Below are 86014 nucleotides of genomic sequence, written 5' to 3' on the forward strand. Positions count from 1 at the left end.
TTATCGAGGCTCTGGATGCCGAGCGGTTGGCCATCGCTGCCCATTTCGGCATCGCCGTTCGCACCGTCAAAGAGCATTTTTCATTGTCGTTTCACGTCCCCATGGCCACCGTTTCGGAAATGAACCAGGAGATGGATCGCCGAGGCCGCGGCGGCTTCGGCCCCTCAACCGTCGAAAGCCGCTATATTCTCGAGGACGTTCCGTTCGGGCTGCTGCCGACCGTTTTGTTGGGGAAGATCAGCGGAAATTCAGCGATTCTCCATGAATCTGGAATTGCCATATTCTCGGCGGCTTACGGTCGCGATCTTAAGGGAGATAATGATATTCTTCCGGCGCTGGGCTTCGAGGGAATGGCAAAAGCGGAGCTCGAAAACCTTTGCCGTAAGGGATTTTAACAAGTTTCCACAGTGGACTGGGACATAGGCCAAGTGCCCGAAAAACCGCCGGGGCTGGTTGCCGGCGAGCACGACATGCAGGTTCCTCGGCGAGCGCCGGGAGATCTCTCCAGGAACTCAGCACGAGATCGAATGGTCCCGCCCGGCGGTGTGAGTGGGTCTGTAGCAGGGTCCGTCATCGAAACCCAGTGCGGCATGGTTCCATCAGTTGCCAGATGCCTGAACATTGCATCAACTGCGCAGGCGCTTGGCGCCTCCATCAAGATACCGGCCATGCAGGCGCCGACAGTCCGGAACAACGAGTGTCGTAGCCCGTTCAGGATAAGTGGTTCGTCCACAATCAGCTACGCGAGATAGACATGTTCCGATTTCTAACGTTGGCAGGGACCATCTTGGGTCTGACGATGTCGCCGGCGCAGGCCGCCAGTGATGCGGATCAGGCTGTCGAACAATTTCACCGTACCTGTCTGGCCGAGGGTCCCAATTTCGAGCGCATGATAGAGACCGCGCACGAACGCAGGTGGACACTTATTGCCGAAGCAGGCTTCGCCGAACTCGCGCCAATCGCTAATCCAACCTCAGTGGAGGCATGGCTGGTGGCCGAAGCGGAGGAAGGATTGCCAGCAGGAACCATCATCGGCACCACCAAGGCAACGATGAGCGGCAAACCGGTGCAGACGTGTACGCTGGCATTTCCCGATGTCGATCAAGAGGCATTTCGGAAGAGTTTCTTCACCCGTACGGATGCCGAGAAGATTGCCGAAGATCGCGATACGGAGGAGTTCTCGCGTCTCTATATCCTCGTTGCCGGCGGACGTAAGCAATTTGTCCGGCTGGTGGTCCTGCCTTCAACGCCACCAGGAAACCCGCGCGTCGTTGCCAGTTCGATCATGGCCGACTGACATGTCATTCCTCCCGCCCCCGTGCTCCTCTGGAGGGCGAACACTGCGAAATGTCGCGAGCAGCAGAAGGTCGTAGATAATTTTCAGCCCACCGGCGATGATCAGGGGCCAGCCGAAGCTGGAGACGGCAAGGAGAGCCCCTGCGAGGACTGGACTGGCGGCCGCCGCGAGGCTGCGCGGGACGGCGGTGATGCTCGCCGCGGCAGCCCGCTCTTCGGGCGTCACCACGGCCATGACGTACGATGTGCGGGTCGGCACGTCCATCTGCGACAGCGCGCTTCTAATCAGCAGAAGAGCGATAGCCGGAGCGAGGCTCGGCATGAACGGGATGAGCACCAGACAGAGGCTCGACGGAAGGTGCGTAAACACCATCGTGTTTACGAGTCCGATCTGCTGGGAAATTCGCACAGCGACCAAATAGGACGCAGCCGAAAGGACACCCGTCCAGAAGAAGATTGCGCCGGTCGCGGCCAGCGACAGGCCGAACCGTTGAAAGAGCCAGAGGGCCAACAACGATTGGACGACGAAGCCGCCTGCGAAAGCGTCGAGGCTGAAGAGCGCTGCGAGTGACAGAACGATGGAGCGAGACCTGCGCAATGGCTGTGCCGACACTTTGCCTGCATCAGGCGCGTCACTCGGCAGCCGCCGATAGAGGAGCACCGCCGCCAACCCAAGTGAGGCATAAAATAGAAAAGCTGCCTGGAGGGCCTGCTTCATTTCCAGGCCGATGGCATCGCGGAGAAAGTCGGGCGCTCCTGCGGCCAGCGCTCCGACGGCGCCGGCGAGAGAGCCGATGAGGCTGTAGCGCGCAAAGAGCGCCGTGCGGTCGCGGTCGGTGACGCTCTGCGCAAGCTGCGCATGTTCGAGCGGTAGAAACACGCTGACGTCCCCTGAAGATGGGTTCAGCGTGCCGACGAACGCGATGAGAAGCAGCGGCCAGAAGTCGTGAACGACAGCGAAGACGACCCCCGTTGCTATCATCAGGACAGCCGCTGCGGTCAGCAGCGCTCGACGGGAGAAGCGATGCGCGACGATCCCAACAGCCAGGGTGAGGACGGCTGAGCCCGCGAGCGTCGCCGTCGACAGGGTTCCGATCTCGAAGGCGTCGAAGCCGAGGGTGGCCAGATAGGCGGGAAGCAGGATGCTGACCAGACCGTCACCGAACGCCCGCAGTCCCCTTGATATCAGCAGGTTCGCAGCAGTCGGCTCAGCACCGGCAGGAAGGAGCCTGAAGCGCCGCTTCGAAATAGCTTTGCGCAAACCGTGCGCGAGCCATTGTAACGTCAACGATGCCTCCTCACCACTGGTAAGCGGCGCTGGCTGCACGGGTTAGATCGCTCCCGTTGCCATCCCGTAGAGCAGCCCGAGGATCGAACAGCCGACGAGCACCGGGAGCATGCCGATCTTGAAGCGAAACACCGCTAGCAGCGCACCCAATGTCAGGACGAGGGACGGGACGTTGACGGAGCTGAATGCGGGCACATCGACCGTCATGCCGAACCCTTTGACCTCGCGCAGTGCTCCAAACAGAACGTGAAGCGCGAACCACACCGCCAGGTTCAGGATCACGCCCACCACGGCTGCCGTTATGGTCGCCAGCGCGGCGGACAAGGCCTTGTTGCTGCGCAGCGTTTCCACGAACGGCGCACCGACAAATATCCAGAGGAAGCAAGGTGTGAAGGTGACCCAGGTGGTGAGCAGGCCGCCCAACGTTCCAGCGAGCAGCGGATTAAGTGATCCCGGCGCTCGATACGCGCCCATGAACCCGACGAACTGGGTCACCATGATCAAGGGGCCAGGCGTCGTCTCCGCCATGCCGAGGCCGTCCAGCATCTCGCCTGGCTTCAGCCAGCCATATGTATCGACAGCCTGCTGCGCCACGTAAGCGAGGACGGCGTAGGCGCCTCCGAAGGTCACGACCGCCATCTTCGAGAAAAAGACCGCGATATCGGCGAAGACATTGCCGGACCCGAACAGCACGAAAAGGCCGAGGACAGGTGCCAGCCATAGCACCAGAAACACACCTCCGATCTTCAACGACCAGCTGACCGGCGGGCGAGCATGGGCAGGAATGCCTTCGCCGAGCGCCGATTCCGCGTCGGCGACCTGCTTGCCGCCGACCTTGCCATGGCCGTTGCCCGCCATGAACGCTGCCAGCCCGGCCCGCCCGCCGACGTACCCGATCACTCCGGCCGTCAGGACAATGAGCGGGAACGGGAGATGGAACAGGAAGAGCCCGATAAAGGCGGCGGCGGCGAGGCCTATCATGACCTTGTTCTTGAGCGCTCGCTTGCCGACCCGGATAACCGCCTCGAGCACGATGGCGAGGACGGCGGCCTTCAGACCGAAGAAAAGCGCCTGCACCGCGCCGACATTGCCAAAGATTGCATAGATCCAGCTCAGCGCCATGATGGCGAGGACGCCGGGCAGTACGAACAGCGTGCCGGCCACGAGCCCGCCTCGGGTTTTATGCAGGAGCCACCCGATGTAGACGGCGAGCTGCTGGGCCTCCGGTCCTGGCAGCAGCATGCAGTAGTTCAGCGCATGCAGGAACCGCGTCTCGCCGATCCAGCGCTTCTCCTCAACGAGGATGCGATGCATTACCGCGATCTGGCCGGCCGGGCCACCAAAACTCAACGCAGCGACTCGCGCCCAGACCCGCACTGCTTCGCGGAAGGGGATCCCATGCGAAGGTTCATCCCCCAGCGCATTCGGATGGACGGCATGGGCGCTGGTCATTGGTTCCCCTCACCCGCGCTTCTGGCGGAAATACTGGTAGAGATTGTCGAAGACCGGGCCGCCCTGCCCGATCCGCTGCTCGTCGCCCTTATTCGTCATGGCGATGCCCGCGATTAGGCTGGCAATGCCCGTCGTCTCGTCGCGCCCGAACTTGCCGTCCTTGAGGTCAATATCATGGACGATCTCGGCGATGGCCTGCAGCGCCGGGTCGTCAAGCCCGGCCCGGGTGAGCAGCACCTCGAAGCTGCAGCGGTCGCCCTCATGGGTGATCTCACCGTCAAACATATCAAAGCGCAGCTCTCCCGGCTTTGCCGCATAGCTCTTGCCCGGGACGAAGCGGATGACGGCGTCTGGATCAATGAAGCGGCGGATTAGCCAGCTGCAGGCCATCCGGTCGACGTGCACGTCGCGGCGTGTCACCCAGATCCGGCCCTTGAGGTCAGTAATCGGCTCAGTCGCCTTTGACTCCTCGGTCACGGGCCGGTCCTCCACAAGATGCGTCTCGAGCTCGGCGAGCAAACCCTCGACCGCGAGGCGACCTGTGGCGCCGAAGAAGTCGATCGTGTCCACCTCGGCGAGCCGCTTGCGTATTCGGCCGAGCTGCGACCGTGTCTCCGCACGCTTTTCCGGCGTGGCGTTCGCGCCGATCTCGGCGGCGAGACCACGCGCTTCCTTGGCGATCTCCGCATAGTCGGCATCACGCGCCGCATCGAACAGCGCTTGGACCTCGGCATCCGACAATCCGTCGACGAGACGCGCCTCGCACACCATCGCCTCGCCACCACCCGCGACGATCTCCTTCAGGAGCCACTCGAAATCCTCCTGCGTCTCGGCATTGGCCGGCAGTGCATAGACGGTGCTTTTCACCGCGACCGCGCCGATGCCTTGCAGGCGCCGCCAGATCTTCACCCGGAAATAGGCCGGCTTGCTCGGCAGCCGATGGATAAGGAGCAGCCAGCGCTGTTCCGTCGTTTCCCCCTCACTCATAAGTGAACCGTATCACGTGCACAAAGAAATGCAACACTTGTATCATTTCGTATTCGGGCGTAGCGTTGACCTCCTTATGGCAGTGGGCCGCGTGGGCTTGTTGCCAAATCGAGGGAGATAAGGTCATGAAATGGGTCACCCGCGAACGCCCGGTCATCGACCGCATTGCTTGTCCCTGGCTGATCGCCCGCTTCATCGACAAGGAGCCCGAATTCCTGTTCGTGCCACCCGATCAGGTGATCCCGCTTGCACAGGAGACGGGCGCTATTCCCTATGACGTGCCCGGCGTCGAGTTCACACATGTCGGTGAAGGCTGCAGTTTCGACACCTTCGTCTCGAAATACGGCCTCGAGCGCGATCCAGCCATCGTAACGATCGCTTCGATCGTTCGCGGCGCCGACACGGATCGGCACGATCTTACTCCACAGTCGGCGGGGCTGCTTGCGATCTCCATGGGGCTCAGGGACGTGACGCCCGACGACCAGGAAGTGCTCAAGCACGGCTTCGTCATCTACGACGCGCTCTATGCCTGGGCTTCGCGCCGCAAGGCGGAAACGCATAGTTGGCCACCTGCCATGAAACCTGCCGTGGCTTGAAAAGCTGGGCGATGGGGGGCAGATCAGGAGAACTCCCATGCGGGCAAAACTCGTGAGCGGCGCGATGCTGATCGCGGTCTCGGCGCTGCTGGAACCGGCATCGGCGGCATCCAATTGGCAGACAGTCGCGCAAACACTGGGCAAAGCCGGAACGGAAATGCCTGGCGGCGTCTACCGGGTCGGGTTGCCACGAACGGACCTGAAGGTTTCGCTCGACGGCGTGGCCCTTCAGCCCGGCTTTGCGCTCGGAGGCTGGGTCGCGTTCGAACCCATGGGAGATCAGGCAATGGTTATGGGCGACATCGTTCTGACGCAGGACGAGGTGAACCCGGTCATGAAGAAGCTTGAAGAAGGTGGGATCGAGATTACCGCGGTGCACAACCACTTGTTGCGCGCCGAACCGATGACACTCTACATGCACGTCTTCGGCCAGGGTGACCCCGTCACGCTCGCCACAGCGCTTCATTCCGGTTTGGCGCTGACAAAGACGCCGATGGAGAATGCCGCGTCCGGTGCATCACAATCGCAAGCATCCACGCAGCAGATCGAGTTCGACACAGCGGCCGTCGACCGGGCTATTGGTTACAAAGGAAAGGCCAATGGCGGCGTCTACCAGTTCAGTATCCCGCGCGCCGAACCGGTCAAGGAGAACGGGATGGACGTGCCGGCGGCCATGGGCTCGGCTATAGCGATCAATTTCCAATCGACAGGTGGCGGCAAGGCGGCCATCACGGGTGATTTTGTGCTGACGGCAAAGGAGGTCAATCCGGTTATCAAAGCCATGCAGGACAACGGCATCGAGATCACCGCGTTGCATAGCCACATGCTCGATGAGCAACCGCGGCTCTTCTTCATGCATTTCTGGGCGAACGACGATGTGCAGAAGCTGGCGAAAGGACTGCGCGCAGCCCTCGACAAGGTTGCCGTCAAGAAGAGCTAGATTGGGCCTCCGCGCGTGCGTCCAACAGCGGAGTCCGGCCGACTCGAAGCGATCGCCGGCCTTCTTCCCGCTGCCTCGGGAATTGTTCTCTGGCACGGCGTCTCTCTGCCACCAGCATTGCGCCTGAGATCGCCTTTCCATCGCACACGAGACTCAAAAGGCGGACCGGGCTTTTGCGAACCGACGCGTTCGGAACGATCAAAGGTCCGCTTCGTTCTGATCGGATGGACTGGATTAGACTAGGCCTCCTGGCGTTGGCGGGGTTCCTCACCTGGACACTGAACACCCTCTCGGCCGGAGGCGGAGGCCTATTGCTGATCCCCGCCGTGACTTTCATCACAGGGAGCGCCGCGGTTGCGCCGGTAATCACCTTGACCGAGCTCATCGGCAATCCCATCCGCGCCCTGGCCTTCCGGCGCGACATCGATTGGAGCCTGGTCCGTTGGTACCTGCCCGGCGCCATCGCCGGTGCCGCGGCGGGCTCCTGGCTCTTCGCCAACAGTCGGGCGGAATGGCTCCAGATACTCATAGGAATCTATCTGATCAGTGCAGTCTGGGAATTTCGCGGCGGCGCGCGCGAGCGGAGCTACCGAGCCCGCCGCTGGTGGTTCCTCCCGGCCGGCCTGATCGTCGCGCTGTTGTCGGCGCTGATGGGCACGGTGGGACCCGTCCTGAATTCGCTCTATCTGAACTACGGTTCGGAGAAGGAGACGTTGGTCGCAACGAAATCCGTGAACTCGTTTGTGACCGATGTCGTCAAGATCGCCGTATTCACCGGACTTGGCGCGCTCGGGGGTCAGGCGGCCATGTACGGCGCAGCCGCGGGTTTGGGCGCTGCGCTTGCCAATCTGCTGGCCAAGCGCTGGCTCGAGCGCCTGAGTGGACGACAGTTCCGCGGCCTTGTGGTCGCGCTCATGGCAGTCAGTGGAGCGCTGATGATCTGGAACCAGCACAGCTTCGTTGTGCAGGCTTGGCGCGCGGCCACAGGAATGTCTTAACAAGGTCGACGTTGGCTGAAGCCCTTCGCGCGCTGTGCCTTAGCTTGGTTGGCCGGTCCCGCGACGCGCAGCAGCTGGCGAAAGGACTGCGCGCGGCCCCTTGACAAGGTCGCCGTCAAGAAAGGCTAGGCTTCCCGACTGCCTGTATCAGACGTGGCTCTTGGGCTGGCTCCTTCGAACCAGTCGGGCCTAACCCGCTCAGGTTGGAGAAGCTTCGCGAGGTCAGATGACGCTCAGCGTCACGGCGGCAAGAACAAGATAACGGCCGACCTTGGCGGCAGTGACCAGCAAAAAAAGCTCGCGCAGGACACCGGCAATGACGGTCAGCCTCGCGAAACGAGTTGGGGGCAGAAACGCCATCTTTTCAGATAACCGGGCGGCAGCCGCTATCGGCCAGATGACAGGCTGCAACGCCGCCATGCGGCACCGATCGCAGCATCGGTTCCTCGACCCGGCAGACATCGATCGCCACCGGACAGCGCGTGTTGAACCGGCACCCCGGAGGCGGCGCGCTGGGACTTGGCGGATCGCCGGCGAGAATGATCCGGCGGCGCCCGGCTTCGATGCGAGGATCGGGAGAAGGAACAGCCGAGAGCAGCGCTTGGCTGTAGGGATGGGCCGGCTCGCGAAATAATGGCCGGGTCACGCCAGCTTCCGAGATGCGGCCGAGATACATCACCGTCACGTCCGAGCAGACCTCGCGCACGATCGCCAGATCATGCGCGACAATGACAATGGTCAGACCAAGCTGCTTCTGGAGCGACGTGAACAGGTTGACGATCTGCGCCCGGATCGAAACGTCGAGCGCGCTGAGCGGTTCGTCGCAGACCAGTATGGACGGCTTCAGCGCAAGCGCGCGCGCAATCGAAACGCGCTGCCGCTGGCCACCGGAGAGCGACCTTGGCAAACGGTCGAGCACCGTCTCAGGCAGCGCAACCAGATCCAGAAGCTCTGCGATGCGGTGCCGGCGCTCGACTGATGAACCGAAGCGATGGATCTGCAGCGGTTCCTCCAATGTCTGATTGACGGATTGGCGGCGGCTCATCGACCCCAACGGGTCCTGGAAGACGAACTGGACTTCGCGGCTGAACGACTTCCTGTCCGATTTCAGCCATTCGGCGCGATTCCTTCCTTCAATCAGCACGGTGCCTTCGCTCTCCTTCTGCAAACCGACGATGGTACGGGCCAGCGTGGTCTTGCCGCAGCCGGACTCGCCGACGATGCCGTGGAACGCGCCACGCGCGACCGTCAGGTCTATGCCATCGACCGCCCGCACCGCGCCGGCACCCGAACGGTTGGCGAAATGCACCTTCAATCCCCTGACCTCGATCGCCGCGGCATCAGACATGGACGGCGATCCCCTCTCGTTTCAGCACGACCGGGCAAGCCACGCGGTGCGGGCTCGTCGACGCGGATATCGTCTGCAGCGGCGGCCGGTGCTGCCGGCAACCGGCTTCGACCAGTTCGCAGCGCTCGGCAAACCGGCAACCCGGTTCCAGCCTGATCTGGTTTGGCGGCAGGCCAGGTATCTCGCGGGTCGCCGCGCGTTCGTCGGCGCGAAAATCCGGCACCGATGCGAGCAGCCCGCGCGTATAGGGATGGACCGGCCGGGTCAGCACATCCATCGCCGTCCCCTCCTCCGCCACTTGGCCGGCGTAAAGCACCATGACGCGGTCGGCGACGGAAGCGACCACGCCGATATCGTGCGTGATCAGCACGACCGCGATGCCATCCTCGCGCTGGATCTGACGGATGAGCTCCAGGATTTGCGCCTGAACGGTGGCGTCCAGCGCCGTGGTCGGCTCGTCTGCGATCAGCACGCGCGGCCGGGCCGCCAGCGCCAGCGCGATCATCGCCCGCTGCAGCATGCCGCCCGACATTTCGTGCGGATAGCGGTTGTAGCGATCCTCAGGGTCCGGAATGCCGGAGCGTGCCAGAAGCGAGACCGCTTCCTTGCGCGCTGCCTCATGCGACAGGCCAGCGAAACGGCGCGCCTGGCGTGCCAGCTGCGGGCCGATTTTCAGCATCGGGTTCAACGCGCTCATCGGGTCCTGGAAAATCACGCCGAAATAGCGCCCGCGCAGGTCCGACAATTGCCGGGAACCGATGCTGAGCAGTTCGCTTCCGTCGGCTCGCGCCGACCCTTTCATGTCCACGGTCACGCCCTCGGGCAGCAGGCCGAGCGGACCGAGCGTCATTACGGTCTTTCCCGAACCGCTTTCGCCGACGACCGCGACCGTTTCTCCGGGACGGACGTTGAACGACACCCCGTCCACCGCCCGCACAGAAACGGTGGTGGCGTAGAGGTCGATAACCAAATCTTCGATCGAATAGATTGGCTGAGCGTCGCTCATGCTGAAGTCGTTCCCGTTTCGACGGCGTTACGCTCGGCTTCTTCGCGAGCGCGCGCCCTTCGGCGTCTGCGCAACGTCGCGCCGCGAACCGGCCGCGGCACCTTTTGCAATGCGAAGGCTTCGCCCAGAAGGTTAAAGCTGACCACGACCAGCGTCAGCGCCAGACCGGGCAGCACGACGAGGCGCGGCACCTCCTCGACGTAGCTCATGCCGTCGACCAGCATCTGGCCCCATTCCGGTGTCGGCGGTGCGACGCCAAGTCCGAGAAAGCTGAGCGTGGCGATGGCCAGCACAAGAGCGCCGGCGTCGGCGCTTGCATAGACCACGACGAGGGCAAGCACATGCGGCAGGATATGGCGAACAAAAATCCACAGATGGCCGGCGCCCATCACGCGGGCCGCCTCGATATAGGGCTGCTGCAGCTCGGCGGTGACGACGGCGCGGCTCATGCGGGCATAGTTCGCCCACCACGCCAGGGTGAGCGCCGTTATCATCGACCAGTAGCCGGTGCCCAGAATGCCGATCAACGCCAGCGCGATCACCAGGCTCGGAAGTGCCAGCGCAATATCGATGATGCTGATAAGGACGAGCTCGACACGGCCGCCGACATAGCCGGCGAAGGAGCCGATCGTGACCCCGATCGCCAGCGCGGCGACAAGCACGATCACCATCGCCACCAGGGAAATGCGGGCGCCACCGACGATGCGGCTGAAGACGTCTCGGCCGAGATAGTCGGTGCCGAGCCAGTGGTTCCAGCTCATGCCCTCCAGTGTCGCCGAATAGTCCTGCGCACTTGGATCGTAAGGCATGATAGCAGGAGCGAAGATGCCGATCAGCACAAAGCCGATTACGGGGAGCAGCACCAGCCACGGCCAGTCCTTGATGTCCCTGATAGCGGAAATGTTCATCGCCTCATGCTCCCCGCGCCCGGCGCATTCGCGGATCCGCGACGGTGCAAATCATGTCGACGATGAAATTGACCATGACGAAGAAGACGACAAACAGCAGCAGCACCGACTGCATGCCGATGAAGTCGCGGAAGCGGATCGCCTCGATGAAAAAGGCACCGACGCCGCGCAATGCAAATACCGTCTCGACGACGATCGATCCGATGATCATCAGCGTGAATTGCGCGCCGAATGTCGTCAGGAACGGAATGGCGATGTTGGGCAGCGCCTCGCGCAGCAGCACCTGCGTTCTGGTATAGCCCTTGGCGAAGCCGGTTGTCGCAAACGGCCGCGACATCGCTTCCTGGAGGTTGACCCGAACGACGCGGCTGAGAACGGAGGCCGGGAACAGCGCGATCGTCACCCACGGCAGAAGCCATGAGGTGAAGCCGCTGGTCCCGAAGGTGGGTACCCAGCCCAGCATCACCGAAAAAACGATGACCAGCAGCGCCGCCACGAAGAAGTTCGGGGTCGACGCGCCGATCAGCGAAAATGCATGGAGGAACCTGTCCATCACGCCACCATTGCTGACGGCGCCGGCAATGCCGAGCGCGATCGAGAAAATGAAGGCGAGAATGCCGCCGCCGGCAAGCAGAGCCGCCGTCATCGGGATGCGGGCGGCAAACTCCGACGAGATCGGCTTTCCCGTTCGCAGTGAGATGCCGAAATCCCCGGCCAGCGCGCCGGAAAGCCAGCGTCCGTAGCGGATCGGCAACGGGTCGTAGAGGCCGAGCTCGTTGCCGATCTTGGCGATCATTTGCGCGTCAGCGCCGGGACCTGCCGCACGCTCGGCAATGAGCGCCGCAACATTGCCCGGAGCCGCCGCAACGAGGGCGAATGTCAGCGCGGATGCCGCCAGGATCAAAAGGCAGGCAAGCAGCATCCGTCGCAGGATCGTGCGTTTCATCGTCAGGCCTCACTCGGGCTCGAAGTCTTCAGGCCTTCAGCGTGATCGCCTTGAACGGCAAGTCGTAGTCAGTCGCCGGAAGCGAGAAGTTCTCTGCGCGCGGATTGTGAGCCCACAGCCGCTGGCTGACGACAAGCGGACAGATGGCGGTGTTGTCGTGCAGCCAATCGTAGAGAGCCTGCATCTTCAGGTCGCGTTCGGCGCCGCTCGCCTCGAGCGCAGCCTTGACCACGCCGTCGAGCGCGTCCGAGACATAGATCTTGCCGTCAGGCCCGCTGTCCGCCGTCGAGACGAAGGCATTTCCAAGGGTCCCGTGAGGGTCATAGGGAGCGCCATAGGTGGTGAAGAAAGCGAGATCATAGTCGAAGGCCGGACGCCGTTCATGCATGGTGGCATTGTCCACCGAGGAGACTTGGACTTGGAAACCGACCTCGGACAATTGACCCTGGATCATTTCGGCGATGCGCCGCGATCCCGGCAGGGACTCTTCGGAAACCAGAAAGTCGATGGTCAGAGGAGAGCCAGCCTTGGTCCAGGCACCCCCGCTGTCGACCCAGCCGCCATCGGCGAGGATCTTCTTGGCCGCCGCCACGTCACGCACCGGCACGTCATGCCGCTTGCCCGACGACGGCACGTTCGCCGGGAACAGATCGGCGGCCGGGTCGGCAAAGCCCTCGAACAGGACCTTGGCGATCGCCGCGCGGTCAACCGATGCATAGACGGCATCGCGAACGGCCTTGTCGGCGATGACCTTCGACTTCGGCGAATAGCCGAGCAGCATCGTCGCGGTGCCCGGCTCGGCAACAACCTTCATGCCGTCGCTTTCCAGCGCACGGGCGCGGCGCGGCGATAGCGTCGCCACCCAGTCGCCACCGATGACATCGAGGTCGCCTGAGCGGAGGCCGTTGGCACGAGCGAGTTCATCGGGAACCACCTTCAATTCCATGCGGCTGAAAAGCGGCTTCTTGCCCCAGTATTTGTCGTTGCGAACGAGGCTGGTGCCGCTCGAATCGTATTTTTCGACGATCCATGGACCGGTTCCGATCGGCGCCGTCTGCTTGCCATCCTTGTCGACTGCCTTGGGCGACAGGAAACGAACTGGGCGGACGATGGTGAGTTCGAGGAGTGCGGCCGGCACCGGTCGCTTCAGCTTGACCGTCAGCTTGTTTGGTCCGTCCGTGACAATGCTGTCGAACGCATCGGAAATGCCAATCCAGGAGAAGTCGCTCACCCCCATCCATCGCTTGAGGTTCCATTCGGCTGCGGTGGAATCGAACGGCGTGCCGTCGCTGAAGGTCACGCCTTCACGCAGATCGAAGGCGATCGAAAGCTGATCGTCGGCAATGGTCCATTTGGTAGCAAGTCCCGGCTCAAGCGCGCCGTTCTGGCCGTAGTGGATCAGCGCATCGAAGACGATGGTGTAGGTGCTCAGCGTCGAAACATTCTGCAGCAGCTCGAGATCACCGGTCTCCGCGGCGATGGCAATCTTCAGCGTGTCGTTGGTTTCGGAAAAGGCGGTGTGTGGCAGCGCGGCGGCGAAGGCAAGGCCGGCGGTGGAAACAAGGAAATTGCGGCGGTCGAGAGTGATCATTTCAGTTCCCCTTTTTTGATTGTTGGTAGCGATTGTACACATGCATTCCCATTTGTATAGACATATGCGACGCAAATCCAAGTTGGCGCGCAGCGTTGCGGCCGGCAAAGGAAAGCGCCGTCTCGCGTAATGTCGCCGTACCGGCGCGGGTCTCGACAAGCGCTAAATCCAGCTCAGCGTCATCGCCGCCAGCGCGAGGTAACGGCCGACCTTCGCGATCGTGACGATCGCAAGGAAGCTCCAGAATGGCTCCCGCAGCGCTCCCGCCACAACCGTCAGCGGATCGCCGACAAGAGGCAACCAGCTCAACAGCAGCGACCATCGTCCATAGCGCTGATACCATCGCGTCGCGCGCGCCAACGCGGAGGGCTTTACCGGGAACCATTTGCGGTCGCGAAAGCGATCGATCGCCCGGCCGAGCCACCAGTTGACGATCGAGCCGAGCACATTGCCTGCGCTTGCGGAGGCGATGAGCAGAGCCGGAGCATAGCTTTCTGTCAGAAGCAGTCCCGCAAGCGCTGCTTCCGATTGCATCGGCAGAATGGTCGCCGCGGCAAACGCGGTCAGGAAAAGACCGCCATAGATGGCGAGCTCGCCAGGCATTTCGAGCTCTCAGCTTGCCGTGGGCCATTTCGGGTGCCGATCGTCGACGACGTAGCCATGCGAATGCTCATAGCCCGCTTCCGACCATACTGCGTCGCCGATGTGCCGGTCGTCCTCAGGCAGATCGACATGCGTATGTACAAGCACGTCGGGATCGTGTTTCGGCCAGACCCAGATCGCGGCAAGCAGGGCTGCGGCGCCAATGATGCCGAGCAGAATGAAGGTGAAGGGCAATCCCATCGCCGCACCGAGGCGGCCGGCAATGGGATAGGTGATCAACCAGCAGGCATGCGAAAGCGCGAATTGGGCAGCAAACAGAGCGGGCCGGTCGACGGCATCGGCGGAACGCCTGATCAATCGGCCCGAAGGCGTCTGCGCCAGCGAATAGCCGAGCCCCAGCACGAACCAGAGCGGCAGCAGCAGATAGTAGCTGCCGGCGAGCGGTCCCACCAGCACGCCCGCGACCAGGATCGCGGCGCCCGAGAGCATCGCAACCCGGTCCGGGACGTTCTCCAGCAGCCGCGGCAGGGCAAGGGCTGCAATCATCGATCCGCCGCCGAACGCTGCGAGCGCCAGCGCCGTGTCGCTTTGCGAGAGGCCGAACTGCGCCTGCACCGGGACGACCGTGTTGACGATCACCATCGCGCTTGCCGCCGCGACGGCAACGTTAAGGGCCAGCAGCCCGCGCAATCGCGGCGTCGCCAGATAGATGCGGATTCCGCGCGTCGTGCGCTCATAGATGCCGCGCGGCTCCGAGGCTTGCGGGCTGGGCAGCACCACGGAGACCACCAGCGCCGCGGACGCCAGGAAGCCGACAACCGTACCGGCGAACAGGCCGTGGAAGCTGATGACGGAAAGCAGCGCCGCCGCCAGCATGGGACTGACGACGCTTTCCAAGTCGTAGGCCAGTCGCGACAGCGACAGGGCCCGCGTGTAGTCCTTCTCCTCGGGCAGCACGTCAGGGATCGAGGCCTGGAAGGCCGGAGTGAAGCCTGCCGACGCCGACTGCAGGACGAAGATAAGAAGATATATCTGCCAGACTTCGGTAACGAAGGGCAGGAACACCGCGACCGCAGCCCGGATGAGGTCGAGCGAAACCAGCATGGTGCGGCGTGGCAGGCGCTCGGCGAACGCAGCGGCGACAGGCGCCACGCCGACATAGGCGATCATCTTGATGGCGAGCGCCGTGCCGAGCACCGCGCCGGCATCGGCGCCGGCAAGATCATAGGCCAGCAGCCCGAGCGCCACGGTGGCAAGGCCGGTGCCGATCAGGGCGATGACCTGGGCCAGGAAGAGATGACGGTAGGTGCGATTGGCCAGGACCTGAAGCATATTTGTCTTCTTGCAGCGGTGACGGTTCGTCGAGAACTGGCGCGAACGGCCTGCCTGTCTCAGTGATGGTGACCTTCCGGCTCGACCATCTTGAACGGCAGCACCTGCTCGCGACCCTTCGCGGCCAGGATCAACCTCGCCTGGAACTCATGCGGCTCGGCAGGGGCGACGGTGCTCTCAAGCCGATGATGGTTGTCAGCGGCGGGCTCGAGGCGAAGCGTCTCTGGCCCTTCGGGTCGATCGATGATCACCGTCGCCGTCAGATCGTCGGCGTGGCGATCGATGGTCAGCCGCATCCGCTCGCCAGCCGGTGTATCGACGATTTCCAATGTCCCTTCAGCCAGATCGCAGGCGACCTTGAAGGGCTCCGGCGCATGATGGTGAGCATGAGAGGTTTCCGCGCCAGTGACGGCCGGCCCGGCCGGGCTCACCAGGCGGACATTGGCTTCCGCCAACGCCGGCAAGTGAGCGAACAACTCCTGCTTGAGGGCTTCGGTTACGCCCAGCACCTCCTTGGCCGTCGCCCTCTCCGGTACACTGACGGCGACGTCGGCATGCAGACGATGTCCGATCCAGCGCGCCTGCACGCTTTCAACGCGCCCGATGCCGGACACGTGTTCGGCGGCATGATGGATTTCATCGATGATGGCAGGCTCGACTCCGTCGAGCATGCGCGTGAGGACGGCTTTCGACGACTGCCAGACGATGGCGAAGATCGCCACGGTGATCAGCAGCCCGATGATCGGATCGGCAAGCGGAAAGCCCAGCCACACGCCGATAGCGCCCAGCACGACCGCCAGACTGGTAAAGCCGTCGGTGCGGGCATGGTAGCCGTCCGCGATCAGCGCAGCGCTGTTGATCTCTCGCCCGACGCGGACACGAAATACGGCGACCGCTTCATTGCCGATAAAGCCTATGAGGCCGGCGATGGCGACCCAGCCAAGAAATGCGATGGGACGCGGATTGATCAGCCTGTCGATCGCCTCATAGCCAGCGACGATGGCACTGAAGAGGATGATGAGAACGATGACGATCCCGGCCAGATCCTCGACGCGGCCCAGGCCGTAGGTGAACGTCTTGCTCGGTCTGCGGCGGACCAGCATGAAGGCGATCCACAGCGGGATGGCAGTAACCGCGTCGCCGACATTGTGGATCGTGTCGGCCAGCAGCGCCACGCTGCCGGAGAGGAACACGACCACGAGCTGAAGCGCTGCCGTAATGGCCAGAACGACGAATGACCATTTGATCGCCCAGATGCCGCGCGTTGTCGTGGCGATCGTCGGATCGATGACGCCGTGGGTGTGGCCATGGCCGGCATCACCGTGATCATGTCCGTGGCCGCCCATGCCATGCGTCATCGGGCCAAACCCGAACCAATCGCGAACTTTGTCCATCATGGCGCTTCTCACAGGTACTTGGTGATGTCCTTGAACTCGTCGATCGAGCGGCGCTGCTCGCGCGCTAGGGGCCCGACAACGTCTTCAAGGCAATGGTTGAGATGATCCTGGATCAGGGTCTTCTTGGCTTGCGAAATGGCCTTCTCGACCGCATGAAGCTGCTGGGCGAGATCGAGGCAGGGCCGGCCTGCTTCGATCATGTCGATCACACCCTTAAGATGTCCGCCGGCCCGTTTCAGGCGTTTGACGATATCGGGATGGGTTTCGTGGATGTGAGGTTGCTCGCCCATGTTTCGATACTATCCTCCCGGAGTGGATATGCAAGCCTCAAAGAGGCCTCGATTTTAATGTAGCAAAAACCATTCGTTAGGATTTTAGAGAATAATCGCCGTTCATGCCGAATCGGATCCACAGCACAGTTTTTTGTCTGGTCATCGCTTTAGCGATGATGCTCGGCGTGCTCCGTCCTTTCGGCTATTCGACCTCACACGATCCGATCGCGATTGCCACCGCGGTTGAACGTCACGGCGGAGCCGCCGCGCAGATCGAAGATCATGACCATGCACACGATGATGGCGTTTCGGGTGAGCAGGGCTCTGACCATTTTCACGGGCACAATGCGGCAGACCACTCGCACGAGACGGCGAGTACACCCTCCGACTTCGCACCGACCGTTCCACAGGTCGAGCGGGGCTGGCTGAATTATCCGCCGACTTTCATCGATCCGGGCACGACATTCCGGCTCGAGCGCCCGCCGAGACCATTCCTCGCCGCATGATCGCGGCCGCTCACGCGGCCACCCTCAACGACGAAGATTGGAAATCTTATGCAAGGACCCTTCGACCGGGGCCGGACAGGCTCGCGTCGCACGTGTTGGCGACCCGCCCTGCCCCTGCTTATCGCTCTCATGACCCTGCCGCTGCTGACCGGAGCGGCCTTTGCCCATGCCGTCGCCGCAGGCGACAAGGGCTACATCCAGGAAATCTCGGGCATCAACGTGCTGCCCTTCATCTATCTCGGCGCCAAGCACATGGTGACCGGATACGACCACATCTTGTTCCTGTTCGGCGTGATCTTCTTCCTCTACCGGATGAAGCATATCGGTATCTATGTCAGCCTGTTCGCGCTCGGCCACTCGACGACCATGTTGCTCGGTGTCTATTTCAACGTCGGCATCAACAGCTACATCATCGACGCCATCATCGGCCTGTCCGTGGTCTACAAGGCGCTCGACAATATGGGCGCTTTCCAGAGATGGCTCGGCTTCCAGCCGAACACCAAGGTCGCGACGCTGGTCTTCGGCTTGTTCCATGGTTTCGGCCTGTCGACGAAGATCATCGAATACAACATCTCGCCGGACGGCCTGGTGCCCAATCTTCTGGCCTTCAATGTCGGCGTCGAGATCGGGCAGCTCATGGCTCTTGGCGCCATCCTGATCGTGATGGGCTACTGGCGTGGGACACGTAGCTTCTGGCGCCACGCCTATACCGCAAACGTCATCATGATGACGGCTGGTTTCCTGCTGATCGGATATCAGCTCACCGGCCTGTTCGTCACCGCATAAGGAACCGAATCATGTACAACACCGACCTTCCCAGCCGCGCCGATTTGCCGACGTCAGCGCAGCTCAAGCGCTCCACCTTCATTGCCGCGCTGACGGCTTTCGCATTGCTCATCGCGGTCGTCATGCCGTCCGAGTATGCGATCGACCCGACCGGAGCAGGCAGATTGCTCGGCCTCACCAATATGGGCGAAATCAAGACACAGCTGGCAGGCGAGGCGGCAGCCGACGAAATGGCCAGCGCGAAGGCACCAACCGAGCGGATGACGCAAATGGTCCCTCCGGCCGAGTTGATAGCGCGCATGGACCGAATTGAAAACCTCCTCGTCGCCCTGACCGCCGAACGGCCTGCTTTGCAGCCGTCGCCAACTGGGGAGGCCGTATCCCAAGACAATGTGACAGTTGGAGAGATCGCTCCTGCCGAGGCTCCGGCCATTGCTACAACGCCTGCCACCGAAGCAACCTCGGAAGCCCCGATCCAGCCAGATGGAAGGCAAGACGAGCTATCCTTCACGTTGGCGCCAGGCCAGGGTGCCGAAGTCAAGCTCGTGATGCGGCAGGGCGCCAAGGCAAACTTTTCCTGGACAGCTGACGGCGGCGTGGTGAACTTCGAGACGCACGGCGATGGCGGCGGTCAGTCCGTCAGCTATGAAAAGGGTCGCAGCGTTCCAGCTGACGAAGGTGCCATTGAAGCCGCCTTCGATGGAAATCATGGTTGGTTCTGGCGCAACCGCGGTGGCAGCGACGTGACCCTGACGATCCAGGCTGAAGGCGACTACATCGACATCAAGCGTATGATCTAGCGCATACAGGGTCGCCCGGCGCCACTTCGAGCCTCGGGCGTCACCTATCCGTCTGTTCCACCGACGAGCGCAGATGCGCGTCGAAGCTTTGCGCCGCGACGAAGACACGGCTGACCTTCAGGTAAACGGGTCTTGATCCATCGCTCGATCTGGTTCACGGCATTTCAGCCCGACGTGATCTGCCAAACGGCTACGCCGGCAAGCACCAAGCCGGCAGCGCCCTCAATGGCTCGGGAAATGGCATCGAACAGGCGTGGCCGGCTATCAAAAAAATGCACCAGACGTTCACGAAACAGGATCGACAGCACCGCAACGCAAGACAGCGTCAGCGCCACGCCGGTCATCATGGTGATTGCGAAAAGAATGCCGGCGACCGGAACGCCCCTGGATATCGCAAAGGTCATCACAAAAAGCGTCAGCGGACAGGGGATTAAGCCGGCCATGACGCCGACGGCCTCGCCCTCATGCTTGTGGTGATGGCCGTGACTCAATGCGCGCCAGAGCATCCAGATGCCGATCAGGCCAAGCAGGCCCCGACTGACGTCTTCCAGCAGCGGGGCGCGGCCAACACTGCCCAGGGCAATCGATACCAACGGCAACGAGAGCGCCGCGATCAGCACGGCAATCGTTACATGCGTGAAGGAGAGTGTCAGCGACACCAGAAGCCCACGCCGGACGCTGGCATCCGATCCTGCCAGATAGGTGGCCAGGACAGCCTTGCTATGGCCCGGCGTCAGCGCATGCGCCGCACCGAACAGAATGCCCATCGGCAGAAAGGCCGTGAACGCCAGCCAACCGCCGCCGGCCGCAAGCAGTTTGATCTGCTCGGCCAGTGCCAAGTAGATTGTGCGTTGGAATTCAACAAGGGTCTGGAAAAACACGATCGAGCCGCCCGCCTCAACCACACGTCAACTCAAGACGCGTCGCGAAAATCTTGCCGAGATCGGTGCCCGTCGGGTCACTGAAGAACGCGTCTGTCAGGCTCTTCTGGTTCTGCGCGATGGCCGTGTCCGGATCTGGACGGACGACGGAACGTGAGCAGCCTTGCGGCAGACCGGCCACCGCAATCTTGTCGTCGTCGGTAAAATCGATTGCCGTGTAGAAGGTCGGATCGTAGACACCGATACTGACTTTTCCAGCTAGGGCCAAAGGGTCCTTCGGCTGCGTTTCGAACTGGACGACGAGTTGATCGTTTTCATAGCTGACGCTGAACTTCGGCGGTGGCGCCATCGTCACGTCCTTGCCGTTCAAGGTCACCATCTGAAAATAGTTGTACTCGGCCAGCGACGCATGGACGGTGAGAGCGACTTCATCGAGTTCCTTTGCATCAAGGACAAGGTCGGAATTCTTGTCGAATTCCATCAGCACGGTGCTGGAAAAGAGGTCGTCGAAACGCCAGAGATGCCGAAGCGATTTGACCGTGTGGTCTGGACCGACGGTCAGGTCCAGCTTCGCTTCGGCAAACACATGCGGATGGGCGTTCGCTGCCGCGGTGGAAGCGAGCAACAGCGCCGCGCCGGATACCATGCGTGTCAGTTGCATTTTTCGCTCACATTTCGCTCGTCGATTCCGCATCAGGCAGGACACCTGCCATTGCAAGCAGGCCGAAATGGGACGGGCCAAAGCCCATACCAACCTTGATCGATCAGGACTGTGTTGCTTCATCTAAGGAGGCAGCTACCCAAGGTCGCCCTTCAGCCAATGTTTGAGCATGATCACCGCGATACCAGCAAGGATTGCCAGCACTATCATCCAGATGATCTTTTGCCGATCGCTCAATTTCCTGCTCCTGATCGATTCAGAGCCTTCTTATCGCGAGTTCCTTGCAAACGCAAAAAGCCCCGCGTCCGTGCAGATAACACCAGCTGATCCGCCCTAGTCGTCTGCGATCGAGCTTGCAATGATGGTATTCGACGTAATCCGGGACCTCCGGAACGTCAAATGGACAAGCTGCTTGCGATTGCCGGCTGTCAATATGTAGAGTTTGGAAACTTGCGTTCCGTTTCTGTCCTCGCCGATTGTTTCGGCATCCGTCCGGGCGAAGAAACGCTCCTCGAATGCCGCGCGCTCGACATCGAATAGCTTTATGGAGCAAGTTTGCACGGACTTGCCATTCAAGTGGCTTTTGTCACCGCGATCATGGTTTTGGCCGGGAGGTCGTCACCGGTCGCCTCCCAGCCCTGGAAGGCGCCCACGTCACCGACGGGGGCAAGTGCTGCGTCGCCGGACAACGGAGTCCATCCGCGTCTCCTGGCCGCAGGACGGTTCGTTCGAAGTCAGGTCCATGGGCAAGACAAATACCGTGAAAAGCTTCCAACGCCAGATCGACATTATCGGCTTGCACCAGCGGCGATCTCAGGCATATAGCAGCGAGCGCCGGGATAAAGAGGGGCTTCGACATCAGCACACCGCAGGCCAGAGCAATCCGCAGGGTCAAAAAATGGACCCTCTGGCACGTTAGTCAAGCAAGCGTTGGCGCCCGCGTGACTCCATTTCAGCTACTTAACCGGGATCATGAGATGTGCGTATGGAGTGCCCGGCCACATCACATAGGGCTTGGATGTGTCAGGCTTGGGGTCGGCCGGATAGCCCGCCATCATATCCATGGCGTTGACGATCATCACATGCGGACCGGTCTCTATCCAATTGTTGCCTTCCTCGGGCTTCGTCGCATAGGGATCGGTGTTGCTGCCATCGGTACCGCCAGACAGCATGTACATGAAACCCACCTTGCCTTTGGGCGGTTCCTTCTTTTCCATCCATGCCATCGCCCATTCCATCGAGTTGGCATCGCCGCACATTGGGTCCGGGCCGGGCGTGGCCGGGTTGTCCGGCATGCACCAGAAGCCGTTCTTGCCCTCGCGCAGGGTGCGCATGGCGCCCTTTTCATCCGCGGCGTAGACCGCAGCGCCGCTTGCCACGGCAGGGGGTGCAGCGGATTCAGCGCTCTTGATCATCGCAGCGTCGTCGGCGGCTGCGCCTTGCATCGTAACCAAACTGCCCGCCGCCAAAAGGGCAGCGACCGTCAGAAGCCGTTTCATGGCCGTTCTCCGGTTTGAGTTGATCTGGTGCATGATGTCGGACGCACGGCTTTCCAGAGCCGTTTGTCGGTGATCAAACACTAGCAGATTACATGCCTCCGGACAATTTATGTTTTAGCGCGCCTTCTAATGTCTTTGCTGTGGGCGTGCTATTAAACGGGGGCCTTCAAATCGGTCACGAAACTCTTGAGGGTTCACTAACCAGATGGTGCTGTTCAGCGAGTGGCCAAATTTGCGCGGTTTTCCCAGCAACCTTGCTTGCGTCGTCAAATCGCCACCTGCCCTAACGCTAGATTAGCCCGCGCATCGTCAGTTCAGCCTTCAGATAGGCATAATAGATCGGCGCGGCGACAAGACCCGGCATACCGAACCAGGCTTCCATGAAAACCATCGCCAGAAGAAGCTCCCAGGCACGCGCATTGATCCGCGAACCGATGATCTTGGCGTTTACGAAGTATTCGAGCTTGTGAATGATGATGAGAAAAGCAAGCGAGCCGAGCGCTGCAAGGAAGGAGATGCTGAGGCTGACAACCACGATCACCGTGTTGGAGATCAGATTGCCGATGACCGGCAGAAGGCCGGCGACGAAAGTCAGCGCTATCATTGTCCTGATGAATGGCAGATCGATGCCGAAGGACGGCAGAACAGCGACGAGATAGACCGCCGTCAGAAACGTATTCAACGCCGAAATCCGGATTTGCGAGAACACGATGTTGCGAAAGGCCTTGCTCAGAATGTTGACACGATCCGCCAGCGCGACCGCCAGTGGGCCGGGCTCGCGCGATGGCGCCGCCGAGCTCACCGCGATCAAGCCGCCGATCACCATGCCGACGACAATGTGGACCACCAGGACGCCAACATCCCGCCCAACGAGTTGAAGCTGGCCGGCATGTTCGCGGAGCCACCGGGCCGCGAAGACTTCCAGTTCCTCGATGTTCGACGGAAAATAGGCCATCGCCCAGGATGGGAGATGGACGCGCGCGGTATCGATGATCTCGGCCATCTTCTTGAGGAGCGTCACGACGTTCTCCGAACCGCCAGTCAATTGCGACATGCCGCTAAAGATAGCGGCGGCTACCAGGAGAGTGAAGATCAATGCCACCAAGGTCAGCGCAAGGCTTTTCGTCAGGCTGTTGGAGACGCCGATTCGATGGAGCATCGGTGCGGCGAAATGAACGATGTTGAACACGAGAAGGCCCGAAAGCAGTGCCGGAAGCAGTCCGAGGTCGAGAACGGCGACGAGCGCTATAAGCGCAAGCAGGCACGACGCGAGATAGAACCATGAGAAAGTCAGCACTTTTCACCTGCAGAAGCAGCCAAGTCCTCTCCGGGTTTCATTAGCTTTGATACCGGGTGATGCGCAAGCGAACACGCGTTCAACACGTGTGTAAGGCTAACCGCCTCGCAGATCCCATGCTTGCGCGCCAGGTCGCCCGCTTGCCCCGCCTCATGCTCACGCAGACCGCGATGATCAGCTCTTCCGTAAACCGCATTCTCTTCATCAGTCCGCCCTTCAATCGAGGCCGGACTTTAATCTCAGATGGAGGAAATTGCCCGTGGCAGGTCAGCCGCTCGAGAATGTTTATGCCGGTTGGCAAGAATGATCCTCTTCGTGGTGAACGCCGAAGTTCATTCCGCCGCGAAGACCATCAGATCCTCGAACCGGAACTCGACATGGTATTGGCCGGACGGAAGGGCGTCCCGGGAATAGGTCCGGATAGTCAGGTCATTGCTTTCGAAAATGACTTCATGCCGATCGCCAAGGAAAAGGCTCTCGACGCAGGTCATGGCGATACGTCCAGGGCCGTCCTCCCCGGACCATGTCACCCGCTCAAGCCGGACGAGTGCGGTGACTTTGGCGCCGACGGTCAACTCCTGCTGGGCACTGCCCACAAGATGGATGCCGTTCACGACAATTTCCGCACGGTTGCCGTTGATGGCGGTGACCACGCCGTCAAGGCGATTGCTGGCACCCATGAACTCTGCTGCAAACAGGCTCTTCGGCTTGTTATAGATTTGCTTGGGCGTTCCGTCCTGTTCGATCTGGCCGCCGTTGAGCAGCAGGATGCGGTCGGCGAGCGCCATCGCTTCCACCTGATCATGGGTGACGCACAGCGCCGATAGCCCGAGATTGGTGATGAGGCGGCGCAGCCAGAGCCGCGCTTCTTCGCGTAGCTTGGCGTCCAGATTGGACAGCGGCTCATCGAGCAGAATCACGTTCGGCTCGTAGACCAGCGCACGGGCCAGCGCCACGCGCTGCTGCTGTCCGCCGGAGAGCTGATGCGGATAGCGCTCGCCCAGTTTGCCGAGGCCGATGCTGTCCAAAGCCTTCTGGACGCGGCTCGCAACATCTGCCTGGGACACTTTGCGCAGCTTCAGGGGATAACCCACATTCTCGGACACCGTCCGATGCGGCCACAGCGCATAGGACTGGAATACCAGCCCGAGACCGCGCGTTTCCGGCGCCAGATTGATGTTCTGCCCGGCATCGAAAAGCGGCTTGTCACCGAGCAGTATCTTGCCGCTGTTGGGTGTCTCCAGGCCGGCGACCGCTCGCAAGAGCGTCGTCTTGCCGGACCCGGACGCGCCGAGCAAGGCGACGATCTGACCCGGTTCGACCGAAAAGGACACACCTTTCAGGATTTCAAGGTGGCCGTAACTGAGACGCAGGCCGTCTATGATGATGTCAGTCATTGAGGCGGACTCCAAAGCGCATCGCGAGGGCAAGACCGGTCACGATGATGACGGTGTTGATGACGGCGAGAGCCGAGACCAGATCGATCGCGCCGGTGCCCCAAAGGGAAACCATGAGCGAGCCGATCACTTCGGTTCCCGGTCCGAGCAGATAGACGCCCGTCGAATATTCACGGGCGAAAATCAGGAAGATTAATAGCCAGGCTGAGAACATGCCGCCGCGGATGAGCGGCAGCGTGATGTCCCTGGCAACCTGGCCCTCGCTGGCACCAACTGACCGGCCGGCTTCCTCGAGCTCCTTGCCGATCTGCAGGAGCGTTCCGGAAATCAGCCGCATGCCATAGGCGAACCACACAATGGTATAGGCGAGCCATACCGAGATCATCGTGGCGCGCAGGGGTGCGATCGGCTTGAAGAACAGAAATATCCACAGCATGGCGAGGCCAGCCACAATGCCCGGCATCGCCCGCGGTATCATGGCCACGTAGTCGACGACTTTGGTCAGGGGTGCGCTCGAGCGATGACCGGCGAGTGCCACGGCAGTATAGGCCGCGATCGAAGCCGCGCCGCCGACCACCGCGACGCCGACCGTGTTGACAATGGCGCTGACGACATTCGGATAGTCAGCGAGATCGCGATAGTGATCCAACGTCAGCACCTCGAAGATATTCACCCCGACGCCCCAGCTTGTCACCAGTGAACGAATTGCGACACCGCCCACCGGTATGATCACGGTGGCCGCGAACCAGGCCACCACAAGCGCGAAGGCCGGCCAGCGAAGAGCGCCCAGCCGGATGGGGCTGTGCCGACTGCCCTTGCCTTTGACGGACACATAGCGGCTGGCGTTGCGCAGCATGTAGCGCTGCAGCACCACCAGCGGCAGCGCGATCATGATGATCGCCACCACCACTACGGCCATCAACTGGTAGGAAGGAACACCGAGCTTGTTGGTGAGCTTGTAGAGATAGGTGGCGAGAACCAGCACGCCTTCCGGATCGCCAAGCACCAGCGGCAGGCCGAAAAGTTCGAAACCGAGGAAGAACACCAGAACCGCCGCATAGAGCACCACCGGCATCACCATGGGCAGCGACACACTGGCGGCGACGCGCCAAGGGCCAGCGCCGGCGGTGCGTGCCGCCTCTTCGAGGTCGGCGCCAACGTTGCGGAGCGCCGCCGATGCATAGAGATAGACATGTGGGACATGGGTGAGCCCGGCAATGATCGCGATCGACGTCACCGAATAGACATTCCAGGGCACGTAGCCGATCATCGACTTGACCGCCAGCGAGACGAAGCCGACTGGTCCCAGTGTCATCACATAGCCGAAGGCCAGCACCACCGCCGACATGAAAACCGGGATCAGGATGATCGGCTCCAGCCAGCGCTTGCCCGGCACGTCGGTGCGCACGATGATGAACGCCAGCAGGATTCCCACCGGAACTGCGATCACCGTCATGCCCACCGCGAGCTTGAGCGAAGTCGTCAGCGCTAGCCAGAAATCCGCGTCCGCGAGGATGAAGCTGTAGGCGTTCAGCGACAGATGCGCGGTTTTCTGGAAGAAAGGCGCGGACAGAAAACTCTGATAAATGATCAGGGTGACCGGTGCCAGCACCACCAGGATGGCGAGGAGGTTGGTGCTGACACGAAAGACACGGAAGGGCATGATCGCCTCGAACAAAGCCGGGGGCCGTCCGCTAGCAAGAGCGCAAGCGCGCCGTTCCGATGATTCTTAATAGCAAGAAGGGTGAGAGAGCCGACTGTGGAGGCACTCCCGATCAAGCGATTACTCGCCCTTCATGGCTTTCTGCCACTCGTTGAGGAACGCCAGCCGTGTCGTCTCGTCGAGACCTTCGAGCAGCTTGTCGTCGAGCGCGATCGGGTGAACGTTTTCACCGGCGGCGGCCTTTATGGACGCCAGCGTGGTTGCCCCTTCAACGTCATCACGAACGGCATAGAGCTTGATGTCGTCGGCGATCAGCTTCTGCGCGCGCGCCGACAGCAGATAGTCTACGAATAGCTTCGCAGCATTGGGATCCTGGGCTTCCGCCGGAATGACGGTGGCGCGGGTGGTCACCAGGACATAGTCCTTCGGGATTATCACACCGAGGTTCTCGTCCTTGGCCTGCTTGGCGAGGCCATATGAGCCGAAGATGCCATAGGCGATGGAATGTTCGCCAGACGTGACCTTCTCGATCATCGAGCCGGCGGAGCTGTAGAGCTTGATATGGGCCTTGCCAAAAGCCTTGTTAAGCGCCCAGGAATCGGTCCAGTTCTTGGCGTCCTGGTTGTAGAAATAGAAGCCGACACCGGATTTTTCCGGATCGTAGGACGCGATCTTGCCATCATATTCTGCGGTCTTCCCGGTCATCAGCTTGAGAAGATCGGCGTGGGTTGCGGGAACATCGCCTTCAGGCACGAGACGCTTGTTGTAGACGAAAGTCACCGGGTCGGCGGTGGTACCATAGACCATGTCCTTGTAGGACGCCCAGGCCGGAAGGTGGGCCGCCTCCACGGATTTGTATTCCTGCGCATAGCCGTCTGAGGCAAGTTTGATCTGCAGATCCGGAGCCGAAGACCATGCGACATCTGCCGTGCCTTGGCCCGAAGCGGTTTCGGCAATGACGCGATTGTAGAGTTCGGTGGAATTGAGGTCGGAATATTCGACGGCGATGCCGGGGAATGCTGCTTCGAAGTCCTTGAGCAAGGGTTGGACCAGCGCCGCATCGGTCGTCGAATAGATGCTGAGGTGTCCTTCCGCGGTGGCGGCGGCCACCAGATCCTTGTAGTTCTCCGGATACCCGGCGGGGATCTCGGCAGCGGCGGCAAGCGTCGCGAAAGCGGCTGACAGCGAAAACGCGGCCATCATCGTCGCAAGACGATTTTTCATTAGGGTCTCCTCCAAGTTCGCCTAAATCGTACTCCTCCAGGCACAAAGGCGAGTATCATCCTGACCTGTCACCAACCTGTCACGGCGATGTCGAGGTTTGCTCAGCCGACTAGGCCCGATGGGTCGTGATCAGATTGTCGACGACAGCCGGATCGGCCACATCGACGTATTGCCGAATTTTTGAAATCTTGGGGCGGCATCCTACGCGTCACGGTCGCTGGCCCTGCGCATCGATCATGGACTTGCTCCAATCCTCGATGAAGCGGCGGCGCAACGCCTCGTCCTGTACGGCAAGTAACGCAGGGCCGATGCGTATGGCGCGCGCGATACCAGACTCCCCAAGTTTTTCGGGGCCGTCCGCTCCCTCAGGCAATTGCCCGTTCTCGGCAAAGAAGAAGGCGCTATCCCTGGCAACCTTCTGTCCCCGGGCTGACAGAAGGTAGTCGAGAAATCGATTGGCAACGCCCATATTCGGCGCCGTCTTCGGAATGAGCGCGCCACGACTGAGTATCAGCGCATAGTCCCGCGGGACAACGACCCTCAAATCGGAATTGCCCCTGGCCGCGGCGTAGGCATATGACCCGATCATATTGTAGCCTATATATAGGCTCCCGTTTGCAACGTCCTGAAGGGTCTCCGCGGTGCAACAACGCACCACAGTTTCCGCTCGGCTCATGCTTTCCAGAAGCCGACCGTAGACCGCCGTCGTCTGCCGCGCATCACTGAACGCCAATAGGTAGCCGATGCCCGAAAGTCGGATGTCGAACGTTCCGACCCGTCCGCGATAAAAATCGATCCGCCGCCTGAGAAGATCGGCGAGTTCGATGTGGGTGCGCGGTACGTCGCCGGACGGCACGAGGCGGGCGTTATAGACGAAGACGGCCGGTTCGTAGGTAAAGCCGAATACCTCGTCGCGCCAGTTTGCCCAATTGGCGACATGCGCGGTTTCGGCCGACACGTGCGGCGCCGCGCAGCCGTCATTGGCGAGCTTCACGAGTTGGTCGACCGACGGAGACAACAAGATGTCGCCCAGCACCGCGTCCGTCCGACAGGCTTCACTGGCACTCCTTTGCAAGTCGTTGGTGACATATTCAACATAGTCGACTGCCACGTTGGGGAAAACGGACTGAAAATCCCGGATCAGTGGTTCCATAGCCGCCAGATCGGTCGCGGCGTGGATCGACAGTCGGTCCTTCTCCGGCTGAGACGAAGGGAAAAATGCGCTGCTTCCTTCAGCCGCTCTTGCCGCGTGACCGATGCATAAGACGACCGCAGCCATCAAACCGAATGTCGGCAATGTTCCCGCTATCATCGGGTCTTCTCCGTGGCGATGGGCAACGTCAAGGTGACGGTGAACCCTTGCGTGCCCTTCCCGCCATCCTTGCTTGTCTCGCGAAAGGTCAGCGCGCCACCGTGAGCCGCCGCAACCTCCGACGCGATGGCGAAACCAAGACCTGCGCTGCCGTCATGAGATTTGGACGTTTCGAAGCGCTGCGTGACCCGCTCCCACTCGCCCGGCGGAATGCCCGGTCCGTCATCTTCGACCTCGAGATGGGCACGCGTACCGTCGCTGCGTACTCTGACCTCAAGGCGCGACACCACTCCATGGCGCAAGGCATTGTCGATGATATTGACGATCGCTTCGCGAAGGCTGACGGCGTCCGCAAGCACGACCGGCTCGTCGTCAGGCGCCTCGAAGGAGACGATGATGTCCGGATCGATAGTTATCGGAACCGCCGCACGGAAAGCGCGCCGTGCGACATCTGCCAGACCGTGCGGCTGAAGCTGCACGGAATCGGCACGATGGATGACCATGGCGTGGCTGAGCAACTGGTTGGTCAGGCGCGCAAGTTCGCTGGCGCGCTGCTGTACGCGATCGAGATGCTGGCGGCTCGACTTGTCCAGCTTGGCTTGACTCAACAGATCGAGCTGCGCCGTTAGCGCTGTCAGCGGCGTTCTGATCTGGTGCGCCGCGTCGGCGATGAAGCGCTGCAGGAGTTTCACGCGCTCGTCGAGCCGACTCATGAAATAATTGATGGAAGTAACGAAGGGCCGCAATTCTCTCGGTACGACGACCGTTACCGGCGTCAGGTCTTGTGGATCGCGACGGCGGAGCGTCGCTCCGAGATGCTTGACCGGTTGCAGAGAATAGCGAATAGCAATCATCGCTCCAGCCAATGCCAATATGCTCATGATCGCCAGGAGGATGGTCGCCCTGAGAGTCAATTCACTCGCGAGCGCGCGGCGGGCTTCCGTGGTCTGCCCAACGATGACATGCGCCCAACCGGATACGGCTGGATCGGACAGTGCGCGCGCCACCACCGCAATCCGAACCGGTTCGCCGCGATAATGCGCCGATTCCAATACCGGGACATCGTGTATTGCGGCCAGATCAACTTCTGTTTGCAGATCGGAATAACCTGTCAGCGTCGCGCCGGAAGGGCCGATCACGCGATAGAAGATGCGATCGCGGCTGGCGAGGCCCAGGAGTTCAAAAGCTGATACCGGCAGGTTGATGATGAGCGAACCGGATTCAACCGTAAGGCTGTCTGCCATCTGGATGGCCGCACCAAGCAGAAGCCGGTCATAGGCGTTATCGGCGGCGGTACGTGCGTAGTACGACGCCGCACTCACCAGAAGAGCCGCACCCAGGCCCAGCACCAGCGATATGCGGACCGCCAGGCGCGTGAAAAGGGAAGGCTCAGCCGGTATCATCGGAAGCCAGCTGATATCCCACGCCCCGCACGGTAACGATCTGCGCCTTGGCGCCTTCCAGCTTCTTGCGCAGCCGCCCGACATAAAGTTCGATCGCGTTCTGATTGGCCGGCTCGTCAAACCCGAAAAGCTGATCGATAAGTTCATCTTTGCTGAAGACGCGGCCTGGCCGCGAGGCCAGTATCTCAAGCAACGTCATCTCGCGTCGTTTCAATTGCACCTCGCGCCTGCCTACTCGCACTGAGCGGCTGCCGCGGTCGAGCACGACATCGCCACACTGTACGATGTTGGTCGCCTCGCCGCTTTTCCGCCGGAGCAGAACACGGGCGCGCGCTTCCAATTCCCGGAAATCGAACGGTTTGACCAGATAGTCGTCGGCGCCGAGATCGAGCGCGCCAACGCGGTCCTCTATCTCGGAACGGGCCGTCAACATCAGAACCGGGGTCGTATTCCTTGCCTGCCGGAGCCGTCGAACGATTTCGAACCCGTCGAGGCTGGGCAGCATGACGTCGAGGATGACGAGATCGTAGGAGGTGAAATCGAGGATCTCTGCGGCAGCACGGCCGTCCGTCTCCCAATCGACTGCGTGGCCGATCGTTTCGAAGCGGCGGCTGATAGCCTCGCCAACGTCGCGCGTGTCTTCGACGAGGAGAATTCGCATGCCGGAGCATTTGCACGGAAGCAGCCGCCTATCAAGCGTCACCTCTTTGCGGAGAGGCGCTTGACATCATCTGCAGATCACGCGTTGGCTTCAGCCCTGTTACCGTCAGCAGTTCAAGCCCAATCATTTGAGCTTTATCGACGGGCTGCGTGATGGCGGCTGCCTTCATGTGATCTGCGCATACACGCCAAGAACGGGGCGCGTCGGTACATGACCCGCGCTGCAAGCCAGGCTGGACCGCGCACTTTGCCGCATTCAACGTATTCGACCGCACCGTGATCAGTCGCTAGTAGATGCACCACCATCGCCATCAGGGGATTATGCTTCTGGCGATCGTATGCTGATAGCGATTGCGCAATGCCATCATTTGCGCTTCAGAGAAGTATCCAATTGCGTCATTAAGAGGATATGATGCCGACAGGCGATGGCAGTTTGAGCGACATTCTTGGAATCTTGTCGGTCCTCCTACTCGTGGCCGCAAACGGCTTCTTTGTCGCCGCCGAGTTTTCCCTGGTCGCCGTGCGCCGAAGCCGAGTTGCCGAACTCGCTGCGGCTGGGCGGCTGAACGCGGCAGCGCTCCAGCGGGCCGTCGACAATCTCGATGCCAATCTGGCGGCGACCCAGCTCGGCATCACCATTTCATCGCTGGCACTCGGCTGGATCGGCGAACCTGCTCTCGCGCATCTCGTCGAGCCTCTCTTGATCGGGCTGCTCGGGTCGTTGGCGACTGCGGGCTCACACACTGTCGCCGTCGCGATCGCTTTCATCATCATCACCGCGCTTCACATCGTGCTTGGCGAGCTCGCACCAAAGAGTCTGGCGCTCCAGCGCAGCGAAGACACTGCGCTCTGGGTCGTGCGTCCGCTCGGTCTGTTCCTCTTTCTGCTCAGGCCGGCGATTCTAATGCTGAATGGTCTCGGCAACCTCGTTCTGCGACTCTGCGGCCTGCGCCCGGGAACCGGTGAGGATTCATTGCACTCGCCAGACGAGCTGAAGCTTCTGATCTCGGCCAGTCAGGAAGGCGGCCTGTTGCAGCAGGCGCAGCGGGAGATGGTCGAGCGGGTCTTCAATATCGGCGAGCGCCGCATCAGTGACATCATGACGCCTCGGCCGGATATCGACTGGATCGACGTGAATGATGACCGAACCGAGACTCTTCGTACGATCCGCGATTGCCGCCATGAGCAGCTCCTTGTTGGCAAGGGCGGTATCGATGAACTGCTCGGCATGGTTCTGAAGAAGGACATGCTCGACCAGGTTCTTGACGGGCAGGTTCTCGATCCGATGGCGATCATCCGTGAGCCGCTCGTCGTTCATGAATCAACGCCGATTTTCAAAGTGCTGGAGCAGTTCAGGAAGGCGCCCGTCCGCATAGCAATGGTCCTCGACGAGTACGGAAGTCTGGAAGGAATTGTTACCCAGACCGATTTGCTCGAAGCCATCGCCGGCGACCTGCCCAACATCGAAGGCGAAGAGCCGGATGTCGTCGAGCGTGAAGACGGCTCCCTTCTCGTGGATGGTATGATGTCGGCCCAGGACGCGTTCGATCGCCTTGGTTTTCGAGCACGGCCAACTGAAGGCGACTTCCATACGATCGCAGGATTTGCCCTGTTTCGACTAGGGCATCTGCCTGAGGTCGGGGAACATTTTGATTATGGCGGCTGGCATTTCAAGATCGTGGACATGGATGGCCGGCGGATCGACAAACTGCTCGCACGAAGGAACTCTCCCACGGGGCGGCAAGAAACATCGGAGGTAGATGGGCTCAGAACATAGGCCATGAATAGGCCGCCATGGCCTCGTCGAGGTCGCCGGTGCCCGCGAACCAACTGTATCCTGCGTGATCCAACGTGACTGACACTGATGCACCATCACCCGGTCGACGAAAGGCGAAAGCACTCGCACCACCCCCATGGCGTTGCCGGTCACCTCGACAACGACCTCGTCCGTCCTGTTCAAGCTGCGGCCAAATCCCTCCAGTCCGGAGCGGGTCATGTCGACCCGTCCGTGATGGCGCAGCCGGCCATCTTCGCAGAAAACCACTTCCGCAAAGGTGCGGTGGATAGCCATTCCAATTACACGTCATTGTCCCCTCTCTCCTTGAACAATCGGGAGCCGGCGGGCGACGCGACACCTACGGATCCGCGCTCTCGGCGCAACCGGGCAGGTCGCAGGGGCGGCCAGCTACTAACGCGAGCTCGCAGCTTATCGAATACATCGGCCTGCCCGCACCTTGGCGTGCTCCCGGTGCCGCTGTCCCGGATGGTCACACATGCGCTGAAAATCTCGCATCTCCAGCGGGGGATCAGATGGCACCGTCATGATCATACCGGTTACCAACCCGATCGAGCGCCTCAACGGCGAGGTCAAGCGGCGCACCGAGGTCATCGGCATCTTCCCAAATGATGATGCTATCGTCCGTCTGGTTGGCGCGATCCTGCTCGAGCAGAACGATGAATGGGCCGTGCAGCGGGCGAGATACATTACGCTGGAAACCAGCAGCCAAATGAGCGATGATCCGCTCATCAGCCTGCTGTGGCGCGCTGATCATTCCCGGCCCATGCCGGAAGCTGCGGCGACCAAGCCGTCAACTACACCACTCCCTGGGACACGATCCTGATGCGCTCACGCTTCAAGCCAAGACCGCAATCCAGATAGCGAGCCAATCATGAAATCCGAGACAGCAGCCACCGAAAGCGTTGAGCCGGCGGCTAAGGCTGTTCCATCGGGTTGGCGAGTGTTGATGACACGCGAACGTTGGACCGAAGTCGCTCGCATTATATTTACCGGCCTGATGGCCTTTCTGTACTGGCAACAGCTGATTCCCATTCAAGCTTTGTGGGGGGCGGTTGCCATCGGCTTGTATCCGCTTGTCAAAACCGGCGCCGTTGACCTGGTAAAAGAGCGCAAGATCGGTACCGAGATATTCGTCACCATCGCTACGGTGGTAGCGCTGATCGGAGGCGAGACCGTCGCCGGCGCGGTCCTCATGGTGATCATTCTGATCGCGGAGTTCATTGCCGATGTGAATATGGATCGTGCGCGAGCCTCGATCAAAGACCTGATCGGCTCGGTGCCCCAGGTGGCACTTGTGCGGGACGCAGGTGGCGAACGCATGGTCCCGATCGAAAATTTGCGCGCGGGCGATGTTGTCTTGGTGCGGGCCGGCGAGAAGATTCCGGTCGACGGCATCGTCGTCGGTGGAGCGGCTTCGGTCAACGAAGCATCGATTACAGGAGAGAGCATTCCGAACGACAAAACCGACGGCGCCGATGTCTTTGCCGGAACCTTCGTCGAATCCGGCGCCCTCGACATCGAGACCGAGAAGGTTGGTGCCGACACCACCTTTGCCCGCATCATCAGTCTGGTCGAGAATGCCGAAGCGGAACAGGCACCCGTCCAGAAACTGGCGGATAAGGTCGCGTCATGGCTGATCCCGGTCGTGCTGATCTTCCTCGTTGCGGTTTATCTTTATACCCGCGACGTTCGGATGATCGTCACTCTGCTGATTTTCACATCGCCTGCCGAACTCGGATTGGCGACTCCTCTGGTGATTATCGCAGCCATTGCGCGAGCCGCACGCAGTGGAATTCTGGTCAAGGGGGGCGTCTATCTGGAGTCTTTGGCCAAGGTCGACGTCCTGGTGTTCGACAAGACAGGCACCCTGACGGCGAACAAGCCCGAGGTTGTCGGCGTGGAGATGCAGGACGGCACGCTTTCGGAAGCTGATCTGCTCAGCCTTGCCGCCGCCGCCGATCGGCGCTCCGCTCACCCCTTGGCGAAAGCGGTCGTCAACTATGCCGCCCGGATGAAAATCGATGTCCCGGAACCGGAGCAGTACGAGCAGTTGCAGGCGCGCGGTGTGAAGGCGACGGTCTCCGGACGCACCGTGCTGGTCGGGAATGCATCGTTGCTGCGCGAGGCCGGCGTGCCGCTTTCCGATGCGATCGAAAAGGGCGGACAGACGCCGGTTCACGTCGCGGTCGATGGGAAATTCGCGGGTGTGATTCTGATTGCCGACATATTGCGACCAGGTGCGCGCGAAGCGCTGGCAAAGCTCCGTGCAACCGGGGTCAAGCGCATGGTGATGGTGACGGGTGACAATGAGGCCACAGCGCGGACCATCGCCAACGAGCTCGGCGTGGATGAAGTGCGTGCCAATCTGATGCCGCAGGACAAGGTCGCCGCCATCGCCGAACTGCAAAAGCAGGGCCATCGCGTGGCGATGGTCGGCGACGGGATCAACGACGCGCCGGCGCTGGCACGCGCCGATGTCGGCATTGCGATGGGCGGCGGCGGCACGCAGGCAGCGCTGGAAGCCGCCGACATCGCATTGATGAAGGATGACCTGGCAAGAATTGTCAGCGCGCGCGCGATTGCGCGACGCGCTTACCGGACAATTCAGGAAAATATCTTTGTCGGTGTCGGTGTTGTGCACGTTTTGGGCATTGCCGCAGCGCTCATGGGCTGGATCGGTCCTATCCAGGCAGCGATTTTGCACTTGGGGCCAGATGTCCTGGTGTTCCTGAATTCGGCAAAACTGCTGCGCGTTCGAATCCAAGATGTTTAGCGCATCTCTTTGGAGCCTAAGGCGCTTGCAGTTCTTTGGACGACAAACGCGTCCAATTCGCATCGTCCACGAAACCGGGCAACCGCAACCAGAGTACGCTTACTGCTGTGGCGCTGGTGGCGGTGTGCCCCCAAACCACCCAGCCGCATACCCGATCACAAACAGCACCACGATCACGGCTGCCACACCGTACCAGAGGCGCCTGTCCGTGAAATTCATCGTTATCTCCAAATATCGCGCTGCGCCTGACGACCCAGCGATTTCTTCGATCCTTTGATCGTCGTTTTCGTGACGAGCGACTCATCTGATCCCCTGACAGAGTAGGCCAAGTATGGCTTCCAGAGAAGCGCGTAGGCCTGTCTGCGGTGCCAAAGCCGCCGGCTGCAAGCGGCTCGCGGAGGAGCGAGCATCTGGAGGACGCTGGGATCGACCCGAGCTCGATCGGCTTCTGGGCGAGCTCGAAGAAGGCGATATCGTGGTTGTCCGGAAACCAGACCGACTGATGCGGTCACTCAAGGATCTGCTCCTTATCCTTGAGAAGATCGAGGCCGCCGGCGCCGGGTTCTGCTCACTGACCGAGGCAATCGGCACGACCACGACGGCAGGCCGCATGATGATGCGGATGCTCGGTTCTTTCGCGGAATTCGAGCGAGCCATCGTACGGGAACGCACCATGGCGGGGCTTCAAGCGGCCAGGGAGCGCGGGCGAAAAGGTGGTCGTCGCCCAAAACTCACGTCCGATCAGCGCTCCGAAATCATCGGCATGCTGAATGATGGTCCACCCGCCGCCGAGATTGCTCGCATCTTCCGAGTTCATAGGGCCACTGTGAGACGTATCGGCGCTCAGACGAAAATGAATGTTCGCTGATTGTGGGTCCAATTGGCCGCTTTCGCAGCGACGTACGCACCGGCCCTCCTCGGACGCGTACCCCCGGCCTGCAGTTATTGGTATTGTACCAGCTGCCTACGTGGTTGGTTCGGCGGAACACATCCTGGAGCAAAAGAATTCGAACCGAACTAGCCAAAGCGGTCATTCGATTCGTCCGATCGGATGACTGCTACTGGCGCACGTGGTCGGTTCGTGCGTTCAGACATCAGATTGCCTGATGAGGCTCGGGAAGGTCCGGCCGGGGTGGAAAACCGCCGTTCAGCGCCCTATGCGAGCACGAAATTCGGCAGTCGAATTGGTGCGTGGAAACGGTTCGGAAGGCAACTGTACATCGAGAAAGGCACAAAGCGGCTCCCACCCTTCGGAGGCCTGATAAGTAAGAAGGCGTTCAGGTGGCAGCGTTGATTTCACGGAAGCGTTATGTGCTTCATAGACAGCGATTGCGTGATCACGGTTATCAAATCGACCGCCAAAGACAGTGTTTCCAACCACCGCCACACCAAAGGACTGTGGATCATTGGTAGCAGCATCCATCGTGAGTCCTATTGTTTGCGCCATGCTGTCATACCAGGCTTCCGGGTCACGAACTGTCAGGATAACCTTTGCATCAGAGTAGTGGTCACTCACTTCGCGCCAAAAATGCGCTGTTGGCCAATCGACCGCGGAAAGATAGCCGGCATATGCCGCATCCCAGGTCGAGAGTTGTCCCTGGCCGGCGGCGCGCCACAGCGCCTTCTGCTCGGGATTGGCGTGGACATCTGCCATGTGATGACACGGCCCGAACCCAAGATGCTCCAACGCGAGCTTCAGCGAATATGTGCCAGTGCGACCCATGCCTGCGCCAATGACATATAGAGCCATGAGCACCCCCAAGGAGATTTCAATCGGTCAAAATACCGCTGTTTTCTTTAATTCGCTATTATCTTTGAAGGTCAGCTCCGAATCGCCTCAAGCCGTAGCGCGCGAAGGTCAGTATTGGAGAAGCGCCGGGAATGGTGGCTCCTGGCGCCGCTGTGGCGAAAGACGCGTGCATCGACACCACTATCCGCTGATGCAGCGCTTGCTCCGGTCGATGACGTGGATGCCTTTCAGGGATGGGAGACAACCGACGGCGAGTTTCCGCCGGGAACGTGATCGCGGTGACCAAAGCCATCTTGAACGGCAAGGCCGTGCAGACCTGCTCCATCAGGCTGCTCGACGTCGACCGCGCGACATTCGAGCAGCGTGGACACAAGCTGGCAAGGCAAGGGGTTAGGCGCCGCGCTGTTGCAAGACGCCGTTCTGCGCACCGCGTTACGCCGCGACGATCCTCGGGATTCGCGGCCTTCTTGTTCATGCCATATCGGACGAAGCGAAAGCCTTCTACGAGCACTACGGCTTTGCGGCTTTCCCGAAAAATCCGATGACCCTTGTGCTCTCGCTAAGGCGCGTTGAAAGAGCGGGCCGAAACGTCTTGTTGTGCACAAGTTGGTAATCGCCTCGTAATCAAGCAGCCGGAAACAGCTTCCAGCGCCGCGGCCTGAATGCCACCCGGCTTTTCTGCGCCGCCGGATGGTCGACGGGCAGCTCGATCTCGACCCGCTGGCGCTCGCCGCCGATTTCGAGTTCCACCCGCCTGGTATCGGCAACGCGGCGGCTGGCGGCGACCGTGCCGGCGATGCAGCCGTTGCATTCTTCCACCAGATCGACGTCGTGCGGGCGAAAGAACAGCGTCGCTGCGCCTTGCGGCGCCTGCGGCGCGGACAGCCCGATCGGGCGGTCAACGATCCAGACCTGGCCGTCCTCGACCTTGACGGGGATCGAGCTCGATTCGCCGATAAAGCCATAGACGAAGGGCGAATTCGGTGTGTCGTAGATCTCGTCGGCGGTGCCGACCTGCTCGATGCGGCCCTGGCTCATCACCACGACGCGGTCGGCAAGCTCCAGCGCCTCTTCCTGGTCATGGGTGACGAAGACCGTGGTGTGGCCGGTGGCGTCGTGGATGTCGCGCAGCCAGCGGCGCAGTTCGCGGCGCACCTGCGCATCGAGCGCGCCGAACGGCTCGTCGAGCAAAAGCACGGCCGGTTCGATCGCCATGGCGCGGGCTAGCGCCACGCGCTGGCGCTGGCCGCCCGAAAGCTGTGCCGGATAGCGTTTTTCCAGACCGGAAAGCTGAACGAGGTTGAGGAGTTCCGAGGCGCGGCGGCGGATTTCCTTCGCCGACGGGCGTGACGGCCCGTGCCGGACCTTGAGTCCGAAGCCGATATTGTCGGCGACCGTCATATGGCGAAACAGCGCGTAGTGCTGGAAGACGAAGCCGACATTGCGCTCCTGAATCGACTTTTGGGACGCATCCTCTTCGCCGAAGAAGATCTTTCCGCGGGTCGGCCGCTCCAAGCCGGCAATCAGCCTGAGCAGCGTCGTCTTGCCGGAACCGGAAGGTCCCAGCAGGGCGATCAGTTCTCCCGACTTGATGTCGAGCGAGATGTCGTGCAGGGCCGGAAACCGCTCAAACTCCTTGCGCACGTTGACAACGCGAACTTCCATCAACCGTCTCTTTTTGTCGATGCATGTCGTTGTCCCAAAACCGCTACACACTTTTGGGCGACATGCATTTGTCAGTGTCCGCGCGTCGCGGCGATCTCGGCGCCGTAGCGCATCTCGAGAAGTGTTTTCAAGACCAGCGTGACGAGCGCCAGGCCGGCAAGCAGCGAAGCGACGGCAAAGGCGGCGGCGGCATTGTACTCGTTATAAAGGATTTCGACATGCAGCGGCATGGTGTTGGTTAGCCCGCGTATGTGGCCCGACACGACCGAGACCGCGCCGAACTCGCCCATGGCACGGGCATTGCACAGCAACACGCCGTAGAGCAATCCCCATTTGACGTTGGGCAACGTCACGTACCAGAACGCCTGCCAGCCGTTGGCCCCGAGCGACAGGGCAGCCTCCTCGTCGCCATTGCCCTGTTCCTGCATCAGCGGGATCAATTCGCGGGCGACGAAGGGGAAGGTGACGAAGACGGTGGCCAGCACGATGCCCGGCACGGCAAACAGGATGACGATGCCATGCGCCTTGAGCCAGGCGCCGAGCAGGCCTTGCGCGCCGAACAGAAGTACATAGACCAGGCCGGAAATGACCGGGGAGACCGAAAACGGCAGGTCGATCAGTGTGGTCAGGAACGCCTTGCCCTTGAACTCGAACTTGGCGATCGCCCAGGCGGCGGAAATACCGAAGACGATGTTGAGCGGCACCGAGATCGCCGCGACCAGAAGCGTCAGGCGGATCGCCGAGCGCGTGTCCGGTTCGCTCAGCGCCTGTGTGTAGGCCTCGATCCCTTTGGCGAAAGCTTCCTTGAAGACGATTATCAGCGGCAGGAGCAGGAAAATGGCGAGGAACGCAAACGTCACCACCATCAGCACGGCTTGCGCCGGCCGGCTCTCGGTCACCGCCGGCGACCGGCTTTCGTGGTGCGGCGCGTAGGATTTGATCTCCGGGTCAGCCATAGCGTTTACGGCTCCAGGTCTGCACCAGGTTGATGACCAGCAGCATGACGAAGGAGAGCGCCAGCATGATCGCCGCTATCGCGGTCGCCGCGGCGTAATTATATTCCTCCAGCCGGATGACGATCAGAAGCGGCGCGATCTCGGATTTGAACGGCAGGTTGCCGGCGATGAAGATGACGGAACCGTACTCGCCGACGCCGCGCGCGAAGGCCAGCGCGAAGCCGGTGACAATGGCTGGCGCGAGGCCCGGAAGCAGAACCCGGGCGTTGATCTGGAAGCGGTTGGCGCCAAGGGTGGCGGCCACTTCCTCGACCTCCTTGTCGATCTCCTCCATGATTGGCTGGACGGTGCGCACGACGAAAGGCAGGCCGATGAAGATCAGCGCGATGACAATGCCGAGCGGCGTGTAGGCGACCTTGATGCCGAGCGGCGCCAATAGGCTGCCGACCCAGCCATTCGGCGCGTAGAGCGCGGTCAGCGCGATGTCGGCGACCGCCGTCGGCAGCGCGAAGGGCAGGTCGACCATGGCATCGACGATGCGGCGGCCGGGAAAGCTGTAGCGCACCAGCACCCAGGCGACGATCGTGCCGAAGACGACGTTGACGGCGGCGGCAATGAAGGAGGTACCGAAGCTGATTTCAAGCGCGTTGATGGTACGGCGATCGGTGACGATCGCCCAGAAATCGGTCCAGCCGAGCGCCGCCGATCGCCAGACCAACCCTGAGAGGGGGATGAGGATGATGGCGTGAGGTAGGCAAGCGAGAAGCCGAGCGTCAATCCGAAACCCGGAATGACGCTCGGCTGTCTGAACCGCCACCCCGCCTTGGCGGGTGTCGTCCTGATCTAGATTTTATCTTACTGCGCTGGCTTGTAGATCTGGTCGAATATACCACCGTCGCCGAAATGGTAAGGCTGCGCCTTCGTCCATCCGCCGAAAATTGGATCGTCGATGCTGATCCGCTTGATTTCCGGCAGTTTGGCGAGATCCTCCGCAGGCACCAGGTCGGGCTTCGCCGGACGGTAGTGGTTCTTGGCGATGATCGTCTGGCCTTCCTTGGAATAGAGATAGCCCAGATAGGCTTCGGCAACTTTGCGTGTGCCCTTGGCATCGACATTGGCGTCGACAACGGCGACCGGCGGTTCGGCGAGGATCGAGGTCGGCGGGATGACGATTTCGAACTGATCGGCGCCGAACTCGTCCAGCGCCAGATAGGCCTCGTTTTCCCAGGCGATCAGCACGTCGCCAAGGCCCTTTTGCGCGAAGGTCACGGTAGAGCCACGCGCGCCGGTGTCAAGCACCGGAACATGGGAATAGAGGTTGCCGACGAATTCCTTGGTCTTGGCTTCATCGCCGCCATCGTTGGTGTTGGCCCAGGCCCAGGCCGCGAGGTAGGCCCACCGGCCACCACCGGAGGTCTTGGGATTGGACGTGATCACCTGGACGCTGTCCTTTGTGAGATCGCCAAAATCGTGAATGCCCTTCGGGTTGCCCTTGCGGACGAGGAGGACGATGGTCGAGGTATAAGGAGCCGAATTGTTCTCGAACTTCGTCCGCCAGTCGGGATTGATCTTCTTCGTTTTCGAGACGATCGCGTCGATGTCGCCTTGCAGCCCCAGCGTCACCACGTCGGCGTCGAGGCCGTCGATCACGGCGCGCGCCTGGGCGCCGGATCCGCCATGCGACTGCTGGACGGTGACGGTCTCGCCCGTCTCGCCCTCCCAGTGAGCGGCGAAGGCCTGGTCGAATTGCTTGTAGAGCTCACGCGTCGGGTCATAGGACACATTGAGAATGGTGGTATCGGCAAACGCGAAACCGAGCGTGCCGAACTGGACAGATGTGGCGACCAGCGCGCCGAGCAGTTTCCTGAAATGAGGTTTGGTCATTTCCGCCTCCGTTGAACTCGCGCCAAATCTACCGATTTGATAGAATTTAGATGCATTCAATGTTGCCTTTTTTGGCCTAGTGAAGCAATTTTTCGCCTATTTTACTCTAAATGAGGAATGTTTTTCCTCACACAGCGTGACTCGGGATCCTGGGCTCCCGGAGGCGATAATTAGAAACCGCCAGCCCTTCGGCAATGGCCGCGCAGGGTCAACGAGGGTTTCATCCCACGGTGGCCGGCGGAGCTACTCGGCGCCGACGGGAAAGTTGAAGCGTTCTCTTGGAAACGGCTCGTTTTCCAGCGTGAAATGCCACCATTCGCGGGCATAATTGTTGAAGCCGCCGGCGCGCATCGCCTCGACAAGTCTTTCGCGGTTTGCCGCTACTTCACTGGCGAGCGGTCGGTGAGCCGTTTCGCTCGCCGGGTCGAAACAGTCGAAACCCGTGCCGAAATCGAGCATATCGGCATCGGTCGCGCCGCAGGCCGGTTTCGGCGCGCTCTTGTGGTCGGCCTGTTTGTGGTCGATCCGCGCGATCGCGACCTCGACTGTCGAGCCGCGCGAATGGGTGGACAGTTCGCCGATATAGCCCTTGGCGATGAGATCCTTGGCGCTTGATGTCACGATGGCTGCCCGTATTGACGTCCGCTGCACTCACCAAGGACGACCCCAATTGGACTGCGCATATTACGCACGCATGGCAACACTGCGCCGCGGTTGCTAGGGGGGTCAAGCAGAGTTGAATGGCGAAAGATTGAGGGTCCAATCGTGATGCGGCGGCGCCCAAATTTGCGACAGCGCGCCAACGGGCAAAGACGACCCCGAGCGGAAGTTCGTTCGTCGAGGGCGAATTCACGCCGATGACCCGAACCCACCCTTCCCCGGGGCGATTTGGCGGCCCGAAAGCTGACCTTTAGCGGAACCGGCGGTCGTGACCCTGAAGCGACATTCGCGCTGAGGTGGACAGCGAGTCTCGTTGACTGGCTGCGGCATCGGCGCATAGTCGTCGACCAGCACGATGCCCCATTTGGGGAACAGTCGTATGAGGGGAGGCAGGCCATGGAAGTCGCCGGTGGCGCTGGTGCCGACGTTCACGTCCCGTATATTCTCGTCCATTCCGATCGCGAGATCAGGCGTCTCAGCCATCAGGCGGACATCATTAACCCGATCACGCGAAGAATCTTGCTCTCTGCGGGCATGAGCCCCGGGATGCGCGTGCTCGACGTGGGCTGTGGCGCGGGTGATGTTACATTCCTGGTTTCCGAGATGGTTGGCAGCGAAGGTCAGGTCATCGGCGCAGATCGGGCTCCAGCGGCCCTGGCGGCGGCGGAGCGGCGTGCGGCGGCGCATCCGATCCAGAATGTCAGCTTCCGTGAAGGCGATCCCGCGGCACTTTCGTTCGACCGACCGTTCGACGCCGTGATCGGCCGCTACATCTTGATGTTTCAAGCCGATCCTGTGGCCATGCTGCGTGGCGTCGCTCGTCATCTCCGGCCTGGAGGGACCATCGTCTTCCATGAGCCGGATTGGGACGGCTGTCGATCCAGCCCGCCGGCGCCGACCTACGACCAATGCTGTCGATGGATCATCGAGACGTTCCGGCGCAGCGGTATCGAGGCCAATATGGGTATCAAGCTCGATGCGGCATTCCGCGCGGCTGGATTGACCGCGCCCTCAATGCGTATGGAGGCGGTTGTTGGGGGAACCAATGGCGGCTTCGACTGGTCACACCAGACCGCCGAACTCATTGTCACGATGCTGCCGGAAATCCAGAGCCGGGGCGTTGCGACGGCCTTTGAGGTCGATATTGAAACTTTGGGACAGCGGATGCAGCGCGAAATCGAGGCGGGTAGCGTCATCGTGAGCCGTTCGGAAGTAGGCGCCTGGTCGCACGCCTAGAGCTAGTCATGACACTGGGCGGCTGCCTCTCACGAAAGACTAAGGCGCATGTCCGCTCTTAGCGCGATCGAGGCGATGCGGACTTCGCCTACTCAGCAGCCGCCAGTGCGGGTCAAACGGCTTGGTTGGGTGGTTCTCTGCCGTCTGTCTCGTCGAGCGGAACGAGCAGGCAGCGCCAATTGCGGACTACGCTGTTATTGAAGGGCGCCGCAACTCGCGGCGTCCCTATTTCCAGTTGGCAGGTGCGGCTGGTGCTGCTTGGCACTACTTGCCAGTTGCGGCGATTGTCACATGCTCCCAATCCTTCCAAGTCTGAAGGCGCTTGGCATAGATGTCCCCAATCATCAGGGTTGGCGCAACTCCGAGAAGTAGCCGCAAGGGTGGCTCCGGTGCGTCAACAAGTTTGAGGATCGCAGGGCCGGTCGCAGCGGGGTTGCCCACGAAATTCGCCGGCATCCGCTCGGCCATAGCCATCATGTCTTGCCGGATGAAATCGTATTGGGGAAGCGGTGCTGCATGGACAGCGGAAGCGCCGGCCCAGTCAGTCTCGTAGCCGCCAGGCTCGACCAAGGTGACCTTGATGCCGAACTTCGAAACCTCCTGCACAAGCGACTCCGTGAGACCTTCGACCGCCCACTTCGATGCGTGGTAGCCGCCTAGATTGGGAAATGCCATTACACCGCCCATACTGGTGACCTGGATAAGGTGGCCGCTGCCCTGCTTGCGGAACTGCGGCAGCACGGCTTGCGTGACGTTCAGGACACCAAAGAAGTTCACTTCCATCTGGTCTCGGACCTGCTTGTCAGACACTTCCTCGACAGCGCCAAACAAGCCGTAGCCGGCGTTGTTGACGACCACGTCGAGTCGTCCGAAAGCATCCAGTGCCTCTACGACCGTGGCGATGGCCCTATTGCGATCGGTCACGTCCAGCTCTAGCGGAAGGATTGCGTCGCCATAATTTTCGACGAGGTCCTGAAGCGCATCAGGCCTGCGGCTGGTGGCAACAACCTTATCGCCGCGCGCGAGCGCTGCCTCCGTCCAAATTCGGCCGAAGCCGCGATTAGCACCGGTGATGAACCAGATTTTCGACATTAAACTACCTCATGATTTGGGTGCCATTGGGCACTTCTCTTGAGGTAGGCAGGCCCCCTGTCGAGTTCATTTGCAGGTTGCGACAGAAAACTGGCCATGGGCGCCAATCTCTAATTTAGGCGAGAGGCCTCGGTGTTCTGCTCGCGCCACCGTGCGGGGGTGACGCCTTCCCATTCGCGGAAGGCGCGATAGAACGAGCTGGTATCCTGATACCCCAGGAGATAGGCAATCTCATCGGTCGCGTTCGCGCCACTGGCCAGCATTTCGCGACCAACCTCCTGGCGCGAAGCCTCCAGTAGCAGCCTGAAGCTCGTCCCAGATTCAGAAATACGGCGCTGCAGCGTGCGTTCGCTCATCCCCAGGACGTTGGCCACGTCCGATAGTTCGGGCTTGCCGCTGGCCAACCGCCGCTTCAGGACAATCTTCACCTGTTCTGGCAACGAGCTTTGCGCATCGATCTCGTCGAGTGAGGCCAACAGTGCCGGTGTCAGGATGGCGAGCAACTCGGGGTTGTGCCCAGCGAATGGTCGGTCCAGATCGTCGGCACGCAGCACCAGCTGGTTCTTGGGCGCCCCGAAGGTAATTGGCGCTCCGAGGTACTCCTTGTGCGCTCGGGTCGTCGGGCCTGCTCGGGTCATGTCCACTCGCAGCGGGACGATGTGACGACCTGTTCCGCGTCGTCCCAGTTCAAGGATTGCTGCAAACGTCACATCGACCGCTACGTCAGGCTCCGGGCCAACGGCGTGGATCCAGGAGAAGCTCACAAAAGCCTCACCATCACGTTCTATAACGTGCAGCTCTTCCGGTGTGCAAAGCCGCTTGAACCTGGCAAGACGGTTGAGGCCGTCGCGGAAATCCTTGGCGAAGAAGGCCGACATGGTCGCGGGGGGATGGACCGTTGTATCTGCCGCCACATTGATATGCAGCCCGATGGCGGGGTCGCCCGACAGCTCCTCCAGTGCTTGCCAGAGGTCGAAGTATTGGGCGGTGTTGACCCAAGCGTCTTCGGAAATGTGGAGCGTCGCAGGCAATCGAGCTTGCCTCAACAATGCCGCCGGTGAGATGCCAGCCCGCTCTACCGCGCGCCAAAAGGCCTGTGGGACTTTGCATTTGTCGATTGGTAGCCGTGTCATGGCAGGCCTTTCACTCGCCCGTAATGGCGGCATATGAGCGCCGCTGTCCTATCGTCGTCTAGCCCGACCCCAGTTCGATCACAGCGTACCCGAATCCGCCACCGATCCAGTGATCCATCTGCTCTACCGGGTCGCCCACTGTGTGATCGGCAGGGTGGACGGTAACGGTTGCTCGCTCAACTGCTTGCCGCTGGCGCGCCGGGCGGCTCGGGTGCCGGTGAGGACGCTGCGCAGCTTGGCGGCCTGCTGGTCGATGGCCTGCGGGCCGTTGCCGGTGAGCAGCCGCACGGACGGCTCGTAGGCCAGTAGCGGGGCGGCGATGTTGAGGGAGGTCGCAAGTTTGAAGCCAGCTTCCTTGACGGCCGTGTCGACAAAGTAGGAGGTTCGGGTCCTCTTGCCGGGGACGCGTGGGTAGAGGAACCGCAGCGCGAACAGCTCGCCGATCGTGGGGACGGTCGAGATGGTGGCGGCGAGGAACGGGTTGTCGCTGACGAGGTAGGGGTGGCCCTGCGCGTCGATGCGCTGCCGAGTGGAGGTCACCGCCACGGGCGCGTGGCAGATCAGCGAGATGATGACGCCGTTCTCCCGGGCTACGTGGAGGGTTTCGCCGAGCCACGGGTTGTCACGGAAGTCGACCATGGGGGCGTGACCGCCGGGGGTGTGGATGAAGTCAAAGTCGGCGAAAGTGAACGGATCGGCCGGGTCGCGGTGACGCAGGACGAGTTCCTGCAGCGAGTGGAAGGTGCCCTCGGGCAGCTTGTCGAGGCGGCGGATCAGTTCGGGGCGGTACTCGGCGAGCTCAGGCTCGCTGTTCGGCAATAGTTCGGAGACCGGGATCCGGCCGATGTGGCGCTCCAGCAACTGGACATCCTGTTCGCGGCGGGCGACCAACTCGGGGTGGCGCTGCCGGAAGCTGTTGACATCGAACGAGCGGCGGCGCTGCTGCATACGGAGGGGGATGGTCTTGGCGCCGGTCTTCTCGATGGATTGCACGGACAGGGCCATACCGTTGATGTCGAGTTGCGGGGCGTTGCCGTCGGGGGTGGCGAAGGTGAACTCGTAGTCGTTCTCGAACTCCTTGAGCACTTGAGCCATCTCGACCAGGAAGAACCCGGTCGAGATCGACTTGATGTCGGCCGGTTCGGCCAGCGGCAGCTGGCGGCCGGACGAGATGAGGATCAGTGCGCGGCGCTTGGTGGTGGGCATGACTTGTTCCTTCTCGATGCTTTCGGCCGGGGTGAGATCGGGCCCCGTGCCATTCATCGGTGGAAGTAAGCAGGCCCACCGTCGCATTCATTTGCAGGATGCGACAGAAGAATTGCGATTGCCGCCAATCTCTAGTGTCCGCGTTGGGTCAGATCGCGTCATGCGACGCTCGCAATTGAACGACCGCCAAAAAGGGTCGAACTCGGTCGTTCAGAGCGATTTGGATGGTTTTGGCGGCGAGAGCAGCCGGCCATGAGGAGATCCCGAACTTTGAACGAAGTTGTCGGCCGGGCGCGCCGGATACGGCCCCTCCTCTCGAACCCGACCTTCGACCCTGAACGGGGATGGTGATACACGCCCGTCCTTCTGGTATAGTGGCACGATCACCCAGCGGAGACGTTGCCATGTCTAAGCACTTCGTTCATGGGGCAGTGGTCGCATTGGGGCTGTTCGTCACCAGCGCAAGCGCCGAAACCCTGAAGCTTCCTGACAATCTGGCCGGCTTTAGTTCTGATATTGGCGAAAACTACTTCGTCGAAAGCGATGCACGGGAGGCCTATTTCCCTCTCGCAAGCAACTTTCTGACGCAGAAGACACAGTCCTATTGCGGTGTCGCCAGCATCGTCATGGTGCTGAACGCGCTCAATGTACCGGCGCCTTCGGTTCCGGAGTACGAGCCATATCGCACTTTCACGCAGGACAATGTCCTCGATGAACGAACGGACGCCATTCTCGCCCGAGATGTTTTGGCGAAGAAAGGTATGACCCTCGATCAGATCGGTGGAATTCTTGCGACGCAGCCGGTCAAGGCAGAAGTCCATCATGCCGCCGACAGCTCAGTCGACGAGTTCCGCAAGCTGGCGAGTTCCCATCTCGGCCAGTCGAACCATTTCGTGATCGTCAACTACCTCCGCAAGGCAATCAGACAGGAGAAGGGCGGCCATATCTCGCCGCTAGCAGCCTATGATGGGAAATCAGACCGCTTCCTCATCCTTGATGTCGCACGGTATAAATACCCTCCAGTGTGGGTGAAGACATCTGAGCTTTTCGATGCCATGAACACCCAGGACTCCGACAACGAGAACAAGACCCGCGGCTTCGTCCTGGTATCGGCGGCTTCTGTTCAATAGTGATCACCGTCTTCAACGCGATCATCCAGTCTGTGAGCGAGGGGTCACGCGCATTGATGCGGGGCCCCACAAACCATCCCGCCCCCGCCCGCCGATGAACCCGGTGGGTGCCGACCCGGCATGCGCTCGCCCCGGCGGCGGTGGTCTCACACGCTGGCGTTCTAGGGTCAAACTCTACCAACTGGCTGCCGCCAATGGCCGAGATGGATGGTTTGTTGCTGTTCGCCTCGTCCACTGGAACGAGTAAGGTGCGCCAGTAGCAGGCAGTCAAACGTGTGTTCTGGAATGACTGCAATTGGCGCCGAACGCGCTGCCCCTTCCACCAACTAACGGCCAAGGCTATTCCCGCCGAACCGAGGGCGTGTCATATAGCGTAGCACGCTCCAGCTCGCTGAGCAGGGCCTCGGCCTCTCTGACGTCGGCGGTTTCGAAACCCTCGGTGAACCAGTCGCGAACGGGTGTCAGAAAACTGTGGGCTTTCTCCCCGGCGCCTCGCTCTGCCCACAGGCGTGCGAGCTGCGTCGCAGCTCGCAACTCCCACCATTTGGCGGCCTGCGCCCCGGCAGTCTCTACCGACTTGTCGAAAGATTCCGCCGCCAAGTCGCCGTCGCGACCAGGCTCGCGCAAAGCAAACTCCCCTTTCAGTCGGTACAGCTCGGCATCAAACCAACGCTCGCCGGTCGAAGTCGCACGCTCGAACGCGTCGTCCAGCACGCGTCGCGCATTTTCAACGTTGCCACTACTAAGGTAAGCCTCAGCCAGAATGGACTCGTAGTACGGCATCATCACCAGGTAACCGGCGTTCACGTCGTGCTCGTAGCAGGATTTGAGGGTCTCGAGGCCTTCGGTTGCATTTCCTTCAGCGATGAGTGCGGCAGCTCGAAAGCCCCGTCCCTTGTTCAACATTGCAGGCATGGCCTTTTCGGACGCGAGAGCAATCAGGCGCTCGCTGTCGCGCCGAAGGGCGAGCCAGTCTTTGCACAAGTGGTAGTAGACGCACGTGTTGGCGAGAGCCAACACGATCGCGAAGGGCTGGCGCGTTTTCTCCGCAGTTTCCAGACCCTGCCGGCACCGCCGGTACCCCTGCTCGGGGTAGCCCAGAATGAGCAGCGTCCGGGCAAGGTAGAGGTTCGGTCCGGCGTCGGCGATGTCGGCACCGAGCAGAGGGTCCAGGTCAGGTGCCCTTGTCGAGACCCGCTGCTCCAGGAAAGAGCGTGCGGTGGCAAAATCGCCCATCCAAAGGGCAACGAATCCGGCTGCGTCCACTCCGATTGGGCCACCCTCGCCGTATGCGCGCGCCGCCGCGCGCATCAGCTCGTTGGCGACTTCGCGCGCGCGATCGAGCTCCGCGCGATTGTAGTAACAGAGAAACTCGCCGTAGCTGGCCCGGAGGTTCTCGCGCTCCGCTCCCGTTTGCCCTGCCAGGAATCGGGCGCGAGCATAAGCGGTGCCCGTTTCGACCGCCGCCGTGCCCCTAGCCGCCCGGAGCGCATCCCCGAGCGCAAGGCGGAGCCCGAGTTCAAATCGGTTGCGCTCCAAGCCTTCCGGCAGCGTTTCGAGAAGCGAGAGACCGTTATCGAGCTGGTCCAGCGCTTCCTTTGTCGCCGAGCGCATGATCGCCGTGCGTGCCGCAGCCTGATAATATGGCACTGCCTTCCCGACGAGCCCGGCCCTGCCGTAGTGGCCGGCGACGAGTTCGGGATGAGCTGTGGCCGTGTCCTTGAATCTGTTGACCAGCGCGTCGGCAATCGCGCCGTGCAGTTCCCGGCGGCGCCTTTTGAGGAGCGATTCGTAGGCGGCGTCCTGAATGAGAGCGTGCTTGAAGATGTGTGCCGGGCTGGCCGCGGTGCCGCCGCTCAAGATTAGCTCGGCTCCGATCAGTTCCGAGAGCGCCGTCTCCAGTTCACCGGCAGGCATGTCGCTCACGCTCGCCAGCAGCGCACGATCGAACTCCCGCCCAATCACGGCACCGACTTGCGCGGCATGCCTTGCGGAGGGCGGCAGGCGGTCGAGCCGAGCCATCAGCGCGTCCTGAAGTGTCACGGGAACCGTGACTGCAGGCAGAGATCCCAAAAGGTCGAAGTGATCTCCTGCGTCGACAAGGACGTTGAGATCGCGCATCGCCTTGGTCAATTCCTCGATGAACAGCGGAATGCCGTCGGTGTGCGCGACGATCTCGTTCAAGACTTCCTGCGGAAGACGCTTGCCCGCAACGGCCTCGGCCACTGCGGCCGCCTCAATCGGATCGAGCCGTTCGAGCACGATCCAGTCAACGTGTGCGCCGCTCCAGGCCGGCTTGAACTCCGGCCGGAAAGTGACGAGCAGCAGCACTGGCAATTGGGCGATCCGATCGTTGATCCGATCGACCAGTTCCAGCGTCGTCGGGTCAAGCCATTGTGCGTCCTCGACGACCACGAGCAGCGGATGCCGCGTCGCGAGCCCCTCAACCCAGTTCAGCAGCGCTGCAAACGTCATGGCCTTCCTCTGCTGAGGGGTCAGATCACGTAACGAATGCTGCTCGCCGGTTCGAACGCCGAGCAGATCGGCGATGACAGGGATGGCGCCGCTGGTATCGGACAAAGCCCTTCCCAGAAGAAGCTCGAGCTTCCTGAGCTGTGTTTCGCCCGGGTCAATGCTTGCAAACTCCGCGGAGCGCCGGATTTCCGAGATGACGGGCCGTAGCGCCGAGTTCGCGTAGTACGGCGAGGCGTCGAAATGGATTTCCTGGAGCCGGTCCCCTCTCAGTCGATCCCCGAGAAAGCGCACCAGTCGCGATTTTCCGATCCCGGGCTCCCCGGTTACGAGGACAAACTGGCCCATCGTTCGCCTGACCCGCCCCCAGCGCTCGAGCAGCAGATCGATCTCGCGGCCTCGGCCGACGAACGGCGTGAGCATCGTGCCGTGAAGTCCCTCGAACCGACTTTCACTGCGCCCGATGCCGTGGACCCGCCAGAGGGCTACCGAGGGGCCGATCCCCTTGATCGGCTGCCTTCCCAGGTCCTCCAGGTCGAAAATCCCTCCGACGAGGTGCCGGGTGGTTTCGGAAATCACAACCTGGTCCGGCCCTGCGGCCTGCTGCAGCCGTGCTGCGAGGTTCGGCGTCTCCCCGACGATCTCGTCCGGGCGCTCTGCCTCCCCTCCCCCTAGGCTTCCGATGACCACCAACCCTGTGGCAATGCCGATGCGTGCACGAAGGTGAGGAACCTCTTGCGTCTTGATTCCACCAGCTGCCGCCACAATGCGAAGGGCAGCCTTGACCGCCCGTTCAGCCGCGTCCTCTTGTGCCTTCGGCCAGCCGAAATATGCAAGAATGCCATCGCCCAAGAACTTGGCGACGTGCCCCCCGAAACGGTCCACTTCTTCGGTTACCGCGCTTCGGTAACTCCGCATCACCGCCCGCAGCTCTTCGGGGTCGAGCTGATGGCTTAGCTCGGTCGACCCGACGAGGTCGACGAACATCACCGTGAGCTGCCGCCGCTCTGCCTCTGTCGGGGCGGATAAAGGCAGCGCCGTCTTCAGCGATGCGGATGCGCCAATGGGCGCCGACCTCGAACCCAGGGCCAGTGAGGCAATCGCATCGAGCAGCTTGCGCCGGTGGCCGACGGAGGTCACGCCGATTCCCGTCAAATCCTCGGCCGTCAGGTGGGCAAGAACCTCTTCACTAATATCGTTGTCGCGGAAGGCCTTCTCGTATTGTCCCAGGCCGATACCGCGAAGCCAGGTGGCGACGTCCACGTCCCCCTCCTGTATGAAAGTACAATCATACACCAAAAGCCCATCATGGTCGCGTGAAAACGGGTCCGAGAAGAGTCGATTCGGCCTCAGCCTGAAGGTCCAATTTAATAGGACCAGACATGTCGGGAAATGGCGGCGCAAGAATGTCCTTCCGGAGCCGGAACTGATGACCCTGAGCAGCCGTTCAGAATGCAAGGTTTGAACGTCGACGAAGGGTCATGGCCGTGAATTGACCCGGAGCAAGCGAGCTTCCGCTTAGGGTCGACTCCGGCCAGTGCGTGAAGGTCGGCTTAGGAGGCGCGACTCGAATGGCGCGAAATGGCGCGTCCCGCTGGTTCGAACATCCGCCCTCGAGAACGCCCTAAATGAGCGTCAATCGACTTGGTTGGGTGTTTTTTTGCCTTCCCTCTCGCCGATTGGAACGAGAAAGGAGCGCCAAATCCTGACGTACAGACGAACGGTCGATAAGGTCGCGATCCTGACCCACATTTCCAGTGCTTCTTCAGGCGGCCTTCAGAAACTGTCTTTCTGACGAGTGCGATTTTGCATCATCGATGAAAGCTGGCAAGAAATGGAGCGCAATCCAAGAACTGGCTCCGGCCGCAAGCGCTAGCGGAGAAGCTATCTCAATCCGGCCCGCCGTGCACCTTCGCGGATGGCGACAAGCGCGGGAGGATTGGTGACCGGATAGGTTCTGATGAACCCCTCGACGGTAAAGCCGGGGAATTCGCTCGCCAATCGGGCGGCGATCTTCGCGGCCTGTGGTACTTCGTCGAGCATCGCATGTCCCATCGACTGGAACAACAGGGTGGCCGGCGAGTCGGGCGGGCTCTGCTGGAACGCCACGACGCTCTCCCGGTAGCGCCCGACCACGAAATTCGTGCGACCAAGCATGCTGAAGTACCAGAGCGAAGCTAGCGGGTTGAGACGTAGAGCCCTCTGGATCAACACGCAGCCCTGCTGCGGATCACCTGTCACCAGTGCTCGGCTTCCGGCAATCATCGCCAGCGTATCGGCATCGTTTGGAGCGGCGGCCAAAGCGCGATCGAGTTCCTCGGCAGCGGCTCCCAAGTCGCCTCGCGCCGCGCGAATGTCGGCCATGCCCTGACGGGCCATGCTGTCTCCCGGATCGAGCAAAAGAGCTTGTTCCATGCACGAGTACCAGCGTTCCAGCGAGACGGATGGATTACTCGCGTACCAGGCTTCGACGGCGTAAGAAAATCCCAACGTCAACCAGGCTCGCGCCAGCCCCGGGTCGAGTTCGACTGCGCGCGACAAGAGACGGATTGCTTCCACGTTCGAGGTGCGGGTGAACACATTGTGCTGTTCGACGCCGAGCAGATAGTAGTCATAGGCACCCAGGCTGGCGGGCGGCTTGCGCCGGATGACATCCCGTCCAAGGTGGGCAAGCTTGCCGCAGCAGCTGACAAGGACATTGACGACGTTCTCGGTGACCATGTCTTGCGTAGCAAACAGATTGTCGGCCGATTGATCGTATCGCGCCGCCCAAAGACCGGCACCACTCCTCACATCGACAAGCTGCACCGAAATGCGGAACTGCTCGCCGGTAGCCTGAAGGCTCCCTTCGAGCAAATAGTCGGCATTCAACTCCCGACCGATGGAGCGCAGATCATCGCGCCTTCCCTTGAACATCAGCATCGTCTGGCGGGCAATCACCGCAAGGGCGGAGTAACGCGCGAGATCGACAATAATATCGGCGGACAAACCGTCGGCCAGCCTTCCCCAACGCTCGTCCGAGCTCAAATTTTCAAAGGGCAGGACGGCGATGACCGGTGGCCCGAAGCCGCCGGGCGACAGACCCTCGAAACGAGCTTGTCCGGACTCTTGCCGGCTCTCACTCGAGAGCAGGCTTGCCAACGCCACTTTGCTGCGAACGCCAAGCTTTCGATAGACCACCGAGAGATGGGTTCGAACGGTGGTCGGCGCGATGAACAGCGTCTCGCCGATCTCACGATAGGTCATGCCTTCGGCGAATTTCGCAGCGACCACCCGCTCCCGGTCCGAAAGCCCGGTCAGAGGATTGCCGACTGCGTCAAGCATTGCGTCATTCCGATCCGCGGCGCGTATGGTCGGGAACGTACCGATTTCGCGACACAGCGAAAATACTACAGATGCGACACCAAAAACACTCCATCTGTACGATCCCGCCAAGTCGTTGCCGCTCCTAGCATCCACGGATCCACAACACGTTGCCCGGTTCACTGTCCAGGCCAGGCAAAATGTCAGGAGGCATCCATGAGAAAGTCATCCGCAGTCGCCGGCATACTGGTGCTGGCTCTTTCGACCGCGCCAAGTCTCTCCGGCGAAACGACGCCAGTGGGAACGCCAATCTCCATAGAAGCGGTAAGGCTTGCCAGCGACCGCGTCTATTCCGATCTCTTGCGCCGTGCCTTTGCGAATGGCTGGCGATACCCACCCGAGCAAATCAAGAGCGGCTTCAAGCGGCATTTCGAGGAAACGAGGCTGCAACTGATCGATCAAGGCTACATCATCGTGCCCGATGTATCGGAAAGTGCTTCGCAGTGACGTTTCTCCGGATCGGGTCTTTGATCACGGCGTGCCTTCATCGGTAATCGCACCCCGCGGCCTTCGTTACTCGTCTTTAGCTGGCGCTGCCGCCAATCCGCCGGACGCGGAGCGAGCGAATGCCACGATTGCCGTCAATCCGTGATGTAGTCGACTATGGCGGCCAGGCGCGCGGCGACGACCGCGCTCATACTGGTCTGTCCCAAAGGGCCGTGCGGTGTGATGGCGAGCAAAACGAGATCGAAGATGTGCCGGCGGATGATCTCACGGGCTTCCACAGAACCGTTGAGTGGATGCTTTTCGAGTGTGCAGAGGTAGCCGCGTAGCAATTGCAGCGCCTCGGATACCCCTGGCGCGCGCTGCATGACCGCACAGTCGAGCCCGGCGGCAAGACACCACTCCATCTGGCAAAACGCCAGGGGCAACGCGAAGTTGCCGACTATCTCATGTCGCACGGCGTCGTCTTGCCAACACCGGCCCCGATCTCAACGAAGTTGGCTTCTGCCGATGTCGAGAAAGGCCGGACCTACTTCACCCGCGCGTGTGACCGTTGCCACAATGCCGAGCCACTGGGAGGGAACAAAACGGACCGAACTTGTGGAGCGTCGTCGGCCGCGATAAGGCATCCATGGCAAAAATGCGTTACTCCGACGCTTTGCTCGGCTGGGAAGGCGTGTGGAGGTAAGAGGACCTGAACAGATATCTCTTCGGGCCCATGCTCACCACGCCGGGCGTTAAGATGGAGATACCTGGTGTCTCGGACGAGACCGAACGGGTCGACCTGATCGCGTACTTGCGCACACTCAGTGACAAGCCGATGCCGCCACCCTGAATCGATGATCTCTTGCACAAGTACTGCTGCGGACCTGCGTCGGCGGTGATGTCACATAGACGGAGATGGGCTGTGGTTGTGACTTTTGGGAATGATTTCAGGCGATCACGCCGGCAGCAGCTTTCCATTGCGCCATGGCATTCAGGCGGTGAAGATGGATCTGAAAGGCGGAGCGTTTTGAATGGGGCGGGACGAAGAGATTGAGGGCTGCAGAAAAGGTCGAGAGGAAACGCTGGAGGCTCCCCGGTGATCGAAAGCCTTGCATCATCCGCTCTCGTTTTCGCAGTGGCACATGCGAATTCTCCGCTCTGTTGTTCAAGCCCTTGTGCGACCGGTGCTCGACGCCCGGCATGACTTGACGCAGCGTGCTCCATAGGAGCCGAGCTTGTCGGTGATCATGCGCTTCGGCACCTGGCCCTGCTTTTCAACAGCCGTGTCAGCAAGTGCTTGGCGGCCTTGGTGTTGCGCCGGGTCTGGACGATCTCGTCGAGCACATAGCCGTCCTGGTTGACGGCCCGCCATAACCAATGCTTCTTGCCGGCGATCGTGATGGCGACTTCGTCGAGGTGCCAGATATCATTTCGACTGGGCTGCTTGCGGCGCAGGAGCCGAGCGTAGTCCAGCCTGAACTTCTTTCCCCACCGACGGATTGTCTAGTAGGAAACGACAATGCCGCGCTCCAGCAGCATTTCTTCGACATGGACGCAGGCTCAGCGGAAATCGAGAATACAGCCACAGCGCGTGGGCGATGATCTCGGGTGGGAACCGATGCCGTTTGTAGCTGATCTGCGAAGTGTTCATCCCCAGCATCTATCGCAGCGATCCCTGACACGCGGTTGCCGTGACAACGCCCCTATGCCTCGCTCGATAGCATATTGCGGGCGGCATAGAGTTCGGCAATGAAGTCGGTGATCAAGGTCGAATTGATGCCGTCCGGCGGGCGCAGGAGTAGCGCGCGGAAATTGACGGCTGGCTCGAATGGCCTGGCCAAAATGCTGCCGATCATGCCGTCCGCAATGACGGAGGGATTGACCAAGCCGATCCCCATGCCCTTGGCTGCGAGGATGGCGATTGTCAGGCCGTAGGGCGTTTCGATCAGGATGCGCGGTCGCACCCCATGCGCGGCCAGGATCTTGTCCATCGCGAGCCGCGCCGTATCTTCCGGCGACAATGCCAGGAAGGCCTCGTCGGCGAGATCGGCCGGTGTGATTATCTGCTTCCGCGCCAGCCGGTGGTTCTTCGGCATCACGCAGACGGCGCGCGGTGTGGTGAAGACGCTGTGCAGCACGCCGCTGGTGTCGACCTCGTCGGCCGCGAGCCCGATATCGAAACTGCCAGAGGCGACCAGGTCGCGCACGATATTGGAGGTGCGGACCTGATAGCTGATTCGCACCTGCGGATGCCGGTGCGAGAACGCTACGATGGCGCGCGGCACCAGCCCATGCCCGAGTGCCGACAGGGAGGCGACGCGGATGGTACCGGTGCCGACCTCCTTGATCTGGGCCGCCCGCAGCTTCAGCCGGTCGAGCCCGACCAGGTTGGCTTTCACCTCGGCATGGAACAACTCCCCTTCGCGTGTCGGCACCAGCCTGCCACGAATGCGGTCGAAAAGCCTGAAGCCGAGCTCGGCCTCTAGCTTGGCTAGCGAACGGCTGATGGCCGGCTGCGAGGTGTCGAGCAGCGCGGCCGCCGCGCCGGCGCCGCGCGTGATCATGATCGCGTTGAAGACATCGACGTCGCGCAGGTTCATAGTGCAGCCATATCAAAAGCGAATTAACTTTATCGCTGCGGTCATAGATGGCAATGGATGAGCCCGCTAAGTTTCGCCCATGAACCGACGCGACGACACTTCACATGTCCATCCTCCCAAGCGCTCCGAGGAACCGTTCCAGGCGGTGGCGATGCCGGTCGAGCGAGCCTCGACCGTTGTCTTTGACGATCTGGAGTCGTTCGAGCGTCGCGTCGAGCGCCTGTACGACGGGTTCAGCTACGGACTTTACGGCACACCGACCAGCCGGCAGCTCGAAGATCACATCGCCGTGCTGGAAGGCGGATTGCGGGCTCTCGTCGTCCCGTCGGGCATGGCTGCCATGACGCTGGCGACCATGGCTGTCTGCCGTGGCGGCGAAAGGGTTCTGATCCCGGAGACGCTCTATGGCCCGGCGCGCGACATGGCCGAGCGTTTTCTTGGCCCCCTCGGGATCGAGGCGGTTTCCTACAATGCAAGGCTGGACGCAAGCATCGCGGCGATGATCGACGGCAGAACGCGGCTGGTTTGGGTAGAATCGCCTGGCTCGGCCACCTTCGAAGTCCAGGATGTGCCCGCCATCACAGCCGCGGCCCACAAGGCCGGCGCGCTCGTCGCGGCCGACAACACCTGGGCATCGCATCTGCTGTTCAAGCCGCTCGCCCATGGCGTCGACATCTCCATGCAGGCGCTTTCCAAGCACGCCGGCGGCCATGGCGATCTCCTGATGGGTTCAGTCTCAGTGCGCGACGAGGCGCTGTTCCGACGCCTGAAGGACACGGCGCGCTTCCTCGGCTACGGGGTCTCGCCGGAGGATTGCGCGCTGTGCGAGCGTGGCCTGATGACCATGCCGGTGCGCATGCGTCATGCCGACGCCACCGCGCGGAAGATCCTCGCCTGGCTATCGGAACGCCAGGAAGTCGCGCAGATCTTGCATCCCGCGGAGTCTGGCCATCCCGGCCACGCGGTCTGGAAGCGTGACTTCGCCGGATCGGCGGGCGTGTTCTCCTTCGTGCTGCGGCCGGAACTGGCGCCACTGCAATCCGATGTCCTGCGCAGGCTGCGGCTGTTCAGGCTCGGCGCAAGCTGGGGCGGCGTGCATTCGCTGATTGCCGTCAGCGATCCGCGCAAAGGGCGCGCCAGCCTCGATTGGCTGAAGCCCGGCCCGGTCTGGCGCCTGTCGATCGGCCTTGAGGCGCTCGAAGATCTTCTGGCCGACCTTTCCCAGGCCTTCGAACTCTTTGCTGAAGCCCGGCGCAACGGAACCGCAGCAGCCGACACCAAGGCCGCCGAATGATTAGAACCTCAACGAGAAGGGGAATGACTATGAAACATCAAGTTCTGAAATGGCTCACGGGTCTGGCGATAGGATTGGCCAGCCTGACTTCGGGCGCCGTGGACGCCAGCGCGCAGGCGGTTATCAACAAGATCAAGGAACGCGGCTATGTCAGCTGCGGCGCCAGCCAGGGCGTGCCCGGTCTCTCCCGGCCCGACGAGAAGGGGTATTATCGCGGCTTCGATTCCGATATCTGCCGCACTTTCGCGGTCGCCATCCTCGGAGACAAGGAGAAGATCCGTTACGTGCCGCTTAACGCAGGCCAGCGTTTTCCTGCGCTGCAGACCGGAGAGATCGACGTTCTGTCGCGCACATCCACCATCACCTACAGTCGCGATACGGTTGTCCGATTCGTCTGGATCAATCTCTACGACACGGACGGCATGCTCGTGCGCAAGGCCGACAATATTACCGAGCCCAAACTGCTGGACGGAAAGACCGTCTGCCTGCAAGGCGGTGGCAGCCTGACCGAGAAAGCGATCGAGGAAACCGAGGAAGAGTTCGGGATCGCGATGGAGAAAGTCTATTACGACTCGACCATTCAGGCGCGCGACGCCTTCTTCGGCGGCCGCTGCGATTCATACGTCACCGACGGCACTGCGGCAGCCGGACAGCGTGCTTCGGTGGCCAAGAACCCCGACGACTACGACATCATCAAGGTCGGCAAAGCCGCCGAACCCAATGGCGTCGCGGTCGCCCGCGGCGACGATCAACTCTTCGACGTCGTGCGCTGGACATTGAATGCGCTGTTCTGGGCCGAGGCCAACGGCATCACCTCGCAGAACATCGATGAAAAGCTTGTGTCGGGCAGTCCGGAAGTCAAACGGGTGCTCGGTGAGGAACCCGGCTTCGGCAAGCCGCTCGGATTGGACGACAAGTGGGCCTACAACGTCATCAAGCAAATGGGCAACTACGCCGAGATCTGGGACCGCAATCTCGGCAAGGACAGCCCGCTAAAGGTCGAACGCGGTCTGAACGCGTTGTGGAAGGACGGGGGCCTCAACTATCCTTTCCCCTGGGATTGAGCCGCATGATGGAGGGGAACGGGCCCGGCGCTCCCCTTCCCTGCCAACGCCGCGAACCCTCGAGGTCAACATGCTGAGCGATGCCAAGACCAGATCGATCATCATCCAGTGTGCCTTGGCGGCCGCGGTTGCCGCTTTCGCTGCCCTGCTCGTCAGCACGACCTTCGCCAATCTGAGGGCCCGCGGCATCCCGATCGGCTTCGATTTCCTGACGATGCCGTCAAGGATCGTCATCTCCGAAGCAATCCTCACTTACAAGTCGCGGGACCCCTATTACTGGGCGATCGCGACTGGGCTCGCCAATACGGTCTTCATCTCCGCGGTCGTCATCGTCTTTTCATCCGCGCTCGGCCTCGTCGTCGGCATCACCCGGCTGAGCAGCAATCCCCTGGCGGCGGGCACCTGCCGCGTATGGGTGGAGGTTGCACGCAATTCACCGCCGATCGTGCTTCTGATCTTTCTCTATTCGCTGTGGTGGAAGGTGCTGCCGCCGGTCGGCGAAGCGCTCAATCCGCTGCCAGGCGTTTACGCCTCAATGCGCGGCTTTGTGGTGCCGGCCGTCAGCATGGACGTCGCCACCCCGGGATTGCTAGTCATTGCTCTCGCCCTGGCACTGGCGGCTGCCGGCTGGGCGGCGGCGCGACGAGGATGGTTGCCGCCGCTGGCCACGCCGGCGATCCTCACGGTGGGCGTTGCCGGACTATGGCTTGCCGACGCGAAATTCTCCGTCGACTGGCCGACCTTCACTGGGTCGAACTTCAAAGGCGGCAAGGACCTGACGCCCGAGCTCAGCACCATCCTCATCGGGCTGACCATCTACACCACCGGCTTCGTCGCCGAGATCGTGCGTGGCGGCGTGCTTTCGGTCGGCCGCGGTCAGTGGGATGCAGGTCATTCGCTCGGCCTGCCACGCGGCAAAATATTGCGTCTGATCATCATCCCGCAGATGCTGCGGGTGATCGTCCCGCCGCTCAACAGCCAATACATCAACGTCGTCAAGAATTCGACATTGGCGATCGCGGTCGGCTATCCGGACTTCCTTGCGGTGATGAACACCATCATCAGCAAGTCCAGCCATTCGATCGAGGGCGTCTTCATCATCCTCGGCGTCTATCTCGCCCTCAACCTGAGCCTCTCGAGCGCGGCCAATTGGTACAACCGTCGCATCGCCATCGTGGAGCGCTGAACTATGAAGGCCGTGTCTCTTCCCCTTCCGGCCGAGCCAATGCCAGGACAGATCCGCTTCGGCGCTTTGCGGCGGTCAGCCATGCTCCTGTTCGGCACGCCACTCAATGCCGTCCTGACGCTGTTGTTCGGCGTTCTGCTCGTCGCCACGGTACCGCCGATGCTGCGCTGGCTGGTAATCGACGCCGTGCTGTTCGATCCCAATCCAAGCGCCTGCCGGGTGGCCACCGGAGCCTGCTGGAGCTTCATCTACGCCAAGTCCGGGCAGTTGCTGTTCGGCATCTATCCGCTCGACGAACGCTGGCGCCCCGCCATCGTCTGCCTGCTCATCCTGGCGCTGCTCGGCTGGTCGGTGCGGCCCGCCAGCTGGGCCCCGCGGCTGCTGGCGCTCTGGGTCGCAGCACTGGTGCTGATCTTCTGGCTGATGGGCGGCGGCCTCGGCCTGACCGAGGTTCCGACCTCGTCCTGGGGCGGCCTGCCGGTGACGCTCATCCTCACCGTCGTCGCCATCGGCGTCGGCTTCCCTGTCGGCATTCTCTTGGCGCTGGCCAGGCGCTCGACCATGCCCGCGATACGCATCGGCGCCGTGGTCCTGATAGAATCGGTGCGCGGACTGCCGCTCTTGTCCATCCTGTTCGTGGCATCGATCATGATGCCGCTGTTCCTGCCCGAAGCCTTGTTGCCCGACAAATTCGTGCGTGCGCTGGTCGCCCTCACCATCTTCGCGGCGGCCTATCTCGCCGAGGTGATCCGCGGCGGCCTGCAGGCCATCCCGAATGGCCAACACGAGGCCGCGGCGGCGCTCGGCCTGCCCTTCTGGCGCACGCAATATCTGGTGATCCTGCCGCAGGCGATCCGGGTGGCGATCCCGGCGCTGGCCAACACCATCATCGTCATGATCAAGAACACCAGCCTGGTCCTGGTCGTCGGCCTGTTCGACCTGATCAGCTCCGGTAAAGCGGCGCTGGCAGACCCGGACTGGCCGTCGCCGGCGGCCGAGACGTTCCTGTTTATCGGGGCGCTCTTCTTCGCGCTCTCCTTCTCATTCGCCCGCTTCGCCGACTTCCTGGAGCGGCGCGGCCCGACCGCTCAGTAGGAAATGCCTTGATGTTATCGTCCGCCCCAACGCGCGTTCCGTCCATGCCCGATCGCAGCGCTCCGCCCGCTATCCAAATGACCGGCATGAATAAGTGGTACGGAAACTTCCATGTGCTGAAGAATATCAACCTGACCGTCCATCGCGGCGAGAAGCTGGTGATCTGCGGTCCGTCCGGCTCGGGCAAGTCGACGATGATCCGCTGCATCAACCGGCTGGAGGAGCATCAGCAGGGACAGATCGTCGTCGAAGGTGTCGAACTCAGCAACGATTTGAAGAAGATCGACGTAATCCGCAGTGACATCGGCATGGTGTTCCAGCACTTCAACCTGTTCCCGCATTTGACCATTCTGGAAAACCTGACACTGGCGCCGATCTGGGTGCGCAGGATGCGGCGCGGGCAAGCCGAGCAGACCGCCATGCACTATCTGGAGCGGGTGAAGATCCCGGACCAGGCGCATAAATATCCCGGCCAGTTGTCCGGCGGCCAGCAGCAGCGCGTCGCTGTCGCCCGTGCGCTCTGCATGAGCCCGAAGATCATGCTCTTCGACGAACCGACCTCCGCCCTCGATCCTGAAATGGTCAAGGAAGTGCTCGACACCATGGTCGCGCTGGCCGACGATGGCATGACGATGCTGTGCGTCACCCATGAGATGGGATTTGCCCGCCAGGTCGCCGACCGCGTCGTCTTCATGGACCAGGGCGAGATCGTCGAGATGAACACGCCCTCCGAATTCTTCTCACATCCGCGTCACCAGCGCAGCAAACTGTTTCTTGCCCAGATCCTGAACTAGCGAACCTCTCCCGCCAGCCCATGCGCCGGCCGGATGGGCAGACGCAAATCAGAAATCCATCCGGGCGCTGGTCAGCGCGCAGCGACCTGCCAGACCGCGACGCCGGCCAGGATCAGGCCGGCGACGCCTTCGATGCTGCGCGAGATAATGTCGAAATAAGCGCGGCCGACTCTCGAAGAAATACACCAGGCGTTCGCGAAACAGAATCGACAGCGCCGCGAGTTCCGGCCATTGCTAGATGTTCGGCCCACAACTTCTGCACGTCGACGATCCGGGCGCCTGGCGGTGGGCGCTCCGGTCCTGTTTCGAAGATAATGCGCCGCCGGCCGGCGCAGGCACAGCTGCCACGTATTGCAGCAGACGGCAGAGGACGAGAACGTCGTCCACAACGCAACTCTCGACTCGAAGTCGTAGCTGCATCATATGGCCTGTTCACCAAGCGGGCCTTGGGGGCTAGCACGAAGTCGGGCACCCACTTTGGCACCTCCACTTGCGCGACCAGTAGTCCGCTTTCCTTCGCAAATGCCATGTGGCAAGACGGATGGATGGCGGCGGACAGCGAACATAAAAGCATCTCTGCGAGAGCGTTGGGCATCGCATTATCAGCTGCTGCCCTCGTGCCGCATTTCACAACCCCAGCCTTTGCCCATGCTTCCGAGCGCGGCTATGTCATGCTCCTGCCGACCGGATATTATGTCGTGGGCGGGGCGGTGGCCGTAGCCGCGAGTTTTCTGGTTCTGGCTGTCCTCCCGCCCAGGCTGCTCGAACGCATTTCGGCATCCCGCCTGCCAATTGGTCAATTCGGCGACGCCGCGCGCATTTGGATCAGCATGCTCGCCTTCGCGGTTCTCGCCATACTCGTGGCGGCGGGAATTCTCGGCAGCCGAGATCCGCTGTCGAATCCACTTCCGCTAACGGTGTGGACGCTGGTCTGGGTCGGACTGACATTGCTTCAGGGCGCAATCGGCTTTTTTGAGCCGCCGCACATGTGCGGCTAGCGGCCCAAATGGGCGCTTCAGCGCCAACAGGCGAACCAACACGTACGTCCGCAATGGGCCTGATCCCGGACCTTCGCATCGAGCTCTCACATGTCCGCTCGCGTGCTGGGTACCCTGGGAGCGGACGGTCTGCTCGGCCCCATTTCTGCCGCCTCGGACCGCGTGGGTAGTGGGAGAAATACGGCCCGATTCCATTCATCCGCTCCCGGCTGTCGCAAAAGTTATATAGCGCAAACGATGACATAGGGGTTCTCAGTTTCATCCTGTCGGGCGCAGCATTGCCGCAGTTCGCTTGCCGACAACTATTCCTGCTGGAATTGACAGGGCCAATCTTCAGGCCTCGTCAAGCCAGAAGGCAACTCGGTCCGGGCGTCTCCGCAAGCCATGTTGAGCTGCCACTGGGACAGACCCACCGAATTGGAAAGGTCGACGCCCTCGATACGGGTCAGAAAGAAAAAGGCGCGGTCAAAGTCTATCGGCGCGGTGAACGTCGCTCCCCGGAAGTCCGCCCGTGCGAGATTGGCAAACGAGAAGCGGCTGCCGCTGATATCGGCGTCATGGAACTGCGCACGCCCCAATTCTGCCTTTGTGAAATCAACATTGGTCAGATTGGCGTCCTGGAAATTCGAGCGCTGTATTTCCGCGCTCGCAAACACAGCGCCCTGCGCGTCCATACGGCTGAAGTCGGTCCTGTAGGCCTCGATTCTGTCGAACCGGGCGCCTTTGGCGGTCGAGTCGGCCAGGGAAGCACGCACAAGCGTTGCCTTCTCAAGATTTGCGGCAACGAGATTGCTGTTCCTGAGGTCGGTCGAAGTGAAATCAACACCGAACAGGTTCGCCCCGCTCAGGTCCTGTCCTTCTAGGATGAGAAGCTTCTTGTCACACTCGTGCCAATTGACGCCAGGCGTCGCGGCTGCGTCGCAATTCTGAGCAGCAGTGGCGTTCTGCCAAGCAAACACAGTGCAAACCGCTAGAACCAAGCCGGATGCGCCGTAAGCTCTGGTTCGCCTCAAAGTCATTGTTGCTGGACCTCTGCTACTCGCCGACACTCAACCTTACCACATCTGCTGACACTCGAGCCACGGTGACCACCGCCGTCACAGTTAGCGCATTTCTCATATTCAAGCTTTGATGTTGATCAACCGATCAACCCGCGCGTAGGGCGCGATTTGCGAGCGCCTCCCCATATCATCGGCGGTCCAGCAGAGATTCATTTGTCACCGGCCAGGCGCATCATTCCGCAGGTATGCTTGACTAAGCCGAGGAGAGCGGTCGTTCAGGCTGGCGAAGTCGCGTGCCAAGATTGGCCTCCGCTCTGGACGTTTGTCTCGCTAATGAGGAGCCTGCTCGGGTGCTGATCGCCACCGCCGGCGTCCGCTGCCGACAAGCGCGAATCCGCTTGGTTCCGCACCGATCGGTACTTCCCGACGGCGAGGTTGACCCGGCACGGGGTGCTCGTCGCATATCCTGATTCCGCTGTCGCATGAACCCCACGACTTCGCTTAGCGAGGCCGAAGTTGATCTCTGCCATCCACCAGGTCGAACCATCAACCCCGCATATTTGTGGCGAATTCCACGTAGAGATCGTCCCCAAGGGCCGCTATCCGAAAGAAGGCCAGACGCGCGCCGTCGGCTCCATCCGCCGGCTGATCGACAATCATGGCGCTGAGCATGCACGGTTGGTCCTGTGTGTCCTGGCTGAGGGCCGCGGCGAACCACGCGCTCACCGAAGAAAGCAGCCTGACGGCCGTCTCTGACTTGCTGCTGGCCGGTCCGGACCTAGTGGAGCAGGGCATGGCCGCCGTGCTCGAGGTTTTCGACGCGATCCCGCTCGGCGCATACATGGCGATCGTCAATGAGCTGCGCGGCCGCCTTCATCAGGGGCATGCGCTAGCTGGGATCCTTACCGGCGCCTCCGGGAGAGCTCGCTAACGCAAAGGAGACTATTCGGTCCTGGGATGGCCAAGGCGGACGCCAGCGAGGCTGAAAAAGGCCGGCAGGGCTTCACCAAGCGCCAGCGCAGCCGCGAGGAACTGATCGCACTCGGCAAGAGGATGCTCGCGGTCAAGGCGTCAGTGCCTCATGGCGAGTTCGGACCATGGCTGCGCGATCAGCCTATCACGTACGATTTGGCTTTGCAGGCGATGCGGCTGGCCCGCGGCTGCTGACTAGAAGCGATCGGCCGAACCAAAGAAGAGGCGCTCCCTTGTTTCGCGCCGTATCCCCATCTAGCCTGCACTATTGTCAGTTGAGGTGACGGGTATGAAACAGAATCAGGTTGGCATTCAGCGATCATTCGCAAGCAACGCATTGGCCATCGGGCTTTTGATATCGAGCATATCTCTGGCAGGGTGCACTACAGTCTCAAATAGCGGTGCGGATGGTCGACGCCGCCGTCCGGCACCTATAAGGATACTGTCGTTGTGACGGTCACCTTTTGAGATAGGCGCATGGAGCCGGCGCTTGCTGGGGATTGCCCAGGCCCGGCACGATGCTCCGCCCGACCCCCTACTCGTGCCGGGCACACTCCTCCGGCTCGTTAGTCACTGCTCTCAAGCGGCTCCCCTATCTCGAAGACGCTCCCGCGTGCTGAGCAGGCGGTTGATCAATTGACAAGCAGCGTGTGATCGTAAGGGTTCGCCAGCAGTGGTCCTCCATCGCACCAGCCTCCCGCATCGGCTGCGGCGTCCGATACCCTGACGTGAGGATCACCTTCACGCAAGGAGATCGGTGGGCGTAATCCGGGCGGGCGCGTTGCGCAAGTCTATTTCGCGCCAAAAGGGGCGAGGGATGTCCTAGATTAGACTGGACCAGGCGCATAAGCGTCGGAGGCGTAGCCGTCGAAAACGAACTCGTGTTTGAGGTTCCGGTCCGCGGAACAGCAGTTATCCAGAAATGGAACTGACTTTGAACGGTTTCGCTTGCCCGGTTGACAATCGAGGGGTCCCGTTCGGCAATCACCAAGCCTTTAAACTCCACGAGCTGTAAGCCCGTCCGTAAAGCACCCTTACCTTTAGTCGTAATACACGACACGGTCCCGTCCTTCCGACTTGGCGCGGAAGAGCGCCAGATCGGCCGCCTTGATGAGGTCATTTGGCGTGTGGTTCTCATCAGGCACCATGGTTGCAACACCGACGCTGATTGTGACCCGCTCAGAACCGTGGGGAATGCTCAAGGCTCGCACGCTCTGCACGAGCCGCTCGGCCATAGCGCCCGACTGCGCCTGCAAAATATCGACCACCACCACGACGAACTCTTCGCCGCCGTAGCGCGCCGCGAGATCGGTCGAGCGGTTGCAACTGCTTTGGATTACACTGGCGACCTGCTTCAGCACCTCGTCGCCTGCCATGTGGCCATAGGTGTCGTTGTAGCGCTTGAAGTGATCGGCATCGATCATAAACAACGACAGCGGGCTCTTCGTGCGGACCGCGCGCTTCCATTCCGCCGCGAGATATTCATCGAAGTAGCGCCGGTTTCCCAGACCTGTGAGACCGTCAATCCGTGTGAGACGTTCCAGCTCGAGATTCGCGCGCATTAATTGCCGCTGGCTTTCTCGCAGGGCCCTGTATGCCTCCTCTCGCTGAACGTGGTCAAGATAGGCCCGGGAGTGATAACGGACACGAGCGACCAACTCGATACGGTCCGGCAGTTTGACCAAATAGTCGTTCGCTCCGGCCTCGAATGCCTCGCCCTTGATGGCCGGATCTTCTTTACTTGACAGCACGATGACGGGGACAGAATGCGTCGAGGAATTCTTTCGGTATTGCCGTACCAGGTCCAGCCCATCAACGCCCGGCATGACAAGATCCTGCAGGATGACCGTTGGCTTCACTTCGTCGGCAACTGTAGTCGCTTTGAGCGGATCAGTGCAGAAGTGGAAATCTATGTCCGGCTGGTTTGCGAGCGCGCGCCGGACCGCTTCACAGATCATTATCTGGTCATCCACCAGCAGAACCATTGACGAGTAATTGTCTGCCAGGGGTGAGACGAGATTGGATTTGCCCGTCATAGAATAACCTTTCAGCAAGATCGGCCGCACGCCTCGATTAGGCGCGGGGCGATTGAGTCAAGTGGTAGGATCTCGACAGCGGCACCGATGGCAGCGGCGGCTTTGGGCATCCCATAGACCGCACTCGACGCGCTGTCTTGAGCGATTGTCAAATGCCCTTTGTCGCGTAGCAGCTTGAGCCCTTGGGCACCATCTCTACCCATGCCCGTGAGCAAGACACCGATCACGACACCCGGCCACCACTGCGCGGCGCTCTCAAGGAATACATCTACGGAGGGACGGTAGACGTTGTCGTGCGGCTTCGGGGTATAGCCGAGCTTGTGGGCTGACTTGAAGACGAGATGATCAGCCGTGGCCGCAATTAGAACGGTGCCGGCCTCGGGCTCATCTCCTTCGCGTGCAGGACGGATTGGAAGTGCCGCATGCTGGCCGAGCCAGTTTGCAAGACCGGGTACGAACTGCGCATCGAGATGCTGTACGAGAACTATTGCGGCCGTGAAATTGCTCGGAAATGCGCCGAGGATCGCGGCAACAGCTGCCGGCCCGCCCGCAGACGCGCCGATGGCGATAAGGTGCTGTGCCGATGACACAGACGGGGGCAATGTCCGTGTGCCCCAATTTGAAGACGGCGCGTCACGTACGAGTTTGCTGATCGTCGTTATCTTCTTGATAATAAGCTGTGCGGACCGTCCGGACCCCGGGCCGTCAGAGCCGATCGAGGGGATGTCGACCGCGTCAAGCGCACCATACCCCATTGCTTCATAGACACCAGGAATGTTGGCCTCAATGCTCGCCGTGACCAGCAGAATCAGGCATGGCGTCTTCGCCATGATCCTGCGCGTAGCCTCGACGCCATCCATTTCCGGCATCACCAGGTCCATGAGGATCAGGTCCGGGAGGTCTCGTTGGCAGGCCTCTACTGCCTCACGCCCATTAACGGCGATCCAGGCCACCTGATGTTCCGGGGTTGATACAACCAATCGCCGCAGAAGCTCGACCGCAAGAGGCATATCGTTGACGATAGCGATCCTCATTGATGGATACACACGCTGCGCCTCATTCTGTCGCCTGGCCGATCAGGTCGACGACTGCATGGAGCAGTGTCTCGTCGTGGAAACTTCCTTTAGTCAGGTAGTAGTCCGCGCCGGCGTCCAGACCTCGCCTGCGATCGTCTTCGCGATCTTTGTACGACACGATCATGATCGGGGTGTTCCCGAGCCGGCTGTCCTTCTTCATCAAGGTCACCAGTTCGATGCCGTCCATGCGCGGCATATCAACATCGGTGATAACAAGATCGAATGGTTCAGACCGTATGGCGTTCCATCCATCCATACCATCAATCGCCACCTCGACCTCATAGCCGTTATTGTCCAGCAGCTTGCGTTCGAGCTCACGTACCGTCAAAGAATCGTCGACCACCAGAACGCGCTTGCGCCTCCTAAGATCGGGGCTGGTAGTACCACGCCGCAAGGTGCGTAGGCCGCCGGATGACGCGAGCTTGTCTACTGATCGGATCAGATCGTCGACATCAACGATAAGCACGGGCGAACCATCTTCCATCAACGCCGCCGCGCTGATGTCCTTGACCTTGGCAAAGCGAGGATCTAGCGGCCGGACCACCAACTCGCGCTCGCCCAGGAAGCGATCGACAATCAACCCGTGGGTTTCACCGCGATTACCATTAATCAGAACGACTGAAAGTTCATCGGCGTCTGCTTGCGGCTCAGCGCGGTCAAGAACCTGGTGCGCGGTGACTAGTCCGATCTGTCGATCCTCGAAGCGGAAATGCGGCCGGCCTTCGAGCAGTTCGATGCGCGTGCGCGGCAACTTTATCGTGCTGGCGATGCCTGCGAGCGGGAAGGCGTATGGCTCTCCGTCAATGTCGACGAGCAGCGTGCGGAGCACCGACAAGGTCAACGGCAGCTGTAGTTGAAATCGGGTTCCGAAGCCGAACTCTGAGGAGACGGTTGCGAGGCCTCGGACCTGCTTGGCCATCGCCTGTACGGCATCGAGCCCCACGCCGCGTCCGGAGATGTTGCTAACCGTCGCTTTCATCGAAAAGCCTGGCAGAAACAGAAATTCGAGCAATTCCGCTTCGGCAAGTCTGCCGACGGTCTCCTCTGTCGTCAGGCCGCGCGCCACGATCGTCTCGCGCAGCTTGTTCAGATCGTTTCCCTTCCGTCGTCCGCTACGATTATCTGCAGCAGGCCCGCATTGTGCCGTGCTTCGAGCCTGATGACACCTTCTTCAGATTTGCCGGCTGCTATACGTTCGTCGGTCGTTTCGAGCCCATGGTCGACAGCATTGCGGAGGAGATGGCCGAGTGGTGCCTCGAGTTGGTCCAGGATGTCGCGATCGATGCCAGTTGAGCCCCCGACGATGTCTAACCGCACGTTCTTCCCCAAGGTTCGGCCAAGGTCGCGCACCGTCCTTGAGTAGTGCCGGACGCCATCCTCGAAGGGGCGCATCCGGCTCGCCAGCGTTTCGTCATAGAGTCGATTCGCAAGGTCAGTGGCTCTGCGGTCAATCGAGTCCAATTCGTTAAGGCGCTCTGCGAGGAACGTCTGGCTCAGCCGAAGTTTTTGCAGCGCCTCTGCCAGTGCTTGCACCGCCCGATCGTCCTTAGGAATCTCGGCCAGTGCGTCGCCTAGCACGTCGAAGGCAATGGCCAGATCCGACTGAATCCGTTTCAGTCGAAGTAGGCCGCCCGTAAACGGCCTGAGGCGACGAGCCTCCATCAGGGACTCACCGGCAAGCCCTAGTAAGCGGTTCAGACTATCGGCCGTCACCCGCACCATACGGTCGGAACCGACGCCGCCATAAGGTTGAAGAAGTGGTTCCGATCGAGCGAGGACGCCCGTTTCCTTCGCCGAAGAGGCCCACGGCGCCTCCTGCGGGGCAGCATTTGAGCCGGCGAGCTCCGTCTCTGATACTGTAAGCACCTTGGCTGTCGATGGGGAGGATGCCTGCTCAAGCGCCAGCAGAAAACCGGCTATTTCCAGTTTGGCGCTCTCATCGGCCGAGGCAGGCTCACTGGATATGGATCCGAGGAGATCGACGCCTTTCAAAAGTGTATCGATGTGCTCGCGACTCAGGCTGAGACGACCCCGCTGTGCGGCGACCAGGCACTCTTCCATCGCGTGCGCAACTTCCACCGCCGGCGTCAGATCGACGATCCGGGCCGCCCCCTTCAGCGAATGGGCAGCCCGCATGCAAGCGTCGAGACTCTGGGCGGACACGGGATCGCGTTCGAGCGCTAGCAGACCGGACGTCAGGGCCTGCGACTGCGTCTCCAATTCGGCCCGAAAGAGGTCGAGCATCGAAAATTGGCTGTAGTCCGCGCCGCTCATGCGATAGCTCGATCGAGCATGGCCAGCAGCAGCGCCTCGTCCAGACAACCGACCGCGCCCCTTCGCCACGAGACCATGGCTGCCGTCATGGTCGAGGACGCCTTGCCAACGGTAGCAGGCACGGCAAGCTGGTCGCTCTGTTTGAATCGATAAATGCCGTGCATTTCGTCCACAGCAAAAGCAACGCGCTTGTCGCTGTTGCCGACGACGATAAGACGCGGAAATGCCTTGGTCCGCGTGTCCTGTACCCGCGTTTTGCGGTCGTCTACTCCGAGCAGTTTGGTCAACGAAACGCAAACCAGCAATTCGCCTCGAACATTGACAATGCCGAGAACCGCACTGTTCCTGCGATGTGGCAGCGAATGAATGCTACGCAGCTCGGCCACTTCTTGGAAGCAGCCAACCGGAAGCGCCAGCCATTCCTCGCCGAGACGAAAGACAACGACCGTCTGAAATGCACTGCCCTCGGCATTCCCGACTGCTTCATCGGTCCTTGCCTGGGCAAAATGTCGGGCCCACTCGTCGCGATAGCCGGGCGGCAGCGGACGGTTCAGGAGGTTCCGTGCGATTTCCTTATAGGTCGGGCAGTTCCGGCAGTGGAGATGCTGCTCCAGTTCAGGGCACGATCTGTCACCACGAACGCCTATTTGCCGCCAGCAGTCGCCGATGGCGATGTCCGGCACCGATGATACGCTACCGGGCTCAGCTGACGTCAAGTGCCGCTCCTTTTCCCAATCCGACCGAGCCGCCCGGTGAGGGCCTCGGCACCGGCGATGTCACCCTGCTTGCGAAGCAGCAGCGCAAGATGCGCGAGGGCTTCTTGATGGCGGGGTTCGAGATAGAGGGCCTTGCGATAGTTCTGGATCGCCTCGGAACGCGCATCTTCTGCATCCTGAGCTAGCCCGAGCAGATAGAAGATTTCCGGCGAGGGACCGTATTCCCCGAGATGCGTCAGCGCGAGTTCCTTTGCTTCCGCAACTCGTCCGGCATTGGCGGTGCGTTCTACAGAAGCGAGGCTTTGGGCCGCCCGCTCGGACGGGTGGACGGAGCGCTCCACTTTCGCTGCATTACTGGAGGCCGGCCGGATCGGGCTCAGCACTTTGCTGACGTCAGAGATAGGAGCAGGGGTGGCCGGACCGAAGCGCGACTTGGAGGGTGCAACCGTCTGGGGCGCCTTAGCCGGCTCCACGTTCGTGAACGCAAATGCCATGGGTAATCGCGCTGAAGCAAAGCCGTGCAGAATCGGAAGGCCTGATTCCGCTGGACCGACGAGCAGCAGGCCATCTGGCGCGAGGAGGGTCTTCAGACAAACCAGCGCGCGGTCTTGCAGGTTTCGGTTGAAATAGATCAGCAGGTTGCGGCAAAAAATAATGTCGTACGGTGCCGGCCCATACGAGGCCGCAGGATCAAACAGGTTGCCAAGCCTGAACCGGACTTGCTTCAGGACCCGCACCTCAGGCCGTAGTCCGCCTTCGGCCGCTTCGAGATAGCGTCCTCTGAATTCGAGAAAATCGCCGCGAAATGAGTTGCGCCCGTAGACGGCGCGCTCCGCGGCCGTGAGGTTGCCCGTGCTCACGTCGACTGCGTCAATCTTGAAATCCTGTGCTCCGAAACCAGCATCGAACATGGCCATCGCCATCGAATAGGGCTCTTCGCCTGTCGAACATGGTAGGCTCAAGAGCATTACGGGTTGACCCGGCCGCATGCGCGCCCGTGCATGACGCGTCATTGCAGTGAAAGCTTCACGATCTCGGAAGAACCATGTCTCCGGTACGACAACCGCGTTGATCAGTTCCTGGAGCTCGGATGGGCAGCCAGCCAGCAATTGCCAATAATCTTGAAGCTCACTGATCTGGCAGGCTGACATCCGCTCCCGGAGCGCGTGACGGATCACCGACAGACCGACAGTGCCGCTGTCCAGTCCAATCGTTTCCCTCAGTAGCTGTTCGACCGCACCAAACATCATGAACTCATCGCGACCTGACGGAACAACGTTTCGCGAATGTCGTCCGATAGCAGCGCTTCGGCCCTGACCCACTGGACAAGTCCTCTATCGTCGGACGCCACGGGGCCCAAGTAGGGCGGAGTTCCCGCCTCCATCCCGGACGGCGCGAAGTCAGAAGGATCCCGCTCGAGCATATCGGTCGCTCGTTCAGCAACAAGCGCAAGCAGGTGGTTCTCACCATCCTTGGTTGGATAGCGTATCAGAACGATTCGTGTGCTCAGCACCAGCACCGAGGGGCGGCCAAGCGCAAGCAGGCTGAGATCGATCATGGGAACGGGTAAGCCCCGGCAGTTGATTAGGCCTACTACGCCGTTCGGCGCGCCCGGCAGCGTTCTCACGCCGATGTAAGGCAGGATCTCTTCAACCTGCTCCATGTCCAGCACATACCGGTCGCTACCTATACAGAACCCGAGGAATAGCATTGTCGTCCTAGCTCGCAGGCACCTCTCGTAGCGCCCGCAGTTTGAAACGGGAAATGCTGCTGCGTAACCCGCCCGAAACCTGATTGAGTTCGTCGATCGCGAGCGTGGATTGCTGGAGGGATTCAACCGTTTGCTGAGCGGCTTCGCTCAATTGTGTCAGCGTCTCACTGATCTGCGCTGCGCCCGTTGCCTGGGCCTGCATTCCTTCATTGGCGACTTCGAAGCGTGGCACCAAGCCCTGGACCTGCTGAATAATCTCGTAGAGTTGGCCGCCGACCTGCTGCACATCTTGCATGCCACGTCGGACCTCCTCGGAGAATTTGTCCATGCCCATGACACCGGCTGCGACGGCGGATTGAATTTCCTTGACCATCTGCTCGATGTCGTATGTCGAGACGGCGGTTTGGTCGGCAAGCCGCCGGATCTCCGTTGCCACGACCGCAAAGCCTCGCCCATATTGCCCCGCCTTCTCAGCCTCGATTGCGGCGTTTAGCGAAAGAAGGTTGGTCTGGTCGGCAACCTTGGTGATCGTGGTCACCACCTGATTGATATTGCCGGCCTTCTCGCTCAGAATCGCAAGTTTGGAATTAATCGCGGTGGCGGCTTCCATGACGTGCTGCATGGTTGCCTCCATGCGTGCCAGCCCTGCTTGTCCGCCGGTGGCGAGCGTGGCAGTTTGCTCGGCGACCGCAGAAACTTCGCTCATCGTTCGTACGAGCTCATTGGAGGTTGCCGAGATTTCCTTGGCGGTCGCTCGGATTTCGGTCGTAGTGGCCGCGATCTCATTTGCGGTTGCCTGCTGTTCCTTTGAAGTGGCGGCCACCTCGGTTATCGATGTGTTGACTTGAATGCTGGATTTCTGAACCTAGCCTATCAGCGTGGTGAGATCATCGGCCATGGTGTTGAAGCCCTCAGCCAGCGTGTCAAACTCGTCCTTGCGCTTCAAATCGAGGCGCCCGCTGAAGTCGCCCAGGCGCATTACACGGACGAGATCGACCAATCGGCCAAGCGGGACACTAACGGCACGGAATAGAAGATAGCCGCACAAAAGGGCCAAACCGAGTGCTACGAGGAACCCGGCAATCAGGCCCAACTTCGCTGTGCGGACGATCGAACCTATCTTTTGGGTCGAGCTGTTTGCCTCTCCTCTATGGTCCTCGACCATGGCTTGCAGAGCCGATTGCAATTTCCGAAAGATCGGCTCCACATTGTTCTTGATGGCCGGGCGCTCGTTGGGGATCTCTCCCTTCGCCAACGCGGCACGACTGGCATCCAGTACGGCGGCTTCGGCTTGGCGGAATTGATCGGCGAGGTCCTTGACGACAGCGTAGTTCTGCTTGTCCAAATCGGACTCAATGGTCTCTTCATACTCGTCCATCGACCGTTGCAGGGCGTCGCGGTTCGCCTTGATGGTAGCCTCGAAAGCCCGCTTGTCGGCAGGATTGTCCTGAAGAGCATATTCCTGGAGAAGACTATGGGCATCCATCTGTCCCATCATGATCTGGGTGCTGTGATAGAGGTCCGGAAGAGTTTCCTTTTCCACGCTGGTCGCTTCTTGCTCCGTCTGGAGAAACCAAACGTATGTAATGATGGCCATAACCGACATGACAACCAGAACGGCCGCGAAACTGGCGAGTATGCGGCGGCGTATCGTCAAGCTGTTCATCGGGCTCAGTTCCGCCAGGGCGCTAATTGATTTGTTGGCACGACTAGCCCAGCACCGCGTTGCGACTATGCCGAACAGGCGAGATTCATTCGAATCGCGGAATCTAATGTTGGAAACGTTTCTTTTCCGTTCACGTCGCGCCCACAAGCCGCCTGCGAACGGCATGTACGCGTCCAAACCAATGGCCGATCGCATCGGCCGCAACTGGAAAGTATCTCCAACATCGAGCGCGGCAAGCAGCTCCCTCCATTGAAACGCTCGTGAGTCGCGCGTGTTCTCAGCGACGGATTGCTTCGAAGGCCTGGCAAGGGGGCGCGCTGTTTCGCGCGAGAGCGCACATAGCTCCAGGTGGAACTCCTGGAAGCGCCGTGCAATTGGCGCCTAGGCTTGTCAAAGTGGAGCGCGTGCAGGTGAGGCCTGCTTGCCGTGCACGCTTTGCGCTGGCGCAAATCTGATTTCATTTGTCGCGGCTATGGCCGTTAGCCTACCCACGAGGGCGAAACACTCGCAAAGTCAATCATTGAGACTGGAAACGCTAACCCGATACGCGACTGGCGCCGCCGGTTGAAGATAGGGCCAGCGACCAGCAGCGTGGTCGCCGAGTGCGGCCGCGGGAGCTTGTGCCGGCCGCGCCAAGGAGCGGATATATCAAATGGAGCGAAATTCTTAGCCATTCCTTCATCCATCTTTTCGTTAAATACCCCATGGAAATGGGGCGCATGGTTCGGTGTTTGCGACGAGGCGTCGGGACGAGCGGCAACGTTGCTACTATTTTTGCCCTATCTTTGCCGATTGTCGTCGGCGCAGCGGGTCTCGGTATCGAGACCTCCTACTGGTATTTTAGCAGCCTGAAATTACAGGCGGTGGCGGATGCGGCAGCCTATGCTGGCGCTTTGGAAAAGGTTTCGGGATCTGACAAGCCGACGATTGTCTCCGCCGCGACACTGTCAGCGACGACCAACGGCTGGGACCCGTCAACAGGCACAATCGAAATCTTCACGCCACCGTCCTCTGGCCCGAATGTCGCCCAAAAGGCCGTCGAGGTCATCGTCCATCAGACCCTCGATCGGTTTTTTACATCGATATTCACGCAAAACGCGATCGGCGCACGGGCAAGAGCGGTGGCTTTTATCACTGACGCCTCAAAGGCCTGCGCTTTGTCGCTCAATCGCTCCGCCCCGAGAGCGGCACTGTTTTCCGGCAGTTCGACCATAAAAATGACGGGCTGCTCCGTGATGTCCAATTCCATTGCCGCCGATGCGATCAAGCTTCAGGGATCGGCAAACCTTCAGGCCGACTGCCTGATATCGGCCGGCGGTGTTTCGTTGAACAACCCCGTGACGACTGTTTGCGCCAGCCCGATAACCCAGGCCTTACCCGCTGGTGATCCCTTTGCCGACCTGCCGGCGCCACCAGCCACAACTCCCTGTCAAAACTCGAAATTGTCGACCCTGAACCCCGGGACATACTGCAGCGGGCTGAGCTTGAGCGGCAATGTTGCGCTCGCGCCCGGCGTGTACGTCATTCAAGGCGGTGATTTCAAAGCGAACGCGAACGCCAATGTTTCCGGCGACGGAGTCATCATCTATCTGGCCGGCAGCGCGGGCGTCAGCATGAACGGCAACGCCACCATCAAGCTTAGCGCACCGACGTCGGGCACGTATTCCGGTGTCCTGTTTTACGGCGACAGAGATAACCTGACGGGATCGAACACGTTCAATGGCACGGCGGACTCGCTTTTGACCGGCGCTCTGTATTTTCCAACACAGGACGTCAATTATCTCGGCAATTTTTCTGGCAAGGGTGGTTGCACGCAGGTCGTCGCCGGTACCTTGCAGTGGTCCGGCAACACGAGCATCAGCCAGGATTGCACGAGCCTCGGAATGCGTAATATTCCGGCGACGCAATCCATTCGGCTTGTGGAGTAATCTTCGTGGAACGGCGATCCGTCCGGATGTTCCGGAGCGATTCGGGTGTTGCTGCGGTGGAGTTTGCGCTGATTGTGCCGATCCTTTGCCTGGTACTTCTTGGCGTCATTAACGGCTGGTCTTTCGTATCAAGCGCGCTGTCGATGCGTGCAGGCGTCAAAACGGCGGCCAATCTCGTGATGCAAGGCGCAGCCGACGACGCGGCTACCCAAGCCGTCGCCCTTTCGAGCTGGGATAATCATCCCGATGACGCGCAGGTGACGCTGAGCCGGAAATATATGTGCGGGATCACCGTGGTCGATCCATCTGTCCTGTGCGACAGTTTGAAAGCTCCCGCGGTTTTCGTTGTAATACAGGCGACAACCACCTGGTTCCCGCCCTCCAGTTTTGGCGAGTTTTCCCTCTCGCGCGAGCTCAGCCACCAACAGGTGATTCGTGTTCGCTAAAGGGAGAGCCTTCATACGTGGGGCATCAGGCGGAGCTGCATTGGAGTTCGCGCTGATCGCGCCTATTCTGATAACGCTTTTGATCGGCATCTTCGCATTCGGCTGGGCTCTGAATGCCATGTCGAGTGTTCGCTACACGCTGGAAACGTCCTCACGTGCGCTGCAAATGAAGAACTCGCTGACCGAAGCCGAGATAAAAGCGATAGCCACGGCAAAATTGCTGAGTTTGGGATTAAGCGATGTCGATATAACAATAGCAATCGACGCCCCCAGCGGCGGCTTTCGCATGGCCCATCTGACCGCCAAATATGCGTTCGTGATCGAATTCCCGTATTTCGACCGGTATCCGATTAATTATGCGACAACCGTCACGGTTCCTTTGATTGGAACATAAGGCTCATTCTAGTCGGACGCCGCAGCTAGTTCTCCATCAAAAAACCTGCAGCGAAGCTCTTCCTCGCCGCAAGGTGCTTCACGCGGGCTTTGATCCCCGGCTTGACCCATTGGGGTCGCCGGCGGCCTTGGCAAGCCCTTTGGTAGGAGGCCGGCATGCTCCTGAAACGTACTTCCAAAACCGATCCCGCATGTCACGCCGCCTCTGACGATAACGCTATGTTCATCAGCCAAGCTCAATTATCTGGCAGACCAAAAGCTACACGAAGCGACAGACGCCGGGAATTAGGCGAAATGGCTGAAGACGAACAGAGGCGCCAACGCAGGCAGCGCGTCTTCAAGGGCGCAACAATCCTGACCGGCATGACCCATTCCGAGGTCACGTGCACGGTGCGCAACATGCATGCCGGCGGCGCCGAACTGAAGGCCTCGATCGACGCTCGCGTCCCCGACGAATTCCTGCTCTATGTGCCGACCGACGGCATCGCCTACAAGGCGGTGGTTCGTTGGCGTCGCGAAGACCGCATCGGCGTCATGTTCACCGGCACCGAGCCAAAGCCGCACTGGCACTACGGCTAAATCCCCTGAACCACACCTGGTAGCCGTATGCTGGGCGGTGATTGACCCCGTTCTTTGGACGCCTTGTTCCTCCTCCAGAATTTCTTCGACTTAGGTGGCCGACAACCATTCTGGCGCCGACTGACTGCTCGCTTCCATTATCGGTTTGCCGACCATCGTTGCCTTCCCTTTGCTTCGGCCTGGGGCCTGCAGCACCGACACGGCACCCGGTAGCGGGTGCCGCCTTCATCTTTTCATGCCGTCGCGAATCGTCACGTGATCGGTCCGAAAGGTGATGGTTTTGGTCCGTCGAGACGACAGCGACATTCGCCTGACTGGGAACGACAGGGTCAGAGTGCCTGTCATATCAGGGAACCTCGTGCAATTTGTCGACCAGCCCACAAAATTCCAAAAAAACGGACCGTTCGCTTTGAGGTTGAGTTGCGCCTTAGTGCTTCCCTTGTGATCTTCCTCAGCGTCCGCTGTTTTGACAGGGAGCGCATTGGTCATTCGGCCCATCGCGCTTTTCTGCGGCCCGCCGTTTCGCCCGACATCAGGGAACGATATCGCCCCCCATGTATTAGAAACCCACGGACACTATGGAACCCCACGGCCACGGGATGGCGGCCGATCTTTTGACATCGGAAGTTGCCAATGCCAGGCAGCGCATCCACCGGACCGAGCTCGCGCTTCAACGCACTGAAGAAATGCTGGCCGAAAATCTCGCGCTGTGCAGCAGGATACGAACTGCGGTCGAGGCCGCAGACCGCTTGGTGAAGATCAATCCCCCCAGCTTTGAAGGACGTCGTGCGAGTTGAACTGGGCCGGCGGTTCATTCGTCGCGACCTTCAGGCCACCCGGCGCCACCACTCGCGCTCAAGCACGGCGGCAACCAGGTCGACAGACGGCGAGCGCGGCTCATGGTGCGCGGCCTGGTGCTCGCGAGGAACCTGTCATCGGGCATGCGCTCCACTGCCTCGAAATGCCATCGCGCGCGCGGCGTTAGCGCCAACAGAAGGAAGACGCGGGGCCTGAGGCCCCACACCCCCACTCCGTTCCGCTTCGCGGACGGATATGCTCGTCCCTCGCTCATGCGGCACTATCCGGTGTTGAGCCATATTGCTTTTGAGAGCGAAGGATGCGGCTGATCGCCGTCGCATAGCGGCTGATCTCGGCGTCGATCTGGCTTGGGGTAAAGCCTCGGCGTTCGAGCTTCTTCCGCTCCTGTGCAACATGCAGCGACCAGTAGCGCTGTCCGGCTTGGCAGGTGCGAGCGTTCAGCGCGGTTGGTGTCGTACTGGCGATTCTCGCCCGCTACCAATCGCGTTACTATGGTGGCGTCGACACCACTCCGCTGTACATCTATCTGGCTTCGAGATGAGGTCTTTGTCGATCGCATTTGGGAATCACTGGGTGCTGCCACGGCTTGGATGGAAGAGGTGGGAGAAAACGGTGGCGCCTTGCCGGCGCTTTGAGCGCATCGCAAATCGCGCTCGCGCAGCGGCGGCACGAAACCGGTCACTGGACGGAATCTCTTCGCCGTGACCGACCATCCAGATGGAGGATCCTGCGGTCACGGCTCGGCACGACAATGCGGAACTCGGTGCAATTGGAATTCACCTGGTCCGGCTTCACGGAAAAACGCAATGACCGACTGACGCGCCACATTATCGAGCCCTTCGTACCGAAATGTGACGCTTGTCTCACCGATCAGCGCGTCATGGGCACGACCGCGACGGCTACGCGTGGTGCCGCGCACCTCGAACATGTCTCGGAAATCGGCATCGAAGTGGAGACGGACCGGCAACGCAATCTCGTGCGCGGAGTAGTTGGTGAAGGTAATGCGCTCGAGCACGGGGGTCTTCGCGCGAGCCAGTTATCCGATCTCCCGCTCAGAAATTTCTACCAAATATTCCGACCTCCTGATGGAACCCATTCGTTGCGGGCGAGTTGCGGCTCATTGGGACGGACTTCCCGAACATGACAACCAGCAACAAAGCAGACCATCAGTCTGTCTCCGAAGCGTTTCGGAAACTGATCCGTTCCGAAGGCTATCGTCATAACGTACAAACGTTCTTAAATCTGGGGGTCGAACCAGAACTGCCGCCAACCCTACAGTCATTACTTGCGGCTATTGATCGGGCCAAACAGGCCCCGACGGAAGAAGGTCCCTAGCCGGCTGGGTGAGCGTCAAAGCGGAAGAGTACAGAGGCTCGCTGCGTGCTTGTTCTCTAATCCCCTCTTGGAAATTTCCTACAAACATTCCCTTGATTTTTCCCGACAGAGGGTCATGAATGTTCCCTTGGGTTCTCGCTGAGGTGGGAGGCCTTGTATGAACGTTTGGACGAACTGCCGACCCATCAAAGTGACTGCCAATGAGCTTGTTGAAGAGCTGATTTTACGAGCCCGGCGCGGCCAAATCATCATCTCCGTCAAAGAGACTATCGCAGCGGTGCGCCGAGACGGCCCGCATCTGGCGGAAAGTGACTGCGAGCTGGTGGAGCTTATTGTCGATCTTGCCCCAACCTTTGGCATGTTCGTCGCGTTCGACCTTCGCGAATAGCCTGATGGCAGGTTCTTCCCTCGGGTATACGTCGGGACGATTCGACCGAAGGTTGTGGACGAAAGGCGGATCGAAGCGCGCTCTATGGTCGGAGGGGTCTGCGCGCGAGCCAATTATCCGATCACCGATCAGAAACTCGAGCTAAAAATTGCTGACTGTTGCGGCCTAGCACCGTGCCAATTCGTACGATTCGTACATGGCGTTGATGTCGGTCAGGAAGTGAGTAGATTCCCCTTCGGCGTGTCCCTGGGGAGGGCCGGATGAGCGTCGCGCAAAGGGTCGGTCCGCTTCTAGAGCAAGCAATCACTGTACTCCTCAACAAGGCGGACCGTCGCGACACGGTCTCGATCAAAGCGGCGCTACGCGAAGCTCGGGAGGCTGCGCCTTATTTGGTGGCCTCCGACGAAGAACTAACCGAGGCGATCCTCGAGGCAGCAACTGCCATGGGCCTCTGCGTGCCTTTCGACGGTCGCGAATAGCTGTCAGCCAGCTTCGCTTGTCGTGACCTGGCAATGGCGACCGTGTGCTGCCATTCATTCTCGACATTCCCGCCTTGGCGTGACAGCCCTCACATTAACGCTCTCGCCGAGGACGAATAAGCATCGGATGCCGCAGATTTCCGAATGGTCCTTTGAGGCGATCGCCGCAATGGCTAGACCGACAACAAGCGAAATGACTAGGGCGACACCCACCGGAAGATGATGCATACCGGCTTCGTACCGACCGCTCGGATAAACGTCGATGAACGTTTGGAAACACCCGTCACGGACTCAGACCATCCCTAACAAATGGTTAGCCGTCCTCATCGCTGAGCCGGTTTATAGAGAGGAAACCCGCTAGCCGCCCTAAGGCCCCTTCATTGATGAAGTGGACCAAACGTGGCCCTTGCTGGGACCTCGCGGTGCGCGTTTGCATGGCCGTGATATTCGACGAGATGGAACCCGAGGAGGCCCGCAAGGCATTCCTGGCTGCTGCAAAAGAGGAGGGGACATTACTCCCCCCAATGACAAGTAGCTAACTTGAGTTGCGGTAAAGGTTCTCTGACCAACACCGCCTTCGCGAAAGGAGCCCGCCGCCCGTGAGAAAGGCGACGGACCCCCACAGCGGCTGCACATCCAAGAATCGGCCGCTGCAAGCTCTAAACCCGCGAGGGCCTACATCGTTCCTTAGCTGCGGCTAAAGCGGGGTTGGTCAGCGGGCTCTTGGCGCTCTAGACTAAGTTCCCCCTTATGGGTCCTCTCTGGTTCTCTCCCCCGGTCTACGTGAAGACGAAACGCCGGGCATTCGCAATGGGGTCAGCCACGTCGAGGGAGCCGCCCAGGAACTCATGGGGTGGGACACAAAGGGCCGAAGTGGACCAAGGCGGTCCAATCCTGCGTCGATGCGTTCCAGGGCAGCGCCTCCCCCCAAGAGGTGCGTGAAGCCTTTGAGGCGGCTGCCAAGGAGGCCAACGTGTATCTCTCCCCTGAGTAGGAGGTACAGGGTCTTGGTGTGGTGATCGAGGTATGCACGAGCTTGGTCGCCGCCATCGGGCAGAACCCACTTGGCGGCAAACCTTGCTCCATGAAATTGATGGCGCCCGTCATTATCGAAGCGGCGATGGCGAAATTGGCATGGTGAATGTTTGCAGGCGCTTGAACCCTTGGGAGCATAGCTGTTGGAGGTCATCGATATCGTCTTTTGGTTTCAGGGTGAGGTTGCGCCGGCGTTTGTCTGTCTCCAGGCCGGATACAATCAAGCGGTCTTGCAACGGTCCGGACGAACGCAGCGTCAGCGCTGCTCCGCAGCAGCGGGCTGCAGACGGCGGTCGCCAGCCAGCTTGAGGCGCAGTTGCCGCAACCACTCGCCATCCTCTCCGAGCGGATCGCAGGACAGCTACGCGATTCTGAGCACTGCCAAATCGGCCTAATTTTCCACTGCCGAATGGACGATGAGACGCGTAAGCGAGTTTCCGGACCGGAAGCTATGCGTTGGGTTGCCCAAACGATGCAGAGGCGGTGCTGTGTTGGCGCGACACGCTCGACCGCAGGTGCGGACGGCATAAGAATTTTGGAGAGGCCCGTGGTGACTGGGGATTGCGCCGGTATTGGCGACGCGCGAAGACCGGGTCGATATCTGGGGGAAGGCAGCCCCTGCGACGCAACTTCATACCGGAGACTGGAGGCCGCGCTGGGAGGTTGTTGCTTAGGCTACCAACTCAAAGTGATTGTCCGGGAGAGTTCGGCGATGTCGCCATAGATCATCGAACCTGTGACGAGAAAACATTTATCACCGAGGACTTCGAAGAATGAGCTTGCCGCGGTACAAACCGGCAGGTTCTTCGAATTGGCGTACGTGCCGAGGGGCGCGGTTTCGAGCTTACGGTCCTTGGCTTCGGCACAGCCGACACTGATCGCGAGGATTGCGATAACAATGAGAGTCGTCTTGCTCATATTTTGCTATTTTGCCCGTGGCGCCAGCTCTTGTCGGGTAAGTCGCGTGATGCATCAAAGTAGCACCGGCCCACGATCGGCTTCATCCATCGATTGGAGGAAGCGGGCTCATCCATAATTAACAATATCTTGAGGAAGGCGCCGAGCGCACCAGACTCATGGAATGGCGCGGGGCATATGTATTGGTGACGTGGTGGCGATCACAGCCACAGTCCGCAGACGGGTCACTGAGGACCACGTCAGCGTTTCCATCTCGAGCTATAGCTTTCCGCATTCGAGCATCAATCATACCAAGGTGAAGAAGGGGCAGCAGATCGAGCTTACCGGAGAGATCGCGCGCGTAGACGAGGAAGGCGGCAGGGTGACCGTCGATCTGGGACCGCTGGTGACGATCGACATCGACAAGGTCAGGCTGGTCGAGAAGTACAGGACGCCAAAGCGCAAGAAGCCGCTGCGCGACATGGTGGATTAGCTCGCGGACCGCGCTTATCCACGCGACATCGGTACCACTCAAACGAATGGCAATTTTCTGTCTGAATGCGTTTAGGGTCCATGCTCGGAGACCCCGCATGGGTATCGCGCGGGAGACAGTGACTCCCCGTTTCAAGGCGTCGAGATGCTACGAGCACCGAAAAGTCAGTTCCTTAGACCTAAAGATCGGGCGATCTGCCAGCGGGTTGTCGACCAGGTCACCGCCGACGCCAAATGGTACAGCACCCCGATAGACGGTCAGATTCTGGCCTCGACCACGCTGAATCTCTTTCAATCAGGGGTCGTAAACGAAACGAATTTGCTGGCACATGTTCGCGCGCGGCGCCACGACTTCACTAAACTGACAGGCTAGTTCTTCACCCTCGCGACATAGGCGCGAAATGTGGTTCTTCGTAGTCCGCCGGCCTATTGTTAAGCAGATTGAGCGCCCGCTTTATGTCCCGATGCAGATGGTCGATCGCTTCCCAATGCTCGCCAAATGGCTTGAGCGACAACTGCGCGTCGCGGAGTTCTACCGTCAGAAGCCACGCCTGTCGTTCAATTTTGGCGAGGTGATATTCGGAAACGGCTTCGTGTCGGCGAGGGTGCGGCATCCCGCAAAATAGGAATATATTCCGCATGCCGTCAAGGCAAATAGACTTCGTCCTGCCCTCAACGCATGCTCGCCGCGGGCATTTGGGGGAAGCAAGAAAAACAAGTTGTGTCCGTTAGTAGCCATCAGCGTTTTGTCGGGCTGCGCTACTCGCCCAGCCGACATCGAGCCCGTGCTGGTTTCGTCCAGCGTATACGCGGGCAGGTCCTGCAGCCAGTTGGAAGCCGAACGTTTCCGACCTGGCGCCGACAATGGCCGTACAACAAAGGACGGCCTGCCATGACGTGGATGGCGTGTTTTGGCTTGGCTTGCCGGTTGGCAGCATGATGGACAACACAGACATCAAGGCAGGTGAAGCCAAGCTCGGCGAGCTGAAGGGCAACATGGACGCGATCAACGCAGCCCGACGAAAGGGCGGCTGTGTTGCCGGCACTCTGTAAGCCGCTCCAACGTTAAGATTGTCGGCTTGCTTCCCGCCCTCGCGACTGAGGAGTGGTCGTTTCATCGATTGACTCGCGTAATGCACCGGCAGTTAATCTCCCCGCAAGGGCAAAAGAGGGGCTATGAAACTGGGAGAAAACGATGACTGTCCAAAAAGAAGACTATCGAACCAACAGAGCCGACTACGCCATAGCTGCCATGCATAGCCGAGCGACCGCTGAGGGCGATCGTGATGATTTGGTGGCGAGGAAAAAGTCCCTGTGGGTAACAGATCGGCGATCTGCAAAATTGGCTGCAAACCCCTCCGAAAGCTCGCCAGAACCCAAGGCAAAACCGCGCGGTAAGTGAATCGGACGCCAGCCACTTTCTTACCGCCGCGTACTTCGTTCGCATGGTTCGATTATATTAGATTTATCTAAAATACTAACCAGCCAGTCGAGCATTCCCGAACGCTCGCTGGTCAGGCCCAGCGGCCCCCCTAACCCAAGCTGCTGGGCCGCCACTCAGAGCAAAGCGTAGCATAACGGTGGTCGTCTCCACCTTGCCGGCCTTGCTTAGCATCACCTGAAAATCAGCTTCGAATCCCCGAATGTGCGGGGTCCCAGTGGCCATCACTAGACATTTCGAGATTTGCGGTTCGAGCCGGCTCCCTTCATCGGCATGAGCGGTGACGGAGTACATCATCTTGGCAAATCAACACAGCCGGCATCCTCGTCCCCTCATTCGGTCGAAAGCTAGGTGGAACAATCAGGGTGCGCAACTTGTCATCACTGATATTGCCGCTTCACCCCAGCTTTGAGCGTGCGCCCTTCCGCCTGTGCGTGGTTCACCGTTTTTTACGTTATTAGCGCACGTTTAAGCGGACATGTTGGTGTAGCTTGTACGTGCCCAAAGCCTCGGCGCAACGACCCAGCGCCGGGGCTTTTTTGCGGTATCCTTGCTCAGCATGTGCCAGATGATCATTGCAAGCTTGCGCGCAGTGGCGACGGCCGCGATGTACTTCCCGCTGCGGCGCGGCGATTAGGATGAGATTCAGCGTCAATCAAGATGAGACTCGGCGGGGGTGGTGTGACGCAGTGAGGGCGTAGCC

At 60.7% G+C, this 86014-nt stretch carries 84 protein-coding genes and 5 pseudogenes; 39 read left to right on the forward strand and 50 right to left on the reverse strand.

From position 1 onward, the window contains the following. Together NKI95_RS26720 and NKI95_RS26725 are read left to right on the forward strand one after the other, a co-directional pair. A partial coding sequence (locus NKI95_RS26720; protein WP_352720437.1) for an NAD/NADP octopine/nopaline dehydrogenase family protein occupies nt 1-395 on the forward strand: 395 nt, incomplete at its 5' end. Nucleotides 396-754: 359 nt separating this feature from the next. Further along, on the forward strand, nt 755-1297 hold the full coding sequence (locus NKI95_RS26725) for a hypothetical protein (RefSeq protein WP_352452044.1): 543 nt from the start codon (nt 755-757) through the stop codon (nt 1295-1297). Here the strand turns inward: NKI95_RS26725 and NKI95_RS26730 are convergent. The 3 genes from NKI95_RS26730 to NKI95_RS26740 form a co-directional block, all read right to left on the reverse strand. Continuing rightward, entirely contained in the window at nt 1244-2545 is a 1302-nt protein-coding gene (locus NKI95_RS26730) for an MFS transporter (RefSeq protein WP_502909266.1), read from the reverse strand. The genes NKI95_RS26725 and NKI95_RS26730 overlap by 54 nt on opposite strands. An 81-nt stretch (nt 2546-2626) precedes the next feature. Beyond that, complete coding sequence (gene chrA / locus NKI95_RS26735) at nt 2627-4036, reverse strand: chromate efflux transporter (protein ID WP_352720439.1); 1410 nt, start codon at nt 4034-4036, stop codon at nt 2627-2629. A 9-nt stretch (nt 4037-4045) separates the two neighbouring features. After that, a complete protein-coding gene (locus tag NKI95_RS26740) occupies nt 4046-5023 on the reverse strand; it encodes a chromate resistance protein ChrB domain-containing protein (protein ID WP_352720441.1) in 978 nt (325 codons plus the stop codon). Nucleotides 5024-5148: 125 nt separating this feature from the next. On the opposite strand from NKI95_RS26740, the gene NKI95_RS26745 reads away from it, so the two are divergent. From NKI95_RS26745 to NKI95_RS26755, 3 genes are all read left to right on the forward strand, one after another. Then, nucleotides 5149-5619: a chromate resistance protein ChrB domain-containing protein gene (locus NKI95_RS26745; RefSeq protein WP_352720443.1), complete on the forward strand. Its 471-nt coding sequence runs from the start codon at nt 5149-5151 to the stop codon at nt 5617-5619. A gap of 64 nt (nt 5620-5683) precedes the next feature. Next, nucleotides 5684-6559, forward strand: a complete 876-nt coding sequence (locus tag NKI95_RS26750; protein ID WP_352720445.1) for a DUF1259 domain-containing protein — start codon at nt 5684-5686, stop codon at nt 6557-6559. 224 nt (nt 6560-6783) lie between these two features. Next, complete coding sequence (locus NKI95_RS26755) at nt 6784-7557, forward strand: sulfite exporter TauE/SafE family protein (protein WP_352720561.1); 774 nt, start codon at nt 6784-6786, stop codon at nt 7555-7557. 222 nt (nt 7558-7779) lie between these two features. On the opposite strand, the pseudogene NKI95_RS26760 reads toward NKI95_RS26755, so the two are convergent. From NKI95_RS26760 to NKI95_RS26805, 10 genes and pseudogenes are all read right to left on the reverse strand, one after another. Then, nucleotides 7780-7884 (reverse strand): annotated as a pseudogene (locus tag NKI95_RS26760) (YqaA family protein); the annotation flags it as partial. 37 nt (nt 7885-7921) lie between these two features. Next, entirely contained in the window at nt 7922-8905 is a 984-nt protein-coding gene (locus NKI95_RS26765) for an oligopeptide/dipeptide ABC transporter ATP-binding protein (RefSeq protein ID WP_352720447.1), read from the reverse strand. Next, nucleotides 8898-9911, reverse strand: a complete 1014-nt coding sequence (locus NKI95_RS26770) for an ABC transporter ATP-binding protein (RefSeq protein WP_352720449.1) — start codon at nt 9909-9911, stop codon at nt 8898-8900. The genes NKI95_RS26765 and NKI95_RS26770 overlap by 8 nt, the downstream gene beginning before the upstream one ends. Continuing rightward, nucleotides 9908-10819 (reverse strand): ABC transporter permease, encoded by a 912-nt coding sequence (locus NKI95_RS26775; protein WP_352720450.1) that lies wholly within the window; start codon nt 10817-10819, stop codon nt 9908-9910. The genes NKI95_RS26770 and NKI95_RS26775 overlap by 4 nt, the downstream gene beginning before the upstream one ends. Nucleotides 10820-10823: 4 nt before the next feature. Further along, nucleotides 10824-11765 (reverse strand): ABC transporter permease, encoded by a 942-nt coding sequence (locus NKI95_RS26780; protein ID WP_352720452.1) that lies wholly within the window; start codon nt 11763-11765, stop codon nt 10824-10826. Nucleotides 11766-11793: 28 nt separating this feature from the next. After that, on the reverse strand, nt 11794-13356 hold the full coding sequence (locus tag NKI95_RS26785; protein WP_352720454.1) for an ABC transporter substrate-binding protein: 1563 nt from the start codon (nt 13354-13356) through the stop codon (nt 11794-11796). A 162-nt stretch (nt 13357-13518) separates the two neighbouring features. Next, a complete protein-coding gene (locus NKI95_RS26790) occupies nt 13519-13959 on the reverse strand; it encodes a YqaA family protein (RefSeq protein ID WP_352720456.1) in 441 nt (146 codons plus the stop codon). A gap of 9 nt (nt 13960-13968) precedes the next feature. Then, nucleotides 13969-15291: an MFS transporter gene (locus NKI95_RS26795; RefSeq protein WP_352720458.1), complete on the reverse strand. Its 1323-nt coding sequence runs from the start codon at nt 15289-15291 to the stop codon at nt 13969-13971. A 59-nt stretch (nt 15292-15350) separates the two neighbouring features. Next, complete coding sequence (locus NKI95_RS26800; RefSeq protein ID WP_352720460.1) at nt 15351-16688, reverse strand: cation diffusion facilitator family transporter; 1338 nt, start codon at nt 16686-16688, stop codon at nt 15351-15353. 8 nt (nt 16689-16696) lie between these two features. After that, complete coding sequence (locus tag NKI95_RS26805) at nt 16697-16978, reverse strand: metal-sensing transcriptional repressor (protein ID WP_352720462.1); 282 nt, start codon at nt 16976-16978, stop codon at nt 16697-16699. A gap of 104 nt (nt 16979-17082) precedes the next feature. Here NKI95_RS26805 and NKI95_RS26810 point away from each other — a divergent pair, with 104 nt between their 5' ends. From NKI95_RS26810 to NKI95_RS26820, 3 genes are all read left to right on the forward strand, one after another. Further along, nucleotides 17083-17466, forward strand: a complete 384-nt coding sequence (locus tag NKI95_RS26810) for a hypothetical protein (protein ID WP_352720463.1) — start codon at nt 17083-17085, stop codon at nt 17464-17466. A 129-nt stretch (nt 17467-17595) separates the two neighbouring features. Further along, entirely contained in the window at nt 17596-18252 is a 657-nt protein-coding gene (locus NKI95_RS26815; protein ID WP_352720465.1) for a HupE/UreJ family protein, read from the forward strand. Between the two features lie 11 nt (nt 18253-18263). Beyond that, entirely contained in the window at nt 18264-19052 is a 789-nt protein-coding gene (locus NKI95_RS26820; RefSeq protein WP_352720466.1) for a hypothetical protein, read from the forward strand. A gap of 164 nt (nt 19053-19216) precedes the next feature. Here the strand turns inward: NKI95_RS26820 and NKI95_RS26825 are convergent, their stop codons facing one another. Together NKI95_RS26825 and NKI95_RS26830 are read right to left on the reverse strand one after the other, a co-directional pair. Beyond that, nucleotides 19217-19957 carry a HoxN/HupN/NixA family nickel/cobalt transporter gene (locus NKI95_RS26825; protein WP_502909261.1) on the reverse strand — a complete coding sequence of 247 codons (741 nt, stop codon included), beginning with the start codon at nt 19955-19957 and terminating at the stop codon, nt 19217-19219. Beyond that, entirely contained in the window at nt 19950-20594 is a 645-nt protein-coding gene (locus NKI95_RS26830; RefSeq protein WP_502909267.1) for a DUF1007 family protein, read from the reverse strand. Before NKI95_RS26830 ends, NKI95_RS26825 begins: the two co-directional genes overlap by 8 nt. 399 nt (nt 20595-20993) lie before the next feature. Here NKI95_RS26830 and NKI95_RS26835 point away from each other — a divergent pair, with 399 nt between their 5' ends. Beyond that, on the forward strand, nt 20994-21134 hold the full coding sequence (locus tag NKI95_RS26835) for a hypothetical protein (RefSeq protein WP_352720468.1): 141 nt from the start codon (nt 20994-20996) through the stop codon (nt 21132-21134). A 202-nt stretch (nt 21135-21336) separates the two neighbouring features. Further along, nucleotides 21337-21513 carry a hypothetical protein gene (locus tag NKI95_RS26840; protein ID WP_352720469.1) on the forward strand — a complete coding sequence of 59 codons (177 nt, stop codon included), beginning with the start codon at nt 21337-21339 and terminating at the stop codon, nt 21511-21513. A gap of 37 nt (nt 21514-21550) precedes the next feature. On the opposite strand, the gene NKI95_RS26845 is transcribed toward NKI95_RS26840, so the two are convergent. From NKI95_RS26845 to NKI95_RS26880, 8 genes are all read right to left on the reverse strand, one after another. Next, the gene (locus tag NKI95_RS26845; protein ID WP_352720471.1) at nt 21551-22093 is read right to left on the reverse strand and encodes a hypothetical protein; all 543 of its coding nucleotides are present in this window, start codon (nt 22091-22093) and stop codon (nt 21551-21553) included. A 289-nt stretch (nt 22094-22382) separates the two neighbouring features. Beyond that, the gene (locus NKI95_RS26850) at nt 22383-23390 is read right to left on the reverse strand and encodes an AI-2E family transporter (protein ID WP_352720474.1); all 1008 of its coding nucleotides are present in this window, start codon (nt 23388-23390) and stop codon (nt 22383-22385) included. Nucleotides 23391-23722: 332 nt separating this feature from the next. Further along, nucleotides 23723-24787, reverse strand: coding sequence for an ABC transporter ATP-binding protein (locus NKI95_RS26855; RefSeq protein ID WP_352720476.1), 1065 nt, complete (start codon nt 24785-24787; stop codon nt 23723-23725). After that, a complete protein-coding gene (locus tag NKI95_RS26860) occupies nt 24780-26450 on the reverse strand; it encodes an ABC transporter permease (RefSeq protein ID WP_352720478.1) in 1671 nt (556 codons plus the stop codon). Before NKI95_RS26860 ends, NKI95_RS26855 begins: the two co-directional genes overlap by 8 nt. A gap of 120 nt (nt 26451-26570) precedes the next feature. Continuing rightward, nucleotides 26571-27674, reverse strand: coding sequence for an ABC transporter substrate-binding protein (locus NKI95_RS26865; RefSeq protein ID WP_352720480.1), 1104 nt, complete (start codon nt 27672-27674; stop codon nt 26571-26573). A gap of 208 nt (nt 27675-27882) precedes the next feature. Next, on the reverse strand, nt 27883-28986 hold the full coding sequence (locus tag NKI95_RS26870; protein ID WP_352720482.1) for an ABC transporter substrate-binding protein: 1104 nt from the start codon (nt 28984-28986) through the stop codon (nt 27883-27885). Continuing rightward, a complete protein-coding gene (locus NKI95_RS26875; protein ID WP_352720484.1) occupies nt 28983-30389 on the reverse strand; it encodes a sensor histidine kinase in 1407 nt (468 codons plus the stop codon). The genes NKI95_RS26870 and NKI95_RS26875 overlap by 4 nt, the downstream gene beginning before the upstream one ends. Next, nucleotides 30376-31050 (reverse strand): response regulator transcription factor, encoded by a 675-nt coding sequence (locus NKI95_RS26880; RefSeq protein ID WP_352720486.1) that lies wholly within the window; start codon nt 31048-31050, stop codon nt 30376-30378. Before NKI95_RS26880 ends, NKI95_RS26875 begins: the two co-directional genes overlap by 14 nt. A 411-nt stretch (nt 31051-31461) precedes the next feature. Here NKI95_RS26880 and NKI95_RS26885 point away from each other — a divergent pair, with 411 nt between their 5' ends. The 4 genes and pseudogenes from NKI95_RS26885 (at nt 31462) to NKI95_RS26900 (ending at nt 36488) form a co-directional block, all read left to right on the forward strand. Then, nucleotides 31462-32826: a hemolysin family protein gene (locus NKI95_RS26885; protein ID WP_352720488.1), complete on the forward strand. Its 1365-nt coding sequence runs from the start codon at nt 31462-31464 to the stop codon at nt 32824-32826. Between the two features lie 559 nt (nt 32827-33385). Continuing rightward, nucleotides 33386-33670 (forward strand): annotated as a pseudogene (locus NKI95_RS26890) (transposase); the annotation flags it as partial. Between the two features lie 123 nt (nt 33671-33793). Further along, nucleotides 33794-35620, forward strand: a complete 1827-nt coding sequence (locus tag NKI95_RS26895) for a heavy metal translocating P-type ATPase (RefSeq protein ID WP_352720490.1) — start codon at nt 33794-33796, stop codon at nt 35618-35620. Nucleotides 35621-35951: 331 nt separating this feature from the next. Then, entirely contained in the window at nt 35952-36488 is a 537-nt protein-coding gene (locus tag NKI95_RS26900; protein WP_352720492.1) for a recombinase family protein, read from the forward strand. 279 nt (nt 36489-36767) lie between these two features. On the opposite strand, the gene NKI95_RS26905 is transcribed toward NKI95_RS26900, so the two are convergent. Continuing rightward, the gene (locus NKI95_RS26905) at nt 36768-37370 is read right to left on the reverse strand and encodes a sulfotransferase family protein (RefSeq protein WP_352720494.1); all 603 of its coding nucleotides are present in this window, start codon (nt 37368-37370) and stop codon (nt 36768-36770) included. Nucleotides 37371-37730: 360 nt separating this feature from the next. Between NKI95_RS26905 and NKI95_RS26910 the strand changes: the two are divergent. Further along, a pseudogene (locus tag NKI95_RS26910) lies at nt 37731-37983 on the forward strand (GNAT family N-acetyltransferase); the annotation flags it as partial. Between the two features lie 11 nt (nt 37984-37994). On the opposite strand, the gene NKI95_RS26915 reads toward NKI95_RS26910, so the two are convergent. From NKI95_RS26915 to NKI95_RS26935, 5 genes and pseudogenes are all read right to left on the reverse strand, one after another. After that, nucleotides 37995-39035 (reverse strand): sulfate/molybdate ABC transporter ATP-binding protein, encoded by a 1041-nt coding sequence (locus NKI95_RS26915; RefSeq protein ID WP_352720495.1) that lies wholly within the window; start codon nt 39033-39035, stop codon nt 37995-37997. Between the two features lie 71 nt (nt 39036-39106). Then, nucleotides 39107-39991, reverse strand: coding sequence for a sulfate ABC transporter permease subunit CysW (cysW, locus tag NKI95_RS26920; RefSeq protein ID WP_352720497.1), 885 nt, complete (start codon nt 39989-39991; stop codon nt 39107-39109). Further along, nucleotides 39984-40834, reverse strand: a pseudogene (gene cysT, locus NKI95_RS26925) (sulfate ABC transporter permease subunit CysT). Before cysT ends, cysW begins: the two are co-directional and overlap by 8 nt. 12 nt (nt 40835-40846) lie before the next feature. Continuing rightward, on the reverse strand, nt 40847-41875 hold the full coding sequence (locus NKI95_RS26930) for a sulfate ABC transporter substrate-binding protein (RefSeq protein ID WP_023722473.1): 1029 nt from the start codon (nt 41873-41875) through the stop codon (nt 40847-40849). 243 nt (nt 41876-42118) lie between these two features. Then, the gene (locus NKI95_RS26935) at nt 42119-42496 is read right to left on the reverse strand and encodes a M15 family metallopeptidase (protein ID WP_352720499.1); all 378 of its coding nucleotides are present in this window, start codon (nt 42494-42496) and stop codon (nt 42119-42121) included. A 435-nt stretch (nt 42497-42931) separates the two neighbouring features. On the opposite strand from NKI95_RS26935, the gene NKI95_RS26940 reads away from it, so the two are divergent. Next, nucleotides 42932-43771, forward strand: a complete 840-nt coding sequence (locus tag NKI95_RS26940; protein ID WP_352720501.1) for a class I SAM-dependent methyltransferase — start codon at nt 42932-42934, stop codon at nt 43769-43771. 264 nt (nt 43772-44035) lie between these two features. Here the strand turns inward: NKI95_RS26940 and NKI95_RS26945 are convergent, their stop codons facing one another. The 3 genes from NKI95_RS26945 to NKI95_RS26955 form a co-directional block, all read right to left on the reverse strand. Beyond that, entirely contained in the window at nt 44036-44863 is an 828-nt protein-coding gene (locus tag NKI95_RS26945) for an SDR family NAD(P)-dependent oxidoreductase (RefSeq protein ID WP_352720503.1), read from the reverse strand. 110 nt (nt 44864-44973) lie between these two features. Beyond that, nucleotides 44974-45996 (reverse strand): AraC family transcriptional regulator, encoded by a 1023-nt coding sequence (locus NKI95_RS26950; RefSeq protein ID WP_352720505.1) that lies wholly within the window; start codon nt 45994-45996, stop codon nt 44974-44976. Nucleotides 45997-46119: 123 nt separating this feature from the next. Continuing rightward, entirely contained in the window at nt 46120-47202 is a 1083-nt protein-coding gene (locus NKI95_RS26955; RefSeq protein WP_352720507.1) for a type 1 glutamine amidotransferase family protein, read from the reverse strand. A 404-nt stretch (nt 47203-47606) separates the two neighbouring features. Between NKI95_RS26955 and NKI95_RS26960 the strand changes: the two genes are divergently transcribed. Further along, complete coding sequence (locus NKI95_RS26960; protein ID WP_352720509.1) at nt 47607-48332, forward strand: phytochelatin synthase family protein; 726 nt, start codon at nt 47607-47609, stop codon at nt 48330-48332. A gap of 339 nt (nt 48333-48671) precedes the next feature. Here NKI95_RS26960 and NKI95_RS26965 read toward each other — a convergent pair whose 3' ends face one another. After that, the gene (locus NKI95_RS26965) at nt 48672-52067 is read right to left on the reverse strand and encodes an AAA family ATPase (RefSeq protein WP_352720511.1); all 3396 of its coding nucleotides are present in this window, start codon (nt 52065-52067) and stop codon (nt 48672-48674) included. 621 nt (nt 52068-52688) lie between these two features. Beyond that, nucleotides 52689-54290: a LuxR C-terminal-related transcriptional regulator gene (locus tag NKI95_RS26970; protein WP_352720513.1), complete on the reverse strand. Its 1602-nt coding sequence runs from the start codon at nt 54288-54290 to the stop codon at nt 52689-52691. A 33-nt stretch (nt 54291-54323) separates the two neighbouring features. Between NKI95_RS26970 and NKI95_RS26975 the strand changes: the two genes are divergently transcribed. Continuing rightward, nucleotides 54324-54614, forward strand: a complete 291-nt coding sequence (locus NKI95_RS26975) for a hypothetical protein (protein WP_352720515.1) — start codon at nt 54324-54326, stop codon at nt 54612-54614. A 134-nt stretch (nt 54615-54748) separates the two neighbouring features. On the opposite strand, the gene NKI95_RS26980 is transcribed toward NKI95_RS26975, so the two are convergent. After that, nucleotides 54749-55069, reverse strand: a complete 321-nt coding sequence (locus tag NKI95_RS26980) for a hypothetical protein (protein WP_352720575.1) — start codon at nt 55067-55069, stop codon at nt 54749-54751. On the opposite strand from NKI95_RS26980, the gene NKI95_RS26985 reads away from it, so the two are divergent. Then, the gene (locus NKI95_RS26985) at nt 55019-55309 is read left to right on the forward strand and encodes a hypothetical protein (protein ID WP_352720567.1); all 291 of its coding nucleotides are present in this window, start codon (nt 55019-55021) and stop codon (nt 55307-55309) included. The two genes, NKI95_RS26980 and NKI95_RS26985, sit on opposite strands and share 51 nt — an antisense overlap. Before the next feature lie 234 nt (nt 55310-55543). On the opposite strand, the pseudogene NKI95_RS26990 reads toward NKI95_RS26985, so the two are convergent. Together NKI95_RS26990 and NKI95_RS26995 are read right to left on the reverse strand one after the other, a co-directional pair. Then, nucleotides 55544-56247: pseudogene (locus NKI95_RS26990) on the reverse strand (IS6 family transposase). Between the two features lie 52 nt (nt 56248-56299). Then, a complete protein-coding gene (locus tag NKI95_RS26995) occupies nt 56300-57196 on the reverse strand; it encodes a LysR family transcriptional regulator (protein ID WP_352720517.1) in 897 nt (298 codons plus the stop codon). A 79-nt stretch (nt 57197-57275) separates the two neighbouring features. Here NKI95_RS26995 and NKI95_RS27000 point away from each other — a divergent pair, with 79 nt between their 5' ends. From NKI95_RS27000 to NKI95_RS27025, 6 genes are all read left to right on the forward strand, one after another. Next, the gene (locus tag NKI95_RS27000; RefSeq protein ID WP_352720519.1) at nt 57276-58490 is read left to right on the forward strand and encodes a trans-sulfuration enzyme family protein; all 1215 of its coding nucleotides are present in this window, start codon (nt 57276-57278) and stop codon (nt 58488-58490) included. A 29-nt stretch (nt 58491-58519) separates the two neighbouring features. Beyond that, nucleotides 58520-59554: a transporter substrate-binding domain-containing protein gene (locus tag NKI95_RS27005; RefSeq protein WP_023680948.1), complete on the forward strand. Its 1035-nt coding sequence runs from the start codon at nt 58520-58522 to the stop codon at nt 59552-59554. A gap of 70 nt (nt 59555-59624) precedes the next feature. Next, a complete protein-coding gene (locus tag NKI95_RS27010) occupies nt 59625-60740 on the forward strand; it encodes an ABC transporter permease subunit (RefSeq protein WP_352720521.1) in 1116 nt (371 codons plus the stop codon). A gap of 39 nt (nt 60741-60779) precedes the next feature. After that, complete coding sequence (locus NKI95_RS27015) at nt 60780-61835, forward strand: amino acid ABC transporter permease (RefSeq protein WP_352720523.1); 1056 nt, start codon at nt 60780-60782, stop codon at nt 61833-61835. Nucleotides 61836-61879: 44 nt separating this feature from the next. Next, a complete protein-coding gene (locus NKI95_RS27020) occupies nt 61880-62629 on the forward strand; it encodes an amino acid ABC transporter ATP-binding protein (RefSeq protein ID WP_352720569.1) in 750 nt (249 codons plus the stop codon). Nucleotides 62630-63174: 545 nt separating this feature from the next. Further along, on the forward strand, nt 63175-63627 hold the full coding sequence (locus NKI95_RS27025; RefSeq protein WP_352720525.1) for a hypothetical protein: 453 nt from the start codon (nt 63175-63177) through the stop codon (nt 63625-63627). 302 nt (nt 63628-63929) lie between these two features. On the opposite strand, the gene NKI95_RS27030 is transcribed toward NKI95_RS27025, so the two are convergent. Next, nucleotides 63930-64646 (reverse strand): pentapeptide repeat-containing protein, encoded by a 717-nt coding sequence (locus NKI95_RS27030; RefSeq protein WP_352466279.1) that lies wholly within the window; start codon nt 64644-64646, stop codon nt 63930-63932. A 640-nt stretch (nt 64647-65286) separates the two neighbouring features. Here NKI95_RS27030 and NKI95_RS27035 point away from each other — a divergent pair. Both NKI95_RS27035 and NKI95_RS27040 read left to right on the forward strand, forming a co-directional pair. Further along, the gene (locus NKI95_RS27035; RefSeq protein ID WP_352720527.1) at nt 65287-65559 is read left to right on the forward strand and encodes a PDZ domain-containing protein; all 273 of its coding nucleotides are present in this window, start codon (nt 65287-65289) and stop codon (nt 65557-65559) included. Nucleotides 65560-65585: 26 nt separating this feature from the next. Continuing rightward, nucleotides 65586-65795 carry a hypothetical protein gene (locus NKI95_RS27040; RefSeq protein ID WP_352466276.1) on the forward strand — a complete coding sequence of 70 codons (210 nt, stop codon included), beginning with the start codon at nt 65586-65588 and terminating at the stop codon, nt 65793-65795. Between the two features lie 845 nt (nt 65796-66640). Here NKI95_RS27040 and NKI95_RS27045 read toward each other — a convergent pair. From NKI95_RS27045 to NKI95_RS27085, 9 genes are read right to left on the reverse strand one after another with little or no spacing between them, the layout of a single operon-like run. After that, entirely contained in the window at nt 66641-67636 is a 996-nt protein-coding gene (locus NKI95_RS27045; protein WP_031195385.1) for a response regulator, read from the reverse strand. Between the two features lie 11 nt (nt 67637-67647). Next, a complete protein-coding gene (locus NKI95_RS27050; RefSeq protein ID WP_352517492.1) occupies nt 67648-68670 on the reverse strand; it encodes a chemotaxis response regulator protein-glutamate methylesterase in 1023 nt (340 codons plus the stop codon). A 22-nt stretch (nt 68671-68692) separates the two neighbouring features. Next, nucleotides 68693-69778, reverse strand: coding sequence for a response regulator (locus tag NKI95_RS27055; RefSeq protein WP_352720529.1), 1086 nt, complete (start codon nt 69776-69778; stop codon nt 68693-68695). A gap of 20 nt (nt 69779-69798) precedes the next feature. Continuing rightward, nucleotides 69799-70986, reverse strand: coding sequence for a chemotaxis protein CheA (locus NKI95_RS27060; protein WP_352720531.1), 1188 nt, complete (start codon nt 70984-70986; stop codon nt 69799-69801). Further along, on the reverse strand, nt 70983-71702 hold the full coding sequence (locus NKI95_RS27065; protein WP_352720533.1) for a chemotaxis protein CheW: 720 nt from the start codon (nt 71700-71702) through the stop codon (nt 70983-70985). Before NKI95_RS27065 ends, NKI95_RS27060 begins: the two co-directional genes overlap by 4 nt. Then, nucleotides 71699-72952, reverse strand: coding sequence for a CheR family methyltransferase (locus NKI95_RS27070; RefSeq protein WP_352720535.1), 1254 nt, complete (start codon nt 72950-72952; stop codon nt 71699-71701). The genes NKI95_RS27065 and NKI95_RS27070 overlap by 4 nt, the downstream gene beginning before the upstream one ends. After that, nucleotides 72949-73413: a chemotaxis protein CheW gene (locus tag NKI95_RS27075; RefSeq protein WP_352720537.1), complete on the reverse strand. Its 465-nt coding sequence runs from the start codon at nt 73411-73413 to the stop codon at nt 72949-72951. Before NKI95_RS27075 ends, NKI95_RS27070 begins: the two co-directional genes overlap by 4 nt. Before the next feature lie 7 nt (nt 73414-73420). Beyond that, on the reverse strand, nt 73421-74236 hold the full coding sequence (locus tag NKI95_RS27080) for a methyl-accepting chemotaxis protein (RefSeq protein ID WP_352720539.1): 816 nt from the start codon (nt 74234-74236) through the stop codon (nt 73421-73423). A 42-nt stretch (nt 74237-74278) separates the two neighbouring features. Next, a complete protein-coding gene (locus NKI95_RS27085; protein WP_352720541.1) occupies nt 74279-75079 on the reverse strand; it encodes an MCP four helix bundle domain-containing protein in 801 nt (266 codons plus the stop codon). A gap of 620 nt (nt 75080-75699) precedes the next feature. Here NKI95_RS27085 and NKI95_RS27090 point away from each other — a divergent pair. The 5 genes from NKI95_RS27090 to NKI95_RS27110 all read left to right on the forward strand — a co-directional run bounded on the left by NKI95_RS27090 (nt 75700) and on the right by NKI95_RS27110 (nt 79222). Then, on the forward strand, nt 75700-77007 hold the full coding sequence (locus NKI95_RS27090; RefSeq protein ID WP_352720543.1) for a pilus assembly protein TadG-related protein: 1308 nt from the start codon (nt 75700-75702) through the stop codon (nt 77005-77007). A 5-nt stretch (nt 77008-77012) separates the two neighbouring features. Then, nucleotides 77013-77453: a TadE/TadG family type IV pilus assembly protein gene (locus NKI95_RS27095; RefSeq protein ID WP_352720545.1), complete on the forward strand. Its 441-nt coding sequence runs from the start codon at nt 77013-77015 to the stop codon at nt 77451-77453. 40 nt (nt 77454-77493) lie between these two features. After that, complete coding sequence (locus NKI95_RS27100) at nt 77494-77847, forward strand: TadE/TadG family type IV pilus assembly protein (protein WP_352642990.1); 354 nt, start codon at nt 77494-77496, stop codon at nt 77845-77847. 293 nt (nt 77848-78140) lie between these two features. Continuing rightward, a complete protein-coding gene (locus NKI95_RS27105; RefSeq protein WP_023680838.1) occupies nt 78141-78425 on the forward strand; it encodes a PilZ domain-containing protein in 285 nt (94 codons plus the stop codon). Nucleotides 78426-79024: 599 nt separating this feature from the next. Further along, nucleotides 79025-79222, forward strand: coding sequence for a hypothetical protein (locus NKI95_RS27110; protein WP_352720547.1), 198 nt, complete (start codon nt 79025-79027; stop codon nt 79220-79222). Between the two features lie 271 nt (nt 79223-79493). Here the strand turns inward: NKI95_RS27110 and NKI95_RS27115 are convergent, their stop codons facing one another. Together NKI95_RS27115 and NKI95_RS27120 are read right to left on the reverse strand one after the other, a co-directional pair. Then, nucleotides 79494-79709: a DUF6074 family protein gene (locus NKI95_RS27115; protein WP_352720571.1), complete on the reverse strand. Its 216-nt coding sequence runs from the start codon at nt 79707-79709 to the stop codon at nt 79494-79496. Nucleotides 79710-79977: 268 nt separating this feature from the next. Then, a complete protein-coding gene (locus tag NKI95_RS27120; protein ID WP_352720549.1) occupies nt 79978-80259 on the reverse strand; it encodes a glycogen debranching N-terminal domain-containing protein in 282 nt (93 codons plus the stop codon). A 477-nt stretch (nt 80260-80736) separates the two neighbouring features. On the opposite strand from NKI95_RS27120, the gene NKI95_RS27125 reads away from it, so the two are divergent. The 4 genes from NKI95_RS27125 (at nt 80737) to NKI95_RS27140 (ending at nt 82440) form a co-directional block, all read left to right on the forward strand. Then, nucleotides 80737-80967, forward strand: a complete 231-nt coding sequence (locus tag NKI95_RS27125; RefSeq protein ID WP_023680941.1) for a hypothetical protein — start codon at nt 80737-80739, stop codon at nt 80965-80967. 260 nt (nt 80968-81227) lie between these two features. After that, on the forward strand, nt 81228-81446 hold the full coding sequence (locus tag NKI95_RS27130; RefSeq protein WP_352642983.1) for a hypothetical protein: 219 nt from the start codon (nt 81228-81230) through the stop codon (nt 81444-81446). A gap of 383 nt (nt 81447-81829) precedes the next feature. Beyond that, nucleotides 81830-81985: a DUF982 domain-containing protein gene (locus tag NKI95_RS27135; protein ID WP_352720573.1), complete on the forward strand. Its 156-nt coding sequence runs from the start codon at nt 81830-81832 to the stop codon at nt 81983-81985. 314 nt (nt 81986-82299) lie between these two features. Continuing rightward, entirely contained in the window at nt 82300-82440 is a 141-nt protein-coding gene (locus NKI95_RS27140; protein WP_352720551.1) for a DUF982 domain-containing protein, read from the forward strand. 716 nt (nt 82441-83156) lie between these two features. On the opposite strand, the gene NKI95_RS27145 is transcribed toward NKI95_RS27140, so the two are convergent. Further along, nucleotides 83157-83399, reverse strand: a complete 243-nt coding sequence (locus tag NKI95_RS27145) for a hypothetical protein (RefSeq protein WP_352720553.1) — start codon at nt 83397-83399, stop codon at nt 83157-83159. Between the two features lie 193 nt (nt 83400-83592). On the opposite strand from NKI95_RS27145, the gene NKI95_RS27150 reads away from it, so the two are divergent. The 3 genes from NKI95_RS27150 to NKI95_RS27160 all read left to right on the forward strand — a co-directional run bounded on the left by NKI95_RS27150 (nt 83593) and on the right by NKI95_RS27160 (nt 84923). Then, the gene (locus tag NKI95_RS27150; RefSeq protein WP_352720555.1) at nt 83593-83871 is read left to right on the forward strand and encodes a hypothetical protein; all 279 of its coding nucleotides are present in this window, start codon (nt 83593-83595) and stop codon (nt 83869-83871) included. 400 nt (nt 83872-84271) lie between these two features. Beyond that, on the forward strand, nt 84272-84496 hold the full coding sequence (locus NKI95_RS27155) for a hypothetical protein (RefSeq protein ID WP_023680684.1): 225 nt from the start codon (nt 84272-84274) through the stop codon (nt 84494-84496). A gap of 238 nt (nt 84497-84734) precedes the next feature. Further along, nucleotides 84735-84923 (forward strand): hypothetical protein, encoded by a 189-nt coding sequence (locus NKI95_RS27160; protein ID WP_352720557.1) that lies wholly within the window; start codon nt 84735-84737, stop codon nt 84921-84923. The last annotated feature ends 1091 nt before the right edge of the window (nt 84924-86014 follow it).

Source organism: Mesorhizobium sp. M0306 (genome assembly GCF_040321655.1).
Classification (GTDB): Bacteria; Pseudomonadota; Alphaproteobacteria; order Rhizobiales; family Rhizobiaceae; genus Mesorhizobium.

What these genes read in the sequence shown, in the direction of transcription:
- NKI95_RS26725 (WP_352452044.1), top strand. Translation starts at nt 755, where the DNA reads ATGTTCCGATTTCTAACGTTGGCAGGGACCATCTTGGGTCTGACGATG.
- chrA (WP_352720439.1), bottom strand. Translation starts at nt 4,036, where the DNA reads ATGACCAGCGCCCATGCCGTCCATCCGAATGCGCTGGGGGATGAACCT.
- NKI95_RS26740 (WP_352720441.1), bottom strand. Translation starts at nt 5,023, where the DNA reads ATGAGTGAGGGGGAAACGACGGAACAGCGCTGGCTGCTCCTTATCCAT.
- NKI95_RS26745 (WP_352720443.1), top strand. Translation starts at nt 5,149, where the DNA reads ATGAAATGGGTCACCCGCGAACGCCCGGTCATCGACCGCATTGCTTGT.
- NKI95_RS26750 (WP_352720445.1), top strand. Translation starts at nt 5,684, where the DNA reads ATGCTGATCGCGGTCTCGGCGCTGCTGGAACCGGCATCGGCGGCATCC.
- NKI95_RS26755 (WP_352720561.1), top strand. Translation starts at nt 6,784, where the DNA reads ATGGACTGGATTAGACTAGGCCTCCTGGCGTTGGCGGGGTTCCTCACC.
- NKI95_RS26765 (WP_352720447.1), bottom strand. Translation starts at nt 8,905, where the DNA reads ATGTCTGATGCCGCGGCGATCGAGGTCAGGGGATTGAAGGTGCATTTC.
- NKI95_RS26770 (WP_352720449.1), bottom strand. Translation starts at nt 9,911, where the DNA reads ATGAGCGACGCTCAGCCAATCTATTCGATCGAAGATTTGGTTATCGAC.
- NKI95_RS26775 (WP_352720450.1), bottom strand. Translation starts at nt 10,819, where the DNA reads ATGAACATTTCCGCTATCAGGGACATCAAGGACTGGCCGTGGCTGGTG.
- NKI95_RS26780 (WP_352720452.1), bottom strand. Translation starts at nt 11,765, where the DNA reads ATGAAACGCACGATCCTGCGACGGATGCTGCTTGCCTGCCTTTTGATC.
- NKI95_RS26785 (WP_352720454.1), bottom strand. Translation starts at nt 13,356, where the DNA reads ATGATCACTCTCGACCGCCGCAATTTCCTTGTTTCCACCGCCGGCCTT.
- NKI95_RS26790 (WP_352720456.1), bottom strand. Translation starts at nt 13,959, where the DNA reads ATGCCTGGCGAGCTCGCCATCTATGGCGGTCTTTTCCTGACCGCGTTT.
- NKI95_RS26795 (WP_352720458.1), bottom strand. Translation starts at nt 15,291, where the DNA reads ATGCTTCAGGTCCTGGCCAATCGCACCTACCGTCATCTCTTCCTGGCC.
- NKI95_RS26800 (WP_352720460.1), bottom strand. Translation starts at nt 16,688, where the DNA reads ATGATGGACAAAGTTCGCGATTGGTTCGGGTTTGGCCCGATGACGCAT.
- NKI95_RS26805 (WP_352720462.1), bottom strand. Translation starts at nt 16,978, where the DNA reads ATGGGCGAGCAACCTCACATCCACGAAACCCATCCCGATATCGTCAAA.
- NKI95_RS26810 (WP_352720463.1), top strand. Translation starts at nt 17,083, where the DNA reads ATGCCGAATCGGATCCACAGCACAGTTTTTTGTCTGGTCATCGCTTTA.
- NKI95_RS26815 (WP_352720465.1), top strand. Translation starts at nt 17,596, where the DNA reads ATGACCCTGCCGCTGCTGACCGGAGCGGCCTTTGCCCATGCCGTCGCC.
- NKI95_RS26820 (WP_352720466.1), top strand. Translation starts at nt 18,264, where the DNA reads ATGTACAACACCGACCTTCCCAGCCGCGCCGATTTGCCGACGTCAGCG.
- NKI95_RS26830 (WP_502909267.1), bottom strand. Translation starts at nt 20,594, where the DNA reads ATGCAACTGACACGCATGGTATCCGGCGCGGCGCTGTTGCTCGCTTCC.
- NKI95_RS26835 (WP_352720468.1), top strand. Translation starts at nt 20,994, where the DNA reads ATGGACAAGCTGCTTGCGATTGCCGGCTGTCAATATGTAGAGTTTGGA.
- NKI95_RS26840 (WP_352720469.1), top strand. Translation starts at nt 21,337, where the DNA reads ATGGGCAAGACAAATACCGTGAAAAGCTTCCAACGCCAGATCGACATT.
- NKI95_RS26845 (WP_352720471.1), bottom strand. Translation starts at nt 22,093, where the DNA reads ATGAAACGGCTTCTGACGGTCGCTGCCCTTTTGGCGGCGGGCAGTTTG.
- NKI95_RS26855 (WP_352720476.1), bottom strand. Translation starts at nt 24,787, where the DNA reads ATGACTGACATCATCATAGACGGCCTGCGTCTCAGTTACGGCCACCTT.
- NKI95_RS26860 (WP_352720478.1), bottom strand. Translation starts at nt 26,450, where the DNA reads ATGCCCTTCCGTGTCTTTCGTGTCAGCACCAACCTCCTCGCCATCCTG.
- NKI95_RS26865 (WP_352720480.1), bottom strand. Translation starts at nt 27,674, where the DNA reads ATGAAAAATCGTCTTGCGACGATGATGGCCGCGTTTTCGCTGTCAGCC.
- NKI95_RS26870 (WP_352720482.1), bottom strand. Translation starts at nt 28,986, where the DNA reads ATGATAGCGGGAACATTGCCGACATTCGGTTTGATGGCTGCGGTCGTC.
- NKI95_RS26875 (WP_352720484.1), bottom strand. Translation starts at nt 30,389, where the DNA reads ATGATACCGGCTGAGCCTTCCCTTTTCACGCGCCTGGCGGTCCGCATA.
- NKI95_RS26880 (WP_352720486.1), bottom strand. Translation starts at nt 31,050, where the DNA reads ATGCGAATTCTCCTCGTCGAAGACACGCGCGACGTTGGCGAGGCTATC.
- NKI95_RS26885 (WP_352720488.1), top strand. Translation starts at nt 31,462, where the DNA reads ATGCCGACAGGCGATGGCAGTTTGAGCGACATTCTTGGAATCTTGTCG.
- NKI95_RS26895 (WP_352720490.1), top strand. Translation starts at nt 33,794, where the DNA reads ATGACACGCGAACGTTGGACCGAAGTCGCTCGCATTATATTTACCGGC.
- NKI95_RS26900 (WP_352720492.1), top strand. Translation starts at nt 35,952, where the DNA reads ATGGCTTCCAGAGAAGCGCGTAGGCCTGTCTGCGGTGCCAAAGCCGCC.
- NKI95_RS26905 (WP_352720494.1), bottom strand. Translation starts at nt 37,370, where the DNA reads ATGGCTCTATATGTCATTGGCGCAGGCATGGGTCGCACTGGCACATAT.
- NKI95_RS26915 (WP_352720495.1), bottom strand. Translation starts at nt 39,035, where the DNA reads ATGGAAGTTCGCGTTGTCAACGTGCGCAAGGAGTTTGAGCGGTTTCCG.
- cysW (WP_352720497.1), bottom strand. Translation starts at nt 39,991, where the DNA reads ATGGCTGACCCGGAGATCAAATCCTACGCGCCGCACCACGAAAGCCGG.
- NKI95_RS26930 (WP_023722473.1), bottom strand. Translation starts at nt 41,875, where the DNA reads ATGACCAAACCTCATTTCAGGAAACTGCTCGGCGCGCTGGTCGCCACA.
- NKI95_RS26940 (WP_352720501.1), top strand. Translation starts at nt 42,932, where the DNA reads ATGGAAGTCGCCGGTGGCGCTGGTGCCGACGTTCACGTCCCGTATATT.
- NKI95_RS26945 (WP_352720503.1), bottom strand. Translation starts at nt 44,863, where the DNA reads ATGTCGAAAATCTGGTTCATCACCGGTGCTAATCGCGGCTTCGGCCGA.
- NKI95_RS26950 (WP_352720505.1), bottom strand. Translation starts at nt 45,996, where the DNA reads ATGACACGGCTACCAATCGACAAATGCAAAGTCCCACAGGCCTTTTGG.
- NKI95_RS26955 (WP_352720507.1), bottom strand. Translation starts at nt 47,202, where the DNA reads ATGCCCACCACCAAGCGCCGCGCACTGATCCTCATCTCGTCCGGCCGC.
- NKI95_RS26960 (WP_352720509.1), top strand. Translation starts at nt 47,607, where the DNA reads ATGTCTAAGCACTTCGTTCATGGGGCAGTGGTCGCATTGGGGCTGTTC.
- NKI95_RS26975 (WP_352720515.1), top strand. Translation starts at nt 54,324, where the DNA reads ATGAGAAAGTCATCCGCAGTCGCCGGCATACTGGTGCTGGCTCTTTCG.
- NKI95_RS26995 (WP_352720517.1), bottom strand. Translation starts at nt 57,196, where the DNA reads ATGAACCTGCGCGACGTCGATGTCTTCAACGCGATCATGATCACGCGC.
- NKI95_RS27000 (WP_352720519.1), top strand. Translation starts at nt 57,276, where the DNA reads ATGAACCGACGCGACGACACTTCACATGTCCATCCTCCCAAGCGCTCC.
- NKI95_RS27005 (WP_023680948.1), top strand. Translation starts at nt 58,520, where the DNA reads ATGAAACATCAAGTTCTGAAATGGCTCACGGGTCTGGCGATAGGATTG.
- NKI95_RS27010 (WP_352720521.1), top strand. Translation starts at nt 59,625, where the DNA reads ATGCTGAGCGATGCCAAGACCAGATCGATCATCATCCAGTGTGCCTTG.
- NKI95_RS27015 (WP_352720523.1), top strand. Translation starts at nt 60,780, where the DNA reads ATGCCAGGACAGATCCGCTTCGGCGCTTTGCGGCGGTCAGCCATGCTC.
- NKI95_RS27020 (WP_352720569.1), top strand. Translation starts at nt 61,880, where the DNA reads ATGCCCGATCGCAGCGCTCCGCCCGCTATCCAAATGACCGGCATGAAT.
- NKI95_RS27025 (WP_352720525.1), top strand. Translation starts at nt 63,175, where the DNA reads ATGGCGGCGGACAGCGAACATAAAAGCATCTCTGCGAGAGCGTTGGGC.
- NKI95_RS27030 (WP_352466279.1), bottom strand. Translation starts at nt 64,646, where the DNA reads ATGACTTTGAGGCGAACCAGAGCTTACGGCGCATCCGGCTTGGTTCTA.
- NKI95_RS27035 (WP_352720527.1), top strand. Translation starts at nt 65,287, where the DNA reads ATGGCGCTGAGCATGCACGGTTGGTCCTGTGTGTCCTGGCTGAGGGCC.
- NKI95_RS27040 (WP_352466276.1), top strand. Translation starts at nt 65,586, where the DNA reads ATGGCCAAGGCGGACGCCAGCGAGGCTGAAAAAGGCCGGCAGGGCTTC.
- NKI95_RS27045 (WP_031195385.1), bottom strand. Translation starts at nt 67,636, where the DNA reads ATGACGGGCAAATCCAATCTCGTCTCACCCCTGGCAGACAATTACTCG.
- NKI95_RS27050 (WP_352517492.1), bottom strand. Translation starts at nt 68,670, where the DNA reads ATGAGGATCGCTATCGTCAACGATATGCCTCTTGCGGTCGAGCTTCTG.
- NKI95_RS27060 (WP_352720531.1), bottom strand. Translation starts at nt 70,986, where the DNA reads ATGAGCGGCGCGGACTACAGCCAATTTTCGATGCTCGACCTCTTTCGG.
- NKI95_RS27070 (WP_352720535.1), bottom strand. Translation starts at nt 72,952, where the DNA reads ATGATGTTTGGTGCGGTCGAACAGCTACTGAGGGAAACGATTGGACTG.
- NKI95_RS27075 (WP_352720537.1), bottom strand. Translation starts at nt 73,413, where the DNA reads ATGCTATTCCTCGGGTTCTGTATAGGTAGCGACCGGTATGTGCTGGAC.
- NKI95_RS27085 (WP_352720541.1), bottom strand. Translation starts at nt 75,079, where the DNA reads ATGAACAGCTTGACGATACGCCGCCGCATACTCGCCAGTTTCGCGGCC.
- NKI95_RS27105 (WP_023680838.1), top strand. Translation starts at nt 78,141, where the DNA reads ATGGCTGAAGACGAACAGAGGCGCCAACGCAGGCAGCGCGTCTTCAAG.
- NKI95_RS27110 (WP_352720547.1), top strand. Translation starts at nt 79,025, where the DNA reads ATGGCGGCCGATCTTTTGACATCGGAAGTTGCCAATGCCAGGCAGCGC.
- NKI95_RS27125 (WP_023680941.1), top strand. Translation starts at nt 80,737, where the DNA reads ATGAACGTTTGGACGAACTGCCGACCCATCAAAGTGACTGCCAATGAG.
- NKI95_RS27130 (WP_352642983.1), top strand. Translation starts at nt 81,228, where the DNA reads ATGAGCGTCGCGCAAAGGGTCGGTCCGCTTCTAGAGCAAGCAATCACT.
- NKI95_RS27135 (WP_352720573.1), top strand. Translation starts at nt 81,830, where the DNA reads ATGAAGTGGACCAAACGTGGCCCTTGCTGGGACCTCGCGGTGCGCGTT.
- NKI95_RS27145 (WP_352720553.1), bottom strand. Translation starts at nt 83,399, where the DNA reads ATGAGCAAGACGACTCTCATTGTTATCGCAATCCTCGCGATCAGTGTC.
- NKI95_RS27155 (WP_023680684.1), top strand. Translation starts at nt 84,272, where the DNA reads ATGTGGTTCTTCGTAGTCCGCCGGCCTATTGTTAAGCAGATTGAGCGC.
- NKI95_RS27160 (WP_352720557.1), top strand. Translation starts at nt 84,735, where the DNA reads ATGGCCGTACAACAAAGGACGGCCTGCCATGACGTGGATGGCGTGTTT.